The 97,805-nt window shown below is 46.8% G+C and carries 97 protein-coding genes (1 of these 97 only partly in view); 54 read left to right on the forward strand and 43 right to left on the reverse strand.

The features are described from left to right. The 4 genes from JSU04_16510 to JSU04_16525 all read right to left on the reverse strand — a co-directional run. Positions 1–215 carry the 5' portion of a tetratricopeptide repeat protein gene (locus tag JSU04_16510; GenBank protein MBS1971914.1) on the reverse strand. The gene continues 592 nt to the left of window position 1, outside the view, so only the first 215 of its 807 coding nucleotides appear in the window; it begins with the start codon at positions 213–215; its stop codon lies beyond the left edge, outside the window. Between the two features lie 460 nt (positions 216–675). Next, positions 676–1,797, reverse strand: coding sequence for a Glu/Leu/Phe/Val dehydrogenase (locus JSU04_16515; protein MBS1971915.1), 1,122 nt, complete (start codon positions 1,795–1,797; stop codon positions 676–678). Positions 1,798–1,897: 100 nt separating this feature from the next. Next, on the reverse strand, positions 1,898–3,028 hold the full coding sequence (locus tag JSU04_16520; GenBank protein MBS1971916.1) for a BamA/TamA family outer membrane protein: 1,131 nt from the start codon (positions 3,026–3,028) through the stop codon (positions 1,898–1,900). A gap of 14 nt (positions 3,029–3,042) precedes the next feature. Next, positions 3,043–4,395 carry a trypsin-like peptidase domain-containing protein gene (locus JSU04_16525; GenBank protein MBS1971917.1) on the reverse strand — a complete coding sequence of 451 codons (1,353 nt, stop codon included), beginning with the start codon at positions 4,393–4,395 and terminating at the stop codon, positions 3,043–3,045. A 189-nt stretch (positions 4,396–4,584) separates the two neighbouring features. On the opposite strand from JSU04_16525, the gene JSU04_16530 reads away from it, so the two are divergent. Continuing rightward, positions 4,585–5,100, forward strand: coding sequence for a hypothetical protein (locus JSU04_16530; GenBank protein MBS1971918.1), 516 nt, complete (start codon positions 4,585–4,587; stop codon positions 5,098–5,100). Between the two features lie 87 nt (positions 5,101–5,187). Then, positions 5,188–5,676 (forward strand): hypothetical protein, encoded by a 489-nt coding sequence (locus JSU04_16535; GenBank protein MBS1971919.1) that lies wholly within the window; start codon positions 5,188–5,190, stop codon positions 5,674–5,676. On the opposite strand, the gene JSU04_16540 is transcribed toward JSU04_16535, so the two are convergent. Continuing rightward, positions 5,659–6,234 carry a hypothetical protein gene (locus JSU04_16540; protein MBS1971920.1) on the reverse strand — a complete coding sequence of 192 codons (576 nt, stop codon included), beginning with the start codon at positions 6,232–6,234 and terminating at the stop codon, positions 5,659–5,661. The two genes, JSU04_16535 and JSU04_16540, sit on opposite strands and share 18 nt — an antisense overlap. 476 nt (positions 6,235–6,710) lie before the next feature. Here JSU04_16540 and JSU04_16545 point away from each other — a divergent pair, with 476 nt between their 5' ends. Next, entirely contained in the window at positions 6,711–7,247 is a 537-nt protein-coding gene (locus tag JSU04_16545) for a site-specific integrase (protein ID MBS1971921.1), read from the forward strand. Further along, positions 7,247–8,140 (forward strand): hypothetical protein, encoded by an 894-nt coding sequence (locus JSU04_16550; GenBank protein ID MBS1971922.1) that lies wholly within the window; start codon positions 7,247–7,249, stop codon positions 8,138–8,140. Before JSU04_16545 ends, JSU04_16550 begins: the two co-directional genes overlap by 1 nt. Here JSU04_16550 and JSU04_16555 read toward each other — a convergent pair whose 3' ends face one another. Beyond that, a complete protein-coding gene (locus tag JSU04_16555; protein ID MBS1971923.1) occupies positions 8,141–8,641 on the reverse strand; it encodes a hypothetical protein in 501 nt (166 codons plus the stop codon). Between the two features lie 205 nt (positions 8,642–8,846). After that, positions 8,847–9,182, reverse strand: a complete 336-nt coding sequence (locus tag JSU04_16560) for a hypothetical protein (GenBank protein MBS1971924.1) — start codon at positions 9,180–9,182, stop codon at positions 8,847–8,849. Positions 9,183–9,414: 232 nt separating this feature from the next. Between JSU04_16560 and JSU04_16565 the strand changes: the two genes are divergently transcribed. From JSU04_16565 to JSU04_16590, 6 genes are read left to right on the forward strand one after another with little or no spacing between them, the layout of a single operon-like run. Then, positions 9,415–10,029 (forward strand): hypothetical protein, encoded by a 615-nt coding sequence (locus JSU04_16565; GenBank protein ID MBS1971925.1) that lies wholly within the window; start codon positions 9,415–9,417, stop codon positions 10,027–10,029. 5 nt (positions 10,030–10,034) lie between these two features. Then, positions 10,035–10,772, forward strand: coding sequence for an ABC transporter ATP-binding protein (locus JSU04_16570; GenBank protein ID MBS1971926.1), 738 nt, complete (start codon positions 10,035–10,037; stop codon positions 10,770–10,772). Continuing rightward, complete coding sequence (locus JSU04_16575; protein ID MBS1971927.1) at positions 10,769–11,527, forward strand: ABC transporter permease; 759 nt, start codon at positions 10,769–10,771, stop codon at positions 11,525–11,527. The genes JSU04_16570 and JSU04_16575 overlap by 4 nt, the downstream gene beginning before the upstream one ends. Positions 11,528–11,530: 3 nt before the next feature. Continuing rightward, a complete protein-coding gene (locus tag JSU04_16580) occupies positions 11,531–12,478 on the forward strand; it encodes an ABC transporter substrate-binding protein (protein ID MBS1971928.1) in 948 nt (315 codons plus the stop codon). Beyond that, positions 12,478–13,041: a GNAT family N-acetyltransferase gene (locus JSU04_16585; GenBank protein MBS1971929.1), complete on the forward strand. Its 564-nt coding sequence runs from the start codon at positions 12,478–12,480 to the stop codon at positions 13,039–13,041. The genes JSU04_16580 and JSU04_16585 overlap by 1 nt, the downstream gene beginning before the upstream one ends. Continuing rightward, positions 13,038–14,219, forward strand: coding sequence for an FAD-binding oxidoreductase (locus JSU04_16590; GenBank protein MBS1971930.1), 1,182 nt, complete (start codon positions 13,038–13,040; stop codon positions 14,217–14,219). The genes JSU04_16585 and JSU04_16590 overlap by 4 nt, the downstream gene beginning before the upstream one ends. Here JSU04_16590 and JSU04_16595 read toward each other — a convergent pair. The 4 genes from JSU04_16595 to JSU04_16610 all read right to left on the reverse strand — a co-directional run bounded on the left by JSU04_16595 (position 14,212) and on the right by JSU04_16610 (position 18,621). After that, on the reverse strand, positions 14,212–14,967 hold the full coding sequence (locus tag JSU04_16595) for a hypothetical protein (GenBank protein ID MBS1971931.1): 756 nt from the start codon (positions 14,965–14,967) through the stop codon (positions 14,212–14,214). The genes JSU04_16590 and JSU04_16595 overlap by 8 nt on opposite strands. A 3-nt stretch (positions 14,968–14,970) precedes the next feature. Next, on the reverse strand, positions 14,971–15,246 hold the full coding sequence (locus tag JSU04_16600; protein ID MBS1971932.1) for a hypothetical protein: 276 nt from the start codon (positions 15,244–15,246) through the stop codon (positions 14,971–14,973). 418 nt (positions 15,247–15,664) lie between these two features. Continuing rightward, complete coding sequence (locus tag JSU04_16605; GenBank protein MBS1971933.1) at positions 15,665–16,957, reverse strand: DUF4398 and OmpA-like domain-containing protein; 1,293 nt, start codon at positions 16,955–16,957, stop codon at positions 15,665–15,667. A gap of 149 nt (positions 16,958–17,106) precedes the next feature. After that, on the reverse strand, positions 17,107–18,621 hold the full coding sequence (locus JSU04_16610; GenBank protein MBS1971934.1) for a hypothetical protein: 1,515 nt from the start codon (positions 18,619–18,621) through the stop codon (positions 17,107–17,109). 211 nt (positions 18,622–18,832) lie between these two features. Between JSU04_16610 and JSU04_16615 the strand changes: the two genes are divergently transcribed. The 11 genes from JSU04_16615 (at position 18,833) to JSU04_16665 (ending at position 27,916) form a co-directional block, all read left to right on the forward strand. Next, a complete protein-coding gene (locus JSU04_16615) occupies positions 18,833–19,387 on the forward strand; it encodes a DUF177 domain-containing protein (protein ID MBS1971935.1) in 555 nt (184 codons plus the stop codon). Positions 19,388–19,450: 63 nt separating this feature from the next. Then, positions 19,451–19,639, forward strand: a complete 189-nt coding sequence (gene rpmF / locus JSU04_16620) for a 50S ribosomal protein L32 (GenBank protein MBS1971936.1) — start codon at positions 19,451–19,453, stop codon at positions 19,637–19,639. Positions 19,640–19,661: 22 nt separating this feature from the next. Then, the gene (locus JSU04_16625) at positions 19,662–20,669 is read left to right on the forward strand and encodes a ketoacyl-ACP synthase III (GenBank protein MBS1971937.1); all 1,008 of its coding nucleotides are present in this window, start codon (positions 19,662–19,664) and stop codon (positions 20,667–20,669) included. 4 nt (positions 20,670–20,673) lie between these two features. Beyond that, positions 20,674–21,645 carry an ACP S-malonyltransferase gene (gene fabD / locus JSU04_16630; GenBank protein ID MBS1971938.1) on the forward strand — a complete coding sequence of 324 codons (972 nt, stop codon included), beginning with the start codon at positions 20,674–20,676 and terminating at the stop codon, positions 21,643–21,645. Positions 21,646–21,748: 103 nt separating this feature from the next. Continuing rightward, a complete protein-coding gene (gene fabG, locus JSU04_16635) occupies positions 21,749–22,492 on the forward strand; it encodes a 3-oxoacyl-[acyl-carrier-protein] reductase (GenBank protein ID MBS1971939.1) in 744 nt (247 codons plus the stop codon). 34 nt (positions 22,493–22,526) lie between these two features. After that, on the forward strand, positions 22,527–22,763 hold the full coding sequence (acpP, locus tag JSU04_16640) for an acyl carrier protein (GenBank protein ID MBS1971940.1): 237 nt from the start codon (positions 22,527–22,529) through the stop codon (positions 22,761–22,763). A gap of 7 nt (positions 22,764–22,770) precedes the next feature. Beyond that, positions 22,771–24,036: a beta-ketoacyl-ACP synthase II gene (fabF, locus tag JSU04_16645; protein MBS1971941.1), complete on the forward strand. Its 1,266-nt coding sequence runs from the start codon at positions 22,771–22,773 to the stop codon at positions 24,034–24,036. Further along, positions 24,036–24,491, forward strand: coding sequence for an RpiB/LacA/LacB family sugar-phosphate isomerase (locus JSU04_16650; protein ID MBS1971942.1), 456 nt, complete (start codon positions 24,036–24,038; stop codon positions 24,489–24,491). The genes fabF and JSU04_16650 overlap by 1 nt, the downstream gene beginning before the upstream one ends. 89 nt (positions 24,492–24,580) lie before the next feature. Beyond that, complete coding sequence (locus JSU04_16655; GenBank protein ID MBS1971943.1) at positions 24,581–25,822, forward strand: serine hydroxymethyltransferase; 1,242 nt, start codon at positions 24,581–24,583, stop codon at positions 25,820–25,822. Between the two features lie 206 nt (positions 25,823–26,028). Then, the gene (locus JSU04_16660) at positions 26,029–26,637 is read left to right on the forward strand and encodes a M23 family metallopeptidase (protein ID MBS1971944.1); all 609 of its coding nucleotides are present in this window, start codon (positions 26,029–26,031) and stop codon (positions 26,635–26,637) included. Positions 26,638–26,767: 130 nt separating this feature from the next. Continuing rightward, positions 26,768–27,916 carry a Crp/Fnr family transcriptional regulator gene (locus JSU04_16665; protein MBS1971945.1) on the forward strand — a complete coding sequence of 383 codons (1,149 nt, stop codon included), beginning with the start codon at positions 26,768–26,770 and terminating at the stop codon, positions 27,914–27,916. Between the two features lie 76 nt (positions 27,917–27,992). Here JSU04_16665 and JSU04_16670 read toward each other — a convergent pair whose 3' ends face one another. From JSU04_16670 to JSU04_16680, 3 genes are all read right to left on the reverse strand, one after another. After that, complete coding sequence (locus JSU04_16670; protein ID MBS1971946.1) at positions 27,993–28,952, reverse strand: hypothetical protein; 960 nt, start codon at positions 28,950–28,952, stop codon at positions 27,993–27,995. 179 nt (positions 28,953–29,131) lie between these two features. After that, positions 29,132–29,776, reverse strand: a complete 645-nt coding sequence (locus tag JSU04_16675) for a DedA family protein (protein MBS1971947.1) — start codon at positions 29,774–29,776, stop codon at positions 29,132–29,134. A 128-nt stretch (positions 29,777–29,904) separates the two neighbouring features. After that, positions 29,905–30,462, reverse strand: coding sequence for a hypothetical protein (locus tag JSU04_16680; protein ID MBS1971948.1), 558 nt, complete (start codon positions 30,460–30,462; stop codon positions 29,905–29,907). Positions 30,463–30,767: 305 nt separating this feature from the next. On the opposite strand from JSU04_16680, the gene JSU04_16685 reads away from it, so the two are divergent. Both JSU04_16685 and JSU04_16690 read left to right on the forward strand, forming a co-directional pair. Continuing rightward, the gene (locus JSU04_16685; protein MBS1971949.1) at positions 30,768–31,910 is read left to right on the forward strand and encodes a patatin-like phospholipase family protein; all 1,143 of its coding nucleotides are present in this window, start codon (positions 30,768–30,770) and stop codon (positions 31,908–31,910) included. A 102-nt stretch (positions 31,911–32,012) separates the two neighbouring features. Next, the gene (locus JSU04_16690) at positions 32,013–32,801 is read left to right on the forward strand and encodes an ABC transporter substrate-binding protein (GenBank protein ID MBS1971950.1); all 789 of its coding nucleotides are present in this window, start codon (positions 32,013–32,015) and stop codon (positions 32,799–32,801) included. Positions 32,802–32,809: 8 nt separating this feature from the next. Here the strand turns inward: JSU04_16690 and JSU04_16695 are convergent, their stop codons facing one another. Both JSU04_16695 and JSU04_16700 read right to left on the reverse strand, forming a co-directional pair. Beyond that, positions 32,810–34,699, reverse strand: a complete 1,890-nt coding sequence (locus JSU04_16695) for a potassium transporter Kup (protein ID MBS1971951.1) — start codon at positions 34,697–34,699, stop codon at positions 32,810–32,812. After that, the gene (locus tag JSU04_16700) at positions 34,699–35,280 is read right to left on the reverse strand and encodes an NAD(P)H-dependent oxidoreductase (GenBank protein MBS1971952.1); all 582 of its coding nucleotides are present in this window, start codon (positions 35,278–35,280) and stop codon (positions 34,699–34,701) included. The genes JSU04_16695 and JSU04_16700 overlap by 1 nt, the downstream gene beginning before the upstream one ends. A gap of 87 nt (positions 35,281–35,367) precedes the next feature. On the opposite strand from JSU04_16700, the gene JSU04_16705 reads away from it, so the two are divergent. Next, positions 35,368–36,060: a PilZ domain-containing protein gene (locus JSU04_16705; GenBank protein ID MBS1971953.1), complete on the forward strand. Its 693-nt coding sequence runs from the start codon at positions 35,368–35,370 to the stop codon at positions 36,058–36,060. On the opposite strand, the gene JSU04_16710 is transcribed toward JSU04_16705, so the two are convergent. Further along, positions 36,053–36,796 carry a hypothetical protein gene (locus JSU04_16710; protein ID MBS1971954.1) on the reverse strand — a complete coding sequence of 248 codons (744 nt, stop codon included), beginning with the start codon at positions 36,794–36,796 and terminating at the stop codon, positions 36,053–36,055. The two genes, JSU04_16705 and JSU04_16710, sit on opposite strands and share 8 nt — an antisense overlap. Before the next feature lie 35 nt (positions 36,797–36,831). Here JSU04_16710 and JSU04_16715 point away from each other — a divergent pair, with 35 nt between their 5' ends. The 4 genes from JSU04_16715 (at position 36,832) to JSU04_16730 (ending at position 42,937) form a co-directional block, all read left to right on the forward strand. Then, positions 36,832–37,836: a TIGR01212 family radical SAM protein gene (locus tag JSU04_16715; protein ID MBS1971955.1), complete on the forward strand. Its 1,005-nt coding sequence runs from the start codon at positions 36,832–36,834 to the stop codon at positions 37,834–37,836. Between the two features lie 611 nt (positions 37,837–38,447). After that, positions 38,448–40,874 (forward strand): ribonucleoside-diphosphate reductase subunit alpha, encoded by a 2,427-nt coding sequence (locus JSU04_16720; protein ID MBS1971956.1) that lies wholly within the window; start codon positions 38,448–38,450, stop codon positions 40,872–40,874. 79 nt (positions 40,875–40,953) lie between these two features. Next, positions 40,954–41,952 carry a ribonucleotide-diphosphate reductase subunit beta gene (locus tag JSU04_16725; protein ID MBS1971957.1) on the forward strand — a complete coding sequence of 333 codons (999 nt, stop codon included), beginning with the start codon at positions 40,954–40,956 and terminating at the stop codon, positions 41,950–41,952. Beyond that, on the forward strand, positions 41,939–42,937 hold the full coding sequence (locus JSU04_16730) for a hypothetical protein (GenBank protein ID MBS1971958.1): 999 nt from the start codon (positions 41,939–41,941) through the stop codon (positions 42,935–42,937). The genes JSU04_16725 and JSU04_16730 overlap by 14 nt, the downstream gene beginning before the upstream one ends. Here the strand turns inward: JSU04_16730 and JSU04_16735 are convergent. The 7 genes from JSU04_16735 to JSU04_16765 form a co-directional block, all read right to left on the reverse strand. Continuing rightward, positions 42,921–43,427, reverse strand: coding sequence for a hypothetical protein (locus tag JSU04_16735; protein MBS1971959.1), 507 nt, complete (start codon positions 43,425–43,427; stop codon positions 42,921–42,923). The two genes, JSU04_16730 and JSU04_16735, sit on opposite strands and share 17 nt — an antisense overlap. Positions 43,428–43,483: 56 nt before the next feature. Beyond that, positions 43,484–44,434 (reverse strand): HTTM domain-containing protein, encoded by a 951-nt coding sequence (locus tag JSU04_16740; protein ID MBS1971960.1) that lies wholly within the window; start codon positions 44,432–44,434, stop codon positions 43,484–43,486. Continuing rightward, a complete protein-coding gene (locus JSU04_16745; protein ID MBS1971961.1) occupies positions 44,424–44,972 on the reverse strand; it encodes a hypothetical protein in 549 nt (182 codons plus the stop codon). Before JSU04_16745 ends, JSU04_16740 begins: the two co-directional genes overlap by 11 nt. Beyond that, positions 44,959–46,296, reverse strand: coding sequence for an SMC-Scp complex subunit ScpB (gene scpB, locus JSU04_16750; GenBank protein ID MBS1971962.1), 1,338 nt, complete (start codon positions 46,294–46,296; stop codon positions 44,959–44,961). Before scpB ends, JSU04_16745 begins: the two co-directional genes overlap by 14 nt. Before the next feature lie 145 nt (positions 46,297–46,441). Next, positions 46,442–47,473 (reverse strand): segregation/condensation protein A, encoded by a 1,032-nt coding sequence (locus tag JSU04_16755; GenBank protein MBS1971963.1) that lies wholly within the window; start codon positions 47,471–47,473, stop codon positions 46,442–46,444. A gap of 27 nt (positions 47,474–47,500) precedes the next feature. Continuing rightward, a complete protein-coding gene (gene trpS, locus JSU04_16760) occupies positions 47,501–48,529 on the reverse strand; it encodes a tryptophan--tRNA ligase (GenBank protein MBS1971964.1) in 1,029 nt (342 codons plus the stop codon). Continuing rightward, positions 48,526–49,185, reverse strand: a complete 660-nt coding sequence (locus JSU04_16765) for a site-2 protease family protein (protein ID MBS1971965.1) — start codon at positions 49,183–49,185, stop codon at positions 48,526–48,528. The genes trpS and JSU04_16765 overlap by 4 nt, the downstream gene beginning before the upstream one ends. A gap of 233 nt (positions 49,186–49,418) precedes the next feature. On the opposite strand from JSU04_16765, the gene JSU04_16770 reads away from it, so the two are divergent. The 12 genes from JSU04_16770 to JSU04_16825 all read left to right on the forward strand — a co-directional run bounded on the left by JSU04_16770 (position 49,419) and on the right by JSU04_16825 (position 60,615). Then, on the forward strand, positions 49,419–50,585 hold the full coding sequence (locus JSU04_16770; protein ID MBS1971966.1) for an acyl-CoA dehydrogenase: 1,167 nt from the start codon (positions 49,419–49,421) through the stop codon (positions 50,583–50,585). Beyond that, complete coding sequence (locus tag JSU04_16775; protein MBS1971967.1) at positions 50,527–52,113, forward strand: peptide ABC transporter substrate-binding protein; 1,587 nt, start codon at positions 50,527–50,529, stop codon at positions 52,111–52,113. The genes JSU04_16770 and JSU04_16775 overlap by 59 nt, the downstream gene beginning before the upstream one ends. Before the next feature lie 173 nt (positions 52,114–52,286). After that, a complete protein-coding gene (locus tag JSU04_16780; protein ID MBS1971968.1) occupies positions 52,287–52,511 on the forward strand; it encodes a hypothetical protein in 225 nt (74 codons plus the stop codon). Positions 52,512–52,674: 163 nt separating this feature from the next. Then, a complete protein-coding gene (locus tag JSU04_16785; GenBank protein MBS1971969.1) occupies positions 52,675–53,238 on the forward strand; it encodes a hypothetical protein in 564 nt (187 codons plus the stop codon). Between the two features lie 171 nt (positions 53,239–53,409). Beyond that, positions 53,410–54,156, forward strand: coding sequence for an SDR family oxidoreductase (locus JSU04_16790; GenBank protein ID MBS1971970.1), 747 nt, complete (start codon positions 53,410–53,412; stop codon positions 54,154–54,156). Continuing rightward, the gene (locus JSU04_16795) at positions 54,153–54,536 is read left to right on the forward strand and encodes a 6-carboxytetrahydropterin synthase (GenBank protein ID MBS1971971.1); all 384 of its coding nucleotides are present in this window, start codon (positions 54,153–54,155) and stop codon (positions 54,534–54,536) included. Before JSU04_16790 ends, JSU04_16795 begins: the two co-directional genes overlap by 4 nt. Before the next feature lie 35 nt (positions 54,537–54,571). Beyond that, the gene (locus tag JSU04_16800; protein ID MBS1971972.1) at positions 54,572–55,273 is read left to right on the forward strand and encodes an rRNA pseudouridine synthase; all 702 of its coding nucleotides are present in this window, start codon (positions 54,572–54,574) and stop codon (positions 55,271–55,273) included. Positions 55,274–55,369: 96 nt separating this feature from the next. Then, positions 55,370–56,974, forward strand: a complete 1,605-nt coding sequence (locus JSU04_16805) for an ABC transporter substrate-binding protein (protein ID MBS1971973.1) — start codon at positions 55,370–55,372, stop codon at positions 56,972–56,974. A 12-nt stretch (positions 56,975–56,986) separates the two neighbouring features. Then, a complete protein-coding gene (locus JSU04_16810) occupies positions 56,987–58,018 on the forward strand; it encodes an ABC transporter permease subunit (GenBank protein ID MBS1971974.1) in 1,032 nt (343 codons plus the stop codon). Between the two features lies 1 nt (position 58,019). Next, positions 58,020–58,883 carry an ABC transporter permease gene (locus JSU04_16815; GenBank protein MBS1971975.1) on the forward strand — a complete coding sequence of 288 codons (864 nt, stop codon included), beginning with the start codon at positions 58,020–58,022 and terminating at the stop codon, positions 58,881–58,883. Positions 58,884–58,891: 8 nt separating this feature from the next. After that, entirely contained in the window at positions 58,892–59,857 is a 966-nt protein-coding gene (locus tag JSU04_16820) for an ABC transporter ATP-binding protein (protein MBS1971976.1), read from the forward strand. After that, positions 59,854–60,615: an ATP-binding cassette domain-containing protein gene (locus tag JSU04_16825; GenBank protein ID MBS1971977.1), complete on the forward strand. Its 762-nt coding sequence runs from the start codon at positions 59,854–59,856 to the stop codon at positions 60,613–60,615. The genes JSU04_16820 and JSU04_16825 overlap by 4 nt, the downstream gene beginning before the upstream one ends. A 50-nt stretch (positions 60,616–60,665) precedes the next feature. On the opposite strand, the gene JSU04_16830 is transcribed toward JSU04_16825, so the two are convergent. Further along, the gene (locus tag JSU04_16830; protein MBS1971978.1) at positions 60,666–62,099 is read right to left on the reverse strand and encodes a hypothetical protein; all 1,434 of its coding nucleotides are present in this window, start codon (positions 62,097–62,099) and stop codon (positions 60,666–60,668) included. A 708-nt stretch (positions 62,100–62,807) separates the two neighbouring features. Between JSU04_16830 and JSU04_16835 the strand changes: the two genes are divergently transcribed. Next, a complete protein-coding gene (locus JSU04_16835) occupies positions 62,808–63,383 on the forward strand; it encodes a transposase (GenBank protein MBS1971979.1) in 576 nt (191 codons plus the stop codon). Between the two features lie 20 nt (positions 63,384–63,403). Here JSU04_16835 and JSU04_16840 read toward each other — a convergent pair whose 3' ends face one another. Further along, on the reverse strand, positions 63,404–64,219 hold the full coding sequence (locus JSU04_16840; GenBank protein MBS1971980.1) for a DUF455 family protein: 816 nt from the start codon (positions 64,217–64,219) through the stop codon (positions 63,404–63,406). A 63-nt stretch (positions 64,220–64,282) separates the two neighbouring features. Here JSU04_16840 and JSU04_16845 point away from each other — a divergent pair, with 63 nt between their 5' ends. After that, positions 64,283–64,981: a YebC/PmpR family DNA-binding transcriptional regulator gene (locus JSU04_16845; protein ID MBS1971981.1), complete on the forward strand. Its 699-nt coding sequence runs from the start codon at positions 64,283–64,285 to the stop codon at positions 64,979–64,981. A 42-nt stretch (positions 64,982–65,023) separates the two neighbouring features. Here the strand turns inward: JSU04_16845 and JSU04_16850 are convergent, their stop codons facing one another. Beyond that, a complete protein-coding gene (locus tag JSU04_16850; protein MBS1971982.1) occupies positions 65,024–66,985 on the reverse strand; it encodes a hypothetical protein in 1,962 nt (653 codons plus the stop codon). Between the two features lie 92 nt (positions 66,986–67,077). Continuing rightward, entirely contained in the window at positions 67,078–67,719 is a 642-nt protein-coding gene (locus JSU04_16855; GenBank protein ID MBS1971983.1) for a hypothetical protein, read from the reverse strand. A 242-nt stretch (positions 67,720–67,961) separates the two neighbouring features. Here JSU04_16855 and JSU04_16860 point away from each other — a divergent pair, with 242 nt between their 5' ends. Then, on the forward strand, positions 67,962–68,744 hold the full coding sequence (locus JSU04_16860; protein MBS1971984.1) for a TIGR02147 family protein: 783 nt from the start codon (positions 67,962–67,964) through the stop codon (positions 68,742–68,744). On the opposite strand, the gene JSU04_16865 is transcribed toward JSU04_16860, so the two are convergent. From JSU04_16865 to JSU04_16895, 7 genes are all read right to left on the reverse strand, one after another. Continuing rightward, a complete protein-coding gene (locus JSU04_16865) occupies positions 68,741–69,550 on the reverse strand; it encodes a DUF4423 domain-containing protein (GenBank protein ID MBS1971985.1) in 810 nt (269 codons plus the stop codon). The genes JSU04_16860 and JSU04_16865 overlap by 4 nt on opposite strands. An 8-nt stretch (positions 69,551–69,558) precedes the next feature. Then, a complete protein-coding gene (locus JSU04_16870) occupies positions 69,559–70,728 on the reverse strand; it encodes a hypothetical protein (protein ID MBS1971986.1) in 1,170 nt (389 codons plus the stop codon). A gap of 127 nt (positions 70,729–70,855) precedes the next feature. Further along, positions 70,856–71,449 (reverse strand): hypothetical protein, encoded by a 594-nt coding sequence (locus tag JSU04_16875; protein ID MBS1971987.1) that lies wholly within the window; start codon positions 71,447–71,449, stop codon positions 70,856–70,858. Positions 71,450–71,661: 212 nt separating this feature from the next. Next, a complete protein-coding gene (locus tag JSU04_16880) occupies positions 71,662–72,525 on the reverse strand; it encodes a trypsin-like peptidase domain-containing protein (protein ID MBS1971988.1) in 864 nt (287 codons plus the stop codon). 83 nt (positions 72,526–72,608) lie between these two features. Further along, positions 72,609–73,052 (reverse strand): SufE family protein, encoded by a 444-nt coding sequence (locus tag JSU04_16885; GenBank protein MBS1971989.1) that lies wholly within the window; start codon positions 73,050–73,052, stop codon positions 72,609–72,611. Further along, positions 73,043–73,858, reverse strand: a complete 816-nt coding sequence (locus JSU04_16890) for a hypothetical protein (protein MBS1971990.1) — start codon at positions 73,856–73,858, stop codon at positions 73,043–73,045. The genes JSU04_16885 and JSU04_16890 overlap by 10 nt, the downstream gene beginning before the upstream one ends. Continuing rightward, positions 73,848–75,116 carry a DUF2183 domain-containing protein gene (locus JSU04_16895; protein ID MBS1971991.1) on the reverse strand — a complete coding sequence of 423 codons (1,269 nt, stop codon included), beginning with the start codon at positions 75,114–75,116 and terminating at the stop codon, positions 73,848–73,850. Before JSU04_16895 ends, JSU04_16890 begins: the two co-directional genes overlap by 11 nt. Before the next feature lie 187 nt (positions 75,117–75,303). On the opposite strand from JSU04_16895, the gene JSU04_16900 reads away from it, so the two are divergent. From JSU04_16900 to JSU04_16925, 6 genes are all read left to right on the forward strand, one after another. Further along, positions 75,304–75,594 carry a hypothetical protein gene (locus JSU04_16900; protein ID MBS1971992.1) on the forward strand — a complete coding sequence of 97 codons (291 nt, stop codon included), beginning with the start codon at positions 75,304–75,306 and terminating at the stop codon, positions 75,592–75,594. A 91-nt stretch (positions 75,595–75,685) separates the two neighbouring features. Next, positions 75,686–75,880, forward strand: a complete 195-nt coding sequence (locus JSU04_16905; GenBank protein ID MBS1971993.1) for a hypothetical protein — start codon at positions 75,686–75,688, stop codon at positions 75,878–75,880. Between the two features lie 774 nt (positions 75,881–76,654). Beyond that, the gene (locus JSU04_16910) at positions 76,655–77,359 is read left to right on the forward strand and encodes a hypothetical protein (protein MBS1971994.1); all 705 of its coding nucleotides are present in this window, start codon (positions 76,655–76,657) and stop codon (positions 77,357–77,359) included. A gap of 9 nt (positions 77,360–77,368) precedes the next feature. Beyond that, on the forward strand, positions 77,369–79,438 hold the full coding sequence (locus tag JSU04_16915) for a hypothetical protein (GenBank protein ID MBS1971995.1): 2,070 nt from the start codon (positions 77,369–77,371) through the stop codon (positions 79,436–79,438). Between the two features lie 16 nt (positions 79,439–79,454). Beyond that, positions 79,455–80,018 (forward strand): outer membrane beta-barrel protein, encoded by a 564-nt coding sequence (locus JSU04_16920; GenBank protein ID MBS1971996.1) that lies wholly within the window; start codon positions 79,455–79,457, stop codon positions 80,016–80,018. Between the two features lie 14 nt (positions 80,019–80,032). Continuing rightward, positions 80,033–81,190, forward strand: coding sequence for a BamA/TamA family outer membrane protein (locus tag JSU04_16925; GenBank protein ID MBS1971997.1), 1,158 nt, complete (start codon positions 80,033–80,035; stop codon positions 81,188–81,190). Between the two features lie 41 nt (positions 81,191–81,231). Here JSU04_16925 and JSU04_16930 read toward each other — a convergent pair whose 3' ends face one another. Together JSU04_16930 and mutS are read right to left on the reverse strand one after the other, a co-directional pair. Further along, positions 81,232–83,532, reverse strand: a complete 2,301-nt coding sequence (locus JSU04_16930; protein ID MBS1971998.1) for an HD domain-containing protein — start codon at positions 83,530–83,532, stop codon at positions 81,232–81,234. Beyond that, positions 83,533–86,055, reverse strand: a complete 2,523-nt coding sequence (gene mutS, locus JSU04_16935; protein ID MBS1971999.1) for a DNA mismatch repair protein MutS — start codon at positions 86,053–86,055, stop codon at positions 83,533–83,535. Between the two features lie 211 nt (positions 86,056–86,266). Here mutS and JSU04_16940 point away from each other — a divergent pair, with 211 nt between their 5' ends. Beyond that, positions 86,267–87,247: a hypothetical protein gene (locus tag JSU04_16940; GenBank protein ID MBS1972000.1), complete on the forward strand. Its 981-nt coding sequence runs from the start codon at positions 86,267–86,269 to the stop codon at positions 87,245–87,247. Between the two features lie 20 nt (positions 87,248–87,267). Here the strand turns inward: JSU04_16940 and mpl are convergent, their stop codons facing one another. From mpl to JSU04_16965, 5 genes are read right to left on the reverse strand one after another with little or no spacing between them, the layout of a single operon-like run. Beyond that, on the reverse strand, positions 87,268–88,680 hold the full coding sequence (gene mpl, locus JSU04_16945; protein MBS1972001.1) for a UDP-N-acetylmuramate:L-alanyl-gamma-D-glutamyl-meso-diaminopimelate ligase: 1,413 nt from the start codon (positions 88,678–88,680) through the stop codon (positions 87,268–87,270). Between the two features lie 12 nt (positions 88,681–88,692). Next, positions 88,693–89,754 carry a beta-lactamase family protein gene (locus tag JSU04_16950; protein ID MBS1972002.1) on the reverse strand — a complete coding sequence of 354 codons (1,062 nt, stop codon included), beginning with the start codon at positions 89,752–89,754 and terminating at the stop codon, positions 88,693–88,695. Next, positions 89,755–90,675 carry an LD-carboxypeptidase gene (locus JSU04_16955; GenBank protein MBS1972003.1) on the reverse strand — a complete coding sequence of 307 codons (921 nt, stop codon included), beginning with the start codon at positions 90,673–90,675 and terminating at the stop codon, positions 89,755–89,757. Then, the gene (locus JSU04_16960) at positions 90,675–91,973 is read right to left on the reverse strand and encodes an adenylosuccinate lyase (protein ID MBS1972004.1); all 1,299 of its coding nucleotides are present in this window, start codon (positions 91,971–91,973) and stop codon (positions 90,675–90,677) included. Before JSU04_16960 ends, JSU04_16955 begins: the two co-directional genes overlap by 1 nt. Continuing rightward, positions 91,966–93,258 (reverse strand): hypothetical protein, encoded by a 1,293-nt coding sequence (locus JSU04_16965; protein MBS1972005.1) that lies wholly within the window; start codon positions 93,256–93,258, stop codon positions 91,966–91,968. Before JSU04_16965 ends, JSU04_16960 begins: the two co-directional genes overlap by 8 nt. Positions 93,259–93,436: 178 nt before the next feature. Between JSU04_16965 and JSU04_16970 the strand changes: the two genes are divergently transcribed. Both JSU04_16970 and JSU04_16975 read left to right on the forward strand, forming a co-directional pair. After that, positions 93,437–94,036: a glutathione peroxidase gene (locus JSU04_16970; protein MBS1972006.1), complete on the forward strand. Its 600-nt coding sequence runs from the start codon at positions 93,437–93,439 to the stop codon at positions 94,034–94,036. Between the two features lie 100 nt (positions 94,037–94,136). Further along, positions 94,137–94,886, forward strand: a complete 750-nt coding sequence (locus JSU04_16975) for an outer membrane beta-barrel protein (GenBank protein MBS1972007.1) — start codon at positions 94,137–94,139, stop codon at positions 94,884–94,886. A gap of 3 nt (positions 94,887–94,889) precedes the next feature. On the opposite strand, the gene JSU04_16980 is transcribed toward JSU04_16975, so the two are convergent. Then, complete coding sequence (locus JSU04_16980) at positions 94,890–95,882, reverse strand: ligase-associated DNA damage response exonuclease (GenBank protein ID MBS1972008.1); 993 nt, start codon at positions 95,880–95,882, stop codon at positions 94,890–94,892. A 98-nt stretch (positions 95,883–95,980) separates the two neighbouring features. On the opposite strand from JSU04_16980, the gene JSU04_16985 reads away from it, so the two are divergent. Together JSU04_16985 and JSU04_16990 are read left to right on the forward strand one after the other, a co-directional pair. Next, positions 95,981–96,631 carry an HAD family hydrolase gene (locus JSU04_16985; GenBank protein ID MBS1972009.1) on the forward strand — a complete coding sequence of 217 codons (651 nt, stop codon included), beginning with the start codon at positions 95,981–95,983 and terminating at the stop codon, positions 96,629–96,631. A gap of 15 nt (positions 96,632–96,646) precedes the next feature. Then, complete coding sequence (locus tag JSU04_16990; GenBank protein MBS1972010.1) at positions 96,647–97,234, forward strand: GNAT family N-acetyltransferase; 588 nt, start codon at positions 96,647–96,649, stop codon at positions 97,232–97,234. Positions 97,235–97,805 lie beyond the last annotated feature (571 nt).

Consider the following 97,805-nt stretch of genomic DNA (forward strand, 5'->3'; position numbering starts at 1 on the left):
CTTTTTTCAAAACCAAAGTAAGCTTCTTGAGCTTGCGACTCTTTACGTTCTGACATGTTGCTCATCAAAGACCAGCCCACACCAATAACGATAAACGCGATCAATCCAACAATCACAGCGCGAGAGTGGCTTTGAGACCACTGGAAGCCCTGATTCAGGGTTTTAAGAACTTGATCTGGGTTTCTTACTTCGTCTTTAGAAAGCTTTGTGCTCAAACCGGTATCCTCTTTAAATAGTTAGAATCATAGATAAACAATGGTGATTATTGAATGATGCTGAGGGGTTAAAGTCAAGACGCCTTTTCGTGGTGACGGAAAGGGGAAGTGGCCTCGGATGAAGTGCGTTAGTGTGATGATTTTGTGGGCTCTTGGTGGCTCCGCCGGAGTGTGTCCATCCATGAGAATCGAGGACTCTGTCCTCGAGCTCCAGCTACAACCGGCCATCGTGGCCGTCTGTCCAACGTACAGTGAAAACAAGTACTCTAGCGCCGAATTTTATTTCCCAAGTTATGTCGGAAGGTCGGCCACGATGGCCGAGCTTTCAGGGGTTCGGGGACAGAGTCCCTGACTGCAGGAGGCAGGAAGAACTGCAGAGCCACCACCCAAATCCCCGCCCACGGCAAAAAAAAGCCCCTGCTTTCGCAGAGGCTTCGAATTCAAACCTAAACTCTTACTCTTAACGGTTGTTAACTTCGCGCAGAGTCGAGAACGCACGGCTGGATTTACCAGGGTGACGTTGCTTGAGGCGACCGATTGTTTTGATGCGTTCTTCCGCAAGACGGTCAGCAGCTACGTGAGTGCCGATATTGTCGCGTTTTGCGATTTCAAACACTTTCATACAGTTGTCATAAACCTTACGAGTTTTATCAAATGCGCGATCTGGAGAGTAACCTTCAAGCTCAACGAAAACGTTCATCAAGCCACCGGCATTGATCACGTAGTCTGGAGTGTACAAGATACCCAATTCACGCAATTGATCGCCATGACGAGCTTCAGCAAGCACGTTATTTGCGCCACCTGCGATCACTTTTGTTTTCAATTTTGTGATGGTGTTGTCATTCACAACCGCACCTAATGCGCATGGAGCGAAGATGTCACACTCTACAGACAAAATGCCGTCTGGGTTGGAAACTTCACAACCAAATTGGTCGTGCATGTTTTTAACGCGGCCTTGATCGATATCAGCAACAACAACTTTCGCGCCTTCTTCAATCAAGTACTTCACAAGGTTAGAACCTACGTTGCCCAAGCCTTGAACAGCGACTTTCAAACCTTTCAATGAATCAACTCCGAATTTTTCTTTCGCAGCAGCTTTAATCCCCATCAAAACGCCGTGCGCCGTGTAAGGAGATGGATCACCTGAACCGCCGAAGCCTTTTGGAATCCCCGTCACCCAAGGAGTCTCCATGAAGATGTGCTCCATATCAGTGACATTCGTACCAACGTCTTCAGCTGTGATGTAGCGACCGTTCAAAGAGTTCACAAATTGACCGAAAGCGCGGAAAAGGCCTTCAGATTTAGCCGATTTTGAATCCCCGATGATCACAGCTTTACCACCGCCCAAGTTGAGCCCTGCAGCAGCTGCTTTATAGGTCATCCCTTTAGAAAGACGAAGAACGTCAACAAGAGCTTCTTCTTCATTCTTATAGTTCCACATTCTGGTACCACCAAGAGCCGGACCCAAAGCCGTATTGTGGATTGCGATGATCGCTTTCAAACCAACACTTGGGTCGTTACAGAATACTACTTGCTCATGGTCGCCGTGCTTAGAAATCAACTCGAATGTTCCCAAAAGAATCTCCTTTGTCTGAGACATATCTTAATTTTGTAACGAAGAGATGATGGGGACTTTTGAGTAAAAAGACTAGTAGTTATGCTCCGCGATAGTTCCTGTCATTTTAGAACGCTTCGCCGATCAAAAAGTAAGCACCACTTTCTTTGTTTGTAACCCCGAAATCCAGACGTAGTTTTGTTCTATTCTCCGGGTCCAAAGTGTACTGAATCCCCGCTCCACCAGAGTAAAAACTGTCCGCAGAGTTGAGGTCGCTGATCTTTGTAGCCATGCGCGCCACGCCGGCAAAAATGGCAGGAGTCCACTTGATGTTCTTTTCAAATCGGAGTTCGGTCTGAAACATTCCAAGGGCTTTATCCCGATACTGACCAGCGTAAAAACCGCGCATCCGTGAGCCACCACCAATGGAATTCAAATATTGAAACGGCACTTGATCGCCCTGAACTTCAGAAGCCACTAATTGAGCCGCGCCAATCCAACGAGGCGCGATCGTCACATACTGCCGGAGATCAAATTCGATTTTACGAAAACGCTGAAGATCTTTGTTCCCTTCGCGATCCTTTGGATCATAGAAGCTCTGATTGATTTTATACCACGACCCTTGGCGAGGTGCTTGCGGGTAGTCCCGTTCATCCCATTCAAGTCCCACATTCAAAGAAAGCACTTGAATACTTTGAGCGATGTTTTGAATTTCTTTTTCCATTTCGCCACCGACTTCATAGTCGATGACTTTTCGAAGGTCCTGAGCGACGCCTCCACGGATAAAAAGTCTGTCATAGATATTTTTGCCACCCGTTACGGCCATGATAAAACTATTCTCGGTGTATTTCTCTGGCGAGCTTAAGGAGTTTTCAACGCCACGACCATAGTATTTATTCGGGAAGTAGCTATAGAACAAAACGCCCCCGAGCTCCCACTCCCCGCCCGCTAAATAGAGACGGGGAGCCAGGCTCACCATCGCTTGATTGTTAAACGTGACCGAGGCCGTCGCCATGATGCTCGACGTATGACCCTCTTTTTCTTTCCAGAGATTCTTAATTGCAAGCAGGCCACCGGCAAATTTGGTTTCCGGAGTGTAGTAAGCAATCGGCAGCAGGATCAGTTTCTTGGAGTAATCTTCTTTCGCAGGAACAGCCTCACTCAAAGTTTCTGCAGACTCGGGGGAATCCGTACTCTCTTGAGCGAAGCTGCTATTTACAAATGCAATCAGTACAAAGGTCAGGATGATTTTCTGCATCCTTTAGAAATAACTTACTTCAAGATAATCTTCCACTGTTTTAACGAGCCTGTATCTTGAGCAAGGCTATCAACGATTTTCAATTTCCAAGTGCCAGCAAGCGCTTGCTCTAACGGACTCAAGCTCGTCTCGGAAACAAGACTCTCACCAAAAACACCTTTGATATCGCGGGCGCGCCCGCCTTTGTTTTTACGAAGCACATAGCTCTTTCCATCCGGCGCAATCAATGTCAGTACGAGGTCGCCAGAGTAAGAATGCTCAATATCGACTCCAACAAGAACTTTTCTTCCTGCAACAGCTTCCGGCACAGGAATGCTAGACACAATACCAGTAGAGTTCTTATCCGGAATTGCAAGACTGCCAGAGGCACTCACAAAAACACTCTCTGCAGGAGGTTGGGGTGAAGGACTCGGTGTTGGGCCTGGCTGCGGGTTGCCGCTTTCCGGAATGAGGCTACTAACCTGATCAATGCGGGTTACATCTTCGCCGCGACAACCATCTGCAGGACAGCGGTTGGAAACATAGCACGAGCCTTTAGCCACAAAGTCCGTATCGCCACGAACAAGAATCCCCACAATTTCGCCTGTTTCGGAGTTAAACACGGCGGATCCCGAGTTGCCACCGTAGGTATCAAGATTTGTCGTTAAAAATGTCGAGCTGATCTTACGAACCTTACCGCCGGAAGCAACCTTCGTCGGTAAACCCGACGGATGACCGATCACGGTCACAGCATCCCCAGCTGCGGCGACACGTGAACGTTGCAGCTTTAAAACGTCGTGATTGGCCACAGGACGATCGATTTCAATCAAGGCGTAGTCGGACCCTGCGGCCTCTTGCTTACGCGAAATAATGCGTTTACAAGAGTAAACTTCCGACGTCGCGACACTGGCCGGATACTTCCCCGCCTGTTTGACGGAATAACCAAAGACAAAACGGACATTGGCACAATCAGACGCATCTTTCACACAGTGACCCGCAGTGAGAATGAGATTTGAACCAACAAGCGAGCCCGAGCAAAAGGCCCCGGCGGGCTGATCATAATAAGGCTCACTGGTGCAGAGCATGTTTTGCTTACCGAAACCATCGCTCGGCAGACTAAAGCTGGACACACCTTGTGCTTTCAGACTTGAACTCTCAATCAGCGCTACGGTAGAGTCGGCAAGATTTCGATGGAGAGAAGAAGTCACTTCATAGAGGTCTTTGCGATCATCATCGCCATAGATCAGCTTATCCCATACTTTCTGGTCTTCGACACCCGCTGTTGTCGTGTCAGTGGACTCTTCTGCAGGCCCTGCACATGCGACCACGTTACATAGGATCAAAATTCCGAAACTTAATTTTAAAATTTGCGAAAGGCTAAAAAACATCTGTCCTCCTTGACAGGATACTTGTGGGAGGACGGATATTTAGTGCATTTCGGTTAGTTACATTCTTGGAGCTTTTTGGCACTGGTTCATGAATGAGTGGTTCCGAATGGGAACAGGGATCTGGCCCTTGATCTTAAATCCGCAAAACACAATAGTCATTGAACGCGATTTTTCATATGCTTTTAAGGCATGAAACACCTCTTCTTTTTCACTATCTTGATCGGCCTCCTTGGCGCTTGTTCAAAAGGAAACGAGGATGTCGGCATCCCCGCTCTTGACGGCAATAAACTCAGTGAAATTTCGAAATCTTTTTGCGCTGTAGGAGAAAAATTGGTCGAGCTCAATCTCGATCCGGTTCCATTGCAATTTGAATTGCTAAATTCTCCGGGAACTATTCTTGCGTTTATTAACGGCACTGGCGCGTGCGCTCTTTCAAAAGATGTGAATGATAACTGGGGCGATGGCTGGTTTGGACTGCAAATTCATGCGACATGCCTTCCGAACAGCAGTTTCTGGAAAATCACTGACGGTTACAACGCCAACGATACTCGCTACTATAAATTGGATAGCGCGGATCCATCAGGACTTCCGACGATCGATATGTGGGGATCACGCACTCTCAATACCGTTTACGCCCGCGATCACTACGGAATGCGCGTGATGAAATGCGCTCCGACAAACTCGAAGCCGCGCTCTGTGAATTAAAAAGCAACACATAGTAAACAAGACGAAGATCATAACTTTCTGAATAGACTTGGCTTGAAAGAGTGAGTTTTTTTAGAATAACCGTATATGAAATACTCTTGGGTTTTCTGTCTCATTATTCTAACTGCGTGCTCTAAGACTTTTAACAATAGTCAGCCCGCCAATTTTGACAAAACGAAACTTGAATCTTTGGCGCAAACTTACTGCGCTTCAGGCGAAAAACTCACTGAATTGGACTTAACTCCCTTGTACTTAGACTTTGAAGATCTCTCAGCCCCTGTGTATGGAATTATGAATGGAACAGGACGCTGCGCTCTTACTGGAGATATTCACGATGCCTGGGGTATTGGTTGGTTTGATGTGACCATCAACTCTTCATGTGTTCCTAATGGCAGCTTTTGGAAAACTAGAAAGAGTGAGTTGCTTTCGCCAACAAAATATTACACCTTTGAAAGCATCGATCACCCCGAAGATCCTCTGCTTGAAATGTCAGGAGCACGAGATCTCAACTCGACTTATGCTCGCGATCACGCCGGCCTTCGGCCTCTGAAGTGCATTTCAAACAGTGCGCAATAGTTGGGAAAATAAAATAATCCCCAGAACCAAAACCGAAACCCCTAAAAGATAGCTAAAAACACGGTAAAATCGGAGGTTTTTAGTCAGCCTGTGGGTTTCTGCTTCGAAATTGACTTTTAAAGCGCGAATTTCCACTTCCAGAGCCTCGCGATGACCTATTTCTTCGTTGATCTTTAAGAGAGCTTTTTCGTGCAAAATCTGTGGGTCTTTACCGATGAAATATTGCGGAGTTAAGCCCGGGATTTTTTCCTGCAAAGTCATATACCACTGCAAAGCCCGCCAAATATGCGGGGGAGCTTCTTCCCCGTCGCGATTCCAACGCGTCCAAGCCGATGGATCAACCATCAAAAGTTGGCAGATTTTTCGCTGAGAAAGGCCTAAATCCGTGCGAATTTTCTCGAGATTTCCAAGCTGCTTTTGAATCACCGATACTTGGGCCTCATAAAACATCCGAGATGAGGTTTTAGATCGGACCCCCTGGTCTAACCCTTCAAAACCATCCAAAAAACCCGATTTATTTGCCTCGCGAGTGGGATTTCTTTCGGTTTCTATTTCCATCGCATCCTCCAAATTGACGCTTTGCATTTACTTACAGTCTTGTTGTGTTTTGCAATTTAAGTATTGTGATTTACACATAAAGACGTTGTGAAATACAATTAATGATGAAATAAGGCCATTGAGGGGTCAAGCTAAATACTTGATTTCTATGAAAGATTTTAAATTGAGGGGTTAGATAAGGGCTTTTTCGATTTTGCCTCAAGCTTTTAGTTATTTTCTTTAGTACTAAGTATCTGAAATAACGAGTATTTTTATGTTTGAAATATTCAGAATTTCAACTTTATGCAGTGCATTTACAAAATGACTCAACGCATTCATAAAAATCACATCCACTCGCGTGATAAATGCAATGCGTTATTCGTATCGGCATTTCTAGGCTTTTCTTTACAAAGGTCTGGGGCTTTTTAATCATCAAATAACGACAATTTTCAACGACAAGCATCCTGGGTTTTTCATCGATATTTTGAGGTTTCATTTTGGCTAGTTCAGCGGTTCGATACTCACTCAATAAAAACAAGTATCTTTTGCCGCCTGAAGTCGAAAGGCTCAAAAAGATCATCACGGATTTTCAAGATAAAGACCCCCGCAACTGCCTACTCATCGATCTCGGACTTCGGACCGGGGCCCGCGCCCAGGAGCTTTTGAATCTTTCAATGGCGGATCTGAATACCTACGATGAAAGTGTTTTTATCCGAGGCTTGAAGAACTCCAATGACCGGGAAATTCCGCTTCATTCCGACTTTTTTAAAAGACTGCACAGATTCGCAAGCGCCCAGGACGGCCGACATGTCTTCGGCATCAGTTATCACCGCCTGTATCAAATCTGGGAGCTTTACAGACCTGTTCCGAAGAAGTTTCACTCATTGAGGCATACTTTTGCGATCGAGCTCTATCAGAAAACCAAAGATCTGCGCTTAGTCCAGGTCGCCTTGGGACACAGAAATATCACTAACACGATGATCTATGCTGATTACGTCTATTCTCAGCAAGAACTCAGAAAGCTGATTCTCTGATGAAGAAGATCGTCGCCGGGATTTTAGTTTTAGCGGTTGTTGCCTGGGGATCTTACAATTTTGGCCACAAAGCAGGCCTGGCGGAAATCGATATCGGAAAAGGCGAAGAAAAAGCCAAAGAAGACCTGATCGCCCTCACGCGCAGTGATTTTGAAGAATATCAGAAGCTAAAAACCCTCGAAGAACGCTATCAAAAGGCCGACGAAATCCTCGGCAAAGTCGTCACGATCTTTTTAGCCGACCTGGGGATCCGATTAAGTTACAAACCGGTGGGGGCCGGGGAGTTGGGAACCTCCTGCCCGCCCGCTCCCGTAGTGCGATGTCCGACGCCCCCGCCGCAAGCGCGCGCGGCTCCAGAAGCGCCATCCCCAACACCGAAGTCGAATCTGACGTGGCTGCGTGAGGAGCTGCGCCTTGTGAATGAAAACAATGCAGAAGACGCCCTCAGAGATCTCAAGAAAATGATCATTCCGGATTTCTTTAGCGCCATTCAATCTGCCCAACCAATGACCACTCAGGATGCCCTAGCCATTGAGGGAAAATTTGCCGGCGAAATCAATTTCATCAACCATAAAGAGAACAAATCCGACTGGCTGATAGATTGGGAGGTTCATTTGCGCTCGCCGACCTCGATGACAGGCCCGATGCTGATCACGCTCACGAATAAGTCCACCGGGAAGGTTTTCAGCCGCACTAAAGGCAATACGCCGGGCAAGGATTTTATGAAAATCCCCGGGAGCCGAGGACTCCTCGTCAACGTCTATGGCGACGATGGGTATATTCAGATTTATCCGTTTGAAAATAAGAATACCTGGCTCGGCAACTACTATGGAAAAGTCAAACTAGGGACTTACCAAATGACCGGCCAGGTTCGTTTGAACCGCGTTCAATAATTACTTAGAAAGATCGTAGCAAGAAACTTGGTCGCCGCTTTGTGTGAACAAGTAGATACTGTCATCACCGTTCATTCCGACTAATTTGCCTGTTTGCGCTTCGAAGATAAGTCCATAAGGGTTATCACCTGGGTAAGATTTCACTTCGATATAGAGCTTGCTGGTTTTGTTAAACTTCATCGTGATAATAGCGAGGTCGTTGTACTCTTCTTGACCACCCTTGCCGAAGAGAGCTTTGATTTCAGCAAAACTCAAAGCTTGAGATGTGTATTCGCGCTCAAGCAGGTGCTGATTCACGAGGTTTAACTGGAAATCAGTCAAAGACTTGACCTCTCTGATATCTAAAGACTCTACTTCTTCATAGTCCACTTTAGAGCCTTCTTCAGCTTCGAGTTGGCAAAGCTCCACAGGCAGGCTGGATAGTTTCGGCAATGGATTTGCCTCAGCGTTTGCAACCATTGCCATCGTTAAAAGACCGAAAACCACCAATACTGACTTCATCTGAAACTCCTTGGGAATGGCAAGGGTTCTACGGGAGTCCCCAAGGGTTATCAATTGCGTAAGGAAAAGCTTATTATGCCTGAATGGAATAGTATTTTTTGCGTACGTTTAGCTTGGCTTTAAAAAGGGAAACGCCCGAGTTGGGGGGGGGGATACTCAGGCGTTTAGGGGGTCATTTGAATTTTTATCTAAGCCGGATCAAATCTTAGAATGATTTGTCAGCAGCTTTAATTTCGTTAGCCAAACGGTTCATTTGCTTATCTTCTGATGGACGGTAGTGAACCATTTCTTTGTCGTAAGTTGTGAAAGCTTTTTTAGTCGGTGTATTCACACTCGAGTCGAAAGCGCCAGCGACTTCAACCATTTCTTTTTTAGGCATTTGCGCTTGGCGAGTCTCGTTCATTTGTTCTTTGAGTTCGTTACGCAATTGCATTTGGGCATTTTGATTCTCATTGATCATCGCGTTGAAATCTTCAACTTTAGCAGAAGAGATTGCAGGGATCATCATTGCCACTACGAGAGAGAGAAGAGTTGTTTTCATAAGGTCCTCCAAGTTTTAATAATTCGGCTTATACCTAGTACTAAAGCAAGCACGGTGCCAACCCAGATGCGCTACGATGGATTTGGAAAACGTGCCAATGTATCACCCCGGGAAACTGCCAATTTGGGGGTACAACTGTTCGGTTTCTAACAGGAAGGGGCTCTCTAAAATGCAGCCGATGCGAGCTCGTGCTTGCCTCGGTGGTTTTGGTGGAATATTGTCTCACATTGAGATGATTAAAAGCCTATTCCCGACCGACATATACTATGCCCCACTAACCACTGACGGCGCCAAACGCCTGAATAAAGACCTCCTACAGGAAAGCCTCAAATTTAGCGAGATTGATGAGGCCGGAATTGAGTGGTCGGCAAAGAACTACCGGGGCGGCTATACCTCTTATGGGTCGATTGCTCATCTTCACCAGGTGTCTACAACCTTTGAGGACCTTAAAAAGGCCATCGATAAGCATGTCCGCAAGTATATTAAGCACCTCGAGATGGACGTCGATCCAAAGCAGATCCAAATGACAAGCTGCTGGATCAATATCATGCCGGAAGGGACCTTCCATACCATGCATATCCACCCTCTTTCTGTGATCAGCGGGACCTATTACGTGCAAACTCCGAAAAACTGCAGCGCGATCAAATTTGAAGACCCGCGCATGGTGGGCTTTATGGCCTCCCCTCCGCGTGCTGAAAATGCCCAAGAGCGCAACCAGCGCTTCGTGGAGTTAAAACCTCAGGCGGGCCATGTGGTGCTGTTTGAAAGCTGGATGCGCCATGAAGTGCCGCAGAACCAATCATCCACTGAGCGTATCAGCATCAGCTTTAACTACGACTGGATCTAAGTGCGATGTCGGCGATGTTGGAACTGCAAAATATCCAAAAGAAATTCGCCGATCGCGAGATTTTAAAATCCGTCAGCTTAGAGCTCGGTGAAGGTGAGTTTCTTTGTGTGCTTGGCCCCTCGGGTTGTGGCAAATCTACTTTGCTGCGGATCATGGCGGGACTTGAAACATCGAGTAGTGGACAACTAACTTGGAAAAACTCGGATCATAACTTTGCCTTCGTCTTTCAAGAGGCCCAATTGCTTGCTTGGCGAAACGTTTTAGAAAACACTCGTTTGCCGTTAGAGCTGCAAAAACAGCCCGAAGATATTCAAAATAAAAAATCCCGCGAGGCTCTTGAAAAAGTTCAGCTGAATAATTTTGAAAACCATTTCCCCCATGAGCTTTCTGGCGGGATGAAAATGCGCGTGTCTATTGCTCGCGCCCTCAGCTCTTCACCGCGAGTCCTGTTTATGGATGAACCGTTTTCTGCATTAGATGAGGTCACGCGCTTTTCGATGCAAAAACAATTGCGTGATCTTTGCGAAAAAGAAAAACTCAGCGTGGTGTTTGTGACGCACTCGACTTATGAAGCGGCCTTTCTTGCAGACCGCGTACTCATGATGAACACCAAAGGCGGCGAGTTCATTTTAAATGAAAAGATTCAATACTCTTCCCAGCGGACCGAAGACCTGCGCAGCTCCAACGAATACCAGGGGATGGTCACAAAGATTAGTCACAAAATGCAGGAGGCCTTCCGATGAAGCGTCTGAATTGGCCTGCCATCGTAAGTTTTATCGTAGCGATTGCTGTGTTTGAAATCGCTGTGCGCCTTGACTGGATTCCAGCTTTCTTGTTCCCGGCACCTAGCACGGTCGTTGAAACTTTCTGGGAAAATAAATCAGACTTTACGACGGCATTCATTGAGACCTTGCGTGGTTCAATGACCGGATTGCTACTCAGTATTTTCTTCGGCACCGGACTTGCCGTTTTATTTTCTCTTTCAGCGTTTCTACGAAAGTCTATTTTGCCGTTTGCAGTTTTCTTTCAGACAGTCCCGATCATCGCAATCGCTCCGCTCTTGGTTATTTACTTTGGCTTCGGCATGCCAACCGTAATTGCGGCGGCCTTTATCGTTTCTATTTTTCCGATCATTGCAAATACTCTCTTGGGCCTTGAAAGCGTTTCTAAAGCAGAGCTTGAATTATTTAAACTCTATGGCGCCACCCAGACTCAGAGCCTGTGGAAGTTAAAATTCCCAACGGCCTATAGTTCTATTTATGCAGGCCTCAAGGTTTCGATTGGTCTTGCGATCATTGGCGCGATTGCCGGCGAATTTGTAGCTGGCGGCGGTCTTGGCGCTATGATTGATTCCGCACGCACTCAGCAAAGAATTGATATCGTGTTTGCGGCTCTGGCGTTGCTTTCTATCATGGGTCTAGCTTGCATCTTTTTACTTAAAATACTTCACCGAACTCTTCAAAAAATCCGCCCTTACGGATTGAACCTAAAGGATTAGCTTATGAAAGTTATGTTACTCAGTTTATTGCTTGGTATCGCATTTACAAATTCCGTTTCATTTGCTGCACCAGCGACGAAAATCAAACTCGCTTTGAATTGGAAAGCAGAACCTCAGTTCGGTGGCTTCTATGCGGCTCAGCTGAATGGAGAATTTAAAAAGCGCGGCCTTGATGTCGAAATCCTAGAAGGTGGCTCCGGCACGCCGACAGTGCAAATGCTTGGTGCCAACAAAGTCGACTTTGCGATCGTCAGCGCAGAGGAAATCATCGTGGCGCAAGACCGTGGATCCAGCATCACAGGACTTTTTGCCACTTATCAAACAAATCCCCAGGCGATTATGACCCATGAAGAGAGACACTTTAAGTCTTTGCAGGAAGTTTTTAATTCTGAAGGCGTTCTAGCAATTCAAGCAGGTCTTTCTTATGCGCAGTTTTTGATGAAGAAATACCCAAAGCCAAAGGCGAAGATCGTTCCCTATTTGGGCGGAATTACGAATTTCACAAAAGACCCGCAATACTCTCAACAGTGTTTCTTTACTTCGGAACCACTTGTTGCTGAAAAAGCTGGACTCAAAGTAAAGACCTTCTTAGTTTCTGAGGAAGGTTTTAATCCGTATACGACGGTGGTTGCTATCAACACAGAAGCATTGAAAAAAGATTCCAAGACAGCCAAAGCAGTGGTTGAAGCTGTTCGCGCAGGCTGGCAAGAGTATTTGAAAAATCCAGAGCCCACAAACAAGCTCATGGCGGGAATCAATAAAGCGATGGATGCAGAGACCTTTACAAAGAGCGCCGCTGCTCAAAAAGATCTGATTGAAACGACTGAAACCAAACAAAAAGGTCTTGGTTTCATGTCCTCTGAGCGCTGGCAAAGTTTGATCTCACAGTTGAAAGAACTTAAAATCATCAAGAAAGACCTTAAAGCTCAGGATATGTATCAGGTGCTCTAGTGCAAATTCGTGAACTGGAATTAAAAGACATCCCCGCGGTGAAAGTTTTCACTGATGAAGCCATCGGTAAGAATTATTTCTCGGTCGCGGAGCTCGAAGAGAATTTTAAAAAATCTTCTTCAAACGGAGTGATGTGCTCTTTTGTTCTAGCAGACGGTGAGAAAATTTTTGGTCTGCGCCTCGCCTACCCGCCAGGTCTTTGGACCAAAGGTAAGGGTAAAAAACTTCGCAGTGATCTCTGGCAGGTGCCGCAGAACAAAGCCGCCTACTTTCAAAGTTTGTTCTTAGCTGACAGTGTTCAAGGTCAGGGCTGGGGCCCGAAGCTTTCTGCGGCAGCTATCGCCGCTTTTAAAAAGCTCGGTGCCGGAGCGATTGTGACTCATGCCTGGAAAGAGTCGCCGAATAATTCTTCGATCCGCTATTTGACCAAACAAGGCTTTCAATCTATTGCGACTCATCCTGAATACTGGATTGATGTCGATTACGAATGCGTCCGCGACGGCAAACCCTGCCGTTGTACTGCGGAAGAGATGATTTTATATCTCTCCGAAAGGAACCCATGAGCATTTCTTTCTGGCTCGACCAATCAACGAACTCTCAGACAAAAACCTACGACTTCATTATTGTCGGCGGCGGTATTGCCGGACTTTCAACTGCTTATTGGCTGCAAAAAGAAGATCCCAACGCAAAAATCGCGATCATAGAAAAGGACCGTATTGGTTTTGGCGCCTCTGGTAGAAACGCAGGGTTTGTGACTTGCGGTTCGACGGCCCACTTTATGAAGCTCAACCAGCAGTTCGGCACAGCCAAAGCCACCGAGATCTGGAAGTTCTCTGAACAAAACCGCGAGCTTTTAAAACAGCACGTGATCGAAGACCAAGCGGATCTCGTGGACTATCGCCAGACTGGGTCTTGTACCGTAGCGCCCAATGAAGAGATGTGGCAAAAGTACCGCGACACCGCGGCAATCATGAAGGCCCATGGTCTTGCTATTCAAGAAGTCGATTCTAACTACATGGAAAGCGATTACGGCGTTGTCGGCTTCCTAGGCGGCATTGAGTATAAGGGCGACGGTTTCGTGCATCCTGTGAAGCTTTTAGAGCGTTTAAAAGCAAAACTCAAAGTAGACATCTATGAGGCTACCGAAGTTTTTGCGATAGAAAACCACGGCAAGGTCCAGCGACTCAAAACCGATCGCGGTGTTTTTGAATCTCCGAAGGTTTTACTGACTCTAAATGCGTATTTGCCGATGGTTTTAAAGAACTTCAAAAACCTGATCACTCCTAATCGCGGCCAGATCTTAGTGACAGAGCCACTCCCACAATTTGTAAAAGGCCCTTGTTATCTGACGAAATACTTATGTTACTTTCGCCAGCTTCCGAGCGGTCACCTGCTGATTGGCGGATTTAGAAATCTATCGATAGAGACTGAGAACAATCTCTTAGACCAAACAACCGAAGTGATTCAAGAGGCTCTTATTAAATTTGTCAGAGAGACCTTTAAGCACGGTAAATCCGCAAAGGTTGCTTATCAATGGTCTGGCATCATGGGCTTTACTCCGGATGAGCAAATGATTATCGGAACTTTGCCTGAAAACCCAGGCGTGAGTTTGATGGCAGGTTGTTCTGGACATGGCATGGGTCTTAGTTTCCATGCTGCGAAAGTTCTGGCCGGCAATCTTTTCGGCCGCGAAATTCCAGAGCATTTAAATTTAAAACGTTTTCATAAAGAGATTACTTAGGCGGTGCCGGCGGGCGGACGGTCACAACGACCACTCCCCGATTGCGGGCATAGCGAATCGAATCATCCAGGCGAGAACGATCTATACCGGCCGAAGTTAAATTCACCAGCATGGCCCCATCGTCGGTGGCCTTCATAATCGCATGACCGAGATTATTGTAATCAACCGCACCCACGGAAGGCACGGCATAGGCTTCTCGTTGTACGAGCTTGTTTTGTTCCATAGATTCAACTGGACGAAGTTCTAATGCCGGCTGACCTTGAGCATTCACCGTCTTCACGAAAAAGCGCGGATCAAAGGCATAGAGTTCCGGCAGCTCGCCAACATAGGCAACTTTTGAAGAGCCCGTTTGCTGGGCCTTTACAATAAGCTGTTTCAGAAGTTTTTCATCTTCAGCGACATAAGGTTTTGGCTTTGTCTTTTCATCAGCCTTTACTGCAGGTAACTGCGCCAATACCGACGCAGGCGCCTTCACCGAAGGTGATAAAGAAGAAAAGCTTACTGAAGATTCAGGAACAGTTTTCTTGGAGAAAGTTTCGAGATCTTTCAGAGATGTATTTTTATTTGTGGCTATCTTAGAAGAATCTTGAGGTGTATTTCGTTTGATAGTCAAAGAACTATTTTTAACCGCCGGCTCTGCCGCGCTCTCTGAGATATCCACCATCGCCTTCGGAATTTTGGGCTTCCGAAGCGTATAGCAAAACATTAAAGAAACCACGACGAGCGTGGCGGTTAAAAACTCTTTCATAAATTACTTGCCAAAGATAGAGCTCAAATCCAATCCTGAAAAGCTCGGCATTGGCTGAGAGAATGATGGCGGAAACGAAGATCTCAGTTGTGAATCCAGCTGACTCAAATCCACTGGCGGTGCTGAATCGTTTTGTGGCACACCATTGACTGAATGTTGGTAGTTCGTACAAATGATCCGCTGATTATTTGCATCCCCCGTTGTCGTGCAGGCCGCTTGAGCCGAATTTGCTGCGAGTATTACTAGGACCGAAAGAAAGCAGTACATTGTCTTTTGCATATAGGTTTCCTCCCCTGGAATTTTATTGAGCCTTTCCTCCACGTCCCGTAGAAGGCCTGTGCTCATTACGTAGTGCATCCCCAGTGCCATACTCCAAATCAAAAGCATTTGCTTCCCGCTCCCATTTCGAGCAAATCTGCGAATAATTGGAACCGGCGACGTCAAAAAGATCGGCGGGGGTGTCTAAAATTAAAAGCACTTCCACACTCACGGACTCTGGCGGGCTCTAGAGGCAACAGAAAGACTACGGGGCTCTTTTCGACTTAAAAACGAAGCGCCTTTTTTTGACCTCCACCGTGTCGAACTTTTCCCACCCATCAAAAGAAGAGGATGTCTAGGAATGATACTGAATTGATTTAATAATAAAAAAGCCCGGCTCTGCACCGGGCATTCCTGCGATTTAATTCTAAAAAATGACTTATTCGACGTTCACCTTAGGCTCGATCACCAAGTCAATACGGCGATTCTGAGCGCGTCCATGTGCAGTCGTATTGTCAGAGATCGGATTATCCTCGCCTCTGCCAACGGCTTTAATTTGATTCGAAGAGAGGTTTCCCTTATTCACCATGTAGTTTTGAACAGCTTCTGCGCGCTTCTCTGAGATCTCACGATTCGCCTCTGGAGAGCCGACAGAGTCCGTATAACCTTCCACAGTAATCGCATTAGCGCCAACAACGCCCAAAGCATGGTCGACCTTCTCTAACAAGGAAGCACTTTTTTTGTTGATCGTCGCTGAGTTAGAGCCAAATTGGACCCCTTTCAGGCGCACTTTTACGGAATTGTTCTCAACAAAAACCTCCGCTTCGCTTGGCTTCAGTGACTTACGAAGCTCCTCCGCTGTTTTCAAGGCCGCATTTTTCTGCGCAAGCTCTACTTCCGTTGCCGCCATACCGACAGCCATGCCACCGATGAGACGTCTTTGTTTTTCAGATTGCAAAACCAAGTCTTCCGTATTTCCGGCTTTGGTTTTCTGATTCACAGCAAGTAAGAACTTAGAGTGGTCCGTAGCATCCGCCGCCGCCGTTGCGATTGCTTGAGTATTGCGTGGATTTTCTTTAATCAAAGCCTCCACGTACTGAACTTTGGATTGAACAACGCCATAAGTTTTAGGCGAAAATTTCTCAGCGTTGTCTTTCTTTGCCGCTTGCAAGTTAATCTGCGCTTCGCTCAAATAAGTCTTTTCAACAGATTCTCTTTCAAGGCTGCGGTATTTATTTGTGATCTCATCACCGCGTTTAGAAAGCTTCGCGAGATTGCCTTTTTCAGCATCAGCCGCGAGATCCTTAGTTTCTTCGTCAATCTTTGCGAAGTCTTTTGGAAAAAAAGTTGGAGCGTTTGCACGGATAGCCCCAGAACGCGCGTCCGAAAGATCTTTAGCCGCCGCACGACTGATGTTGCCGCGAGTTTTAGCTTCTTCAATCCATGCACGGGATTCCGCAACATCTTCTAGAATTTTCTCTTTAGATTTGCCGCGAACCATGTATTCACGAGCTTCGCCCAACTTTTTAGAGGCGCGCTCAAAGTTTTTAGGTGAAATAATATCTAAGTTATCTGCTTTAGCGTCATCGAGCATTTTCTGAGTAGCATTGATCTCAGCCGTTGAGTCCGCCGTGTCTGGAATCGCCTGGACATTGGGTGGCTTTGACGCACACGCAGCCAGCATCGCCATCGATACGAATAGACCGAATTTCAGTTTAAAACTGTGAGACATATAGACCTCATTTCATAAGTTGTTCTGGGGTTGATCCATCAACTCCTTATTTACAAATGAGTCTTTCAAAAAGACAAAGACAGATGCATCTTCTTGGTAAATTACACCACAAGAAGAAATGCCGAAAAATTATTCTTAGCTCAGTAATATTAATCGATTCGCAGGCTTTCCCAGAGCAGATAGTGCAAGCCCGAGCGAGTGGCAAATCTTTGCAAGGCTTCGGTCGGCGCTTCGCCACGCTTTATCGATTCGAGTGCAATCTTGCGTGCCTCTTCAAGTTTCGGCAAAAACTCAGGACGTTCAATAAAGAGTGGATCCTTATCCCAATTATGTAACAGTAAACCAAGAGCTTCATTTTTCGAGCCCTCAAGCTTTCCACCGGTAGGATCTTTTTTTAAATCCGCAATGGGTTCATAGTAAATGCGATCAACGAGCTTTGTTCCAGAATTGTCAGAAAGAACTGACTTCACGGTGCTGTCTTTTAAGCCATAATCGCCGATCAACATACGCGTTTGTACGGACCGTAAGAAATCACCTAAATGCTTTTGATTATGCGATGGAGCTAAATCACGAAGTTCCATGCCCCAAAGTAAAGTCTCACCATCATAGACTTTACCGGCACGCATTCCGACGAGTCCTGATTTTTCAGCGATTTTATCTTCGAGAGGATTCTTTAAAAATTTAAGCATCTTGTCTTTACCTTTAAAGAAGTTTCTTGCCCAGAGCTTCAAGCGCTCTTTCAAAGTTCCTTCTTCGCGGATCTTTTGATCGACGGCCTTTTGCTTTTCAGCTTTTAAATAGCGGCCCAAATTTAAAAAATAATTATCTAGACGAACCAGATCGGCTTTCTCAAGCAGCGGCATATTAATATAACTATAGTCACCACTGGTTGCAGTGAGTTCCTCAACCGAGTGACCACGAGTCACACGCAAGAGTTGCGCATGCAAGCTCACGCGGCGATACAAATCCATCAATTTAAACGCCATCATTTCAGGATTTTCAGCCAATGCCTCTAAAGGAATGGGCGCAACCACATGCTGATGCACACTAGAAGCATAACCAACAAGAGACTTCTGTAAGCGCGTCGAGGTCACAAGGTTCTTATCGGCGCCATCTGGGCGTCGGACGTGAATTTCAAAGCCAAGATTATCAACCATGCCTTTTGGTCCCGAAAATTCAATTTTCGTGTTAGCAAAAAGATCCTGAGATTTAAAAACATGTTTTCCCGCAGGGTAAGAGCGGCCCATAAATTCAGACGGTTCCTTGAAAACCAACTCAATCTGATCGCGATAAATCAAACCTTGTACGTTGCGATCTTGAAAGAAGTTTTGCTTGCGCTGCTTTGTCGAATAAAGAATCAGACTCTCTTTTTCTTTTTGCGTGAGTAGATCCCAAGAAAGACTCTCGACCGCTTCCCCTGGAAACGACTCTTTGATTTGCTTTAAAAGCGCCGGAGGCACGGCTGCCTCACCCAGAGGACTGATAACCGGGCCTATTGTTCCGTCAGAGGTTGTGAACATGCGATCCGCAATCGCACCACTGATCTCGATTTCAACAGCACTGTCACGCAGAGGAACCGAGGTAAAAGCGTTCTCGCAGCGGAGCCCGGCCCAGGAGGTGGCACTGACAAACAAAGTACTCAATAGAAATAGGCTTGTTTTCATAGCTTAAAGCTATTTCAAAGAATGGGCCCTTTATCTCGAATATAAGCCTTCTTAAGGCCCGCTCCACAAGCGCCTGACGAAAAGGGCTTTACACTCTGGAGTTTAGCCAACAATGCGGCCTCTCAAAATGAGACAGCGGGCCTCATTCGGCACTTGCCTTTTTAACGCCACCCGGCTAAGTTGGGTCCCTTTCGACCTCACGGAGGTTCTTATGAAAATCAATCTGACTGAAATCCCTGAAGAGGGAAAACAATTCGTATGCACTCCACAAACGGGCGAGTTGAACTCGGTTTTAAAAGACCTCATCGGTGACCGTGCTTATCACACTGAATTTTTTATACGCCCACTAAACTCTAAAGACTTTGAACTCACTGGGACCGTTAAAACAGAGCTTCCTGAAGAATGCTCTCGCTGCGGCCTTGATTTCTGCCTGAAGGTCACACCAAGTCTGAGCGCCATCCTTATTCCGCGACAATCCGACGACCGCACGGGTAAATATGCTAAAGTGAACCATATTTCTGAAGCCATCGAAAATGGCCCTGCAACGGCGGAATACGACGGTATGGTCTTCGATATGGGCGAATATGTGCACGAAGCTGTGGCAATTGCCGCGCCTTTTAATCCAGCAGGACCTGAGGATGAAAAGGGCGATTGCACAGTCTGCGGAATCCACGTAAAAGGCCGTAGCTTTGGTTATGACGAGGAAATGCCTGCCGAAAAGCCGGAATCCCCGTTTGCAGCCCTTAAAAATATTAAGTTGAATTAAGGTTGATTTTTATCGACTTTTGGTTAAATTACCAACCTTTGTAACACTTTAAAGAGGTAGACAATGCCAACTCCTAAAAAGAAAACTTCCCGCGCTCGTCGCGATCAACGCCGCTCTCATGATGGTATCTCTGCTCCTGCAGTAGCTATTGAAAAGAAAACGGGAGAACTTGTACGTCCTCACCGTGCTCACAAAGCTTCTGACGGTGCTTACTACTACAAAGGTAAGCAAATCAGCGCAGCTAAAGCTTAATTCTTAGGACGAGGATTAATCCATGGCTGGTATTTACAGATCTCGCGTAGCTGGAACAGGTTCCTATTTGCCACCCGGCATTCTTACGAATGCCGACTTGGAAAAAATGGTGGAAACCAACGATCAATGGATCGTTGAACGTACCGGGATCAAACGCCGCCACATGGCTTCTGATCGTCCTGAAGATTATCAGTCCTGCTCGGACTTAAGCTTGATCGCTTCTGAACAAGCTCTCAAAGACGCGGGTCTCACCGCGCAAGATCTCGACGCTATCATTGTTTGTACTGTTTCTGGTGACCAGGTCATGCCGAGCACGGCCTGCGTACTTCAGCACAAACTCGGCGCTCGCAATATCATGGCCTTCGATCTTTCTGCTGCCTGTTCTGGTTTCGTCTATGGTTTGTCCGTAGCCGATCAGTTCATCCGTACCGGCGTTTACAAGCATGTGCTTGTTGTAGGTGCCGAAGTCCTTCATCGCTTTGTAAACTATCAAGACCGCGAAACTTGCATCCTCTTTGGTGATGGTGCCGGTGCGTGGGTTCTATCTCGCACATCCACTGAAGACAGAAACGTGATCATGAGTTCTCACTTGCACGCTGATGGCGGCTTGGGTGATCTCTTCGTTTTGCCTGCTGGTGGTTCAAAAATTCCGTTCTCTGCTGAAGTTCTCGAGAACAAAGGCCAGTACGTGAAAATGAAGGGCCGCGAGATTTTCAAAAATGCTGTTCGTACGATGAGCCACTGCTGCCAAGAAGCTTTGGATGCAAATCATATGACGGCAGATCAAGTCGATTGGCTAATTCCACATCAAGCCAACAACCGTATCATTGAAGCAATTGCTGATTACTATGAGTTCCCGAAAGAAAAAGTGGTCGTGAGCGTTCACGAAACTGGGAATACATCAGCAGCATCTATTCCTTTGGCCTTCCAAATGGCAAAAGAAGACGGCCGTGTTAAACGAGGACAAACAATTCTCCTCACCGCTTTCGGAGCTGGTCTCACGAGCGGCAGCCTTTTAATGAGGTACTAATTTTATGATGACTCTTTTATTTCCTGGTCAAGGCAGTCAACAGCCTGGAATGGGCCGTTTTTTATTCGATAACTTCAAAGTCGCTAAAGAAACTTTCGAAGAAGCCAGCGAAGCCCTGTCGCAAGACATGAAAAAGCTCTGCTTCGATGGTTCTGAAGCGGATCTCGCACTGACTGAAAACACACAACCTGCGTTGTTAGTCACTTCGACGGCAACTCAAAGAGTTTTGAAATCAGAATATCATATCAAAGTTGCAGCTGGCGCTGGCCACTCCATCGGCGAATATGCCGCTCTTGTTGCCGCAAACGTGATTGATTTCATGCCGGCAATGAAAGCAGTTCGCACTCGCGGTCAAGCGATGCAATCCGCAGTTCCTGTAGGCCAAGGCGGAATGATCGCGACTCTGGGTTTAGAACCAGATCAGGCGAAATTCCTTTGTGAGTTTGTGGTGAAAAATTCAGGTCACGGACCGTTGTCACCTGCCAACTTCAATAGCCCAGGCCAAATCGTATTGAGCGGCTCAATGAAAGCGATTGAATGGTTAAAGGCGAATTTCAAACCAGAAATTTTCCCGGAGCCACCAAAGCGCGCAAAGCTCATTCCTTTGAATGTTTCAGCTCCATTCCACTGTGAAATGATGCTTCCAGCCGAGAAAAAGATGCGTGAAGTGCTCACCGCCATGGAGTTTAGAGCGCCTTCTTTCAAGATCGTTCAAAACTTTACTGCTAACTTTGAAAGCACTCCTGAGACACTTCGAGAAAACTTAATTCGCCAGGTTTCTGCACCGGTTCGTTGGACTGAAAGCATGGAGCTTTTAAAGGCACAAAACCTCACTAAATGTGTTGAGTGCGGCGCTGGCAAGGTTGTTGCGGGTCTTCTTAAGAAAATCGACAGCGAAGCCTTCACCGTGTTTAATACGAACTCCTTAGAAGATCTTAAATTGATTGAGGAATTTCTGAAAGCTTCGAGTCATTAAAAGTCCTTGATGTAGGGAATTCTTTCGGTCAAAGTGTGTTGCAAATAACACAAGAAAAGCTCAAGTTTTTAGTATTTTAGTTTAGTTACTGTTAGGGAATTTTATGAAAGCTCTGCAAGGAAAAAAAATCATCGTCACAGGTGGCAGCCGCGGTATCGGCGCGTCCATTGTAAAGCTCCTTGCTGAATCAGGCGCTCAAGTCTGCTTCACATACTCTTCGCGCGAAGAAGCGGCGGCTGAAGTGGCTAAAACTCTTCCTGGCGAAGGTCATTTCTATTTAAAACTCGACGTCGCAAACGAAGAGAGCGTCAACCAAGCCATGGAACAAATCACTGCAAAGTGGTCTGAAATCGACGGTCTTGTGAACAACGCCGGTATTACCAAAGATCAACTTCTCCTTCGCATGAAGACGGAAGACTTCGATGCTGTGATGAATACCAACCTTCGCGGCACTTTCCTTATGACGAAAGCTCTGAGCAAAATCATGATGAAGGCCCGCAAAGGCTCGATTGTAAATATCACGAGCGTGATTGGCCAAACCGGCAATGCAGGTCAAGCAAACTATGCGGCCTCTAAAGCTGGCACTGAAGCTTTCAGCAAGTCTGTAGCTTTAGAACTTGCTTCAAGAAATGTTCGTGTAAACTGCGTAGCACCAGGTTTTATCGCTACGGAAATGACCCATGTGTTGTCTGAAGATGCGAAGACAAAAATCATGGATAAAATCCCTATGAGCTCCATCGGCGAAGGCGTTGATGTGGCAAATGCAGTTAAGTTTTTATTAAGTGAAGAATCAAAATATATTACAGGCCATACCGTGAATGTGAACGGTGGCTTGTTCATGAGTTAATTTTAAAAAAGTTGAATTTTACCAGGAGGACATAATGGAAATTCACCCAAAGGTTAAAGATATCATCGTTGAACAACTTGGCGTAGACCCTGAGAAAGTTAAAGCAGAAGCTTCTTTCATCGACGATTTGGGTGCGGACAGCCTTGATATCGTTGAGCTTGTTATGGCGATGGAAGAAGAGTTTGATCTCGAAATCCCAGATGAAGATGCTGAGAAGCTCAAAACAGTTCAAGACGTAGCTTCTTACCTTCAGAAAAAAGGAAAAGCGTAGGCGCATTATGAATCCTCGATTTGAACGCCCGGCAAAGGCGCAAAAACGTGTAGTAGTAACTGGTGTTGGCGCTGTGACTCCTCTCGGCCTCTCTATTCAAGAGAGCTGGGATAATGCGAAAGCAGGAAAGTCCGGTATTGCCAAGATCACTCGTTTCGATACCACAGGTTATGACGTCTCCATCGCGGGTGAAGTCAAAGGTTTCAATCCAGATCTTTACATCGATAAAAAAGAGCAAAAGAAAATGGATACCTTTATTCACTACTCCATGGCCTCTACAAAGATGGCCTTAGAGATGGCGAAGCTTCAAATCGATGATACTCTGGCTCCCCGTGCAGGCTGCATTATCGGCGTCGGCATGGGCGGTCTCCCAGGTATCGAGGAGCAGCATACGAAGTGTGTAGAACGTGGACCTGGTCGTATCAGCCCGTTCTTCATTCCGATGGTGATTACGAACTTGGCGGCGGGCCAAGTCAGTATCGCTCACAATCTGAAAGGCCCTAACTACTCTGTCACTTCTGCCTGTGCTTCCGGCGTTCACTCTATCGGTGAAGCGGTGAACTACATCCGCAATGGCTGGATGGACGTGATGGTGGCTGGCGGCGCTGAATCCACTGTTTGCCCTATGGCGATCGGCGGTTTCGCAGCGATGCGCGCTCTTTCTACTCGCAACGACGCTCCTGAAAAAGCGAGCCGTCCATGGGACAAAGACCGTGACGGATTTGTGCTTGCTGAAGGTGCGGCGATTTTGATTTTGGAATCTCTTGAACACGCTGAAAAGCGCGGCGCGAACATCCTCTGTGAAATCACAGGTTATGGCGTTTCTGCCGATGCTTATCACATGACTTCTCCGGCTCCAGAGGGTGCTGGTGGTTATGCAGCGATGCAAATGGCTTTGATGGACTCTGGTCTTCAAGCTTCTGACATCACATACGTGAATGCGCACGGAACCAGCACTCCAGTGGGTGACGGTCTCGAATCTGCGGCAATTACAAAATTAATGGGCGCTCATGCTAAAGACGTTTGGGTTTCCTCGACGAAGAGCATGATGGGTCACGCTTTGGGTGCGGCTGGCGCGATTGAAAGTGCTTTCTGCGTTATGGCGATCAAAGACCAAGTGGTACCGCCGACAATCAACTTGGAAAACCCAAGTGAAGACTGCAAGTTGGACTATGTTCCTAATGAAGCACGTCGCGGTAACATCAAAAATGTGATGAACAACAGTTTTGGCTTTGGTGGAACCAACGCCTGTCTGTTACTCTCTAAAACATGATGAAAAAGATCCTAGTTGCTTCAGACCATGCTGGCTTTGATCTGAAGCAAAAGTTCATAAAGGACAATCCCCAGCTTCCTTGGGAAGACCTGGGACCTTTCGACACTCAGTCTGTCGACTATCCTGATTATGCTAAAAAACTTTGTGAAAAGCTGATTGCTGCCACAGGCTCATTGCCTGTGACGGAAGATGCTTTCAAAGCCGAAGTTTGCGGAGTTCTCATCTGTGGCTCTGGTCAAGGCATGGCGATCAAAGCAAACAAATACCCACAAATTCGCGCAGCTCTTTGCTGGAACGAAGACGTCGCAAGACTCTCTCGTCAGCATAATAACGCCAATGTACTATGCGTAGGCTCACGTGCTGTGGACGCGGCAACGGCGCAGAAAATTCTGATGGCGTACTTGGAAGCTTCTTTTGAGGGCGGACGCCACTCACAAAGAGTTGCCAAGATCTAAGAGATATTTTCTAATAGAGAGCAATTAATAAATAACTGGGATCAGTCCAGTTACGGGCCTCCAGCCCTCACTTCCTTCGCGGAGCGACTATGTCTTTTCTAAATCAAGCAGATCCAGAAATTTCTAAACTTATTTCTCAAGAGCAAGATCGCCAAGAATATGGTCTTGAAATGATCGCTTCTGAAAACTACACCTCGCAAGCCGTGATGGAAGCCCAAGGCTCTTGCCTCACGAATAAGTACGCTGAAGGCTATCCGAACAAACGCTACTATGGCGGTTGCCACTTTGTTGATTTGATCGAAGCACAAGCCATTGAGCGCGCAAAAAAACTTTTTGGTGTTGAAGCTGCCAACGTTCAACCACACTCAGGCTCACAAGCTAATATGGGTGTTTATCTTGCGGCTATGAAGGCTGGCGACACTGTTTTAGGTATGGACCTCTCTCACGGCGGTCACCTTACTCACGGCTCGCCGGTGAACTTTAGCGGCTTCTTATTTCACGCGACTTCTTACAAGCTTGATCCTGCGACCGAGCGTTTGAATTATGATACAATTTTAAAAACCGCGCGCGAAGTAAAACCAAAATTGATCATTGCGGGGTACAGCGCGTATCCACGCGTTTTAGATTTTGCGAAGTTTAAAGAAATCGCTGACGATGTCGGCGCTCAGTTGATGGTGGATATGGCTCACTTTGCGGGGCTCGTGGCAACAGGCGCTCATCCAACTCCCGTTGGCTACGCTGATTACATCACGACAACCACGCACAAAACTTTGCGCGGCCCTCGTGGTGGTATGATTTTGTGCTCTGAAGAAAAATTAAAGTCGATCAATTCAAAAATCTTCCCAGGCATTCAAGGTGGTCCGCTGGAGCATGTGATTGCCGGTAAAGCTGTTGCTTTCGGCGAAGCTCTGAAACCAGATTTCAAAAAATACATCGACAATGTTGTGACGAATGCTAAGACATTGGCCGAAGCGTTGATGTCGGAAGGCTTCAAGCTCGTGACTGGCGGAACAGATAATCACTTGATGTTGATTGATCTCAGCGACCGCGAGATCACTGGAAAGTTGGCGGAAGCTTCTTTGGATGAAGCCGGAATTACCGTGAACAAAAACACAGTTCCGAATGAAAAACGCTCTCCGTTTGTGACAAGCGGCATTCGCATCGGCACTCCAGCACTCACAACACGTGGAATGAATGCTTCTGACATGAAGCAAATTGCAAAATGGATCGGGCAAGTTTTGAATAATCCAGAAGACGCTGCACTTAAAACTCGCATCAAAAATGATGTGAAAACAATGTGCACGAAGTACCCAATTTATAAATCTCTCTAAGAGATTTTCACTCTGAAACAAAGTGTGGAAGCGAGAGTTTTTCCTCTAGAAACACTCTCAAATCCGCACCTAGACTGATCTTCAGACCTAAAAACTAATGTCTAGAAATGAGTTCTCTTCTCCGTTCTATTTTGCAACCGCCTTTGAGCGTCAATTTTAGGGCTTTTACTTTTGGAGAATGTCCCGATATGGGGTATAGTTTACCTATGTCGACACAGAACGTCTTAAAACTCACACTGGCTTTTCTCGCGCTTACGATTTTCGGATCATGCTCGACTTTTGACACTCCTGTTTCTCGCTCACTCGAGACTTCTTCTTTGAGTACGCCTGATTTCCGAGCAGACAATAAAAACCTGGAAGACGTTAAAAAGATTCAATTTGCTGACAAAACAGATTTGTTTGATTGGCCTGTGGATGATGCTCGGTTAACTCGTGGATTCTTACCTAAAAAGCGCCGTCCTCATTTGGGAATCGACCTCGCAGCAAAGCGTGGGACTCCGATTCTTGCCGCTCAGGGCGGCTTAGTGATCTATACCGGCCGTGAGTTCCGTGGTTATGGCAAAATGGTTTTGATTGAATCTGGCAAAGGCTGGGCGACTCTTTACGCTCATATGGATAAAATTCTTGTTCAAGAAGGTCAGAAAATCTCTCAAGGTCAAATGATCGGAGCCATGGGCCGCACAGGTCGCGCCACGGGCGTTCATTTGCATTTTGAAATCCGCAAGGACCGTGGACCGATTGATCCATTGCCACTTTTGCCAAATGGACACAAAGTGGCGGCTTATCTCAAGGGCCGCGATCTCAGTCGTAACTGAATCTTAACAAAGTCCTTCGATCTCTAATTAAGACAGCAGAACTAGACTTTTGTGAGAGCATTCCGCTTTCAGAAAGCAGCGATTTTTTCCGATAGGAAATACTGAAAGATTTAGTTTTCAGGAGCTTATCATGTCGCTTAGAACTCTTAAAAAGGGCGAAACCCTCTATACTGAGGGTGAGAAAATTACCAACGTGTATCTTATCCAGTCCGGCGCAATTAACTTGTGCCTGACCCGCAATAAGAAAAACACAGATATGTTCCAAGTGGGTTCCACTCAGATTTTAGGCGAGCAAGTCATCATCGGCCAAGGTACTCACACGACCTCGGCGATTGCCACGACCGAAACCAAGGTTCTCGAAATCCCCGCTGACGCATTTAAAGCTCAATACGAAGCCGGTCAGCAGATGTTTAAGATTATCATCAAGAGTCTGACAGAGCGTCTTAAAACGGCGACGGCTGAGGTTAAATCCAATCGCATGGAAAAAGATGCGGCACCTTGTCCTGAAGACCAAGTCGCAAAAGCTTTTGGCGTCGCCTTTCACACCGCAAATCATAAAGGCGAAAAGAAAGAAGGCCGGACCATCATCGACTGGGGTCTTTTCCGCCAGTACTCTCAGCGCGTGTTTGGCGAATCTCTGAAGCGCCTTGAGGGCACCGTGAACCTTCTCGTAAAATTGAAATTGGCGATGTATGAAATGGGTAAAGATCCAGATGACCCTGAAGGTCCAGAGATGATCCAAAAGGTTCACTTCTTTGATCTTCAAGCCATTGAGAACTTTTTTGAGTTCTATCAGTACTACTATTTCAAAGGTGGCAAATCAGAAGTTCTTAAAATTGAAGACACCGTTTTAAACATCTTAGGAGGCCTTATTGCGTGCACTGAGGGCCAGCCGCTCGACCGCTTTGGCGTTGTCAGCGTTGAGTTCCCTAAGGTCGTTGAGCACTTTAAAAACGAACTCGGCATGAACTTTACTCCGGACACTCTCACTCGTCTGGAAAATAAAGGCCTCTTCACCAAACGCCGCACGAATTCCAATAACGACGTGCAGTTGCAGTTTGAGCTCAAAGAATTCACCGGTTTCTTTAAGAACTGGCGCATTCTCCGTGAAGTCGATAAGTGGAATGAAAAAGGTTTCGTGGATCCATCTGAACCAGAAAAGAAGCCCGTTAAGAAGGCCTCCAGCGGCCCGAGCTGCCCGTCTTGCAGCGCCAGCGTCACTACAGATCAAAAGTTCTGTGGCGAATGCGGTCACAAGCTCGAAGCCAAAGCGGCTTAATACAAACGCAGATCTAGAAATAAAAAAAGGAGCCTAGTGGCTCCTTTTTTTATTTATTCATGTCAGTAAAAGCTTATTAGTAAGCCATTACAACAGTCATCACGTAACTCAAGTTCGCTTCGTCATATGTTGAAGCGACTTTCATGTTTGAACCGTCACGTGGCAAAGTTACTGCGTAGTCGATTTCTGGATTCAAGACAAACTTGCCGCCATTGAAAGCAAAGCTTGCACCAAGGTTTGACAAGAATTGCTCTTTTGCCAATGCAAAGTTCGATTTTGTCTTCCAGTCATGTCTTGCGCCTACGTTGAGGTAGTAAGAAATATTGTCGTTCACGTTGTAGTACAAAGTACCGTAGTGGATCAAAGTCGTCTTAGCGAAGTAAGGAACTGTTTGACCATCCAAATCCATTGTTCCTTCTGTAGGAATCAAAGATTGGCGTGGATTGAGGTAGTAAGAAACCGCCCATTGAGGAGTCAAAGTCCAAACCAACTCAGCATCCATTCTCAAGATACCGTTGTTTTGAGTTTTGTAGTCCGTTGCAGTTACTGGAACGTAGTACCAGAACAAAGCGCTGATAGGATCCGACTTCGCAACACCTTTAAATGTGTGGCCGTAAGTCAAAACAGGGTAAGACATGTCTGCGCTATTTACTGCTTTGTTTTTCTCAGCATTTTCAGGATTGTGACTTGCAGTGAAGTATTGTTTGAAACCGATGCTGTTTTCTTTATCGAGCTTGTAACCCATGCCGATGTAGTTTGTTGTATCAACAGCTTTGTCTTTGCGATTTGAGTAGTTCAATTCACTACTTCCAAGTTCCGCCTGAACAACAGCAGACAATGACCATTTTTTAGTATCGGCAGCAGCAGCTGGAGCTGTTGTCGTTGTAGTGCCTGTCGCGTTTGTTACGGCAACTTGTGAGCCGGCAGCGGGAGCGGATGCTGTGGCAGTTGAAGATGCTGCTGCATTATTATTGTCTTGAGCGTGTGCAGCAGTTGCAAGGGTCGCTAGAGCGGCGATTGCAAAAATTCTTTTCATTATATTTCCCCTTTTTTAGAACTCTGGACTTCCTTTGCCGATCTGAGTTTTGCAACTCTCGCCGACTCCCCTTGTCTCAGCAGTCATAGTGTTTTAATCCTGGTTCCAAATTGAACCCACTGGACTAAGTTGCAATGACAGTGCCAAAGTTCGGCACTGTTTGCAAGAGCAAATATTTTCTAAATACGTGAATTAAAGCGCTGTCTTAACGCAGTTATGAGCATTGGTAGAAAAGAGACACCAATCACGGTAAAAATTACTACATGGAAGTTACTTTTGACACTTGGGAGGTTGCCAAAATAGAAACCGGCCCCCAAAAAAGTGGTCATCCACAGTAAAGAACCTACAACGCTGAAGGTAAAAAATTTACTAAAACTCATGCGTCCAACCCCCGCCACGAAAGGCACGAAGGTTCTAAAGATCGGCATGAAACGCGCCAGCAGCACTGTTTTTCCGCCGTGGTCACGATAGAACTCTTGGGTTTGTTCGAGGTATTTTGGATTCAAAAAGAGCGACTTTTCTTTGTTAAAAACCTTCGGTCCCAAAAAGCGCCCGATCTGATAGTTCGTATTGTCTCCGAGAATGGCCGCTGCCACCAGCAACACCCACAGAGTTGTGATGCTCAGACCGCTACTTTCGATGCTCGCCAGGGCTCCGGCCGCAAACAACAAAGAGTCTCCCGGTAAGAACGGTGTCACTACGAGGCCCGTTTCAGCAAAGATAATTAAGAAAAGAATCACGTAAATCAGTGTCCCATAAGCCGCGGACAACTGAGCCAAGTGAACATCCAAGTGCATAAAGATATCAATAATGTTTGCTAGCATAGTATCCCCAGACTAGGGGGGATCTTTAGGATTAGCAAGCCGAGAGGCAATAAAAAAGGCCCTTCGGGGGAAAAGGGCCTTTGAGGGGTCTAAGCTTAGGGAAACTATCTTTTAATTACTGGCTTTAGCTACTGAACAACTGCTTGGTCGAAGGTGTTAATGATGTCTTGGATCGACATGAATTCATTGGCACCCAAAGACATTGCCATATCACGATTTGAGTTTGCATTCGTGTAATAGAAGTACTTTCTCATCGCCATTTGCTTGATACGTTGGTTACCGCGAGAAATCTCGATCACCAAGTAGTAAGGGCTGCAAGTTTCAGAACCACACACGCCGCTAACTTGAAAAGTGGCACCGTCGAAGGTCGCTGAAGTCGAAGACACTTGACCGATTTGATAGTGAGTTGTGTTGATCTGATAGTTTTTGCTATTTACACTGATTGTAGAAGTCACTGACAAACCACCGCCGCTTTGAACTGGCTGTTGGATTCCCATAATATCTACTGTGTAACCAGCCGCTGCGGCCGCTGCATCTGCATTCGCAGCCTGCTGACCATTTACGATCGGAGCGCCGGCACCATTTTTTCTCGCAGCAAATTCATTATCTCTTTTCGCACAAGCAGAGAGAGCGACAGCTGCAGCTAAGATATAAAGATAAACTTTTGCATTCTTCATGAAACCCATGGAAAACTCCTGGTTAAATAATCGTCTTCACAGTCCTAGAGAGCAAAAGCCAAACCATCACGTGCCACCCGAAAAACGCCCGATAAGCCACTGATTTTAGACGAGAATTAAACCTCGTCTCAAAACGAAACTCAGTCCCCTCAGATCCACTGAAGACCGGCGACGACATTTTAGGCCCACTTTCGTTTAGAGTCTGGACATCCTAAAAGCCTTTGTCTCAAATTGAGATTGCCGGTTAAACTAGAATAAACACCGCCATGACGGCGGACGCATGGACTGTGATTGACTCAATTAGGAAGAATGAGATGAGTTCAAAACTAAATAAAGGTTTGGTTCTTTCCGGAGGCGGCGCCCGTGGCGCTTATCAAGTAGGGGTTCTTTCAGCGATCGCGGATATCGCTCAATCTGCCGGCATCAAAGAAGCCTTTAACATCTACACCGGAGTCAGCGCCGGCGCAATTAACGCCACATTCATGGCCGCCGGAGCCGATGACTTCGTCGGCACGACTAAAAACCTTGTGAATCTATGGAGCCGCCTTGAAAGCGAACGCGTTTTCTATTCTGACATTGGCTCCATCGGAAAAATTGGTTTTAACTGGGTAAAATCAGTCTCGATTGGCGGCATGACTTCAGCGACCCCGGGGCAAGCGCTGCTCGACACAGCTCCCCTGCATCAACTTCTCAAAAAAGAACTGCCGTTTACTAAAATCCAAAACAACATCGATAATGGCGTTTTAAAAGCTCTTGCGATTACGGCGATGGATTATCAGGCCTCAACGGCCATTACTTTCGTGCAAGGTGAAGAGGGACTGCCGGATTGGCAAAAAAGCCGCCGCCGCAGCGAAAAGACCCACATTCAATCCGAACATGTCATGGCCTCTTCAGCGATCCCACTGCTCTTCCCGCCTATTGGTGTGGACACACGTTACTTCGGTGACGGCTGCGTGAGAAACACGGCTCCTTGTAGTCCGAGTATTTATCTGGGTTCACAAAAAATTCTCGTGATCGGCGTGCGCCGCTCAACACAAACCGTGTATGAGTCTCTGGTGATGAAGAACGCAAAGGCCCCAAGCATCGGACGCGTCCTCAACGTGCTTTTAAATTCGGTAATGCTTGACGGGGTTGAGCTTGATGTCGAGAGACTCGGCAGAATCAACTCACTGATTGATGAAATCCCGCCGGCGGTTCACTCCAATTTGCCGTACAAGAAAGTCGACGTCGTTTGGGTTTCACCTTCGGCTGACATCGGTGAAATCGCTGCGCAAAAGAATATGAAACTGCCCCACATCATTCGCTACATGCTGAAGGGCTTAGGCAGTATTCAAGAAACGAGTGAGATCGTAAGTTATTTGCTATTTGATCCTTCTTTCTGCACTCAACTCATCGAGATCGGCTACGAAGATGGAATGAGACAAAAAGAAGAGATTCAAAAATTTCTGGAATCTTAGAGGAACATCGAACACAATTTGCAGCACTAATTTGCGGGTTTCAGCTTTTCCTGCCGATAAGACATCTTAGAATAGGCTATAACTGACCATCCAGCTGAAACCATGAATACTTTTTTGAATGTTGTCACCTCCACCTTCCTGCTCGCCAGCCCTTCGTTGAGTCTGGCCACCGAGAGCACTCAAAAAGCTCCCAGCGTGGTCCGCGTGGGTGCTGTAGAGTTCCCTCCTTACATTCATATCGAGTCCGGCGGCAAAGTCACAGGCTTGCTTGAAACGCTTTTAAACTTCATGAACAAGGAACAGAGCCAATACATCTTTCAAGCAATTCCAATTTCGGCGATGAGACGTCACGGCGACTTTAAAAATGGCGATTACAACTTAAGCTTCTTCGACAATATCGACTGGGGCTGGGACAAAAATACCGTTGATATTTCTAACGTCTATATGCGCGGGAAAGAAGTTTACATCGCAAAACGAAAGCCCGATCGCACGGATTCTTACTTTAATGACCTCTCCGGCAAATCCATGATCGGCATTCTGGGCTATCACTATGGTTTTGCCAATTACAATGCGGACCCGGCATTCCTTCGCAAGAAATACAATATGCAGCTTTCAAACAGCAACGAAGGCAGTATCAAGATGATTCTTTTCGATCGTGGCGACATCGCCGTGGTCTCTGATATATATTTGAATAGTTATTTAAAAAAACACCCGGAAGACAAGGCAAAGCTCTTGATTTCAAACAAGACTGATCAGCAGTACTCACACACAGTCATCGTCAGAAAAAATACCCACCCCACTGTTCAGGAGATCAATCTTCTCCTGAACAAGTTTCAACAATCTAAAGAATTTAAAGAGATTATCAGTCTCAATCCCAACGAAGCCCCTTAACAGGACTCTTAGATTTCAACCTGAATGCCCACTTCGATCACCTGATTCGGCGGGATCTTAAAGAAGGCCGTTGGCCGTTGGGCATTTTTCGACATGATCGCAAAGATCTTTTCACGCCATAAGCTCATGCCCGGGATCGTACTTGGCAAGATGGTCTCACGCCCCAGCACAAACGTCGTCTCTGTCACATTAAAGTGAATATCACGCTGACGGCAGGCTTCGAGGATGTGTTTCATCTTCGGCGTTTCCATGAAGCCGTAATAAACGATAATGCGGTAGAGATTCGGAATGATTTCCTGAATAACAACGCGTTCTTTCTTCGGCACAAATGGCTCGTCCTTCGTTTGAATCGTCAGGATCGCCACACGCTCGTGCAGAACTTTATTGTGTTTCAGATTGTGCAACAAAGGCACCGGAATCCCGGAAGGATCCCCGGCCATGTAAATGGCTGTTCCTGTTACACGTAAAGGTGGCGTACGAAGAATCATCTGACAGAACACTTCGATGGAAACCGAACGTTCTTTCAAACGGGCATACAAAATCTTACGTCCCTTATGCCATGTCACCATCAGCATATAAATGACCAACGCCATGACAAGCGGCACCCAGCCACCATGAGTGATCTTCATGATGTTTGCGCCGAAGAATGCCATATCAAAAATGAAAAGAAGTCCGAATACTAAAATCGCCCGACCAAAACCCCAGTTCCAACGGCGAATTGCAACTTCATAGGCAAGAAGTGTCGTGATCACCATCGTCCCCGTGACCGCAATACCGTATGCCGCCGCCAAGTTGCTCGAGGATTTAAATGTTAATACCAGCCAGATCACGCCGACAAAAAGAGCCCAATTCACAAATGGCACGTAGATCTGACCGATCTCGCGGCTTGAGGTGTGCACCGTTGAAAGACGCGGACAGAAACCCAATTGCACTGCCTGACGAGTGAGCGAGAAAATCCCCGAAACCAACGCTTGAGAAGCAATGACAGTTGCCATCGTCGCAAGAATCACCATCGGAGCCAGCGCCCACTTCGGAGCCAGCATATAGAATGGATTTGAAATGGCTTCAGGATTTGTGAGCAACAAAGCCCCTTGTCCAAAGTAATTAAGCACGAGTGCCGGTAACGCCACCAGAAACCACGCAAGACGAATTGGCTGACGGCCAAAGTGACCCATATCTGCGTAAAGGGCCTCACCACCGGTAATCACAAGGACGACAGAACCGAGAACAACAAAACCGTGAACTCCATGGCGCATAAAGAATTCAACCGCATGAAGAGGATTCACAGCCTCAAGCACCGCCGGATTTTCTGTGATTCCATGCAAACCTAAAACGCCAAGAACCGTAAACCAGATCAGCAAAATAGGGCCAAAGATCACACCGATTCTGCCGGTACCAAATCTCTGCATGAGAAAGAACGCATTCAGAATAAAAATTGTCAGCGGAATAACATAAGGCTCAAAGGCCGGAGTCAGGTAATACAAACCTTCGACCGCAGAAAGAACCGAGATCGCCGGCGTAATCACACCATCACCATACAGAAGAGCGGCACCAAAAAGACCGAGCGTGATAATCGCAATTTTTCGGATGGGGTGTTCTTTAGTTTCACTGCTCGACGCCAGGGCCATAAGCGAAAGAATTCCGCCCTCTCCTTTATTGTCAGCTTTCATCACCACAGCCATGTACTTAAAGCAAATAGCGATAATAATCGTCCAGAAAATCAACGACAGAACGCCGATGATGTTGTCTGGAATTAACGGAATGGCATGTTCTTCAGCGAAGCATTCGCGAAGAGCGTACAACGGGCTTGTACCGATATCTCCGAACACCACGCCAATGGCGCCAAGAGCCAGCATCCAAATATTTCTAGAATGTTTATTATGAGCCGAGGGTTGCATTATTTTGCAGCTTTTTGCGCCAAATGGCTATTGGCATCGAGTTTTGCATCTTTGAGCGCTTTACAGAATTTTTGAAAACCCAGGACTTGAACTTTCAAAAGATCCTGCATCATCGGATCCGTGAGGGCGCCGTCTTTCATTACCTTATGCACATTCATCAAGAACACGCGTTGAGGATAGATAAAAGCATTTCTATAGCCGAAAACCTGCTGCAGATGTTCGACGGGTCTCATGCCGCCGAACATTCCACCAAGTCCAACGAACGCCACGGGACGGAATTCAAAAGAGTCAGGAAACTTCATATGATCAATATAGTATTTTAAAATGCCCGGCATCGAACCATTGTACTCTGGGCAAACCACGATCAAACCGTCAGAATGAACAACCTTGTTGATTTCAGCTTGCAAGCCGCTGGGCTGATTGGAACCATAATGAGGTCCTGTTGCCAGTTCGCTGCGGATTTCACGCATATCGATCAAACCGACTTCTTCACCCGCCTCTTTGTACAAGGCTTGGATGTACTTTGAAATTTTCATCGTGTTAGAGTCCGCGCGATCAGTTCCGGAAATCACATACTTCATAAACAAATTTGTCCTTTAACCTGATTTGACAATAATCTTCTCGTTAGTTCTAATAATCAAGAAGGAACTCATAAGCGGGGGATGTTCTTGGATCAAAAAAGATGGTTTTTGCTACTAGAAGGACAGGTTACTGGGCCTTACGCGGATCAAGAGATTGAAAATCGCATTGACAAGGCCAAGGAGCCTCTCATTTGGGGGCGTGGGCAGTCGGAATGGCTCGGGCCCGAGAAGTGGCGCTTGGCAGTGAAAGCGATTCTTGCGCAACAAGCTCTTGAGCAACAAAACTCCCGTCAATGGAAGATGAGCGTCGATGGCAAAGAGCTCACGCCGATGAACATGGAAGAGCTCATTGAACACCTCAAAGACTATACAGATCTCTCGCCAGTGCGGGTATGGACGGAAGGCTTTGACGACTGGAAAGAGGTCTTTCAGGTCCGCAAAATCATGGATGAGCTCGGCATTAGCCGCCGCAGTCACCCCCGTGTTCCGATCATGGGAAGCCTTAAAGGCACTGCAAGTGTCGGCGATCTCAATGCAAAAATCATTTCGATCAGCGAAGGGGGCGTCGGCGTGAATAGCGCCAAAGGACTGCAGATCGGCGAACAGTTCCATGCGGTTCTTTCAAGCCCCAATCTTTTTGTGAGCATCAATTGCAATATGGAAGTGGTTTACGTGAGTGCCGATGGCTATGCCGGCATGCGCTTTTTAGGACTGCCAAGCGAAGCCCGCTCCGCGATCATTGAGTACGTGAAAAAGTTCCAGCAAGTCGCAACTAAATAGGGCCTTGCAACGCCCCTTTAAAGGCCATTGTGGAGTTGCGCTTGCCTTTAAAACCTTCGTGGGTTTGCACTTCAAAGGACGCCGCCGTCAAGGCTCGCTTTAAAGTTCCGCGGCTTGCGTAAGTTGAAACCACCGCATCTGCACTGGTTGATTTATTTAGAAAATCAACCAGGAATTCCTCAGTCCAGAGGTCCGGAGTGGTCTTCGCGCTAAAGGCATCAAACAAAAGACAGTGGGCTTTTGCCAAAAACTCAGAATCTGCAACAAGCGGCCCCTGAAGACTCCAGGAATTTTCTGTGAGCTTACTCGCCAGTAATTTTTTGAGATCTTTCGAGTTCAAAGTCGTGTCTTTTAAAACATACTTTAACACTTGATCGTACACAGAGCTAATTTCAGAGTTCACTTCCCCCTCAATCAACCACTGCTTTAAGTAGTCTCTGAGCTCAGGAACGAGCTCAAAGCTCTCGAGAGTAAAGTTGAAGTTTTGCTTTAAGAGTGCTTCCCTAGCGATGGTCATTTCGACATAACCAAGACCTAAACCCACTGATAGAAAGTGAGGTTTAGGAATCACCTCAAAAGATTTGCGAATCACCCGTCCGTAGATAAGCTCGGTCTCTTCAGCGGCCCCGCCGGAGTGGTGCATGCACTCACCAGGCATAAGACGGAGGGTTGGACTCCCGTCCCCCGTAATTTCTACTTCAAATCCTATAGCCGACCAAGTTTGGGGCGTATTCATTGCTTTTTTGATCCTTCATCCCTATAAGTGAGCCCATGGAAAGAGGCTGGAACGGCTTACCGTATAACACAATTGCTGAGCACTATTCAAAGCGCTTTGGGGAAAAGGTCTACAAGATCCCCGTGAGCGTCGTGGATGACTGCCCAAACCGTCGCGGCTTGAAGGGTATGCAGACCTGCGTGTTTTGCGATGTGTGGGGCTCAGCAGCCCGTTCTGAGTCTTTAACCATGGAACTCCGAGCGCAGATCGACAAGTATCACGCACATATTTCTAAGAAGTATAAAGCCAAAAGCTTCCTCGTCTATTTCCAGGCCTATACCAATACTTTCACCAAGCTCACGGGCCTGCGAGCGAATTTTGAAACCGCGCTGTCTTATGACTATGTGAAAGGCTTTGTCGTCGGCACACGCCCAGATTGCCTTTCTAAAGGGGTTTTGGATCTTTGGCAGGAATTCCATCAGAAATCTTTTGTCGCCGTCGAATTGGGCGTTCAGAGCTTCTTTAACGATCAACTGGAGTTCATGCGCCGGGGGCACACTGCGGAAGCTTCGATTGAAGCCGTTCATAAGATTGCAGATAGCACAGACGTGGATCTGGGAATTCATCTGATTTTTGGAAATCCCGGCGAAACAGACGAACAAATCATTCAGACGGCCGAGATTGTGAATAAGCTTCCAATCACGAATGTGAAACTTCATAACCTGCACGTTTTGAAAAACACGCCCCTTGAGGAAATGCACGCCCGCGGCGAGTTCACGCCGATCGAAAGAGATGTGTATTCGAACCGTGTGAAACTGTTTTTACAGCATTTAGCTCCGCACATCGCCCTTCATAGGCTTGCAGCCTATTCTTCGCGCTGGGATGAACTCATCGCTCCTCAGTGGACAACGGATAAAATGGGCACGCACCAATACATTATCGATAGTTTGCGCAAAGATCAGGCACATCAAAGTCAGTTGTTCGTTGCCACAGATCCCGAAACCCAGACCTTGATCGAGCAGCTCCGCGAAAAAAGTTTACCGGATTCACGGGAACACTAGGGGTAGATTTAAGATCATGACAGATTGCTATATCTAGACCTTGCGTTAATCCGTTGTTTTTCCGTCCTTTCAACTCTTTAGATCACTTTCCGCTATGAGATATGCAAAAAAAAGTAGCTCTTTTCGGCCTGACAGACATGTCAAGAAGATCAAATTTAGTGCTTAAATGATAAGCAGCGCTAGAAATATTTTGTAAAATTTTTCCTATTTAAGTTTGACTCCATTTCAAAAAATGAAGATCCTTCAAGTGCGAGGAAGATCGGCCATATGGATATGGCCACTCTGACGAACCCCTAGATCTAGTGGTTCCCCGGCAAAAGCGAAAAGCTTCGGGGTGCGATGAAAGTCTAGGAGTTAAAAGAGCAATTCTAACTGTTAACAGAAACGTAAACAGGAGGATCCGATTGGAAGAAGCTCTCTTTCTCTGTCGCTAAACTGATGGCGCCCTATTGATGAAAGTCAATTTCGGTGGCAGCGGCAAACAGTGACTAAAGACAACTAGCAAACACTATTAATTTAGATAAAACATCGTTCGGTTTTTACGGAGGGGTAAGAACTGAAGCGGGATTTTTTTCGCCTGGAAACAGGTCATCCATTGAGGGGACGTTATTATGCTGAATCAGGAGTCCAACGGACAGGGCTATCAATCTGACACTACACCACACATGATGCGCGTAAAGAAACGTGACGGAACTCTTGAGCCCGTTGACGTGACTAAGATCGTTGAGCGCGTTACTCGCTGCTGCCAGGGCTTGGCACAGGTTGACCCACTCCGCGTAGCTACAAAGGCTATCAGCGGTCTTTATGATGGCGCCTCTACTAAGGAACTCGATAACCTTTGCATTCAAACAGCAAGTCTTTTGATCGGTGAAGAGCCAGAATATTCTCGTTTGGCGGCCCGTCTTCTTTCTACATATATTGATGAAGAAGTTCGTTCACAAAAAATCGGTTCTTTTGCCGATGCTGTGAACCAAGGCTTTGATAAAGGTCTGATGTCTGAATCTTTGCACAAGTTCGTTGAGGCGAATAAAGCGGCTTTGTGCGCGGCGATTGAGCCTTACCGCACAGACCGTTTCGAATACTTCGGTCTTCGCACGGTTTATGACCGTTATCTTTTGAAAAACCCGACAACTCGCCAAGTGATTGAGACTCCTCAGTACTTCTTTATGCGCGTGGCTTGTGGTCTTGCGCAAAACGTCGACGAAGCGATCGAATTCTATCGCTTGATCTCTTCTCACGATTACATGGCGTCAACTCCGACATTATTCAACTCTGGAACTCTTCGTCCGCAGATGTCTTCTTGCTATTTGCTCGACTCTCCAGACGATGACTTGCGCGCAATCTATGACAAATACACAGATATCGCTCTTCTTTCTAAATTTGCCGGCGGTATCGGCGTGGCTTTCCACCGCATTCGTTCCCGCGGTTCCCTTATTAAGGGCACAAACGGTCACTCTAACGGGATCATTCCTTGGTTGAAAACTATGGATTCTTCCGTTGCAGCTGTGAACCAAGGCGGCAAACGTAAAGGGGCGGCCTGCGTGTACTTGGAAACTTGGCATGCGGACATCGAGGAGTTCCTCGAAATGCGTGACAACACCGGTGATGAAGCAAAACGCACTCATAACTTGAACTTGGCAAACTGGGTTCCAGATTTGTTCATGAAGCGTGTTGAAACAGACGGCATGTGGTCTTTGTTTGACCCACGTGTAGTTCCTCACTTCACAGATATCTACGGTGATGCTTTCGAAAAAGAATACATCGCAGCCGAAGAAAAGAAAATGTACGTAAAACAAATCAAAGCTCGTGATTTGTACTCTCGTATGATGAAGACCTTGGCGCAAACTGGCAATGGCTGGATGACTTGGAAGGATGCTTCTAATCTGAAAGCCAACCAAGTGGGCCAACCTCAGAACGTGATCCATCTTTCAAATCTCTGCACAGAGATCTTGGAAGTGACTTCTAATAAAGAAACAGCGGTGTGTAACTTGGGTTCTGTGAACTTGGGCCGCCACATCATCAACGGCGAGTTCGATTTCGAAAAATTGGCTAAAACTGTTCGCACAGCTGTGAAGTACTTGGATCGCGTTGTTGATATCAACTTCTACCCTATTGAGACTGCTAAAAACAGCAATCACAAATGGCGTCCAGTGGGTTTGGGCATCATGGGCCTTCAGGATGCATTCTTCCAATTGAAGCTGCCTTTTGATTCTGACAAAGCTCGCGAATTGTCTGCGCGCATTCAAGAAGAGATCTACTACAATGCGATGGTAGCTTCTTGCGAACTCGCTGAAAAGCATGGTCCTCACGGCGCTTACGAGGAAACTCGTGCGGCTCAAGGATTCTTGCAATACGACCTTTGGGGTGTGACTCCAAGTCAGCCTGAGCGTTTTGTGAAATTGAAAGAACGTATCAAAAAGTTTGGCTTGAGAAATTCTCTTGTTATTGCGATTGCTCCAACAGCAACGATTGCTTCTATCGTTGGTTGCTACGAAGCCACTGAGCCGCAAGTAAGTAATCTCTTTAAACGTGAAACTTTGTCTGGCGAGTTCATGCAAATTAATCGCTACTTGGTTTCTGATTTGAAAGCGATGAACCTTTGGAACGAAGACATCCGTAACGAAATCAAAATGATGGATGGTTCGATCCAGGACGTGGCCGCAATTCCGCCGCAATTGAAAGAGATCTACAGAACTGTTTGGGAAATCCCAATGAAAGCGTTGATCGACATGGGTGCGGATCGGGGTGCTTACATCGACCAATCTCAGTCTTTGAACCTCTTCATGGAAAGCCCAACCATCGGCAAGCTTTCTAGCATGTACATGTACGCATGGAAAAAAGGTCTGAAAACGACTTACTACCTCCGTTCACGTCCAGCAACAAGCATTGCTAAGACGACTGTGAAGAAAACAACTGCGAGTGGCTCAACGATCACGGAAACTACGATCGTCGAAGCAGCTCCAAAGAAAGAATACTCTGACGCTGAAGTGATCGCATGTTCTCTGGAAAACCCAGAAGCCTGCGAAGCTTGCCAGTAATCCGCAGACGCGGAGGATGCGTAGGGGCCGGACGGCCCCGGCGCTCGACTTAACTAACTACTAGAAGGATTTTACTACTATGTTGCTCGACCCAGGATTTAATCTCACATTGCGCCCGATGAAATACCCTACCTTCTACGAAATGTATAAGAACGGGATTAAAAACACATGGACTGTAGACGAAGTTGATTTCTCTACGGACCTTGTCGACCTTCACGCCAAAATGACTCCGGCCGAGAAGCACTTGATCTCTCGTCTTGTGGCTTTCTTCGCAACGGGTGATTCTATTGTTGGAAACAACCTTGTTTTGAACCTGTACAAACACGTGAACTCGCCAGAAGGCCGCATGTACTTGTCTCGTCAGCTTTATGAAGAGGCTTTGCACGTTCAGTTCTACCTCACTCTTTTGGACACTTACATTCCTAATCCAGATGAGCGCGCGGAAGCTTTTGCGGCGATTGAAAACATCCCGTCCATTAAGAAAAAAGCTGATTTCTGCTTTAAATGGATCGATTCCGTTCAAGACTTTGAAACTCTTCAAACAAAAGAAGATCGCCGTAAGTTCTTGATGAATATGATCTGCTTCGCAACGTGCGTAGAAGGCTTGTTCTTCTATGCAGCGTTTGCTTACGTATACTTCTTGCGTTCAAAAGGTCTCTTGGCAGGTCTTGCGACGGGCACAAATTGGGTTTTCCGTGACGAATCTATGCACATGGCCTTCGCGTTGGAAGTCATCAAGACAGCTCGCAAAGAAGAGCCGGATTTGTTCAATGAACAAATGGAAGACATGGTTGTTCAAATGCTTGAAGACGCGATCGACTGTGAGATGGAATTTGCTCAAGACGTATTGCAAATGGGCGTTGCCGGCATGTCTGCAAAAGATATGAGACAGTACTTGGAGTTCGTAGCAGACCAACGTTTGGAAAGCTTAAACATTGCTCCTCGCTACAATGTGAAGAACCCGTTTGCGTTCATGGAACTTCAAGATATGCAGGAATTAGCAAACTTCTTCGAAAGAAGAGTTTCTGCATACCAAATGGGAGTTTCCGGAAGCGTGTCTTTCGATGAAACGTTCTAGAGAAGTCCTTCTTTGGGCATTTTTTCTAGCACTGTGTTTCTGGGCAGGTTACCTCAAAGGGTTCCTGCCCTTAACATTTAAGCAGAACCTTTTCACCAAAGGTCCCGTTCGCATTTTGAATGCGACTCCATTTGATTTGCCACAAGACTTTGTCAAAGCGCTTGAAGATGACTTTGGTCAAAAGGTCGAAGTTCAAAGAATTAAAACCTGGGATGAGCTGCAAGCAAAGATGGTCGTAAAAAATGGACCGAACCTGATCTTAGCACCCGCTTACTGGTCTCAGGATCTCGCGAACGAAAACTTGCTTCTACGTTTAAATCCGCTTCGCTCAAAAATTGAAAAACGCCTGTCTCCGGATTTTATTTCTCTTCAAGGGAAGAACTTAAACGTTCTTCCCCTCTATTGGACAGTGACGGAGTTCCGCACCCACAAAGACAGCGCTCTTGGCGACACTCTGGATCAGGCGCTCACAAACAAGAACCTGGCGGAATTGCATCTTTTTCCAGACACGGACCTGATGGCCGTTCATATCAAAGCCTGGTCGAAAAATCCTCAAGTCGGTCTTTTAAAGATTAAAGATATCAGTACTTATCATTTTAATAAGCTTCCGCAAGAGATCGGCAAAAACACTGTCTGGGAAGTTCCACAGGTTTTAAAGATCAAAGACAGCCGCCCTTTGGAAACGCAAAAAAGCAAGGCCTTAGTGATCTATGGCATGATGATTCCGAAGAACTCTATGAATCGCAAAGTGTCTTATCACGTGCTTGAACGCTTGATGGATCAAGATATGGAAGAAATGGCTTTAGCAAAGCTCCCCCTCGGTAGCACATTGCAGGTGTCAGATGGGCCTTTGAGGATTTCTAAAGAACAAAGATCCTCAGAGTTACGTGATTTAAAATTACATGAATTAGTGATTCTCGAAAGACGCTGGCCAGATCTGTTTCAGGATTACTGGCAGAAATTCAACTTTATCTCACCAAATTAAGATAGAGATAACCGCCGGCGGCGTTTGTCACAGGACTGTTATTTGTATCGTAAGCGATCAGCTCAAGCTTAACCGTGTAGATCGCAGCTGTCGGCAAATTACGGATATCAACTGCTACGTCGAACTTGCCCTTGCGGCAAGCCGGCTGTGTGCTACTGCCAGTAACACTGTAAGCAGGGGCTGTCATTGGCGTATTTCCCGTTTGTTTTACGACCGTCACATTAATTTTGTTGCTTGGATAAGTTGAGTAAGCGCAATCGCCACTGATTTCAACTTTTGTATCAGTCGCTGTTGGGTAAAGAGAAACTGCACTTCCGCTGTTTGTAAGCTTTAAACCTGTGGCGCTGGCTGCTTGGTTGGCGCAACCATTGGCAGGACATTTGGAGTTCTCGACGTAGTCGCCCATGAGGCTATCAGAGTATTGATTACATGCCGTCAAGGCGAAGAAACCTAGAACGAGATATGATTTCAAAAGAGGTTTCAAAGACATACGGAGTCCCCCTACCCTTAATCCTATCAAATTATCGGCTTTTCAGAGATAACAAATTAGAAATTCTCAGTCTGAGACGGTTTTAAGTCCTGAAGAGGATTCAGTATGGGCTTTAAACGCTGTTTTATATTCGTAAGAATGCTTTCCAGAAACTCAGGTTGCATAAAGAGGAAGTACACAGAAATCATCACAAATGAGAAATGCAAAAGTCCCATCAAGATTCCGATCGTCAAATGGAAGAAGATCCCTACTATCAACCAAATTTTTCTAAACTTGGGTTGCAGCATGGCTGCCGGGAAATAGATCTCAAAAATTACGCTCGTAAAACTGCCGATGGCAATCACCAGTGGAATATGCCTTAAGAATGTCCAGTCATGATCAACCATCTGTGGATTTGCAAGAACACTCCACAAAGCCGTTCCATCCCACCAGCTTGCACCTTTCAGTTTTTCAAATCCCGTATAGGCGTAAATGATACAAAGCTGGAACTGCATCATGCGCATCATTGCTGATGTCACAAAATCAGACTCCATTCTTATTGGCTTTTTACGGTTGAAAAGATTCAAAATACTGAGACGTGCGCAACTATCCGTGAAGGCGAGATAAAATAAAAACACACCGCAAATTACGTCCGCGCCGAAGATCGCTGCGTAATTCCGGTCCAGGAAGCCCATATGCAGAACCCAAGCAGCAATAGCGACTCCCCGGCCACCAATGCCTAAAAATAGCAATAGCAGCAACAAAACGTAAATCCCATGCACTGTGCCCGCCATGGAATCCGGCCAGAAAAACCAAGCAAAGGTCGGGCGAATAAAGTCGTCCATACTTTCAAGCGCAAGGGCTCGCGGCATAAAAGACTTATCAGTGAAATAAGCAATATTCCATGAGCGCATGAAATAAAGATGCAACATCGTTCCGACGAGCAATAAGCGCATAAAACCAAGATTGATTAACTTTCGTGGGCTAAACCAGAACTGATCCCAGGCCTTCAGAGCTTTATTCAACATGGCAGGACACCTCGCGCTTGATGAGTTCGTTCTGCTTTGAAAGATCTTCCATCGGCTGATTTTTCATAAACGCCGCTTGATCCAGTGGTGGAATCGACTCAACAACAAAATCAATATAGACCGAGCTCGCCCCCGGATGCTGGCGGCAAATTTCCGGAGCAAAAAGTTTTTCTAAGCGCTCTGGATTGAGAATAAAATAGTGCATCAAATAGAGCTCTCGACGTTCACGCGGATCAAAAGTTCCGACATTTTTTAATGCCGGAAAAAAGCCTTCTACAGGATCCTTAACCAACTCCCCGTCGACGTCGGTGAAGTTCACCAAGTAACGAATGTACATTGTATGAGCAGGATCCGGAGAAAAGAAATTCCAAGCTGTGTTAAAGCCTGTTTGATTTGCGTAGGTCGTGATTTGGTGCTCAAAAAAGCGGGCCATGAACGACCCGCCATTAGACATGATAACAACAACAAATAGATGGTAAAGTATCCAAATACTTAAAAGGGACTTTGCAAAAACGAGGAACTTTTTAGAGTTCAGCATCGCCCTCATCAATATCATCCGCTTCGCCTAAGAAAGGCAATTCTTCGGACTCCATTGCTTCTTCTTCATCAACTTCAGCATCAAACTCAGCAATTGCCTGTTGTAACTCTGGATTCTCGACATCAACTTCTACATCCAAAGCTTCACTGGCCGCCACTTCGCCTTCAGCATTTTCGATAGCACCAACCGCCTCTTCTGTCACAACTGGAGCTGACTGACCGGCAGCCAAAGCTTCATCGTAACGTTTGAGCCAGTTTACATCGCGAGTTGGAACGGCTTCATCCATTGCCAAAGCTTCACGGATGTTTTGTGCTTTCTCCTGATCACGTTTTTCACGCTGACGTTGCTTTTCTTTTTCAAAGAAGTCAGACGACGTCGTGATTTCTTCAAGCTGCTCCGTGATCTTAGTCAATTCATCTTCACCTTGAGAGTAGGAAGTGCCGATCGCTTCACCCATGGAGTCCGTGATCGTGCTAAGAGTTTGCTTCTCTTTTTCTTCCTCTTCACCAATCCCTTCTGGCAGAAGTTCATCGATTTGAGAAAGAGTCGGCAATTCTTTAAGGTTACGTAGCCCGAAGATCTCGAGGAACTTACGAGTCGTTCCGTATTGCATAGGACGACCAGGCAACTCGCTCTTACCCTCGAAACAAACCAAGTTCTTTTCCATCAGGGCGCGGAGTAAGTGACCAGACTCGACACCACGGATAACATCGACTTCAGATTTCACAAGCGGCTGCTTATAAGCCACGATCGCAAGCACCTCAAGAGCTGGACCTGAAAGCTTGAATGGACGAGCTTTCAAAGTACGGCGCATGAATTCCATGTTATCGATTTTTGTGCGGAGCTGGTAACCACCTGGAACTTCTTCCAAAGTGACGCCACGACGGCCGCCCGCGTATTCAACCGCCAAAGTCTCTAGGACGCGACGGATTTTTTTAGAATCAATATTTGTTCCTTTAAACACCAGCTTCAAAGAAGCAATGCTCACAGGACGGTCAGAGGCAAACAAAATACTTTCGATGATAGATTCAAGACGTTCTTCTTCAACGAACTCAACCTCTTCGATTTCCGCAGACTCAAAGCCGTCAAGCTCTGTGCCTTCAACAGAAACACCATCCGCTGAATCCTCTTCAGACGCCAGCATTTCAGCTTCGTCTTCTTCGCTGACTTCAGGCAAGAAGCCAGGAGTTTCCTCTTCCTCTTGCAAGAAGATAGATGCTTCGGTTTCTACGTCAGCCGTTTCTTCTTCAGACTCTTCGGATTCCTCAGCTTCAGCGGCTTCGAGCTCTTCGCTCTCAAGCTCTTCAGCTTCTTCGTTTTCGATATTTTCTACAGCTTCTTCTGCAAAGAATTCTTCAGGAAGAGACTCCCCTTCGCTGTTTTTTTCTGCAGTGCTTGCTTGATTTTCTTCATTGAACAAAGATGCGGACTCAAAAGCCTCTTGCGCCAGATCTTTCACTTTCTTCTTCTTAGCCAAGAGTTCCCCCCTCTACGTTGCCATCATTCGAAATGTCGTCTTTAAAAAGTTCTTCTTCTGCAGCCAAAAGCTCTTCGTCGCTCGCCATATCGTCGGTAATTTCGACTTGAGCAACACTCATGTCATCTGCAGAAACTGGAGTTAATACCATTTGTTGATCATTGTCTTCAGCGTCGGTCAAAACGAACTCTTCGTCCGCTGCCGCAGCTTCTGCCGCTTCTTTTTCGGATTTCGCAAACAGGCTTTCAGCGGCTGCGTCCGCATTCACGGCGCCGTACTCTTCCACACTGGAAAGAACGTCGCCCTCAACCGGCTTTCTCGCTTCGACATAAATGTCAGAGTAAGCTTCGGTTTGGAACAAAGAAACAAATCCCATTTTACCAAGTTCTAAAACGGACAAGAACGTGATGAGCGCTTGACGAGCACGGTCTTCCGTCGCTGTCACAAGGTCCATCATAATGACTTTTTGACCGACAAAAAGACGATCTTTGATTTCCAAGATACGGCTAGAGATCGACTGAGCTTTGGCTGTGACTTGGTGGATTTTCTTTTTCGCTGTCTTAACAACTTTGCGGTAAGTCGCAATCAATGAGAACAAAGCGTTCTCTTCAAGAATGATTTCATCTTCTTTCGGAGCCAAGGTCTCACGCACACCGCGCGCCCAAATATCACGTCCCATCAAAGGGCGGTCATAAAGCATTTTTGCGGCCTCTTGGTATTTTTGATACTCAAGAAGTTTTTGCACGAGCTCTTTACGTGGATCTTCAGTTTCAACGATCTCGCCGTTTTCATCGTACTGCGGAAGGAGCATGCGGGACTTGATATGGATCAAAGTCGACGCCATGGCGACGAACTCGCCGGCCACTTCAAGATCCAACTCCTTCATGAGCTTAATATATTCAAAATACTGCTTCGTGATATCTTGGATATTGATATCCATAATATCCATGTCTTCTTTACGGATAAGGTAAAGAAGAAGACCTAATGGACCTTCGAATTTTGGCAGCTGAATATTAATACTCATTGAACGATATTCCCCCTAGCTGTCTGTTTACCACTTCATTTGAGAGCGCACGATGCCCAGTGTCTTTTGCGCCTCTTTACGAGCTTTTTCACAACCAGCGTCGATGATTGAATCAAGCAGTTTCGGATTATTCAACAATTCTTTTTTCTTTTCTCGAGGTTCTTTTGTTAGGGCGTCGATATTGCTGAATAATTTAGCTTTGCAATCGCCGCAACCAATGCCCGCTGTACGGCACCCTTGCTCCACCCAGCTTAAGTCTTCAGCAGTGGAGTAAAGTTTATGATACCCATACACTGAACACACTTCCGGATTTCCCGTGTCCTCGCGGCGAACACGCTGAGGATCCGTCACCATCATGTTTACTTTTTTCTTCAGACTCTTCTCGTCCTCTGTCAGATAAAGAGTGTTCCCGTAAGACTTAGACATCTTGCGGCCGTCAAGCCCCGGCAATGTCGGAGTTTCCGTGAAGAGTGGCGTCGGCTCAGGGAGCTTTGCCTTATATATATGATTAAAGCGGCGGATGATTTCGCGGGAAATTTCCAAATGCGCCGTCTGGTCTTTTCCAATCGGTACTTTTTCGCCGCGGTAAATCAAAATATCTGCCGTTTGCAAAACAGGATAAGCAAAACGACCCAAGTTATGGGTGTCATTGGCCTTCGCCTCTTCCTCGGCGTCTTTCCAAGTTGTAACGCGCTCTAGCCAACCCATCGGAGTCAGGTTCGCAAGAATCATAAAGAGTTCGATATGCTCTGGAACCTTGCTTTGAACAAAGATTGTTGATTTCTCAGGATCAAGACCCCAAGCAATAAACTCTGCGATCATCTCGCGGGTCCATGGCGTGACTTCATTCGTCGTTCTGTAGGCCGTGGTCATTCCATGCCAGTCCATCGCGCCAAAGAAGCAATCGTAGGTGCCTTCGTTTTGAAGTTTCACGAAGTTACTGAGGGCCCCCCAGTAGTTTCCGATATGCAAAGGACCGGTGACTCGAATTCCGCTCATCACGCGTTGACGGCGTGGTGGTTTTACAGGCTGCTGCGGTTGTTCGTTTTCACTCATAGCATTCCACCCAGGGCCGTCTTCATTAAAAGATCCTGCCCCCAGTAAACCGGGATCGCGAGCACATGCAATGCTCCCGTCAGAATCAGTGCCATCAAAATCATGCTCGTGATGTGCTCGTTTTGTTCAAGTTTGTAGTTAAGTTGCGCTGGCAAAAAGCGCGCAAGCACCTTACCGCCATCCAAAGGGTTGAGCGGAATCAAATTGAAAATCGCAAGAAACAGATTCGTCGTGATGAAGACCTTTACGATTTTCAGGAACGACATCACCACGTCTGAAACGAGGAAGTAACGCGCCGTAATGGCGATCACCAAAGCTCCGACGAGGGCGAGGAAAATATTCGAAAGGGGCCCTGCAAGCGCCACCCAGAACATGTCTTTTTTCGCATCTTTCAAATTTCGGGCATTCACGGGAACAGGTTTCGCCCAACCAAAAAAGATGGGAGTGGCGAAGATGATCGACATCAGAGGCAAAATCAAAGTGCCGAGCATATCCATGTGGGCTACCGGGTTCATCGTCAAACGGCCCATAATTTGTGCAGTATTATCGCCACGGAGTTTTGCCACCCATCCATGAGCGAACTCGTGAAAGCAAAGTGCGAACAAAAACGGAATGTAATAAACGCCAACCTTTGCACCGATTTCCATCAGGTCCATAGTATTTTCCTCAATCGACTTACAGTCGAACTTCAGGCCTCCGGCCTTACGTATCCTTTTACGCTACCCAACACCTAGACACTTGTCTAGAAACAGTTGGCTGCGTGCCCAAAGATCATGCACCCGATGACGCGCAATGTGCTTCGAGTTTCTGCGCTTAATTCCGGTTGCTTACGACGAAGCTTGCAGATAGTTTTTAGGGGCTTTTTTATCACAATTTGAAGGAGTTTATGATGTCTAATTCTGTTGATGCCCGTCCTGCGCTGACGATTCTCTCTGAAGACGAAATGGCTTTCCGCGAAGCTGTTCGTAGCTTTGCTGAATCTGAAATCAAACCCCATGTTACTCACATGGACGAAAAAGCCGAAATGGATCCGGCGATCGTTAAGAAGCTTTTCGAGATGGGTTTGATGGGCATTGAGACTCCTGAAAAATACGGCGGCGCCGGCTCCACTTTCACAATGGCCTGCTTAGCGGTTGAAGAGCTTGGCCGTGTGGACGGTTCTGTCAGCGTTCTTTTGGATGTGCAAAATACTTTGGTAACCAACGCGTTTCTTAAATGGGGGAATGAAAAACTCCAAGCGAAGTACTTGCCAAAGATGGCTTCTGAATGGGTCGGCGCTTACGCTTTGTCTGAAAGCTCTTCAGGTTCTGATGCATTTGCATTGAAATTAAAAGCTGAACTTAAAGGCGACAAATATGTTTTGAATGGTTCAAAACTTTGGATCACGAACGGCAAAGAAGCCAACGTGTTCATCTGCTTTGCGAACGTTGATTTCGGCAAAGGCTACAAAGGTATCACGGCGTTTGTTGTTGAGAAGTCCTTCAAAGGTTTCTCGGTTGGTAAAAAAGAAGACAAACTCGGCATCCGCGCAAGCTCAACTTGCGAATTGCTCTTTGATAACTGCGAAGTGCCGGTTGAAAACGTTCTTGGCGAAGTCGGCAAAGGTTACAAAATTGCGATTGAGACATTGAACGAAGGGCGCATCGGAATCGGCGCGCAAATGGTGGGGATCGCTCAAGGTGCTTACGAGGCGACGTTAAATTATATTAAATCTCGCGAACAATTCGGCAAATCCATCGCTCAATTCCAAGGCGTTCAGTTCCAATTGGCTGAAATGCGCACGGAACTCGAAGCCGCTCGTTTGATGGTTTACAATGCTGCTCGCTTGAAAGATGCCGGCCAAGATTTCATCGAAGCGGCCGCAATGGCGAAATTGTTCTCTTCACGTGCTGCTTGCAACATCACATCGACGGCGGTGGACTTGTTCGGCGGTAACGGCTTCACAAAAGAATATCCAGTTGAGAAGTTCTGGCGTGATGCAAAGATCGGTCAGATCTATGAAGGAACGACAAACATGCAATTGCAAACGATTGCCAAAATGGAGCTCGATAAGTAAGGAGTTCCCTTTGAAGAATCTTGTTAGCCTGGTTTTAGTAGTCCTTTTCGGTTCGCTGGGTTTTGGCGCGGGAGAAACTCCCGCCCCGACTTTCAAACTGCATCTGTCCAACGAGCCAAGCCAACTCGATCCTCATCAGCAGAAGTCTTCAGCCTCCAGCTATCTTCTGCAAAATCTCTATCGCAATATTTTCTTCTACGACAATAAGCAGGGCCTCGTTCCGGATCTCGGCGAGAGCTGCAAACGCGATGGACCTTTGGTTCTTATTTGTAAGCTTAAAAAGGGGCTTATATGGAGTGACGGCAGTGCATTGACTTCTGCCGACTTTATTAAAGGCTATCAACGAGTTCTTGATCCGAAAAACGCCGCTCCTCGCGCGGACATGCTTTTCAAAATTAAAAACGCGCCGGCGATTTACAAGGGCCAAAAAAAAATGGAGACCCTTGGCATCACCGCTCCTGATGCGACGACTTTGCGTTTTGAGTTTGAAGAAAAAGATCCTGACTTTGAATACAATCTTGCGAGCTTCTTAATTGCGCCGGTGAAGAATATTCTAAAGCCCGGGCAAAAAGTTTCTGAATTGATTGTCAATGGTCCTTATAAAATGGCCGATTGGCTGCCTGGACAAAAAATTCAACTTATTAATAATACCAATTACAAGCTGGGAAATTTTAACAAGCGCCCGCTCGTTGAAATTCTTTTTATCAACGAAGACAGCGTCGCCCTTCAGCTTTATGAGAAAAACGAGCTCAGTTTCCTGCGCCGCCTGCCGACTCTTTATATTCCAAAATTTAAATCGCGTCCGGACTTCTATTGGATTCCGGTGATTCGCTTTGACTACATTGGCTTTGGTCCTTCATTGAAAGACCATCCAAAAATCCGCGAAGCCATTGCTCTTTCTCTTAATTACCCTGAACTGCAGAAAATCTTTTCTTCAGAAGGAGTTCCGGGTTGTCCGGGAATTCCGAGCGCTTGGATGACAGAAGAGTTATGTTACAAACTCGATGCGCAAAAAGCGAAGAAGGCTTTTAGCGAAGACAAAAAAGTTCCCGCTGATATGAAGCTCATGTACTCCGCTTTGGGTGGTGAAGATCATCGCCGCGCGACCGAGTGGATGCAGGCACAGTGGCAAAAGAACCTCGGCCTTAAGGTGCAGCTCGTACTTCGTGAAAACAAAGTCTACTTGAACGAACTGCAAAGCAATCCGCCGGCACTTTTCCGTAAAGGTGTCGCCCCGGACCGCCCCACCTGTTTAGCAACGCTTGAGACCTTTGCGGACTGGAGTCCTGAGAACTACATCCAGATGAAAGACCCTGAGTATCAAGCGATCTTAAAAAAACTCGGTGAATCTACAAAGCCTGAGGATCAGCGCAAGATCTGCACGGAGGGCATTCACTATTTGATGGATCGTTACCTCGTGATTCCTCTTGGCGAAATTCACTTCGCGATGATGGCGAAAAAGACTTTCCATGGCTGGAAGGTCAACTCCATGAACCAACTCGATCTTGCAGATTTATCTGCCGATTAGAACGCCTCAACGTCTCAGACTGAAACAAAATGGGTTTAAAACTAGACCCATTTTCCCGCTATAAGACATTCATCCCCAAAACTTTTGTCTCAACTTTTCTAGATCAAGGCCGATAAGTCTAACATCCAGTCCTGAGACGACAGGGTACGAACACAATAGGGGAGAATTTCCAAATGTCTGAAACTAAAAAGACTGAAAAACAAGTTCCTAATAACGTGATCCAACTCGGCCCAACGAAGTGCTGCGGCGAAGGCTGCAACAAGAAGCCTGAAAAAGCGGGTTTCTGCATGGAGCACTTTGAATGGTTTAAAGCCGGTCTCCTCACTAAAGAAGGCGCGAAAGCTGCTGACTTCGAGAAAAAGCACTACCACTTTATGAAGGCGAAAAGAGCCGCATAAGGTTTTACTGTTCCTGAAACTTTTGAACCCTTGCGATTCCCATTTCCGTTATAGCCCTTCAAGATGAAGGGCTTTTTTTCGTCCTGATTTACTATGTAAACTAATTGCAGATTGACCCTTCTACACTCACCTCTTATTTTTTAGGTATACATAGGAGAGAATTGTGAATTCTACTTTTTCTAAGATTGTTTTGGTTTGCGCTTCGGCGCTTTTATTGAATGCTTGTGCTTCTTCGGCGACGGTTTCTGGGATGATTAATACGGAGTATTCTGGGACGAAGCCCTCGAGCCAGAAGATGCAGAATACTGTGCAGCTCGGGGATGTGTATGGTGGAAACGAGACGAACCCGATGTGGACTTCACAGATTTCCGGCAATGATTTCAAAGAGGCCCTTCGTGAGTCTTTGAAGAATGCGGGCTTTGCGGCTTCTGGTGAAAACACCCGTTATGTTTTGAAAGCGAATTTGATGCGTATTGATCAGCCGCTGTTTGGTTTGGATATGACCGTCACAACGACTGTGAAGTACATCCTTGTTGATAAAGTTAAAAACACCGTTGTTTGGACTCAAGACGTTTCCGCAGCCCACACGGCGACTTTTAGTGATGCGGCTATGGGCATGGTGCGCTTGCGTCTTGCCAATGAAGGTTCTGCAAAAAAGAACATCGGTCAGCTCTTAGGCATTCTCCAGGGACTTGATCCAGATAAAATTTCTGTCGGCTTAAACTAAAATTGAAATTGATATGGGGTGCTAGATAGTGCCCCAGAAGGCCATGAAGAAAATAAAGCCGAAAATGAAGTATTTGAGGCTGATTTTTAAAGCTTCTTCGATAGACATGACTTCTCATCGGCACTTTCCCCTGCTAACATGACCCTCTCTAGACTTTAGTGAGGTTCTCCTATGAAAAAAGCAGCTCTCATCACAGGCGCCAGCTCCGGTATCGGCCAAGCCACTGCGCTTGAATTTGCCCGCCAAGGCTATTTTGTCTACCTCATGGGACGCAACAAGGAACGCCTCGAAGAAACGGCTCTGCAATGCCCTGCCGGCGCTTGCTTGCTGTCTTGTGATCTCACAGATCCGAAGGCGGTTGAAAAGCGCGTGCATGAGATTTACGAAAATCCAATTTATCGCATGGAAGTGCTCGTGAATAACGCTGGCATTTTCCAAACTCACAGCATGGAAGAAGGCTCGGACGAAATCTGGGACCGCATGTACAAAGCCAATCTGCTCGGCCCTGTTCGTCTGACCCGACTTTTGATTCCTTATTTCAAAAAGCATCAGAAGGGCTCCATCGTCAATGTGTCTTCAACTCTCGGAATGAGACCTTCTTCGAATACAGGTGCGTACTCTGCTTTGAAAGCCGCAATGATCAATTGGACCCTGAGCCTGGCGCAAGAAGCAGGTGCCTACGGTGTTCGTGTCAATTGCATCTCTCCTGGAATTGTCGATACACCGATTCATGCCTTTCATAGTCTTGAAGATCTGCAAAAGCAGCATCGTCTGGCAGAGATGGCAAAGCTTCAGCCTCTTGGCCGCATCGGCACGCCGGAAGATATCGCAAAGAGCATCTACTTCCTGGGCTCGGACCTTTCTTCATGGACGACAGGGGCGGTTCTGGCCGTTGATGGCGGGATCAATCTGCAATGACGAAGGCCCTGATTTTGAGCGAAGGCTTCGCAGCGGCTCACCTTTATCACCAAAAAGCCTGGTCTGAAGCCGAAAACAAGGCCTGCTTTGGCAAATGCTTTACCGAGCATGGCCATGGCCACAATTACCGCTTTGAGGTCGGCTTTACCGAGCCAAAAACTCCTCGCGAAGAGCTGATGAAGGCCGTTAGAGCGACAACGGACCTTTTGGATCACCAGCATCTCAACTTTGTCATTCCGGAGTTCAAGGATCTCGTCCCAACGACCGAAAATATCGCCCTTTATCTCCTAAAAAAACTTCAAGAGCGCTCCCCAGGGGAGCAGATTTCCTATATAAAGCTCTATGAGATGAACGATTTGTGGGTGGAGATCCGACCGTGAGTAATGACGAAAACAAAGTCCGATTGTCTAAGTTGATGGCTGAAAAAGGCCTTTGCTCGCGTCGTGAGGCCGATACTTACATCGCTGAAGGCCTCGTCATGGTCGATGGCGTGAAAGTCGACGTTCTTGGTACGAAGGTTTCTCCAAACGCGCGGATTACTTTGGATGCAAAAGCACTTAAAAATCAGAAAAATCTTGCCACGATCATTTTAAATAAACCGATCGGTTATGTCTCAGCCCAGCCAGAGCCTCAGTACACTCCTGCGATCAAGCTGATCACGCCTGAAAACCAATTCGGCGCAAGCAAGCAAAAACTCACGAAGGAATCCTTCGAGGGTCTTGCGGTTGCAGGCCGCCTGGATATTGATTCTCAGGGCTTGTTGATTTTCACCCAAGACGGTCGCATCGCAAAACAGATCATAGGTGAAAACAGCGAGATCGATAAAGAGTACCTCGTGCGCGTTGAAGGCAGACTGCCAAAAGAAAAACTGGAACTTCTTCGCTTTGGACTGGAACTTGATGGAAAACCGCTCCGCCCTGCTATTGTTGAGTGGGTGAACGCAGACCAGTTACGATTTGTCCTGACAGAGGGAAAAAAACGTCAAATCCGCCGCATGTGCGAAGCTGTGGGACTCAAAGTTCGCGGCTTGAAACGCGTTCGAGTCGGAAAACTCATGCTCGGCCATCTTCCTGAGGGAAAATGGCGCTTCTTAGAGCCTGGCGAGAGTCTTGATTAGCGCCTTTCTTGACACGTGATATACAATTTCTTTCTAGCAATATTGTTAAGTTCATTTAACAATCGTTTCAGAAAAATAGAACCCCATGGAGGATTCATGAAACGATTGGTGACATTGAGTGTGCTTATGACGGCGGCTCTTTTCGCAGGCAGCGCTTCTTTTGCGGCAAAAAGTGAAGGCAAAACTTTCGTGTACTGCTCTGAAGGCAGTCCAAGTTCTTTTAACCCCCAATTGGTGGCTGATGGAACTTCGCTCAATACCATGCACCCTATTTACAACGGCCTTGTTGAATTCGAATTGGGCACAACAAAAGTCGTCCCAGCCCTCGCTGAATCTTACACCATCTCTAAAGACAAACTCACTTACACTTTTAAACTTCGCAAAGGTGTGAAATTTCACACGACAAAGAATTTTACGCCAAAGCGTGAATTCAACGCTGAGGATGTGATCTTCTCTTACGAGAGAATGTGGAAGAAAGATCACCCTTACCACAATGTCGGCGGCGGTACTTACGAGTACTTCGAAGGTATGGACATGGGTAAAGTCATTAAGTCGATCAAGGCTATTGATCCAATGACTGTAGAAATCACTTTGAACTACGCGGAAGCTCCTTTCATTGCAAATATGGCAATGCCGTTCATGAGCATCCTTTCAAAAGAATACGCCGATCAACTGACAGCTCAAGGTAAGCAAGCGGACATCGATCTTGTTCCTGTGGGCACGGGACCTTTTGTGATGCAATCTTATGCAAAAGGCAGCTCTATTAAGTACACGGCGTTTGAGAATTACTGGGGTAAAAAAGGCAATATCGAAAAACTTATTTTTGCGATCACTCCGGACGCCAATGTGCGTGCACAGAAATTGAAAACCGGCGAATGCCAGTTTATCACAGAACCGGCTCCTTCAGACCTCGAAGCTTTAAAGAACGATACAAAAGTCAGCGTGATCAATGCTCCGGGGCTCAATGTTGCTTATCTTGCAATGAATGTTACAAAAAAGCCGTTTGATAATGTGATGGTTCGTCAGGCCGTGAACTATGCTTTAAACCGTAAAGCGTACATCGATGCGATCTTCCTCGGAAACGCAACGATTGCTAAAAATCCAATCCCACCGACAATCTGGTCTTATAACGATGCGGTGAAGGACTATGAATACAATCCTGAAAAGGCAAAAGAGCTTTTGAAGAAAGCCGGCTACCCAAACGGCTTTGAAACTGAAATGTGGACGATGCCCGTTTCCCGCCCTTACAACCCGAACGGCAAAAAGATGGGCGAACTCATGCAAGCCGATCTTGCAAAAGTGGGCATCAAAATCAAACTCGTTACTTTCGACTGGCCGACTTACTTGTCTAAATCAAAAGTTGGCGAACATACGTTGATCCAATTCGGTTGGACTGGCGATAACGGCGACCCGGATAATTTCTTGAATATGCTTCTGGGTTGTTCAAGCGTTGAGTCCGGCTCAAACTACGCTCGTTGGTGCAACAAACCATTTAATGATCTTGTGACCGAAGCTAAAAAAGTAACGGACATGAAGAAGCGTACGGATCTGTATAAAAAAGCCCAGGTGATCTTTAAAGAAGAAGCCCCTTGGGTGACTCTCGATCACTCCTCTGTTCATCGTGCGATGTCTAAGAGTGTAAAGAACTACAAAATGGACCCATTGGGTGCCGACATCTTTAATCAGGTGAATATCGAGTAGATCGGTTTTAGGATGTTGCTATTTGCGCTCAAAAAAATCATGGAAGTGCTTCTCACTCTTGTGGGAATCACTTTCGTTTGTTTTCTGCTGATCCGCTTGGTGCCGGGGGATCCGGTACTCCTCATGATCGGCGAGCGCAATCTGGATCCCGTCGCCTATGCGGAAGCAAAAGCCAAACTCGGCCTTGATAAACCCATTGTCAGTCAGTTTGCAAGCTACGCAGGACAAGTGGTCACTGGCGACCTCGGGACCTCAATCACATCGAAAGCTCCGGTATGGACTGAGTTTAAGGAGCATTTCCCTGCAACAGTAGAACTCAGTATTGTCGCTTTGATTTTTGCGGTTCTATTTTCAATTCCCTTTGGCATTCTTGCGGCCGTTAAGAAAAACACCTTCTTTGATTATTTTCTGATGGGTACATCTCTGACCGGCTATTCGATGCCGATCTTTTGGTGGGGCCTTGTTTTAATTTTGTTTTTCTCGGTCAAACTCGGCTGGACTCCAGTTTCAGGCCGCATTGCCCTTGAGTACGATATTCCGGTCAAGACAGGGTTCTATTTGATTGATGCTTTAAGTTCCGAAGTCCGCGAGGCTGAGGGGTTTAAACCTTTCTGGAGTGCGGTTCAGCACCTTATCTTGCCGATGATTGTGCTAGGAACAATCCCTCTTGCTGTCATGGCACGTATGACTCGCTCTAGCTTTTTAGAAGTTTTAGGCGAAGACTTTGTCCGTACAGCACGCGCCAAAGGTCTTTCTGAGAAACGCGTGATTCTCGTGCACGCTTTTCGCAATGCTTTGATCCCGATTGTGACGACTCTGGCTCTCTGCTTTGGCACCGTGATTACGGGCGCGATCCTGACTGAAACAATTTTTAGCTGGCCTGGAGTTGGAAAGTGGATCGTCACAAGCATTACTTCACGTGATTACCCGACTATTCAGGGCGGTGTATTAATTATTGCTGTGATTATTGTATTAACAAATACGTTGGTTGATTTGATTTATATTTACCTAAATCCGCGTATTAAAAACGCCTTGTTGAAATAGCATGAAAGATTTTTTAAACGAACTCAGCCGCGACATTCGCAAAAACAAAGGAGCCTTCGCGGGCCTTTTGCTGATTTTGTTTTTTATCTTGCTTGCGCTGTTTGCGCCTTTTCTTTCACCGTATCAACCGGATCAAGTCATTGATGGCGCTCTTCGCCTGCCACCGGGGGCTGATTACAACGGCCATTACTTTCTTTTTGGAACCGACGATATCGGCCGTGACCTCTTTACACGAATTCTCTTTGGCGCCCGTGTCTCATTGATGGTGGGCCTCAGTGTGGTCGTGCTTGCCGCAAGTCTTGGGACTTTCTTAGGTCTCATGGCGGGCTATTTCGGCGGCTGGACTGATAGAGTGATTTCACGTGTGATGGATTTCATCATGGCACTTCCCGCTGTGCTATTTGCGATCGTGATCGTAGCTGTTCTTGGCCCGGGCCTCGTAAACGCCGTTGTGGCAGTTTCCATTGTGGCCCTTCCGAACTTCACACGCTTGATTCGCGCGCAAGTTCTCGCAGAGAAAAACAAACAATACGTCCAGGCAGCGCGATTGTACGGCGCCGGGCATTTTAGAATTCTTTTTAAAGAAATTCTCCCGAACTGTGTCGCTCCCCTCATCGTTCAAGGCAGCCTGGGTTTTAGCGATGGTGTTTTAAATTGCGCAGCCCTTGGTTTTTTGGGCTTAGGAGCTCAAGCGCCAACTCCGGAATGGGGCACGATGCTTTCAGACGCTCGAAGTTTTTTAGAAAGCTCCCCGTGGATGGTAAATCTTCCGGGTATTTGCATTCTGCTTGTTGTTCTTTCGTTTAACCTTCTTGGCGACGGTCTTCGCGATGCCCTGGACCCACGCCTTAAGAACCGTGCCTGAGGTGAGACTTGTTGCTGGAAATTGAAGATCTCTCAGTGCAATTTAAAACCGATTCAGGAGTTCTCGAAGCTCTCCGCCCTGTTTCTTTTTCACTCGCAGAATCTGAAGTCCTTGGCGTGGTCGGTGAATCCGGCTCCGGAAAAAGCGTCACGAACCTTGCGCTCATGGGACTTCTTCCCGCAAATGCCAAGATCAGCGCCAAGAAAGTCGTCTTTAACGGAAAAAATCTTGATTTGAATTCACAGAAAGAACTTCGCAAAATCCGCGGTTCGCAGATTTCGATGATCTTTCAAGACCCGATGACAGCTTTGAATCCGAGCTTGAAGGTCGGCTATCAAATGATCGAAACCCTTCGCTGTCATTTTGATATCAACAAAGAAGTGGCTCGAAGCCGCGCTATTTCACTGCTTGAACGCGTGGGCATTCCAAATGCTGAGAAAAGACTTTCATCCTACCCGTTTGAACTTTCAGGCGGCATGAGTCAACGTGTGATGATTGCGATGGCGATCAGCTGCCATCCAAAACTTCTGATCGCGGATGAACCCACAACAGCTCTTGACGTCACTATTCAAAAACAGATTTTAGATCTGCTGTTGGATTTACAGAAAGAAAACAAGATGTCGATGATTTTTGTGAGTCACGACTTAGCCCTTGTCAGAAAGTATTCTCACCGCGTGCAAGTGATGTATGCCGGAGAAATCGCCGAAAGCGGCCGCACAGAAGACGTCATTCAGCATCCGCATCATCCCTACACCTTTGGCCTTTTAAAAGCGCGTCCGAGCGCCCATGAAGGACTCGCAAAAGAACCTCTTTATGCTATCCCGGGCGTCGTGCCGTCGTTAAGAGCGCGTCCTACGGGCTGTCAGTTTCATCCACGCTGTTCGCGCGCAACCGATGTTTGTAAAACGCTGGATCCAAAACTGATGGGCTCTTCACAAAAGTTTGCCTGCCATCATCCACTGGAGACCCCATGAGTCTTTTACAGGTCAAAAACCTCAAAAAGTCTTATGTTACAAAGAACCTCCTCGGAAAAACCGAAGAATACCAGGTTCTTAAAGGCATTTCGTTTGAGCTTGCTGAAAACAAAATTCTTGGCGTGGTCGGCGAATCCGGCTGTGGCAAATCGACTCTGGCAAAAGTGCTAACCCGTTTAGAGGATTTTAGCGAAGGCGAGATTTTCTTTAACGGCAAGAATCTTCGTGAGATTTCTGCGAAAAATTTCCCGCACGAAATTCAGATGGTTTTTCAGGATCCTTATCAATCTTTAAACCCACGCAAAAAAGCCTGGGAAATTATTGCTGATCCTATTTTGGTGACTGAGAGGGTTTCCGTCAAAGAAGCCAAAACCCGGGCGCTTGAAATGATGAGAAAAGTGGGCCTTCTAATTGAAACTGCTGATCGCTATCCGCATCAGTTCAGCGGCGGCCAACGTCAGCGTCTAGGAATTGCCCGTGCATTGATGCTGCGACCGAAGTTGCTTATTCTAGATGAGCCGGTTTCAGCTCTGGACGTTTCTATTCAGGCGCAGGTTTTAAATCTGCTTTTAGAACTGCAACGTGAATTCAAGCTCAGTATGATTTTTATCTCCCATGATCTTACGGTGGTGAAACACATTTCCGACGAAACGTTGGTTTTGTATTTCGGCGAAATCGCTGAACGTGCTCCGAGCCAGCAGCTTTTCACAAATCCACAGCACGCCTACACCAAGAAGCTGCTTGAGAGCGCCCCATAAAAAAAGGCCCCGTTTCCGGAGCCTTTGTAGTTTAAAATTTCAAATATTGATTATGGATTTTGGCAATTCACTGGAGTTGCCGCGAACTTTTTCTGGTAAGCGTCTTTATAGCTGACGAGGTCAAACTTCAAAGTTCCTGCCTGGCAAGCTTTCATCAAGACTGCCGCCGCCATCTTTGTATTGCCGATTGTCTGCCTCAAAGAGTCCGCACGAAGACCGTAGTTTGCTAAAGCCTGATAGTTTGCACCTTGCTTATCGAAATCGTCTGATAATTTTATCAAACGGCGGTAAGTGTCTGCGGAAATATGACGAATGCTTTCGAGCATACCCGTCGACTTCGTGAAGTTCGCGTAAGAAATCATCGCACCGGCATCGTTGTCGCCGATAGATGTTTTCTGAACCAGAACCGGATTGAAAGCAGCGATCTCAGCCGGTGGTTTAATGGTAGTTTTCTTTAAAAGGGCTACTTTAGAGTCTACTTTTGCAGTTTGGACTTTACCGCTGGCATCTTGGAAAACCCAGAACCAGCGATAGTCGATGTTACCGATACGATCTTGCTGGCTGAAAATATAATCAAGAATCACGATTTCACTGATCTCTTTCATCCACAAAGTGACTTGAGTTGCTGAAGGACGTACGCCCGCAAAACCGCGAGACATTGCCGGATCTTTGAAAGCTTGGTTAATGCCATCTTCAATTGCCGCCGGCATATCTTGAGACGAGCGTAACGCAGCAAAGCCTGGAGTTTTTTGGAAGTCCATGTTTTGGCCTTTACCCCAGCCGCTAGCACGTGTGCCGTTGACTTCAACACCGTATCGTTCGCCTTTATCTTTTAAAAGAACGCCATAAAGCTGGCCGTCCGCCGTGAAAAGATCTGAAGTTGGTGAGTAAGACGCCGGATTCATTTCGGCATCTTTCAAATGGCTCCAGCCTGCGATATTCATTTTCGCATTTGCTGGCGGATGAGCTTTTGTAGAAACGCGGTCATAGTGTTCTTTGCGATCCATCGTCCTGTAGACTGCTACTGGAACATCCACTGTTGCATCCAAGGCGCGTGAGAAGTGATAATAAAGCATCGATGAATTTGAATAAGTCCCGCTCGTGTCCGGGCGGTTCATTGTTTGTTTAAACTTAGCAATTGAATCCAGTGAACTGTCTCTGCCGCAGTTTGAAGCTTCGGACTGAGCCGACATTTTGCCGCTTTTAGAGTTGTCCATAACGATAGTACCAGGGCTTGTACTCCAAGTCTTTGGACAAAGGGCCACGGAGTTATTATAGAAGTTCAGAGAGCAAAACTCTTTTTCCTTTTGAATGTCCCCGTCTGAGTATTTACCAAGAGGCAATTTCGTTAAGGCAATACAAGACTCGGTGACACCGTTAGGTGATTTAAACTGGGTTACATCACCGGAAAGAGCCGCCATTGCCGGATGGATGTTCATAAAAACCATTAAAGGAGCCAAAAGAATTTGCTTAGGGGATTTCATAGAACCTCCAAATATTTTTAATATCGAAGGTCTTAAGAGCAAGGCTGTTGCCACGGAAGCAGCACCCGAGATCCACTAAACCTGTTTAGGCTATCTCAAAATGAGACAAGCGCAATTTCCGCCATCCGGCTGCCAACGCAATAGACACTAATTCCAAATAGACCACCACCATCAAGAGTCCCACAAAAGAGCAGCGCAGCTCAAAGAGCCTAGAATTAGGCCCCTCATTGAGCCTCTTCCGGATGAGACCGAATAAATAGCAACCCAAGTCCTTGAAGTACGACACCTCGGCACGCAAGGAATGAATCCCAACGAGCTTCATATCAAACCAACAAGATCTGATCCAGAAAAGCGACCTGGTACCTTTTCAATAACCTGATTCTCTCCCCTCCAAAAATATCTAAATCGCCCCCATATACCTCACCTGGCCGACCACGATGGTCGGACAGCCCCGTTCTCACGGATGGATGACCACCGCGAAGTAAGCGACTGGGCGAACACGTAAGTCTCATCGCACATCACAGAAAAATTGAAACTCTCAACATGCCTCTTAAGGAGCTGATGAATTCAAATAATCACGTAGATAGAAGAAAGACATAGAAAATAGAGAGAATAGAGAGAGGTAGAAATCTTAAATCTTCTTATAAATCATTTACTTAGCACTAAATCCATTGACCTCATATCAACAAATTATTATATTGCCCTCGAATGAAGAAATCCTCCTCCCCACTTTTTGATTATCATGACTCTGGTGCTACAAAACGTAAGTACGGAAGAACCACTCATGGGGGAGTTGATTCAAAAGGTCGCCGTAAAGAATACCGTCCACTTTCAGAAAAGAAATGGATCCATCTCACCCTAAAATCTTCTAAAGCAAAAGGCCCATGGAGCTTCCTCACTCCAAAGAATCAACAAATCATCCGCGAAATCCTTAAATCCAAATCAAAAAAATGGGGCGTACAGATCGCAGAAGTCGTCAACGTCGGGAATCACCTTCACATCAAGCTTAAATTCAAGTACCGCGAAGGCTTTCAAAACTTCCTAAGATCCGTAACAGCACTCATCGCAAGAAAAATCACCAACGCCCGCCGTGGGCATGCTGCCGGTAAGTTCTGGCAAGGCCTCGCCTTCACCCGCGTGATCAAAACCCACATCGAAGAACTCCAGCTCCGTGGCTACTTCAAAGCCAACCGCCTTCAAGCTGCCAAAGGCCAGAAAGCGCGTGAGGAGTACTTACAGAAATTCAATGAATGGGTCTCTCGGATGCGGCCAGGGACTGCGTGAGTGCAGGGGTCTGCTCGCTGCTATAAAGAGGCCGACGGTGGCTTTTGTGGAGATGTCTTTTGCTGATATGGCAAGATGCTTTCACGATAGGCTTCACACGCGAGAATCTCTTCTTCGGTAAAGCCCGCCTTCCGACGCAGATCACGGTTGATCTTCTCCATGCGCTTTGGAAGTTTATTTCTGAGCGCATTCATTCGCTCCGGAAAGTCTTTGGAAGGGTCGATCTTTTCTATGTCACAGATTTTGCGATACCATTGAGAACCGAAATCGACGTGACCGATTTCTTCAAAATTAATCTGTCCCACGATTTTACGGGTGAGCTTTCCATCATCAACACCATCAAGGCGCTGAATCAAGTAGCTACCGGCATCAAGACCGCTGCCCTCGAGATAACGGTGAACGATCAAAATACGATCCAAAAGCGTATCCTCGGCACTCACCGCGTCCCAAAGAGCGCAGTGAACCGGCCAGTCTCCCCACTTAAAGCCAAGATCCTGAATCCCTTCAAGGCACAGACGTAAATGCGTCCCTTCCGAAACCGTCACCGCCATCAGCTCTTCGCGGAAGGCCTGAGGCGCGTCCGGGAACTCGGCAAGCGTTCGAACCCCCAACTCCATAGCCTGGAGCTCAATACTTGCTAAATCATGGAGCATCCGGGCCTGCCCCTCGAGCTTTGAAAACCCCAATTTAGGCGGGTGAAACTTAGAATCAAGAACCTGGATATCGCGTGCGGGATAGAGCGGAACGGCAAGACGCCCCCCTTGAACGAGGTGTTCGCAGGAGTTTTGAATATTTTTGATCTTTTCCCACACATCAGGAGTATCCAAAGTGAACATACGGACCTTTTACATCCCGCGGCCTGTCTTGCCAAATATTTCCGAATTTGATCTTATAAACCCATGGGAAAATCATGGAAAAACGCCGGAAAAGTAGAAAAGGCCATGCAAAAAGGCCAAATATTCACCAAACTTGCGCGCGAGATTGCAGTCTCGGCTAAAGCTGGTGGTCCTGACCCCGCGGCCAATTCCCGTCTGCGCATGGCGATCGATGCCGCAAAAAAGGCGTCTTGCCCGACCGATACTATCGATCGTGCTATTAAAAAAGGCGCGGGCCTTTTGGATGACGGCAAAATCATCGAAGAGATGGTTTTTGAAGGTTACGGTCCTCATGGCGTCGGCGTGATCGTTGAATGCCAAACAGATAATAAAAACCGGACAGCTTCCGAAGTTCGCCACGCTTTCAAAACTCACGAAGGCAATATGGGTGAATCTGGATCGGTGGCTTGGATGTTTGAACACGTTGGTTACATCGTTGCTAGCAAAGCCGGCACTTTTGATCCGGATGAAGAAGCCATCGAGGCCGGTGCCAACGAAGTCTATAAAGACGGCGACGCTTATGACTTCTACACTGGCGCTTCAGACCTTGCAGCAGTGAGTGATGCGCTTACAAAGCGCGGCTGGAAAGTCACGACAGCGGAGCTTTCTTACAAGCCGAAGAATCCAACGGAGCTCAATGATGCTCAGAAAAAAGACGTCGAAGAGTTCTTAAACTTCCTCGACGATATGGATGACTCACACAGAGTCCACGCTACTCTCTAACCTTAACCAAAGGGTCTCAAAAGAGACCCTTTTTTTATCTCCTTACGGCTCAGAGAATGTATAACAAGTTCCTGCCGCTGAAGCGCTGCCACTTTGGTAGGTGTAGTCACTGGTTTCAATCGACGATAGAATCTCTGTCTGACTCTTGAAAGAGATCACGGCGGAATTGTTTCGAATCAATTTAAAGCTCGGCACACCGACATCCATCGGAACACGGAAGACATTGATACCCGCCGGCATATCCATGCCAGTGGTTTTGGAACCGGTTGTGATTTCCACACGGCCCGGAGACTTTAAGAATGCTACAACTTCGATCTCGTCATAAGGAGTGCCGTACTCGATATGATGAGTCCCAGTTTGCTTCGTCTTGTTTGCTGGCTGCAAATTCGACTTATGACGACGATGGAAGTAGTACAGCATCTCATTTGTGATCGCAGGCTGCGCGCCCATTTTAAACCATGTCAGATAGAATGCACTCAAGTCATAGTATGTTCTTTGCATCTCGCCTTTTTGACCGAGAGATGGAGAGAAGTGTGTGTGCTCACTGTAGTCATTCCATGTGACGAGCTGAACCCAATCCGCGTTGCCGTTGATCGCACTCAACCATAAGTTTCTGAAAGAGCCGCTGTTATGACTTTCGTAGTAACTAAGATCTTTAGGACGAACATCATTCGGAGCTACTGGTGCCATGTAAATGCCGGCATATTTGTGAATCAAAGCACCTTGATTCACCATATTTGCAGCATTTTCCTCATCGCGCGGGCCCCAATCGCTGAAACCCGATGCCACAGAAGCGTAATTCTTTAAGAAACTCTCGGGCAGACTTAGCCCCAGAGGAATAAGCGCTACGTTGTAGCCTTTAGCTTTCAACTGACTGACTTTTGCACTCCACTGTGCGGGTGTCACACCTTCCGCATAGAATGGACTCATCACAAGACGACCATCATCCATTTTAAACGCCGATGGATGATTGTAAAAGCCCGCCACGGCAACATCGACTTGATCGAGGCTGATCGCGGTCATATCCGGCATCAGCATGATTCTAAATTTCGGATCAACCGCTTTGGCGGCGTCTAAAAGTGCTAAAGCAATATCCCAACCCTCGCCTTTTGTATCCATGATATTGAAACTGAATCCATCCAACCCCATGGCGATAGCACGGCGAATATCTTTCTGAAGATTTGTGCGCCAGTAATTATTTTGATCAGCAAGCGGCGACATGAATAGCGGACGAGCCCTGATGAAACCACCGCCTTCGAGGAACTTGGATCCTTCACCGAAAGGATTTAAGTAGTTTACGGTATAGTAGTCATTCGCCGGTGGCTGGTTATCAATCGACAGCGGGAATGGATAGAAATAGTGAGCAAAGACTTTCTTTGGCTTCGCACGAAGCGCATCCGTTGCATACTCCTGAAACGGCAAGCACGAGTTCTGCGGCTTCATCCCTCCACTTGGTGGAGGGGTTGGGGTTGGTGTCGCCGTTGGCACCGGAGTCGGTGTTGGTGTCATAGTTGGCGTCGGTGTGGGAGCCGGGGTCGGTGTTGGCGTCGGAGCAGTGACAACGCCAGCAAAGCTGACGGATTTCACCCGGGTATTATTATTTACATTTGATTCGGCGAAGCGACCAATATCATTGACCCAAGCTAGCACTTGGTGAGCTCCCGCAGTCGCTTTAAAGGAAGCGCTCCCCATAGGACCGCTATTCGCAGTTAAAGTCACACTGGCACCGACAGCGAGGGCTTTAGAATAAGTGTCTGACCAGCTGACAGTTTGACCATCGACTTGAAACTGCACCCCAATCACGACACCTGCTGGCGTGGACTTGGTGCCCTGATTTTTCACGACCGCCTTGAGTGTTACGACATCCCCTGCTTTAGGACTTTTAGGACTCATCGAAATGGAAGTTACAACCACATCCGGAAGTCTTGCTGCCAGCGCCGGATGTGCGCCCAGCAGAGTTGTTGCTAAAAACAAAGATGCTATCCCCAATGAATGAAGCTTCATTTCTCTCCCCCTCTTCTTGGAACGATAAACTTAGGCTATCTGTTGCAACCTGGTGCCCGTTGAAAAAAGAGAAGCGATCTCAGACTGGGACATTAACGAACTAGGACCTGCGCTGTGAAGGCTCCATTGTCACTGGCATAGGAGCAAACGGACCGAAAATGAAATGTCGTTACAGTTCCATCGAACATGAGTTTCCATGTTGGATAGGCCAAGCCCGTCGTTGTCACATCGGGATCACTTTTCGCCCAAGGAGAATTACCCCAATCACAATTTGAAAGATGAGACGTCCAGGTGGATCCATTAAGATAATAAATATTTCCCTGAGTCATTTCAGGAATATGAGTGCATTGCATGATTGTCGTCGTGCGCGTAAAGATAATTTTCGCCTTAGTATAAGAAATCTTAGCGCCGGTTATGGTAAAGTTATTCGAAGTTCCGGCACAGTTAGATTGCCCCACATTATTGCCCGCGATGATATCTGAGGTGTTCAAAGCAGGACTTGATGACGTTACAAGATTGGTATTGAGGCGCGTCCACCCTCCCCCATCCGTGGTCATGTCACAGGTCGCATTCACCCGGTTGCCTGATATAAGCAGAGGATATACGCCGTCATACTTACAACCAAAATTATAATGAGCTAAGCAGGTGGCCCTTGGAATCTGACAAGCATTCCAAAAAGCAAAGGGAATCATCGCTGCAGATCCCGTCGAGTTTGGCAATAAAAGCAAAGCCATAAGAGACGTTCTAATAAATTTTCTCATCTCTTATAAATTTAGATGTGCCACATGTTGCCAACAAGTAACGGCGTAAAAAGAAGTAATAAATTGTAAAAATGGAGTCAAAGAGGCCAGAGATCTTATAAAAACGCTTTCGTGTTGCTCTTCGGCAGCGCCTCAGTAAGAGACTGTTCCGCACGCACAACACTTTAGATGTTTACATCTTGCTATCGGTAATTTACGACCATTAGTGTTTTTAAATGGCTTCAATCTTTGAGTACGACGATATCGTAGGTTTTTTAAAAGCGGTTTACGGAGAAAAAAAGAAAAAAAACTATACTTTTTCTTTGAGATCCTACGGAAAAGACCTCGACATTAGTGCCTCACACCTATTGCGCGTTCTACATGGCAAAAAGCATCTCTCACTGGGAAAAGCGATGAGTATCGCAAAGAAACTCAACCTCTCGCCAACGGAAACCAATTATCTGCTTTTGCTTGCTCAGAAAGACATTGCAAAAGATGACAAAATCAAGAGTGAGTTTGTCACCGCCCTTGCTAAGAAAAAACGTGAAAACATGCGGCTCCAGTTGGATGCCGAGTCCTTGGAAGAGTTTACTGACTGGCTTTTCTTCGCATTGCTCGCTTTAATCAGGACCATCGGATTTAAAAATGATACTAATTGGATCACAAAACGGCTAAATATTTCCAGCAAACAACTCAGCGAAGCGATTGCAAAACTTCGCAAAAGAAAAATGATCGAGATTTCTCCACAAGAAGAAATCTCGCTCCCTCATTCGATCAATCTCCACCTGCAAGGCGGCTACGCCAAACGCCTTATAACACAAACGGCGCGGCAACAAGAACAGGACGAGAGCCACCTTTCTGCTCTGACTCTTGTCGTAAATCCAAAGGACTTACCACGGGCAAAGCAGCTTATCTCAGAGTTTATTAATAATTTTAATGACGAAATTGACAGCCTTGACGGAAATGAAGTTTTTCAACTCAATCTTCAGTTTTACCAACTGACACAAAAAGAGCCTTAAGGCTTCGTCAGTTTAAAAAATTGCATATTGAGCTGAAAAACGTCTGCACTGCCTTCTATATCCATCTCTGCATTGAATTTATCGATAAAATCGCGAATCAAAGTTTTAGCTTTTTTAACTTTTTCTGAGTCCATCGAAAGAGTGACATTCATAAATTCCCGCATATCAATGGGCTGAGAATCAAGCGCTTCTTTTGCAAGAGCTAACTGCTGGCGGTGATTGTCTTTAATCGCCGCAGAGACGATGTCTCCACTCGTTGTGAGGTCCGGTCCTGCTCCTGTGCGGATTTTACCATCTAGGTCCTTCTTAAGAAACCCCAATTCCAATAAGCGCTTTAAAGCGATTTCTGCTTTTATAGCGGAAACTCCAAGTCGTCGCGAAACCCACTTAGCATCTCCCTCGAATCCCTTTGTTTTCGCAAGCACAATAATAGCGGCATGATGCCAATCAGAAATCATTTTAAAAACTTCATTTTTGACGACACTCTTGCCAAGGTGGCGTTTTCTAAGCGAAAGCTCCCTCAGCATCTCTTTACGGTGACTTTCGCTCTTGGCATTTTCCATTTGCACCAGTAGGCAGAAATATTCTGTCGCACTTGGTGACATCTTCAGTCTTGAAGCAACCTGTCTTGCTAAGCTCGGTGACATTCTATTGCTGCCTTTAAGCAAACGCGACATGTGCGAGGGACTGACTCCTAAATGGCGTGAAAACGATCTCAGGGAAAAAGAAGAGTTTTTATCAGAGATCTTCTTCAATGTCTGACTGAGAAATTCTTCTGAACACTCGTACTCGTAAACAGAGCCCACATAACTCCTTAACGACACGCGCGGCAACTTGGCGACTCACGAAGTTGGACTTCGTCTTTAACGGGATCGTAAGTCAGCTGTTGACGCTTCCATTGCACTGCCTGTTCTTTATAAACTCCAACAAATTCTATTTCCGCAAATCTATTCTCATCGCTAAAACCATCCACACTCACATTTTTCATAAAGTCTTTATCGTCCGTGATAGAAAAAAAGCTCGCTTGAGTGCTCGTCAGAACTCCATGGAGGCTGCCAAAATCGATCTTGAGGGGCTGCGCACGCACACTAAAATCAACCGGCGCTCCGTCGTTATTAAAATGTATCGGCATCGGATCACAACACCGCTGATCGACAAGTTCTAAAGCCTGGCCATGCCAAACATACTGAAGATGACTGAAGAAATCCGCAAAGGAGGCTCGTGCGAAAGCAAACGAGACAAAGTCAGGCTTCGCTTCATTAAAACGCACGTCTAATTGACGAAGGCTGCCGTCATCGTTCTCTGTCAAAATATAGATCGGAAATCCGTACTGCGTATCCATCACGGCAAATTGCAGCTTCAGCAGAAGATTATAGTAATCATTCAACTTGATCGTGGTGATTTGATCGGAACTGATAAAGGCATTGTAGTAACGGACGTATTTCGAAGTACGATGTGCGGGTTTCTGACTGGCAAGCTCACGATAAATGAGCTCATGCAGAATTAGGCCCGCTTTACCGTCACTATTAAGGCTTCCCCAAAGATCTTTTTGGATAGCGTACCGCGCATCCCCAGGCAAATCAGGATCTTGCTGAATCGCAATTTGAACGATTTTACACCCAGGAGTTATTTTCGCAGGGCCTGAATCTGCATTCGAAATGATTTCCAAATTTGTGAAATCCGTTTCACTCATAAATGTTTTCAACCAATGATCGTACAAGGTGGCTCTGTTAGGATTGATTTTTTTAAGTCTTTCTAAAACGAGCTGGACCTTTTCCTCAGGTGCAAGCTCTGGGGCCCCCATTTGAATATTCAAATTGCGGGTTGTGCGGCTTTCCCAGTGATCTAACAACTCAACCGTTCTCAAGACACCTTCGCCACAGACGATGACGTTTCCGCCATTGCCCACTATGAATCCCGCAAAGGCCTTAGAGACACCACCCAGCAAAAGGACCAAAAGCAAAATAAGCATTTCGATTTTCATGGGATCTTTATATACACGCAAAACAGATGCTGCCAAATTTTTAGGAATAAAAGAGAGAATGGCTGGTGCCCCTCTGTTGCCTGCGGGTATAGCCTGTTTTTGCAATGCTCAAAGCTGAATTTAAAAACTAATCCTGACCGGCGACGGGGATCTCTTGACCGTTGCTATTTGCTAGATCCTTGCGCTCTTTGAGCTCTGTCATGACTTCGCTTGCTGATTTTTGCGGGAACTTACAGAGAACGTCCACCTGTGCTGACACTTTCCAGTCTAGGCGAATCGTGCCCAAACCCAGATCTTGCTTTTGCTCGGGAGTAAATGCATCGGCCCCCGTCAATGCCACACACTTTGCACCATCAAGGCCACCATTTGATGTCGAGCTTGAACCAAAAGAATAAATACCGACGCTATAGTAAAACTCCGTACGCTGAGAAAAGAATCCACCGCCGAATTTGCTGAGATCGCCTTGTGGGTCGGTAGAAATCACACCCTGGTTATTAGCGACGAAATTTAAACCGCCAAAGCTATAGCGACGAGCACTGCCTGCGCCAGGCATGCCCCCGCCGGTACCCATAGTCAGCTTTTTACCGCTGGCCACACCAAACATAATCACGTTTGGAATAGGCTTATCGTCTTTATCAACAACCTTGATGCGAACATTTGCAAATGCAGAGAAAGAAACCGTCATGGCTAAGATGAATGGCAAGGCCGAAAATGCTTTCATTGAAAACTCCTGTTTTTACGTCACAGGCTGTGAGTTCAAAACCCAAGCCAGGCTCAGATGTAAGATAACTCTATCGAGCCCCTCGCACTGTCAATGTACTCAGCATCTCTAAGCCAAATGTCACCGCTCGCTCCTCCACGGGCTCTCCTGGGTAAAATAAAAAAACCCGGGTTTAACCCCGGGTTTTAAAGGTGGTTTAGGACAGGGAACTATTAGTGTTTTTTCAAAGCTTCAGAGATGTAAGAGATATTCGTTACATCTTCACCGCGGCAGCCATCCGCTGGGCAGCGATTGCTGACAGAGCATTTGTTAACACGGTCATAAACGAAATCGCTCTCGCCACGAACCAAGATACCAACAACTTGCAATGTGTTTTGATCAAAGACCGCAGAACCGGAATTACCGCCGTAAGTGTCCAGATTCGCCGTAAAAAACTCAGGTTTTGTACTACGAACAACGCCGTTGTCTGTGATTTTTGTCGGGATGCCGGATGGATGACCGATGGTTACAACCGTGTCACCCACTGCCACCGGGTCTTTTGCCAAAGTCAAAATGCGGTGGCCGCGAACCGGGCGGTCCAACTTCACAAGAGCGTAATCTTGGGCACCAGTTTGTTCTCTTTCAAGAACCGCCTGACAACGATAGATTTCAGAGCTGCTCACGTTGTTTGGAGCTTGGCCTTGTTCAGACATTCTATAAGTAAATACAAAACTGCTTTGTGGGCAGCGAGCCGTATCAATACAGTGACCGGCAGTTGCAATCATATCATCGCCGACAAGGAAAGCCGAACAGAAGGCCCCCGAAGGTTCAGAGGCAAAACGCTCTGTACTGCAGAGACCGACCATCTTTTGAAAAGATTCCGCTTTAATGTCTGTCGTCCCGTCGCTTTTTGGTGTAAGGCTCGAATTACGAACGACAGCCGCCGTGCTGTCAGCCACTTCGCGCACATCGGAACGACGAACCTGGAAGAACTCCTGGCGGTTGTCATCACCATAAATAACTTTATTTTGAATTTTAGCGATTGCGATTGGAGACAGGAAATAACAAAGGGCGACTACGAGAATTGCTTTGACCACCAAACCCTCCTGGTTTCTTCGAGAAAAAATGCTTCATGCATCTTTTTCTATTCTGAAAACAGAATTGTTCGAGGTCAAAAAATTTAGTTCTTAGCTTGTGAATTCAAGACGTAAGCAAAGGCCGTTGCATAGAGACGAATTTGCTTGAGCATCGAGTGCAAACCGTTTGCTCTACTCGGAGAAAGATTACCTTCGAAGCCAAGAGCGCGCAAAAATTCCGGAGGTGTTTGCAAAATCTCGTTTGGATTTGCTCCCGAATAAACTTTCAAGAGCAACGCCACCAAACCTTTTACGATCATCGCATCACTGTCGCCTTGAAGAATCATTTCTCCGTGCGGAGTGAGCTGCGCGTGCAACCAGACCTGAGACTGGCAACCCTTCACTTGGTTCTCTTCGGTTTTCAATTCCGGAGGCATTTCAGGCAGCTGCTTACCCATATCGATGATTTTCTTATAGCGCTCTTCCCAGTCTTTAAGACCTTGGAAATCATGGATAATTTGATTTTGGCGATCAGCGACTATGGACATATTTTATCAAACGCTTTCCGTAAACGATTCTCGAGTTGTTGACCAGGCTCACCTAGCAACTCTTTGAAGGACTTTCTATCCAATTCCTGAGCGATCAGGAAGCATTTTTTAAAAAAACCCTCCTGATCATCGTAGTAGCCATTCCAGAGATCGCGAGATTTCTTTTCAGGCAAGCGGCGACTACTCAATTCGGTTTTGGTGGCTTCTTGCCTATTCAAATACCCTAAAAGATCACTGATTTGTCTCGGTGAAAAATCGAGCATCACAAGGGCTTCTTCCATCACCGCCATCTCGACGTAAGTGAGATAGTTGGATAACTCATCCCAATATTGAATCCCCGCTCGCCCAAAGGAACTCTTGCAATAGAAGCTCGTGCACACAGCTCCGCGATGGCGCCAAATTCCACAGTTTTGCTTTTCATGATTGAAGTACGGACAGAGCCAATCTTCGCGTCGACCGAATTCGTTTTTCTTCCGGTGATTAAATGGCACCTGATAACTCGGCGGAGCCACAAGACCTATTGGCAAACTGTACTCGCGGTTTTTGATTTTGTTACGAACGCTTTCGACGGCGCTCGGAGCAGATCCTGACTCGTCACTTAAGATCGCCCCGACCACGTAGTTGGGTAAAAACGGATAGAAGGTACAGCACTTAAGGTCTGGTTCATAAAAGATCTCGCCACGGTTTTTCGGCCGGGCCATGATGCAGCTATCGCACGTCGCTTTGGTTTCTTGAGGATCCATCTGCAAAAGGTCTTTAGGAAAAAGACCTTCATAAAGACGCGGTACTTGATATTTAATTTTCATTTCGCGGTGAATATCCCGCAAGCGGCGCTTGCATATGGCAGCGGTTCATCAAATGTTCGCGAAGCGGAGCCAAGACCTTGAAATCCCCTTCCGTCGACCAGCGCCATTGGAAATCATCACAATTGACAAAGGATGGAATTGCATACTCCTCCATGCGAGGTGTTTCAGGGTCTTCCGCAATCACACGGTCCACCATCGTTGCTATGAACTTCAAGGACTCGGTGGGATCTAGGAGTTGATGAATCTGCCAATCCACCACCAACTCCGCCGCCGTCACATATCCAGTTTGTTCTGGAAAAAGAACAGTGCCAAGCTCTGAAACTGCCGAGGTCGAGTAAACAAGGTGCAAGTATTGATAGAACTGAATGCTTTGAAATTCTTTTGTGACGTTCTGAAAAACCTGTGGATCCGGACTGCCGTTGTGACCGATCAGGATCACTTTCTTCACGCTGGTTCTGCGCATGATATCACGCAAAACGCCTTCACGAGTTTCAGCGGTGCTGTCAATAGCGTAAGAGCGAAACTCCCCGCGCGGGAATCTGTTTTCAACCACAAACTGACGCTCGGTTTTTCCGGCAACAAGTTCCGGCGGACGAGTCAGGTAAACGAATTGGAAGCCAGGATTATTGCGCGCAAGCATTTGCAACGCCGGCGCCATTCCCATGAAACGTTTTTTAGTATTTGTATTATAGTTGAGTGAATCCCAGAAATTTTGAATGTGCGCAATTTTCAAAGTGTCTTCAACATTTACAACGACAAGTCCCTGCTGAACGACTGTCGATGATTGCATCTGCTGGAAGGAAACTTCGAAACTGCCTGGACTTAAGTTAACCTGAAAAAGGCCGTCGACAGAAACGAAGTGAAACTCACCATTTGCATCCGTTTTAAAAACCTTTGCATAAACATCCGCCTGAGTTCCCGTCACTTTATAAAGCATACTTTTAGCGATCGGATTTACATTACCGTAGCCTTCGGGATGAATGAAGATAGAGCACTCATAACCAGCTTGTGCACGATTGGCGCAGATGAATTGCAAACCGCGATCAGCGGAGTTGATCGCTTTACCGGGACCGATGATGGAGTCCTGAACCGGAACATCCATTGCTTCGTACAAAACTTGCCCATCAGTGTCGGCGTTGCCGGCAAAGTCTTTGGCGATAATTCTTATAATTCCATAGGGACCGGCAAATTGACCGCTCGTCACAGCCTGAGCCGTAAAACTCAAGACAAATACTAGGAAAGATACAAGAAACTTCATGGCGCCCCTCATGACCATAGCTTAAACATTCGAGGCACCAAAAGTGTCACTTTCACGGGGGTCTTGGCAACAAGAATCGTGTCTCAGGTTGAGATATTTTTCATGTGTATTTTCAGTATGTTACGACGCATACCTAAAGGCTATTCGGGGTTTTTAGGCCCCAGGGTTGCACTGAAAGGGGTTATGGATGCTGGTGCATCTTGGAGGCTTTATGAAAAAGACCCTTTTAATGACTCTTTTGTTGGCAATTTCATCGACGAGCTTTGGCTGGATTGAAAAAGCTCCGCAACAGAAAGCCTATGACTTCAAGTTTAAGCTGAAGTCTGACACCTTCACTTACACTCGTCAGGCAGCGAGCTATGAAGAGGCTTACGAGTCTGCAGCACAGGCGTGCTTCAAGCACTTCAAAGGCGGCCGTCATGTGAGCGAGGACGAAGGGCTGGACATCATTGATGTTTGTGCGAACCCACGTTCTTAGTGCGTTGCGTACATTTTTATAAAAATTGATTCTTTAAAGCCCTGCTTTGATTTATAAAAATAGTATCAACTACAACTGAGCGGGGTAACACATGGGTAAAGTATTAGATTTTCTTTTTGGTAAAGATCCCGATATCTTTGATGAAAAAGGCAACGTAAGCCACAAGCTTCCAAAGAAAAAATGGGATGCTTGGTACAACAGAACAAAAACCGACCCTCAATACAACTGGCGTAACCACACAGGCGTAGCCGGCGGCGCGGGCCCAAAGAAAAAACCTCAAAACTAGTTTCTCGCGATTGCGGAGTTCTGTAAGCAACACAAACCCTGGTGAAAACCGGGGTTTTGTTTTTTTCCCTGGAGTACCGTGTGTGTGCTGGCTGCCGCCGGCGTTCATCCATCCATGAGAATCGAGGACCTATCCTCGAGCTCCAGTAAGTCCGGCCATCCAGGCCGGACTTGATCTGCTCCTGGCTTTCTTTTTCCAGCAAGAAGACTCCCGATGAATATTTCCTAAGAATCTTTATCTAAAAAAATCATTCCCTCTTACATCGCCTGGCCGACCACGACGGTCGGACAGCCCCGTGAGCTGCGCTGCCCTTCGGGTCTCACGGATGGATGGCCATCGCGCAGTCAAGCAACTGGGCGCACTCCAAATCCACGTCAATGCTATTTTCGATAATTCGTATTTCGGATCCCCCCTACTCTCAAAATATCACTCAACTCTTCATGCTGGATTAATCTTCTGCGCACATGTACTGCCCGCGCTCTTCACCGGCGCCTTGTCGGGTGGCGGGAGTCTTGAGTGTCTCCGGAGATACGGGGGTGGGTGGGAGTTCGGGGTTTCGTCACTGTGCTCTAGCAGAAGGGGCTCGGGGTTCATTGATCGCTAACAGATCTTTGCAAAAGGGCTGGGCTCGTGTTGGTTTTTCCCATTCAATGATATCGAATGCAATTTACATTTGGAGGACCCATGAGATCTTACATCGCGATCTTTTCGGCCATCTTATTCGCGCTCTTTCTTCGCACTCCCCTCGCCCAAGCCGAAGCGACCGAAGAAGAGATGAACCGCTCCAACAACCCCCTCACACCCATGGCAGGCCTCGTTCTTCAAGACTATATCATCTCGTCCTTTTATGACACCGATGCCACCGCCAATAGCTTTCTTCTCCGCGGCACTCTCCCGATGAAAATTGGTGGTTATCCACAGCTCGCACGCATGACCCTCCCCTACAACACCAACCCCGGTCCCAATGGAGATAACGTCAGCGGATTCGGCGACGTCAATATCTTCGACATCTTCCTCACTGGCTCCCCTACACTTCAGTTCGGTGTCGGTCCCTACTTTGTTTTTCCAACAGCGTCGAAAGACGCCACCGGTTCCGGCAAATGGCAGATCGGTGCCGCTGGTACTGTCATGACGCCTCAGCGATGGGGACTCCTCGGCGCCCTCGTCACCTATCAACATGACTTCGCCGGAGACAGTGATCGCGCGACTCAGAATCTCTTCACTGTGCAGCCGTTTGTTATCTACAATCTTCCGCACACCTTCTACCTGCGCTCTGTCGGCATCTGGAATTTCGATTGGGAAACCGGCAACTACTATATTCCGATCGGCTTCGGCGTCGGCAAAGTTTGGAAACTAGAAAACGGTGTCGTTATGAATGCCTATGTCGAGCCGCAATGGACCATCGCCCACGAAGGTCTCGCGCAACCTCAATTTCAAACACTGGTCGGTTTGAACTTTCAATTTCCGCTGGGACTCTAGATTATGAAAATGTTTTTACTACTTTTCATTGGATTTCTCGTTGCAGCCGCAGAGCCAAAACAACAGCTTTGGCCCCGCGAGGTGATACTTCCTTCCAAACAAAAAGTTCTGATTTATCAACCGCAAGTCACCTCTATCAGCGACAATCGCGTCACCGCACAAGCCGCATTTAAAGTAACCAAAAATAAAAAAGAAACCTACGGGAGCTTCTCTCTTAAGGCTGATGCGCTCATAGCAAAAGACCAAGGCCTTGTGACGCTCAAAAATGCTGAGATCACAAAATTGGAAGTTCCTGCGAAAAATTTTAATAAAGATGAATTCGAAAAAGAGCTGCAAAAATCCTTTGAAGGAAAACAAACGCAGATTTCATACCAGTCTCTTTTAAATAATCTCGCAATCACTCAAGGTGAAGCTGAACGCCCTCCGGTCGAAATTAAAAATGATCCGCCCGCGATTGTCTTCATGAAAGAGCCGAGCTTACTTATAATGATCTCCGGCGAGCCAAAGTGGGTCGATGTCGGATCCGGTGTTGAACGAATCATTAATACCAGCGCTCTTTTCATGCGCGAAAAGAGATCCAAAACATCTTATCTCTGGGCCATGGGCCGATGGTTTTCTTCAGACCAGCCAACAGGCCCTTATAGCCTGATGAAGTCAGAGCCCACTTCAAAATTTGTCATCACAAAAGAAGATCTCATCAAAGCTAAAAAAGTAGACCCAATTCACGGCACCGATAGCTCGGGGAATAGCGTCTACCCACCCGGAGTCATTCCAGCCATTATCGTTGCGACCAAACCAACGGAACTTCTGCAAAGCCAGGGGGATCCGAAGTTTAATGCTGTCGAAGGCACGGGCCTGCTCTTTATGTCGAATTCTCCGAACTCAATCTTTCTTGAAACACAAAAACAAGACTACTTCGCGCTTCTTTCCGGGCGCTGGTTTACTGCTACGAACCTAAATGGCCCATGGAGATTTGTTCCTGGAAAACAGCTTCCCGCCGATTTTAAGAAAATTCCTATGAACAGTGAGGTTTCTGAAGTTCTCGTTTCAATTCCCGGAACTTCGGCCGCAAAACAGGCGCAAATCGCGAGTCAAATTCCCCAGACAGCCAAAGTTCCTAAAACTCTGCAGCCTGAAAAGATCGTGATCGACGGTGACTCTCCGAAATGGATGAATATCCAAGGAACGAATCTTCGCTACGTCGAGAATGCCAACACTCCACTCATCATGGTGAATGAAAAACAGTACTACGCAATTCAGAACGCTGTTTGGTTCACTGCAACTTCCGTTAACGGCCCATGGAATGTTGCGCTGGCTGTGCCTGCAGAGATTTACCAGATACCATCATCGTCTCCGTTGTATTATGTTACATATGTGCGAATCTACAATGTCACAGAAGATTCCGTGATCGTCGGCTACACACCGGGATATCAAGGAACTTACGTTTCTGCAGACGGCACGATTGTCTATGGCACGGGCTATGTTTATCCGGCTTACACCTCAGGGCAAGCGTGGTACCCACCGCCAGCGACCTACGGGTTTGGTGTGGGCTACGGAATGGAAGCTTCGATGGGGTTCTTTGTCGGCTTCTCAATGGGCTCGATGATGTATCCGTGGGGCTGGGGCGGATGCTGCTGGGGCCCTCGATATGTCGACATTGATGTCACAAACATCTACACCAAATGGGGCGAACACAAAGTGATCACAGGTAATGGTGGCCACGGGATGACCATCAATACAATCGGTGATCAGAAATTTGCACGCGCTCACGGAAGCTCAAATATTTATACAACGAAAGACGGAGAGCTCTATCGCCGCACCGGCCGCGGAGACTGGCAAAAGCAAGTCGGCCCCAATTCGTGGAGCGATGTCGATCTCAAGAAAAACGTGAACGCGCAAAATCTTGAGCAAGTCCACAACAACCGAATTCAAGAAAACAGAGACTTTCAAAATAGGAATCCGCAACGGTCACCAAGTTCAACAGACACTATGCCTCGCCTTCACGGCGGCGGTGGTGGGTACCGAGGTGGTGCTGGTGGCGGAGGCTTCCGCGGCGGTGGTGGCAGATTCCGAAGATAAACTTTAAGGAGACACTATGAAAACAGCTCTTTTTGTTTTTTGCCTAGCGCTCTTAGGAGCAAAAGCTCACGCGGCTCTGGATTACGGCATTGAATTAGGTCCTCGTCAGCAATCAGGTGATATTGCTGCGTGGAATTTCTCGGCAAATCCCCAAATTGGTTTTCAAGGCGGACTTTTTGCACACATTCCTTTAGAAGCGGGCCCGACTCACTTCCGCACCGGGATTTTGTACACGCAACGCCCATTGGAATCTGAAAGCAATGTCACCGGCGCAAGAATTAAATATAATCTCGACTACCTAGATATTCCCCTTCACTTTCTGATTAAAGCGCATGAGAAGTTCGGATTTTATTTCGGCTTTAATGCTGCGATTAATATCGCAAAATCATGCTCGGGAGATCCTGCTTGCAAAGTTTCCGATGTGGATACACCTTACTTCCCAATGGTGTTTGGTGCCGCTGTAAAATTTAATCCGAAGTGGGGCTTGGATTTCTATCTCGAAGGCGCCAATGGTTCCGTCGCTTGGGGACTTGGCAATTACAAAGCCGTCGGCCTCAATTTAATGTTCTCGCTCGACTAGGTTGCGATGATTCTATGAGAATCATCGTCGCCATCGTTCTCACTCTTCTTAGTACATCTCTTTGCTGGGCTCAGAATTCCAGCGAAGCGACAAACAATGAAATGACGGAAGAGGAGCGCGGGCTCCCCGTCGATGTTTCTGCGCCGACACCGATAAACCCCATTAAAAAACGCGATAAAGATGAGTTTGTGATCGCGCCAATTCCCTTCTTAAATCCGAGCCAAGGCTGGGGCCTCGCGCTTGTCGGGCAGTATATCTTCACGATGGATGATGACTCATCTCCGCCTTCGATTTTAGCCGGCGGCGTATTTTATACCGAAAAACACAGCTACGGAGGGGCTCTTGGTTATTTAGGAAAGCTCCGTAATGATCACTGGAGGCTCGGACTTCTTACCGGGAAAGCGACCATCTTCTATAACTTCTACGGTATCGGCTACGATGAGAATAAAAAGGGCCTCTCGATTCCGATTGAACAAAATATCAGCTTCGTAGGCTTGCAAGTTCTTTACCGAGTGGCAGAGCGGGTTTTTACCGGGATTCAATTTCTTGGTGTAGATCTTAAAACAAGTATCAGCACATCAGATCCTCAGTACGAATCTGCCTCCACCGAACTTTCGACTGAAAGTAAATTCTTTGCACCGATTATAAAAATTCAACGTGATGACCGCAACGATACCTTCTATCCGACAGATGGAAGTCTTTCTAATATCTCCGCCGAGTTTCACCAAGAAGCCTGGGGAGATATCGACACTTATCAGATCTACAAAATCGACTGGAATCAGTACATAAAGGTCGCGGACTTCGATGTACTTGCCTATCGCGTAATGACTCGCCTTACTTACGGGAATGTCCCTTTTTATGACTTGAGTTCTTTTGGTATGCAAAGTGACCTTCGCGGTTTTGAGTCCGGAAAATACCGCGACAAAATGATGTGGGCTGGCCAAGGGGAATGGCGCCATCGCTTCACAGATCGCTGGGGTGGCGTTGTTTTCGCCGGTCTCGGCGAGGTCGCTCCGAGCGTTTCGGAGTTTAGTTATTCAAAAGTTCTAACCAGCGGAGGCCTCGGCGTCCGATTTAGGATTGCCGACAAAAACCCCCTCGATTTTCGCTTCGACGTCGCTTACGGCGATACAAACTTTAGCTACTACTTCAGCGTAGGCCAGGCTTTCTAGGAAATATATCATGCGCTTGTTATTTTTAATTATTTTACTCTTTAGCCTTCGAGCTGCCGCTTGATCTCGGCTAAGCGACTTTCAGCACTTCCGCCGGGATTTTTCAGAATGAAAATATCATTCACCTGATGACCCCAAGTATGCACGCGCGCGGATTTAATATTAAACCCGGTTGAAGCCAGCGCCTTCGTGGCAGAACTTAAGAAGCCCGCCTGGTCTTTGCCTTTGAAACTGAGAATCCACTCATCATCATCCAAAGACACCCACTCCACTTGATCGTAGACAACTTTCGGAGTTTCTTTGTGACCTTGAGAGTGTTTTAGCATCTTCTCTATGACCTGCGGAGATTTTGAAGTGTTCACCTGGAACCAATCATAAACCCCGACACCACTGAGGGTTTGAATCGAAGCATGACGAATACCAAGACCCAAAGAATACAATCTTTGCACATACTCCGCTAAAAGCCCCTCTTGGTCGACCTTTGCATGGAAGCGAACCCAAAGTTCTTTGCCTTTTTTCACGACAGCCGGAGAAAGGGACTCCGTCGCCTGTCGGGCCCTTTTCAAATCCTCAGCCAGTACTGGAGCCGAAAGACTCTGCAAAAGAAAATCATCAAAATCACTTAACACATCTTCAAGGCCTTTGAATTTCTTTTTTTGCAACGAAGATTTCAGCGTAAAATAATTCTGCGTGCTTGGTGCATTCATCGCCTCGACGAGATCACGCAACAAACGGCCTTTCCACTCATTCCAGGCTTCAGGATTTGTCGCACAGATGTCCATCACGGTAAAGACCGCAAGACGCATCAGGCGTGGCCCCTTGGCGCCGATTTTTTCTAGCTCTTCCCAAGTTTTCTTCGCTTTGGGATTTTTACGGAAGGCCGCAATTGAAAGTTCCAAGTGATTTTTCACAAGCCAAGCGACTTCTTCCGTGAAACCTTTTGTGAAACCGTACTTTTTAAAATCCCTGCGAAGGATCTCAACCCCAAGACCTGAGTGATCTTCTGAGTGAAGGCCTTTTGCCAGATCATGATACAAAGCAGACCAAGAAAGGATCTTCCAGTCTTCGGCAGTTAGGTTCTTATGAAAAACACTGAGTGGCCCCAGAGCTTTCGGATTCTTATAAACATCCTTCAGAACAAGGCAGGCCTGCATAATATGCACATCCGCCGTATAACGATGGTACTGGTCATGCTGAACATAACCAACAAGATGACGAATCGCCGGCAGAATTTTATCGATCAGGCGCGAATCAAAAACACTGACAACAAACTCTTTAGAGGTTTTTGGATCCAGCATCTCTTGAAGAGTTTTACCAAACGCGCGCGCACTTTTAGCAACGGTTTTCTCTGGCAAGAGGCGGTCGAGATTCTCCCGCACCTTTTGTTGACCGAGCGGATTTGGATAGCTTCTAAGAGCGCTCACGAGATCCTCAGGCTTTGCAAATGGCAACGCACGGGTCTTATCTAGCGCCTTCTGAGAACTCGTCGCTACCGCAAAGATCCAGTTCACATAAAAATGACTGCGCGAAAGACCGCGCTCGAGATCGCGCATGAAATCTTTGTGGCTTTTGAAATTAAAAAACCCAGCAAGATCAAATTGAGCTGTGTTAACAAGAACTTCTCCGCACCCCATCAAGTGAAGCTTTTGGCGAAGAGTCAGTAAATAAGCTTTGTGGTAATTGAGAACACTGAGCGCATGACCGGGATTTTGAAATTTATCGGAAAAGAGCTCATAAACTTGCTGAGCTTGTTCAATGTCACGCAAACCACCCGGACCATACTTTAAGTTCGGTTCAAGGTAATTTGAAATCGAATTAAAACGGGCCTCACGCTGTTTACGTTCTTGAAGTAAATCTTTAAGTAATTTTCCGCGGAGTTTGGTCTTATTTTCCCAAAGACGTTTCTGCTGTAGAAGTAGCTTCGAGGCCGAAGCGGAACTCAGTGGTTTTGCTTTCCACAGACTGAGAATATCAAAGCTCTCAACTCCTTCAGTCCAGTCATCCGGATTTTGCGGGACACGATAACGGATTCTTAAACCCGCTTGGTGAAGCTCATCCGTCAAGCGCTTTACTTTGTCTTCAGGGCCGCAAAACAAGATATCGATATCTGAAAGCGGACAGAGTTCACCGCGGGACCATGAGCCCAGAATCACTGGCTCACAATCAGCAAAGTCAGGGTAAGATTTTAGTTTTTCTTCTAATTGAGAGCTCAACCAGCCCGCAAACTGAGGGCCGCCGAAATAGCCGGTAAACCGCACATCCCCGTTCGGGGTCCAGAACACCGGAGGAAAGACTTCATTGGCTTTTTCCCATTGTTCCGAACTCAGAAAGGTTTTGCTCATTTAGTTTTCCTGTAAGTTACGTTGCCATTCCGCGATCTGGTTCAAAGCATCCAGCGGAGTGATCTTCGATACAGGATATTTTTTCACTTCCTGCATGAAAGTCCAAAGCCTTTTCTGTTCAGCCTCTTCTTCTGGACTCAGCTTAGGAACTTCAACCTCTTCAAATGGAATATCCAGCAATGAAAGCTGGCTTGAAGTTTCCACTTTTTGCGACTCGATGGATTTTAGCAAACTCTTCGCACGGCGAACAACCACCGGAGGCAATCCCGCAAGTTCCGCCACCTGAATCCCGTAGGATTTCTTCGCAGGGCCCTTCACAAGCGTATGCAAGAAACGAATCTCACCGTTGCTATCGGCCACTGTCATATGGGCGTTCTGGATTTGTGGGTAAGAGTTTTCCAATTGCGTGAGCTCATGGTAGTGAGTCGCAAAGAACGTCGTCGGTTTTACATCCGACAAGAGGTGCTCCAAAATAGACTGCGCGAGGCACATACCATCAAACGTGCTTGTCCCACGTCCGACTTCATCAAGAATCACGAGGGACTTCGCTGTGGAGTTCTTAAGCATTGCCGCCGTTTCTGTCATCTCAACCATGAATGTTGAAAGACCTTCAGAAAGCTGGTCGCTGGCACCGATACGAGTGAAAATCGCATCAAAGACTGGAAGCACAGCCTGATCCGCCGGCACAAAGCATCCGCTTTGCGCAAGAATCACAGTCAGTGCCACTTGGCGCATGATCGTCGACTTACCGGCCATGTTCGGGCCCGTTAGAAGCAAACAAGCACCGCTGCGAACTTCGATATCATTCGGTACAAAGTTTTTCTTCACTGTCTGTTCGACCACCGGGTGACGTGAGCTTTTGAGAATCAAATCACGCTTCGGAGAAAACTGCGGACGAACGTATTTTTCCTCTAAACTCAGCCACGCAAAAGAGCTGATCACATCAAGCTCACTGCACTCGTGAGCAAGAATCATGAGCTCAGAACCCGCCGACAAGACTTCACGGCGGAGAGATTCGAAGTATTCAAACTCGAGATCGCCACGTTTGGTTTGAGCCGTTAGAACTTTTCTTTCAAGCTCGATCAAAGCCTCCGTGCAGTATCTTTCAGCATTCGCGAGAGTTTGCTTGCGCTGATAGTAGCTTGGCACTTTGTCTTTATGAGTATTGGTAATTTCAATGTAGTAACCAAAGACGTTGTTATAACGGATTTTCAAACTAGAAATCCCCGTCTTTTCACGTTCGTCAGCTTCCATACGAGCCAGCAAGTTCTGAGATTGAGTTGAAAGTTCAATCAACTCATCAAGCTCTGCAGAAACGCCTTGGCGGATCAGATAACCCTGCTTCGTTGTCAGAGGAGGCTCCTCGACTAAAGTATTTTCGATTTTCACCGCAAGCGATTGCAATTTCTCAAGCGCCCCTGCTTTAACGTTTTCAAGTGGGCGAAGAACAAGAGCCACTTCGAGTGCGCTGAGACCTGCGCGAATACTTTGCGAAAGTGCCAGCAAGTCACGGCCGTTGCACTGAGGTTGCGAGATTTTACCCAAGCGGCGCTCAATATCGCCCATTTGCGAAAGAATCTGGCGCGTGCGCTTTAGCTCCGTCAGATGATTTTTCCAGATATCAACTTTGTCGTAGCGAGCTTCAATGCTCTTTTGATCGACCAGCGGAAAACTCAGCCACTGACGAAGCATGCGACTTCCGGCAGAAGTGTTCGTGCGATTCACTGCAAAAAACAAAGACCCAAGGCCTTCACCTTTGTAAGTAGAAAACACTTCCAGATGACGAAGAGTTGTCGGCGTCAGCTCCAGACGCTGCTGAAAATCGCGCTCTTCAAATGTCGAGAGAGTCTTCAAAGACTCTTCACCACCAAGGGATTTTACGTAGGAAAGCAAGCGAGCTGCCGACAGTGGCGCGCCTTTTTTCAAGAGCGGATGAAGTGGATCGATGATCTCTTCATGCTGGCTCACGAGAATCTTTTGCAATGAAACCTGTTTGCGCTGCTCTTCTTCGAAGAAAGCTTTCTCTTCGCTTGATAGGACGATTTCAGCAACCGGCAGAACTTCCAGAAACCGCTTAAACGTCGCAAAGTCCTTGGTTTTAAAGAAGAAGGATTCGCCGGTTGTCGTATCCACAAAGCTCATCGAGTCTTTATCAAAGCTCACAAGGTAGTGAGCCATTGTGCCATCGAGCGTATCAGAATCGTAAACCATTCCCGGCGTCAGGACGCGGGTCACAGCACGCTTCACAATGCCCTTCGCGGTTTTTGGATCTTCGACTTGATCGCAGATCGCAACCTTGAAGCCATGAGCAAGGAGTTTGTTGATCGGACCCGCCACAGAATGATGGGGCATTCCGCACATCGGAGTTTCGTCCTGTGATTTCTTATTTCTCTGGGTGAGCGCGATTCCGAGAATCGGTGCGGCCTTGACCGCATCGTCGTAGAACATCTCAAAAAAGTCGCCCATTCTGAAGAGCAAAACTTTGTCTTGATGGAGGGATTTAATATCCCAGTACTGTTTCATTAAAGGCGTTAGATTCTCGGTATTTGTCATAGCGAAACAGTGTTAACTACAGAGCTTAAATCTATCAACAAAGATGCATCGCGAAAGGATGCAAAAGCGGGAGCGCCGCCAAGCGTCTAGTTTAGGGCCTGGGAGAGGGTTTTGTCATGCGAGTCGCTCTTAGATATTTTAAGATCATTCTAATGCCACAGGACCAATTGGGAGTCTCCCGGTGTTGAAAATTATCGCAAAACACGCCCTTCAAATCACCGTCATTGTAGCTATTTGCCAGTCCGCCGTTGCCTCGGAAACAGACAATTTTACCAAGCGCGATCTTAAAACCGATGCCCAAGAGTGGCTGAACGCCCAGATGAACGCAGCCATTCAAAAAGCGGTTCAGCAGGCGGATCCGAATGTGCCCTACTCTGTTCATCAGAACCTTTTTAAATCTCTCGGCGGACTTTTTTGGGCAAAGATCGAAAAATGGGCCGATGATCCAAAATCCCCGGCTGAGCATGTGAAGTTTGAAGACTCTATCTTTCGCGACGTCGGCGAAGTGCGCGGTGCGAGTGCGGCTCGCAAACTATTTAAATTTAAGGACTACTACTCACCGGGAATTTATCGCATGGGCACGACAGTCTTTGGTGCCGACAAACTGGGTCACTTCTTGCAACTGGGTTACAGCATGTATCTGGCGAACGGGAAAAAGCAAAACTCTCAGTTTAAAGATATCAGGCCGTTTCATATTCGCATGGCTGATGTGATCTCGGGCGATAAAAAATATCGCGATCAAGCGACCACTCGAGGCATTGAACTTGCCTATGATTACAGTCTTTTTGAGGAAAATGGCTCTTGGGGCATGAAAGGCCCGATGGCGCGCTCTTGGGCTGATATGGCTGCGAACGTTGAAGGGTTTAAGTTTTGGTCTGAGCTCACGGGTGGGCCGAATCCTTACGTTAAAAAAGATGCGACCGGCCGCTGGGTTCAGGCTCGTACATTCGACTGGGCCACTTACGTCAGTCCTGCGTGGGATGAGGCCGTGAATCGAACCGACTACGATCCTCGCTTCAGCGCGCAGGTTGAAAAGCGGATTCAAGAGGCGATAAAGAAAGGCGGCTACACGCTCCCCAGCGAGCAAGTCGTTTTCGACAGGTACGGCAGCAATGCTGCAAAAATCTTTAACAATCAATGCTCAAAAGCATTCGGATTTTAAACCCCGAATGCCAGTTTTTACTATCCCTCAAGCGCCTTCATCAGCTTGCCGTAGATGCCATCAAAGCCACCGTTACTCATGATGAGGATCACGTCCCCCCGCTTAGAACGGGCCTTGAGCGCCGCAACGATTTGGTCGGCCGTATCAAAATCAGCGGATGTCACACCGGATTTATTCAAATCATCCACGAGTTCATGACTCGAAAAACGATCCGTTTCGCTAATCTTTGACTGATCAAAAGCCTTGGCCAGTAAAACTTCATGCGAACCTTTAAATGCTTGCACATAGTCTTGCTGAAAAACTTTACGACGAGACGTCGCTGAGCGGGGTTCAAACACCGAGAACACTTTGCGGCCTGGATATTTCTTCTGAATTCCCTTTACTGTCTCACGCACCGCTGTCGGATGATGGGCGAAGTCTTCAATCACAAGAATACCGTTCGGCTCACCAAGGATCTCTTGGCGTCGTTTTACGCCTTCGAAAGACTCTAAAGCAATCTGAATTCTGTTTTCAGAAAAGCCCAGGATCTTCGACATCGCCACCACCGCCGTGGCATTAAGGATGTTATAATCACCGGTGATTTGCATATTGTAAGGGCCAAGAATTTCACCTTTGTGGTGAACTTCAAAGCCAATACCATTTGCATCTTGAAACAAGACTTTGGCTTTAAAATCCGCATCGGCTTTAAAACCATAAGTGAAAGAATTCTTCGCTTTGCAAAGCTTACGAAGCTCCATCACATTCGCGTCTTCAGCGCAAGCGAGCAAGGTCCCATTTTCAGGAATCAGCTTCATGAGCATCGCAAATGCATCTTTGACCGCTTGGAGATCTTTATAGATATCCGCGTGATCGAACTCAACAGATGTTAAGATAACATGCTTCGGACGGTAGTGAATAAACTTCGGGACCTTGTCAAAATATGCCGTATCGTACTCGTCGCCTTCAATGACGAAGTAATTACCGGCAGGATTTTTAAAAGACTGAGAGAAATTCTTTGGAATGCCACCAATAAGGAAACCCGGTTTCACTCCGGCATTTTCCGCTACCCACGACATCATGGAAGTTGTCGTCGTTTTACCGTGAGTGCCCGAGATCACAACGCTCTCGCGGTTTTCAATGATGAACTCACCCATCGCTTTTGCTAAAGATGTGTACGGAATTCCGAGCTTCACAAGTTCTTGCGCTTCTTCATTGTTTGCAGAAATCACATTTCCGACGATCACGAAGTCCGGCTTCGGATGAAGGTTCTCGGCCTTATAGCCCTTCATGATTTTTATTCCAAGCGATTCAATCTGCGTCGACATGGGAGGATACGGATTCGTATCACTGCCTGTGACTTTAAATCCGCGATCAACTAAAAGACCCGCAAGACTCGCCATCGCGGTCCCGCAAATTCCCATCATATGAACATGACTCTTAGGTTTCAAATCCATTTGTACCTTCCCCTACACAGCACTTTTTCTAAAACCCTCGACGATCCAGTTGTGGATCTCAGGGCGCAATTTTGCGAATGATTTGTTCTCTCTTCCATAGAGAACACGGTTTGATAAGACAACGACGCCGAAATCTGCCTTCGGATCATACCACATTGAAGTTCCCGTGAACCCCGTGTGACCAATCGACAAAAGCGAGAAATGGCTGCCACAACTGGCAGCTCCTGGAGTTGGCATCATATAGCCCAGAGCCCAGTCCCCCATCCCCTGCGGGCGAGCACGCGATGCAAAGAGCTTCGCCGTTTTCTGCTTCACAGAATAGCGAGCAATACCCAAAAGCTGCGAGCGAATGTTTAAAAGCGCCCACGAAACGTCATCAACACTGCCAAAGAGCCCCGCATGTGTCGATACACCCCCCAGAGCCCAGCAGTTCTCATCGTGAACTTCGCCAACAATCAGCTTACGGCGCCATGGGCACTCTTCCGTCGGCGCATAGAGGCTTGTACGATGTTTGGGCTGATTGTCCGGATGAAATTCTAAAGTCGTTCCCGCATAGAATTTATCTTTAATCCCCTGCCATACCGGATAGAGACCGTCTTTGTAGAACTCCTCAATCAAGAAGCCTAATACGAGAAAGCCTACGTCTGAATATACGCTATTAGGCGCATCAGAGACTTCTGTTTTTGCAATGATCTCGCGCAATTTCTCGCGGCGTTTATCGAGCGAAAGATTCAAGTCGAGTTCTTTATAAAAAGGCATCCACCATGCAAGACCTGAAGAATGGGTCAGCAAATCTTGAACTCGCACACTTGTATGTGGGAACCAAGAAAGGAATTCGTGCACGTGGCTATCCAAATTCCACTTCCCTTGCTCAAATGCCACCATCATGGCTTGAACCGTGAAAATCACTTTTGTGAGGCTTGCAAGATCATAGTAGGCGTATGTGTCACCGACACTGACGTCACAAACCATACGGCCGCCTTGATAGGCGCGCACAACAACACCCGGAGTGGTATCGACAATGCGAGATTTGAGTTGCTCCATCAGTTTCTTTTCAAGAACCGAGTATTTCATTTAGGGTGCTCCTTCTGCATCGATCCATAGAGAGCCCTTCTTGCCACCGCTTAAAACCGCTTTCGTATACAGAGGCAAGGGTCTTTGGATCACCCCATGTCCAGCTTCCATTCCGCTGAAAACAGGAATATCTAATCGTTCTGCCCAGGATTTAAAAACCTGAGGCCATAAAGGTTTACCATTCGGCTCGTCGCCACCGAGGAACTCCCCGATAATGAGGCCTTTACATTTTTTAAACAGGCCGACTTGGCTAAATTGCTCCAGCACGCGGTCCACGCGATAACCACGTTCACCGAGATCTTCAATGAAGAGAATTTTTCCATCAAGATTTAGCTGATAAGGAGTTCCCAAGGTGCTTTGCAAAGTAATCAGGTTTCCACCGACTACAGAAGATTTCACCGGTTTCATTTTCATCGCAATTTCATTCATGGCTTTTAATTTTTTAAATTCCACCGAGGTGGTTTTTCCAAAAATCATGTCCATGGTTTCTTTCTCGATCTTTGGCGGCACCTTACCGCTCCCCATACGATCAAGCACCGAGGCATGCAATGTCGGCCAGTTCCATTTTTGCTCAAAGTAAACATGCAACGACGTAATATCACTAATACCCACTAAAAGCTTTTGCTGCTTGGGTTTTACTTTATCCAAATATGGCAATAAACGGTTTGAACCGTAACCGCCGCGCAAACACCAAATCACTTTTGAATCTTTAGCTTCAATCGCATCCTTTAAAAAGCCAAACCGCTTTTCATCGGAGTTTGAATGCAAGAAGTGTTTTTGAATCAAGCTCTTTGGAATCCTAGGAACCAATCCCCACTTCAGCAAAAACTGGCGCGACTTTTCGATGTCCTCAGGCTTTGATGCAAACCCTGGAGATACAACATCAACAATGTCGCCTTTTTGCAAATACCGCCACGCCATTAAAGACCTCTCTTTTTGGCGCCGGCCATAGCCGCTTTAATCGTTTTCTTGTGTTTCTTACCGCTGAAGATCTCGTCCAACTCTTTCGCCTTCAAAAGTTTTGAAAGCTCTGGATCTTTTAAAATCTTCCCGCGAAGGTGCTCCCCTTTTTCAAGACTGTGACTGAGACGCTGAACATGCGCATACGCCGTTTCACGGCTAAGACCTTTTTCAACAAGCGCCAAGAGCACGTGCGAACTAAAGAGCTGACCTTGAGAACTATCAATATTATCCAGCATGCGTTTCTTGTTCACTTCAAGACCTTCAAGCAGACTTGCCATGCGGTTCACCGCATAATCCGTCACAATAAACGCGTCCGGAAAGATCACGCGCTCTGCCGAAGAGTGGCTGATATCGCGTTCATGCCAAAGCGGAATATTTTCCATTGCCGTGAAAGCATAACCTTTCACAAGACGCGCAAGGCCCGTGATGTTTTCAGCACTGATTGGATTTTTTTTATGCGGCATCGCTGAAGAGCCTTTTTGCCCTTTGCTGAAGCCCTCAGTGACTTCTGAAACTTCGCTGCGCTGAAGATGTCTGAGTTCAATCGCCAGACGCTCAAGACCCGACATCATCATCGCAAGACCCATGATCATCTCGGCATGACGGTCGCGCGGAATGACTTGGGTCGCAATGGTCTCCGGTTGCAAATGAAGTTTTTTTGCAACCTTCGTTTCAACGTCAACACCCATACTCGAGTAAGTACCTACAGCACCGCTCAGTTTACAGATCATCATCTGATCAAGAGCGCGATGAACGCGTTCTTGATGGCGTTTAAACTCAGCAAGAAAGCCCATCATTTTAAAACCGAAGGTCGTTGGCTCAGCAAACATTCCGTGCGTGCGGCCCGCACACAAAGTATCCTCGTGCTTTTTAGCAATCGAAGTGAGGGCTTTTTCCAAAGCGGTCATTGATTTTTTAAGAACTTCGCCCGCCTCGCGGACTTGAAGACTGAAAGCGGTATCAAGAACGTCTGAACTTGTCAGACCAAAGTGAATATATTTTCCATGAGGTCCCACGTTTTCAGCGACACTTGAAACAAACGCAATCACATCATGCTTCGTTTGCTTTTCAATTTCAGAAATGCGCTTTACACTAAAGCGACCTTTCTCGGCGATGGCCTTAGCCGCCGCACGCGGGATGATCCCCATCTGGGCCTGAACTTGCGCAAGAGCAATCTCAACTTCCAGCATTTTTCCGAAGCGATGGTCCAAATCCCAGATATTCCCCATTTCAGGACGTGTGTAGCGCTCAATCACGGCGTTCTTTTTCCTTCCTCTGTTGCAATAGCTTCCACCACTTCATTAGTGAATCACGAATCAAAGTTTGATTTTCAAATTGATCATCCCAGGAGAAGTTTTTCCAGATCTCAGCCCCGTCCAAGAAGACGTTATTAAAACTCATTTTACGGCGACGGGCCTCAAGCCCTTCGGCATAAACTGGGAATGACGACGGACCAATTTGTGAGTACGTATAATAAAATTCCTGCGGATAGGACTGAATCTCCGGAAGAGACAACGGCAAACGCTCGCGCAAAATATCCATCAGTTTTTCACCGCGAATACGAAGATATTCTTTATTAAAGCGCTGAACATTCGGAATGCGAATCCACATGTCGAACTGATCTTCGATCGCTGTTCTCTGGACAACGAGCAGGTTTTGATGAGTCCAGGGACTCGTGATTTGATCTATAAGCAAGACATGAATTGGAAGCGCATCACGCTCGGGACACGCCGACATCTTCATGCGATAGCGAACCCAGCACCACTCAGGCTCGAGCGCTCCTTCAGGAAATAAGCGTTTTGCAATCTTTGGCGCGACGAAATAACTTTCTTCACTACTCAACATCCAAACGACCTGCTCAACATGCATCAAGCCCGACCGCTGTTCGCCGTGGATTTCAACTCCAGAAATAGCTTTCTTCGTTTTGAAAGACAAATCCAAGATCTCTGTCTGCTGATGAACTTCGACGTTTTTCTGTTTCAGCCAGTCGATGGATTTCTGCTGCCCTGCACGGGTTGCTTTACGAACTGAAAATGAGTTCATAAGTTTCAGCGCTTTACCGGTAAGACTTGCGCGCGCACTGGGCACATAAGTGGTAGAACCCCACTGATGCGCCAGATGCATGATCCAAGATTGAGTGAAATTTTCTGAAGCCCATTTCTGAATACCGGCCAAATTTTTATAACCGAGTTTACCACTCATAAGCGAGTCGCAAACTTCTTTGTTTTGATTGTTTTTATCTAGACGGTATTGAGTGAGAGAACTTTTAAGCTCGAGTGGCCCATCGTTTAGCCACAGAGTAAAACCTTGGTCGACCGACTCAAAGGGATCCTCTGAAAAAACCCGTTCCCCTTGAGTGTCAGTCATATTGTCAGGACTAAAAAATCCAAAGGGACCCTCGACATCTTCAGGAGGCCAAACGCCAAGTTTCGACGTGACATCAATCAACACCACGGGAATGTTCTCGCGCTGAAGTTCTGCGGCCAACCAATAACCCCGGCCGTATGCTGAAACAATCAAAACAGATGTGTTTAGGTCCATGAATTCATTAGAAAATCCCTCATGTGCAAAGTCAAAGATTCTGTAACATTTCCTCCGAGCGCAAAGCGATTTTTAACTTGGGCGCAAAACCCCGACAAATGAGTAATTTTGCGGCATTTTCAGAGATTGCAATTGAGTCCCTTGAAAAAACTCGCGAGAATGATCTTGAAGGACTTTTATGCGCTATTTCTCATCACTTTTGAGCACCCAGATCGTAGCGGCTTCTTTCTTAAGCTTGTTTGTTTGCCATAATTCCTCGGCAGCTCCCGCTTCGACACCCTCCAGCACACAAAGTTTTTTCGACTTTTCCGCCAATGATATCCGCGGCAAAAAAATCTATTTCTCTCAGTACCGGGGTAAAGTGGTTCTCGTCGTCAACACCGCTTCTGAGTGCGGCTTTACTCCGCAAATGGCTGATCTTGAAGAGTTGCAAAAGAAATATTCAGCCAAAGGATTCACGGTCCTGGCCTTCCCATCCAATGACTTTAAACAGGAAAAAGGCAGTCGCGAAGAGGTTCAGAAATTTGCTCAAGATAAGTATCACATCACCTTCCCGATGTTTGATAAAGGCCCCGTCACCGGCAGTGATCAGCAGGAGGTTTTCAAGTTCATGACTGAGCAAAAACCAGGCATGATCTTTAAAGACGTCCGCTGGAACTTTGAAAAATTCCTGATCAACCGAGAGGGAAAAGTCATCGAAAGATGGAGTTCCATCACCTCTCCCACATCAAAGTCGGTCCTCGAGAAGATTGAAAGGGCACTGGCTGCCCCAATGTGAGACTTTTACTGTCTCATAACAAGACTGAACTTCAGTTTTCCCTGATTTTTCGCGATAATAATCTCAGGGGGATACCGTGAAAATTCTATTTCTTGCGTTGATGATTTGCAGTTCATTGGCGGCTCCTGCTTTTGCTAAAAGTTACCTTGCTGGCAACAGCTCTTCTGATCAAAAACATTACCTCATCGCTCAATCAGATCCTGATGAGGCCTATGACCCCTTTTCTGATTACAGTGAATTCGATGAAGCTTCTGACGAAGAAGCAGATATCAACTTCTTCCGCAACGGCCGCTTCTTCACGGTAGGTCTTGCGGCGGGGATGCGCGGCTTCACCGGTAACTTTGCAAAAACCTATTCCAGTGCGCCTACTTTTGGGCTTTACTTAAGCTATTTCTTTGACTTACGCCTGGCTCTTTCTGTGGGCTTCCTCACCGGTGATAACGCGGCGACCATCGGAACCGCTGCGGGAGATTATACTGGCAATGTTTCGTTTACGACGATTAACTTCGACCTCAAGTATTACTTGAACACTCAAAACGTAACTCGCGGGCTTGCCGATTTAAATCCCTATATTATCGGCGGCTTTGCTCAGTTCTACCGAACCTATACTATTTCTGGCGTTGAGGGTTACAGTCGTGACTCGACGATGGGGATCGAAGTCGGCGCCGGTCTTGAGGTGCCACTCATGCGTAAAAAAGCTTATCTCGGGATCCAGGGCATGTATCACTACGTGAACTTTCCGGATGAGAATTCGAAATTTATCAATGATGGCAATAGCTCAATCCCCCTCACTCATACAGTGTCGGGCGATATCTACGATATCCTCCTGATTTTAGGGATGAATTTCTAGAACTCAAAACAAACTAAGTTGACGTGATTCAGGGCGCATCAACGCCGTCTCCGGAAATGCTTTGATGCCCATTCGATTGAGCTCTCGAACAAGAGCTCCTTTACCTCGGTGCTGCACATACACCTGCTTTGCACCACACTCCTGTACGGTTCTGAGGAGATCATTCCAATCTGCATGATCTGACAGCAAAAAACCTCGGTCATAACCGCGATGATCTGTCGCCATCCATCCTGATGCAAAAGCCGTTTCATAGTGGTCACCCAAAATCAGCGCTTGCTCCGTACTTAAGAAGGACTGCGGCACTAAGAGGAGTTCGCCTTCAAGATGCTCATTATTTTCGATCGTGCTTAAACATCTTGTGGGAGTGAGTTTCACTCCTTGCTCGCGATAGCACTCGTTCAGCGGCGTCGCGGCTGAATGACAAATCACCTGGCGAGTCGCATAAGGCTCTAGCAATCCCAAGACTCTTTGTGCTTTTCCAAGAGAATAAGCAAAGAGCACGCTGTTCTTGCCTTGAGCTGCATTGGCACTCCACCACTCGTAGATTTCTTTACCGAGATCCGCTTCTTTATTCCAAATATAAGCCGGAGTTCCGAATGTGGCCTCCGTCACGAAGGTGTCGCACTTCACGACTTCAAACGGCTCGCAGGTTGGATCGGGATCACGCTTATAATCGCCGGAAGCCACCCACACTTCACCTTGATATTCCATGCGCACTTGGGAGGAGCCCAAAATATGTCCCGCCGGATGAAATGACAAAGTCACTCCGCCCAACTGGAATTTTTCGCCGAATGCATAGGATTGAGACTTAATATTTTTTCCGAGACGCGCATGCAAAAGAGAACGCCCGGAGTTTGCGCAGTAATACTGCTTTGCTCCGCGCCGCGCATGATCGCTGTGAGCATGCGTAATCACCGCACGTTCAACCGCGCCTTTGGGGTCAATATAGAAATTCCCCGCTTTGCAATAGAGTCCGTTGGGCGTTAACGTCAACATCGACCAAGGATACTAAAATCTCCTGCTCGGCGCCACGCTAAAATATCTCAACACAAAAGCGTTGAGATGCGCCCCAGAATATAGCTATATTGTTATTCATGAAACGATTTGCACATTGGGTTTTTGATTTAGATGGCACCGTGCTGGATTCCAGCCGATTCTACGAACTCACTCTGAAAGAGATTCTACCGGAGTTTGGCATTACGCCTGGCAAAGAAGAAATCAATCGCGCTTACAAGTACTTTAATCCCGATGATTACTTTGCAACTTTCGGATTTGATGCGGCAAAAATCAAATACGCCGTCCAAAGACTGGTCGCAAAGAATATGGAGTATGCCGATCAAATCCCTGCCTACGAGGGGATTGAAAATCTGCTCGTGTATTTAATCGACCGCGATGTCGAAGTCACAGCATGGACCGGACGCGAGCTTTTGTCAGCGACAAAGATTTTAGATAGCACCGGCCTTCGCAAACATTTCAAAACCTGTGTCGGTCGCACTTGCGTGACTAAAAACAAACCTCATCCCGATGGGCTGTTAAAGATTCTTTCGGATTTTAACCGTCACTCCGATGATGTCGTGATGATTGGTGATCACGAATACGATATGCGCGGGGCTCAAGCGGCGAAAGTCACCGGCATCAGTGTGAACTGGGAAGGACGCGTAAAACCGCACGTCCAGTCCCTTGCCGCTCACCACTTTGATAAAGTAGCCGAACTCCACCGCTGGGCTACAAATATCTACGGCTAGCGCCGACAAGGAAATATGATGTTCACCAAGCAACTAGCAAATGGTTTTGAAATCCGCGAAGTCGAAGAGGACACTTTCTGGCCTTTGTGGGAAAAGTACGCTTACGGAATTTTCACTGACAACTCGCTCGATTTCATGTGGCGTGAGCATATTTCTTCGCTGGAAAAAGAAAACCTCAAAACTCTCGGTAAAAACATGGGAAGCCCCTTTAAAATTCGCCTCGGTGTTTTTAAAGGCGACGAATTCGCCGGGTGGAGCTTCGGTGATCAGCAAAGTTCGGATGTGTATTACATGCGAAACTCTGCCATTCGCCCTGAGTTCCGCCGCCAAGGCCTTTACAGCGAGCTCTTAAAAACCAATATCGAACTTCTGTCGCAAAAGGGTTTTCAAAAAATCTACAGCCGTCATACGACGACGAACAATGCCGTGATTATTCCAAAATTGAAGGCGGGCTTTATTATCACTTCAATGGAACTCGACGATATGTTCGGCTCCTTAGTGCATTTAAGCTATTTCACAAATCCACTGCGCCGAAAAGTAATGGAGTTCCGCACAGGAAACCTACGTCCTGACGAAGAACTAAAAAACGTTTTAAAATTATAACCCAAAGACTGCGCCCACCTTCCTCCGTCCGTGAGGCCCGAAGAACAGCACAGCTTATCGAGACCCTGGAGCCCCATCACAGAGAGGGCCCCACCCCACTCTCAAGCTCCATTCAAGTCCGACGCCCCCAGCCGGCCTTCCTCCGAAAAGGTACCAGGTCGCTTTTCCGGATGAGGTCTCATTGGTTTGATATGAACTCAGTTTGGGCCTAAATCATCACACTTGCCGAAGTGCCATACTTTGAAGGTGTCAATTCCGAAAAGCGACCTGGTACCTTTTCACCATCCCAAAAAAAAATATCTAAATCGCCTCCCCCACATACCTCACCTGTCCGACCACGATGGTCGGACAGCCCCGTTCTCACGGATGGATGACCACCGCGAAGTAAGCGACTGGGCGAACACGTAAGTCTCATCGCACATCACAGAAAAATTGAAACTCTCATCAGGTTTCTTAAAGAGCTGATGAATTCAAATAATTACGTAGAGAGAAGAAAGAATAGAGAGAAGTAGAAATCTTAAATCTTCTTATAAATCATTTACTTAGCACTAAATCCATTGACCCCATATCA

Source organism: Bdellovibrionales bacterium (genome assembly GCA_018266295.1).
Classification (GTDB): Bacteria; Bdellovibrionota; Bdellovibrionia; order Bdellovibrionales; family Bdellovibrionaceae; genus JACMRP01.

Coding starts and splice junctions, on each gene's coding strand:
- JSU04_16860 (MBS1971984.1), top strand. CDS start 67,962: ATGGCTTCAATCTTTGAGTACGACGATATCGTAGGTTTTTTAAAAGCG.
- JSU04_16970 (MBS1972006.1), top strand. CDS start 93,437: ATGCGCTATTTCTCATCACTTTTGAGCACCCAGATCGTAGCGGCTTCT.
- JSU04_16890 (MBS1971990.1), bottom strand. CDS start 73,858: ATGAAAATTAAATATCAAGTACCGCGTCTTTATGAAGGTCTTTTTCCT.
- rpmF (MBS1971936.1), top strand. CDS start 19,451: ATGCCAACTCCTAAAAAGAAAACTTCCCGCGCTCGTCGCGATCAACGC.
- JSU04_16900 (MBS1971992.1), top strand. CDS start 75,304: ATGCTGGTGCATCTTGGAGGCTTTATGAAAAAGACCCTTTTAATGACT.
- fabD (MBS1971938.1), top strand. CDS start 20,674: ATGATGACTCTTTTATTTCCTGGTCAAGGCAGTCAACAGCCTGGAATG.
- JSU04_16850 (MBS1971982.1), bottom strand. CDS start 66,985: ATGAAGCTTCATTCATTGGGGATAGCATCTTTGTTTTTAGCAACAACT.
- JSU04_16695 (MBS1971951.1), bottom strand. CDS start 34,699: ATGCAACCCTCGGCTCATAATAAACATTCTAGAAATATTTGGATGCTG.
- JSU04_16670 (MBS1971946.1), bottom strand. CDS start 28,952: ATGAAAAGAATTTTTGCAATCGCCGCTCTAGCGACCCTTGCAACTGCT.
- JSU04_16730 (MBS1971958.1), top strand. CDS start 41,939: ATGAAACGTTCTAGAGAAGTCCTTCTTTGGGCATTTTTTCTAGCACTG.
- JSU04_16745 (MBS1971961.1), bottom strand. CDS start 44,972: ATGCTGAACTCTAAAAAGTTCCTCGTTTTTGCAAAGTCCCTTTTAAGT.
- JSU04_16710 (MBS1971954.1), bottom strand. CDS start 36,796: ATGAATACGCCCCAAACTTGGTCGGCTATAGGATTTGAAGTAGAAATT.
- JSU04_16660 (MBS1971944.1), top strand. CDS start 26,029: ATGTCGACACAGAACGTCTTAAAACTCACACTGGCTTTTCTCGCGCTT.
- JSU04_16770 (MBS1971966.1), top strand. CDS start 49,419: ATGTCTAATTCTGTTGATGCCCGTCCTGCGCTGACGATTCTCTCTGAA.
- JSU04_16950 (MBS1972002.1), bottom strand. CDS start 89,754: ATGAAATACTCGGTTCTTGAAAAGAAACTGATGGAGCAACTCAAATCT.
- JSU04_16885 (MBS1971989.1), bottom strand. CDS start 73,052: ATGTCCATAGTCGCTGATCGCCAAAATCAAATTATCCATGATTTCCAA.
- JSU04_16570 (MBS1971926.1), top strand. CDS start 10,035: ATGTCGGCGATGTTGGAACTGCAAAATATCCAAAAGAAATTCGCCGAT.
- JSU04_16975 (MBS1972007.1), top strand. CDS start 94,137: ATGATTTGCAGTTCATTGGCGGCTCCTGCTTTTGCTAAAAGTTACCTT.
- JSU04_16930 (MBS1971998.1), bottom strand. CDS start 83,532: ATGAGCAAAACCTTTCTGAGTTCGGAACAATGGGAAAAAGCCAATGAA.
- JSU04_16605 (MBS1971933.1), bottom strand. CDS start 16,957: ATGTCTCACAGTTTTAAACTGAAATTCGGTCTATTCGTATCGATGGCG.
- JSU04_16870 (MBS1971986.1), bottom strand. CDS start 70,728: ATGAAAATCGAAATGCTTATTTTGCTTTTGGTCCTTTTGCTGGGTGGT.
- JSU04_16550 (MBS1971922.1), top strand. CDS start 7,247: ATGAAGAAGATCGTCGCCGGGATTTTAGTTTTAGCGGTTGTTGCCTGG.
- JSU04_16840 (MBS1971980.1), bottom strand. CDS start 64,219: ATGTTCACTTTGGATACTCCTGATGTGTGGGAAAAGATCAAAAATATT.
- JSU04_16530 (MBS1971918.1), top strand. CDS start 4,585: ATGAAACACCTCTTCTTTTTCACTATCTTGATCGGCCTCCTTGGCGCT.
- JSU04_16805 (MBS1971973.1), top strand. CDS start 55,370: ATGAAACGATTGGTGACATTGAGTGTGCTTATGACGGCGGCTCTTTTC.
- JSU04_16525 (MBS1971917.1), bottom strand. CDS start 4,395: ATGTTTTTTAGCCTTTCGCAAATTTTAAAATTAAGTTTCGGAATTTTG.
- JSU04_16590 (MBS1971930.1), top strand. CDS start 13,038: ATGAGCATTTCTTTCTGGCTCGACCAATCAACGAACTCTCAGACAAAA.
- mutS (MBS1971999.1), bottom strand. CDS start 86,055: ATGAAACAGTACTGGGATATTAAATCCCTCCATCAAGACAAAGTTTTG.
- JSU04_16775 (MBS1971967.1), top strand. CDS start 50,527: ATGAAGGAACGACAAACATGCAATTGCAAACGATTGCCAAAATGGAGC.
- JSU04_16985 (MBS1972009.1), top strand. CDS start 95,981: ATGAAACGATTTGCACATTGGGTTTTTGATTTAGATGGCACCGTGCTG.
- JSU04_16835 (MBS1971979.1), top strand. CDS start 62,808: ATGAAGAAATCCTCCTCCCCACTTTTTGATTATCATGACTCTGGTGCT.
- JSU04_16815 (MBS1971975.1), top strand. CDS start 58,020: ATGAAAGATTTTTTAAACGAACTCAGCCGCGACATTCGCAAAAACAAA.
- JSU04_16555 (MBS1971923.1), bottom strand. CDS start 8,641: ATGAAGTCAGTATTGGTGGTTTTCGGTCTTTTAACGATGGCAATGGTT.
- JSU04_16830 (MBS1971978.1), bottom strand. CDS start 62,099: ATGAAATCCCCTAAGCAAATTCTTTTGGCTCCTTTAATGGTTTTTATG.
- JSU04_16735 (MBS1971959.1), bottom strand. CDS start 43,427: ATGTCTTTGAAACCTCTTTTGAAATCATATCTCGTTCTAGGTTTCTTC.
- JSU04_16685 (MBS1971949.1), top strand. CDS start 30,768: ATGAGTTCAAAACTAAATAAAGGTTTGGTTCTTTCCGGAGGCGGCGCC.
- JSU04_16810 (MBS1971974.1), top strand. CDS start 56,987: ATGTTGCTATTTGCGCTCAAAAAAATCATGGAAGTGCTTCTCACTCTT.
- JSU04_16755 (MBS1971963.1), bottom strand. CDS start 47,473: ATGAGTATTAATATTCAGCTGCCAAAATTCGAAGGTCCATTAGGTCTT.
- JSU04_16680 (MBS1971948.1), bottom strand. CDS start 30,462: ATGGGTTTCATGAAGAATGCAAAAGTTTATCTTTATATCTTAGCTGCA.
- JSU04_16875 (MBS1971987.1), bottom strand. CDS start 71,449: ATGAAAGCATTTTCGGCCTTGCCATTCATCTTAGCCATGACGGTTTCT.
- JSU04_16910 (MBS1971994.1), top strand. CDS start 76,655: ATGAACCGCTCCAACAACCCCCTCACACCCATGGCAGGCCTCGTTCTT.
- JSU04_16600 (MBS1971932.1), bottom strand. CDS start 15,246: ATGCAAAAGACAATGTACTGCTTTCTTTCGGTCCTAGTAATACTCGCA.
- acpP (MBS1971940.1), top strand. CDS start 22,527: ATGGAAATTCACCCAAAGGTTAAAGATATCATCGTTGAACAACTTGGC.
- JSU04_16955 (MBS1972003.1), bottom strand. CDS start 90,675: ATGGCGTGGCGGTATTTGCAAAAAGGCGACATTGTTGATGTTGTATCT.
- JSU04_16725 (MBS1971957.1), top strand. CDS start 40,954: ATGTTGCTCGACCCAGGATTTAATCTCACATTGCGCCCGATGAAATAC.
- JSU04_16715 (MBS1971955.1), top strand. CDS start 36,832: ATGGAAAGAGGCTGGAACGGCTTACCGTATAACACAATTGCTGAGCAC.
- trpS (MBS1971964.1), bottom strand. CDS start 48,529: ATGAGTGAAAACGAACAACCGCAGCAGCCTGTAAAACCACCACGCCGT.
- JSU04_16535 (MBS1971919.1), top strand. CDS start 5,188: ATGAAATACTCTTGGGTTTTCTGTCTCATTATTCTAACTGCGTGCTCT.
- JSU04_16650 (MBS1971942.1), top strand. CDS start 24,036: ATGAAAAAGATCCTAGTTGCTTCAGACCATGCTGGCTTTGATCTGAAG.
- JSU04_16575 (MBS1971927.1), top strand. CDS start 10,769: ATGAAGCGTCTGAATTGGCCTGCCATCGTAAGTTTTATCGTAGCGATT.
- JSU04_16855 (MBS1971983.1), bottom strand. CDS start 67,719: ATGGCTTTGCTTTTATTGCCAAACTCGACGGGATCTGCAGCGATGATT.
- JSU04_16540 (MBS1971920.1), bottom strand. CDS start 6,234: ATGGAAATAGAAACCGAAAGAAATCCCACTCGCGAGGCAAATAAATCG.
- JSU04_16795 (MBS1971971.1), top strand. CDS start 54,153: ATGACGAAGGCCCTGATTTTGAGCGAAGGCTTCGCAGCGGCTCACCTT.
- JSU04_16825 (MBS1971977.1), top strand. CDS start 59,854: ATGAGTCTTTTACAGGTCAAAAACCTCAAAAAGTCTTATGTTACAAAG.
- JSU04_16790 (MBS1971970.1), top strand. CDS start 53,410: ATGAAAAAAGCAGCTCTCATCACAGGCGCCAGCTCCGGTATCGGCCAA.
- JSU04_16580 (MBS1971928.1), top strand. CDS start 11,531: ATGAAAGTTATGTTACTCAGTTTATTGCTTGGTATCGCATTTACAAAT.
- JSU04_16665 (MBS1971945.1), top strand. CDS start 26,768: ATGTCGCTTAGAACTCTTAAAAAGGGCGAAACCCTCTATACTGAGGGT.
- JSU04_16965 (MBS1972005.1), bottom strand. CDS start 93,258: ATGGACCTAAACACATCTGTTTTGATTGTTTCAGCATACGGCCGGGGT.
- JSU04_16615 (MBS1971935.1), top strand. CDS start 18,833: ATGAAAATCAATCTGACTGAAATCCCTGAAGAGGGAAAACAATTCGTA.
- JSU04_16800 (MBS1971972.1), top strand. CDS start 54,572: ATGGCTGAAAAAGGCCTTTGCTCGCGTCGTGAGGCCGATACTTACATC.
- JSU04_16720 (MBS1971956.1), top strand. CDS start 38,448: ATGCTGAATCAGGAGTCCAACGGACAGGGCTATCAATCTGACACTACA.
- JSU04_16690 (MBS1971950.1), top strand. CDS start 32,013: ATGAATACTTTTTTGAATGTTGTCACCTCCACCTTCCTGCTCGCCAGC.
- JSU04_16560 (MBS1971924.1), bottom strand. CDS start 9,182: ATGAAAACAACTCTTCTCTCTCTCGTAGTGGCAATGATGATCCCTGCA.
- JSU04_16675 (MBS1971947.1), bottom strand. CDS start 29,776: ATGCTAGCAAACATTATTGATATCTTTATGCACTTGGATGTTCACTTG.
- JSU04_16655 (MBS1971943.1), top strand. CDS start 24,581: ATGTCTTTTCTAAATCAAGCAGATCCAGAAATTTCTAAACTTATTTCT.
- JSU04_16905 (MBS1971993.1), top strand. CDS start 75,686: ATGGGTAAAGTATTAGATTTTCTTTTTGGTAAAGATCCCGATATCTTT.
- JSU04_16595 (MBS1971931.1), bottom strand. CDS start 14,967: ATGAAAGAGTTTTTAACCGCCACGCTCGTCGTGGTTTCTTTAATGTTT.
- JSU04_16780 (MBS1971968.1), top strand. CDS start 52,287: ATGTCTGAAACTAAAAAGACTGAAAAACAAGTTCCTAATAACGTGATC.
- mpl (MBS1972001.1), bottom strand. CDS start 88,680: ATGGATTTGAAACCTAAGAGTCATGTTCATATGATGGGAATTTGCGGG.
- JSU04_16990 (MBS1972010.1), top strand. CDS start 96,647: ATGATGTTCACCAAGCAACTAGCAAATGGTTTTGAAATCCGCGAAGTC.
- JSU04_16915 (MBS1971995.1), top strand. CDS start 77,369: ATGTTTTTACTACTTTTCATTGGATTTCTCGTTGCAGCCGCAGAGCCA.
- JSU04_16765 (MBS1971965.1), bottom strand. CDS start 49,185: ATGGACCTGATGGAAATCGGTGCAAAGGTTGGCGTTTATTACATTCCG.
- JSU04_16565 (MBS1971925.1), top strand. CDS start 9,415: ATGATTAAAAGCCTATTCCCGACCGACATATACTATGCCCCACTAACC.
- JSU04_16700 (MBS1971952.1), bottom strand. CDS start 35,280: ATGAAGTATGTGATTTCCGGAACTGATCGCGCGGACTCTAACACGATG.
- fabG (MBS1971939.1), top strand. CDS start 21,749: ATGAAAGCTCTGCAAGGAAAAAAAATCATCGTCACAGGTGGCAGCCGC.
- JSU04_16845 (MBS1971981.1), top strand. CDS start 64,283: ATGGGAAAATCATGGAAAAACGCCGGAAAAGTAGAAAAGGCCATGCAA.
- JSU04_16925 (MBS1971997.1), top strand. CDS start 80,033: ATGAGAATCATCGTCGCCATCGTTCTCACTCTTCTTAGTACATCTCTT.
- JSU04_16610 (MBS1971934.1), bottom strand. CDS start 18,621: ATGAAAACAAGCCTATTTCTATTGAGTACTTTGTTTGTCAGTGCCACC.
- JSU04_16625 (MBS1971937.1), top strand. CDS start 19,662: ATGGCTGGTATTTACAGATCTCGCGTAGCTGGAACAGGTTCCTATTTG.
- JSU04_16895 (MBS1971991.1), bottom strand. CDS start 75,116: ATGAAGTTTCTTGTATCTTTCCTAGTATTTGTCTTGAGTTTTACGGCT.
- JSU04_16740 (MBS1971960.1), bottom strand. CDS start 44,434: ATGTTGAATAAAGCTCTGAAGGCCTGGGATCAGTTCTGGTTTAGCCCA.
- JSU04_16520 (MBS1971916.1), bottom strand. CDS start 3,028: ATGCAGAAAATCATCCTGACCTTTGTACTGATTGCATTTGTAAATAGC.
- JSU04_16920 (MBS1971996.1), top strand. CDS start 79,455: ATGAAAACAGCTCTTTTTGTTTTTTGCCTAGCGCTCTTAGGAGCAAAA.
- fabF (MBS1971941.1), top strand. CDS start 22,771: ATGAATCCTCGATTTGAACGCCCGGCAAAGGCGCAAAAACGTGTAGTA.
- JSU04_16980 (MBS1972008.1), bottom strand. CDS start 95,882: ATGTTGACGTTAACGCCCAACGGACTCTATTGCAAAGCGGGGAATTTC.